At 61.3% G+C, this 115,343-nt stretch carries 96 protein-coding genes, 1 other RNA gene, 1 pseudogene and 1 riboswitch; of the genes and pseudogenes, 30 read left to right on the top strand and 68 right to left on the bottom strand.

Annotated features, from left to right (window positions below; all coding sequences use genetic code 11):
• Window positions 1-170: 170 nt before the first annotated feature.
• From recN to AB4Y97_RS04305, 21 genes are all read right to left on the bottom strand, one after another.
• Window positions 171-1,844 (bottom strand): DNA repair protein RecN, encoded by a 1,674-nt coding sequence (gene recN / locus AB4Y97_RS04205; protein WP_441997763.1) that lies wholly within the window; start codon window positions 1,842-1,844, stop codon window positions 171-173.
• A gap of 12 nt (window positions 1,845-1,856) precedes the next feature.
• Window positions 1,857-2,753 (bottom strand): outer membrane protein assembly factor BamD, encoded by an 897-nt coding sequence (locus AB4Y97_RS04210; protein ID WP_441997764.1) that lies wholly within the window; start codon window positions 2,751-2,753, stop codon window positions 1,857-1,859.
• A 195-nt stretch (window positions 2,754-2,948) separates the two neighbouring features.
• Complete coding sequence (lpxC, locus tag AB4Y97_RS04215; RefSeq protein ID WP_441997765.1) at window positions 2,949-3,893, bottom strand: UDP-3-O-acyl-N-acetylglucosamine deacetylase; 945 nt, start codon at window positions 3,891-3,893, stop codon at window positions 2,949-2,951.
• A gap of 273 nt (window positions 3,894-4,166) precedes the next feature.
• On the bottom strand, window positions 4,167-5,894 hold the full coding sequence (ftsZ, locus tag AB4Y97_RS04220; RefSeq protein WP_441997766.1) for a cell division protein FtsZ: 1,728 nt from the start codon (window positions 5,892-5,894) through the stop codon (window positions 4,167-4,169).
• Between the two features lie 105 nt (window positions 5,895-5,999).
• Window positions 6,000-7,322, bottom strand: coding sequence for a cell division protein FtsA (gene ftsA, locus AB4Y97_RS04225; protein ID WP_441997767.1), 1,323 nt, complete (start codon window positions 7,320-7,322; stop codon window positions 6,000-6,002).
• Window positions 7,319-8,299, bottom strand: coding sequence for a cell division protein FtsQ/DivIB (locus AB4Y97_RS04230; protein WP_441997768.1), 981 nt, complete (start codon window positions 8,297-8,299; stop codon window positions 7,319-7,321). Before AB4Y97_RS04230 ends, ftsA begins: the two co-directional genes overlap by 4 nt.
• Window positions 8,266-9,189, bottom strand: a complete 924-nt coding sequence (locus AB4Y97_RS04235) for a D-alanine--D-alanine ligase (RefSeq protein WP_441997769.1) — start codon at window positions 9,187-9,189, stop codon at window positions 8,266-8,268. The genes AB4Y97_RS04230 and AB4Y97_RS04235 overlap by 34 nt, the downstream gene beginning before the upstream one ends.
• A 65-nt stretch (window positions 9,190-9,254) precedes the next feature.
• Window positions 9,255-10,172, bottom strand: a complete 918-nt coding sequence (gene murB, locus AB4Y97_RS04240; RefSeq protein WP_441997770.1) for a UDP-N-acetylmuramate dehydrogenase — start codon at window positions 10,170-10,172, stop codon at window positions 9,255-9,257.
• Entirely contained in the window at window positions 10,169-11,584 is a 1,416-nt protein-coding gene (gene murC / locus AB4Y97_RS04245; RefSeq protein WP_441997771.1) for a UDP-N-acetylmuramate--L-alanine ligase, read from the bottom strand. The genes murB and murC overlap by 4 nt, the downstream gene beginning before the upstream one ends.
• A complete protein-coding gene (murG, locus tag AB4Y97_RS04250; protein WP_441997772.1) occupies window positions 11,581-12,699 on the bottom strand; it encodes an undecaprenyldiphospho-muramoylpentapeptide beta-N-acetylglucosaminyltransferase in 1,119 nt (372 codons plus the stop codon). Before murG ends, murC begins: the two co-directional genes overlap by 4 nt.
• Window positions 12,696-13,841 carry an FtsW/RodA/SpoVE family cell cycle protein gene (locus tag AB4Y97_RS04255; RefSeq protein WP_441997773.1) on the bottom strand — a complete coding sequence of 382 codons (1,146 nt, stop codon included), beginning with the start codon at window positions 13,839-13,841 and terminating at the stop codon, window positions 12,696-12,698. The genes murG and AB4Y97_RS04255 overlap by 4 nt, the downstream gene beginning before the upstream one ends.
• 5 nt (window positions 13,842-13,846) lie before the next feature.
• A complete protein-coding gene (gene murD / locus AB4Y97_RS04260; RefSeq protein ID WP_441997774.1) occupies window positions 13,847-15,283 on the bottom strand; it encodes a UDP-N-acetylmuramoyl-L-alanine--D-glutamate ligase in 1,437 nt (478 codons plus the stop codon).
• Between the two features lie 4 nt (window positions 15,284-15,287).
• The gene (gene mraY, locus AB4Y97_RS04265; protein ID WP_441997775.1) at window positions 15,288-16,370 is read right to left on the bottom strand and encodes a phospho-N-acetylmuramoyl-pentapeptide-transferase; all 1,083 of its coding nucleotides are present in this window, start codon (window positions 16,368-16,370) and stop codon (window positions 15,288-15,290) included.
• A 3-nt stretch (window positions 16,371-16,373) separates the two neighbouring features.
• Entirely contained in the window at window positions 16,374-17,807 is a 1,434-nt protein-coding gene (locus AB4Y97_RS04270) for a UDP-N-acetylmuramoylalanyl-D-glutamyl-2,6-diaminopimelate--D-alanyl-D-alanine ligase (protein WP_441997776.1), read from the bottom strand.
• A complete protein-coding gene (locus tag AB4Y97_RS04275; RefSeq protein WP_441997777.1) occupies window positions 17,804-19,273 on the bottom strand; it encodes a UDP-N-acetylmuramoyl-L-alanyl-D-glutamate--2,6-diaminopimelate ligase in 1,470 nt (489 codons plus the stop codon). The genes AB4Y97_RS04270 and AB4Y97_RS04275 overlap by 4 nt, the downstream gene beginning before the upstream one ends.
• Window positions 19,273-21,033, bottom strand: a complete 1,761-nt coding sequence (locus tag AB4Y97_RS04280; protein WP_441998001.1) for a peptidoglycan D,D-transpeptidase FtsI family protein — start codon at window positions 21,031-21,033, stop codon at window positions 19,273-19,275. Before AB4Y97_RS04280 ends, AB4Y97_RS04275 begins: the two co-directional genes overlap by 1 nt.
• Window positions 21,034-21,041: 8 nt before the next feature.
• Entirely contained in the window at window positions 21,042-21,437 is a 396-nt protein-coding gene (gene ftsL / locus AB4Y97_RS04285) for a cell division protein FtsL (RefSeq protein WP_441997778.1), read from the bottom strand.
• Window positions 21,434-22,483 (bottom strand): 16S rRNA (cytosine(1402)-N(4))-methyltransferase RsmH, encoded by a 1,050-nt coding sequence (gene rsmH, locus AB4Y97_RS04290; RefSeq protein ID WP_441997779.1) that lies wholly within the window; start codon window positions 22,481-22,483, stop codon window positions 21,434-21,436. Before rsmH ends, ftsL begins: the two co-directional genes overlap by 4 nt.
• Window positions 22,480-22,977: a division/cell wall cluster transcriptional repressor MraZ gene (gene mraZ, locus AB4Y97_RS04295; RefSeq protein ID WP_441997780.1), complete on the bottom strand. Its 498-nt coding sequence runs from the start codon at window positions 22,975-22,977 to the stop codon at window positions 22,480-22,482. Before mraZ ends, rsmH begins: the two co-directional genes overlap by 4 nt.
• Window positions 22,978-23,289: 312 nt before the next feature.
• Window positions 23,290-23,669: RNase P RNA component class A (gene rnpB / locus AB4Y97_RS04300), an RNA gene on the bottom strand.
• A gap of 45 nt (window positions 23,670-23,714) precedes the next feature.
• Window positions 23,715-24,383, bottom strand: a complete 669-nt coding sequence (locus AB4Y97_RS04305; protein WP_441997781.1) for a transglycosylase SLT domain-containing protein — start codon at window positions 24,381-24,383, stop codon at window positions 23,715-23,717.
• A 264-nt stretch (window positions 24,384-24,647) separates the two neighbouring features.
• Between AB4Y97_RS04305 and AB4Y97_RS04310 the strand changes: the two genes are divergently transcribed.
• The 6 genes from AB4Y97_RS04310 to AB4Y97_RS04335 all read left to right on the top strand — a co-directional run bounded on the left by AB4Y97_RS04310 (window position 24,648) and on the right by AB4Y97_RS04335 (window position 29,986).
• Complete coding sequence (locus AB4Y97_RS04310) at window positions 24,648-24,926, top strand: hypothetical protein (protein ID WP_227384516.1); 279 nt, start codon at window positions 24,648-24,650, stop codon at window positions 24,924-24,926.
• An 84-nt stretch (window positions 24,927-25,010) separates the two neighbouring features.
• A complete protein-coding gene (locus tag AB4Y97_RS04315; RefSeq protein ID WP_441997782.1) occupies window positions 25,011-25,736 on the top strand; it encodes a TerB family tellurite resistance protein in 726 nt (241 codons plus the stop codon).
• A 4-nt stretch (window positions 25,737-25,740) separates the two neighbouring features.
• Window positions 25,741-26,511, top strand: a complete 771-nt coding sequence (locus tag AB4Y97_RS04320) for an N-acetylmuramoyl-L-alanine amidase (RefSeq protein ID WP_441997783.1) — start codon at window positions 25,741-25,743, stop codon at window positions 26,509-26,511.
• Between the two features lie 79 nt (window positions 26,512-26,590).
• Window positions 26,591-28,030: an efflux RND transporter periplasmic adaptor subunit gene (locus tag AB4Y97_RS04325; protein ID WP_441997784.1), complete on the top strand. Its 1,440-nt coding sequence runs from the start codon at window positions 26,591-26,593 to the stop codon at window positions 28,028-28,030.
• A 10-nt stretch (window positions 28,031-28,040) separates the two neighbouring features.
• On the top strand, window positions 28,041-28,757 hold the full coding sequence (locus AB4Y97_RS04330; protein ID WP_441997785.1) for an ABC transporter ATP-binding protein: 717 nt from the start codon (window positions 28,041-28,043) through the stop codon (window positions 28,755-28,757).
• A complete protein-coding gene (locus AB4Y97_RS04335; protein ID WP_441997786.1) occupies window positions 28,754-29,986 on the top strand; it encodes an ABC transporter permease in 1,233 nt (410 codons plus the stop codon). Before AB4Y97_RS04330 ends, AB4Y97_RS04335 begins: the two co-directional genes overlap by 4 nt.
• Window positions 29,987-30,153: 167 nt before the next feature.
• Here the strand turns inward: AB4Y97_RS04335 and metH are convergent, their stop codons facing one another.
• The 7 genes from metH to ettA form a co-directional block, all read right to left on the bottom strand.
• On the bottom strand, window positions 30,154-33,909 hold the full coding sequence (gene metH / locus AB4Y97_RS04340; RefSeq protein ID WP_441997787.1) for a methionine synthase: 3,756 nt from the start codon (window positions 33,907-33,909) through the stop codon (window positions 30,154-30,156).
• Window positions 33,910-34,007: 98 nt separating this feature from the next.
• Window positions 34,008-34,913: a methylenetetrahydrofolate reductase [NAD(P)H] gene (gene metF / locus AB4Y97_RS04345; RefSeq protein ID WP_441997788.1), complete on the bottom strand. Its 906-nt coding sequence runs from the start codon at window positions 34,911-34,913 to the stop codon at window positions 34,008-34,010.
• Window positions 34,913-35,926 (bottom strand): ArsR/SmtB family transcription factor, encoded by a 1,014-nt coding sequence (locus AB4Y97_RS04350; protein ID WP_441997789.1) that lies wholly within the window; start codon window positions 35,924-35,926, stop codon window positions 34,913-34,915. Before AB4Y97_RS04350 ends, metF begins: the two co-directional genes overlap by 1 nt.
• 276 nt (window positions 35,927-36,202) lie before the next feature.
• On the bottom strand, window positions 36,203-37,075 hold the full coding sequence (locus AB4Y97_RS04355) for a DMT family transporter (RefSeq protein ID WP_441997790.1): 873 nt from the start codon (window positions 37,073-37,075) through the stop codon (window positions 36,203-36,205).
• Between the two features lie 10 nt (window positions 37,076-37,085).
• On the bottom strand, window positions 37,086-38,564 hold the full coding sequence (locus AB4Y97_RS04360) for an AMP nucleosidase (RefSeq protein ID WP_441997791.1): 1,479 nt from the start codon (window positions 38,562-38,564) through the stop codon (window positions 37,086-37,088).
• Between the two features lie 101 nt (window positions 38,565-38,665).
• Window positions 38,666-39,352: an SDR family oxidoreductase gene (locus AB4Y97_RS04365; RefSeq protein ID WP_441997792.1), complete on the bottom strand. Its 687-nt coding sequence runs from the start codon at window positions 39,350-39,352 to the stop codon at window positions 38,666-38,668.
• 8 nt (window positions 39,353-39,360) lie between these two features.
• Complete coding sequence (gene ettA, locus AB4Y97_RS04370) at window positions 39,361-41,013, bottom strand: energy-dependent translational throttle protein EttA (RefSeq protein WP_441997793.1); 1,653 nt, start codon at window positions 41,011-41,013, stop codon at window positions 39,361-39,363.
• Window positions 41,014-41,509: 496 nt separating this feature from the next.
• Between ettA and AB4Y97_RS04375 the strand changes: the two genes are divergently transcribed.
• Window positions 41,510-42,973 carry a hypothetical protein gene (locus AB4Y97_RS04375; protein ID WP_441997794.1) on the top strand — a complete coding sequence of 488 codons (1,464 nt, stop codon included), beginning with the start codon at window positions 41,510-41,512 and terminating at the stop codon, window positions 42,971-42,973.
• A 114-nt stretch (window positions 42,974-43,087) separates the two neighbouring features.
• Here AB4Y97_RS04375 and AB4Y97_RS04380 read toward each other — a convergent pair whose 3' ends face one another.
• The 19 genes from AB4Y97_RS04380 to AB4Y97_RS04470 form a co-directional block, all read right to left on the bottom strand.
• Window positions 43,088-44,431 carry an erythromycin esterase family protein gene (locus AB4Y97_RS04380; RefSeq protein WP_441997795.1) on the bottom strand — a complete coding sequence of 448 codons (1,344 nt, stop codon included), beginning with the start codon at window positions 44,429-44,431 and terminating at the stop codon, window positions 43,088-43,090.
• Window positions 44,432-44,523: 92 nt separating this feature from the next.
• Complete coding sequence (locus AB4Y97_RS04385; RefSeq protein ID WP_441997796.1) at window positions 44,524-45,222, bottom strand: SDR family oxidoreductase; 699 nt, start codon at window positions 45,220-45,222, stop codon at window positions 44,524-44,526.
• 38 nt (window positions 45,223-45,260) lie between these two features.
• Window positions 45,261-47,009 (bottom strand): M14 family zinc carboxypeptidase, encoded by a 1,749-nt coding sequence (locus tag AB4Y97_RS04390; RefSeq protein ID WP_441997797.1) that lies wholly within the window; start codon window positions 47,007-47,009, stop codon window positions 45,261-45,263.
• Complete coding sequence (locus AB4Y97_RS04395; protein WP_441997798.1) at window positions 47,006-47,863, bottom strand: ABC transporter permease; 858 nt, start codon at window positions 47,861-47,863, stop codon at window positions 47,006-47,008. The genes AB4Y97_RS04390 and AB4Y97_RS04395 overlap by 4 nt, the downstream gene beginning before the upstream one ends.
• Window positions 47,864-47,868: 5 nt before the next feature.
• Window positions 47,869-48,789, bottom strand: a complete 921-nt coding sequence (locus AB4Y97_RS04400) for an ABC transporter permease (protein ID WP_441997799.1) — start codon at window positions 48,787-48,789, stop codon at window positions 47,869-47,871.
• Between the two features lie 32 nt (window positions 48,790-48,821).
• Complete coding sequence (locus AB4Y97_RS04405; protein ID WP_441997800.1) at window positions 48,822-50,348, bottom strand: ABC transporter substrate-binding protein; 1,527 nt, start codon at window positions 50,346-50,348, stop codon at window positions 48,822-48,824.
• Between the two features lie 38 nt (window positions 50,349-50,386).
• Complete coding sequence (locus AB4Y97_RS04410; RefSeq protein ID WP_441997801.1) at window positions 50,387-52,270, bottom strand: ABC transporter ATP-binding protein; 1,884 nt, start codon at window positions 52,268-52,270, stop codon at window positions 50,387-50,389.
• 170 nt (window positions 52,271-52,440) lie between these two features.
• On the bottom strand, window positions 52,441-53,706 hold the full coding sequence (locus AB4Y97_RS04415; protein ID WP_441997802.1) for an aminopeptidase: 1,266 nt from the start codon (window positions 53,704-53,706) through the stop codon (window positions 52,441-52,443).
• 94 nt (window positions 53,707-53,800) lie between these two features.
• Complete coding sequence (modC, locus tag AB4Y97_RS04420; protein WP_441997803.1) at window positions 53,801-54,910, bottom strand: molybdenum ABC transporter ATP-binding protein; 1,110 nt, start codon at window positions 54,908-54,910, stop codon at window positions 53,801-53,803.
• A complete protein-coding gene (modB, locus tag AB4Y97_RS04425) occupies window positions 54,907-55,605 on the bottom strand; it encodes a molybdate ABC transporter permease subunit (RefSeq protein WP_441997804.1) in 699 nt (232 codons plus the stop codon). The genes modC and modB overlap by 4 nt, the downstream gene beginning before the upstream one ends.
• A 250-nt stretch (window positions 55,606-55,855) precedes the next feature.
• A complete protein-coding gene (gene msrQ / locus AB4Y97_RS04430) occupies window positions 55,856-56,512 on the bottom strand; it encodes a protein-methionine-sulfoxide reductase heme-binding subunit MsrQ (protein ID WP_441997805.1) in 657 nt (218 codons plus the stop codon).
• Complete coding sequence (msrP, locus tag AB4Y97_RS04435) at window positions 56,512-57,456, bottom strand: protein-methionine-sulfoxide reductase catalytic subunit MsrP (RefSeq protein ID WP_441997806.1); 945 nt, start codon at window positions 57,454-57,456, stop codon at window positions 56,512-56,514. The genes msrQ and msrP overlap by 1 nt, the downstream gene beginning before the upstream one ends.
• Window positions 57,457-57,585: 129 nt before the next feature.
• A complete protein-coding gene (locus AB4Y97_RS04440) occupies window positions 57,586-58,656 on the bottom strand; it encodes an ABC transporter ATP-binding protein (protein ID WP_441997807.1) in 1,071 nt (356 codons plus the stop codon).
• Window positions 58,657-58,692: 36 nt separating this feature from the next.
• Complete coding sequence (locus AB4Y97_RS04445) at window positions 58,693-59,397, bottom strand: N-acetylmannosamine-6-phosphate 2-epimerase (protein WP_441997808.1); 705 nt, start codon at window positions 59,395-59,397, stop codon at window positions 58,693-58,695.
• Window positions 59,398-59,404: 7 nt separating this feature from the next.
• Window positions 59,405-60,277 (bottom strand): carbohydrate ABC transporter permease, encoded by an 873-nt coding sequence (locus tag AB4Y97_RS04450; RefSeq protein WP_441997809.1) that lies wholly within the window; start codon window positions 60,275-60,277, stop codon window positions 59,405-59,407.
• Window positions 60,274-61,206: a carbohydrate ABC transporter permease gene (locus tag AB4Y97_RS04455; protein ID WP_441997810.1), complete on the bottom strand. Its 933-nt coding sequence runs from the start codon at window positions 61,204-61,206 to the stop codon at window positions 60,274-60,276. Before AB4Y97_RS04455 ends, AB4Y97_RS04450 begins: the two co-directional genes overlap by 4 nt.
• Before the next feature lie 57 nt (window positions 61,207-61,263).
• Window positions 61,264-62,511, bottom strand: a complete 1,248-nt coding sequence (locus tag AB4Y97_RS04460) for an extracellular solute-binding protein (protein WP_441997811.1) — start codon at window positions 62,509-62,511, stop codon at window positions 61,264-61,266.
• Window positions 62,512-62,589: 78 nt separating this feature from the next.
• Window positions 62,590-63,468 (bottom strand): hypothetical protein, encoded by an 879-nt coding sequence (locus tag AB4Y97_RS04465; RefSeq protein WP_441997812.1) that lies wholly within the window; start codon window positions 63,466-63,468, stop codon window positions 62,590-62,592.
• A 92-nt stretch (window positions 63,469-63,560) separates the two neighbouring features.
• Window positions 63,561-63,995 carry an OsmC family protein gene (locus AB4Y97_RS04470; protein ID WP_441997813.1) on the bottom strand — a complete coding sequence of 145 codons (435 nt, stop codon included), beginning with the start codon at window positions 63,993-63,995 and terminating at the stop codon, window positions 63,561-63,563.
• Window positions 63,996-64,325: 330 nt separating this feature from the next.
• Between AB4Y97_RS04470 and dapF the strand changes: the two genes are divergently transcribed.
• From dapF to AB4Y97_RS04505, 7 genes are all read left to right on the top strand, one after another.
• On the top strand, window positions 64,326-65,174 hold the full coding sequence (gene dapF, locus AB4Y97_RS04475; RefSeq protein WP_441997814.1) for a diaminopimelate epimerase: 849 nt from the start codon (window positions 64,326-64,328) through the stop codon (window positions 65,172-65,174).
• Between the two features lie 8 nt (window positions 65,175-65,182).
• On the top strand, window positions 65,183-65,938 hold the full coding sequence (locus tag AB4Y97_RS04480) for an amino acid ABC transporter ATP-binding protein (RefSeq protein ID WP_441997815.1): 756 nt from the start codon (window positions 65,183-65,185) through the stop codon (window positions 65,936-65,938).
• Window positions 65,939-65,990: 52 nt separating this feature from the next.
• Window positions 65,991-66,782: a transporter substrate-binding domain-containing protein gene (locus AB4Y97_RS04485; RefSeq protein WP_441997816.1), complete on the top strand. Its 792-nt coding sequence runs from the start codon at window positions 65,991-65,993 to the stop codon at window positions 66,780-66,782.
• A gap of 68 nt (window positions 66,783-66,850) precedes the next feature.
• Window positions 66,851-67,546 carry an amino acid ABC transporter permease gene (locus tag AB4Y97_RS04490; RefSeq protein ID WP_441997817.1) on the top strand — a complete coding sequence of 232 codons (696 nt, stop codon included), beginning with the start codon at window positions 66,851-66,853 and terminating at the stop codon, window positions 67,544-67,546.
• A 4-nt stretch (window positions 67,547-67,550) separates the two neighbouring features.
• Window positions 67,551-68,237, top strand: a complete 687-nt coding sequence (locus AB4Y97_RS04495) for an amino acid ABC transporter permease (protein ID WP_441997818.1) — start codon at window positions 67,551-67,553, stop codon at window positions 68,235-68,237.
• A gap of 4 nt (window positions 68,238-68,241) precedes the next feature.
• The gene (locus AB4Y97_RS04500; RefSeq protein ID WP_441997819.1) at window positions 68,242-69,201 is read left to right on the top strand and encodes a 1-aminocyclopropane-1-carboxylate deaminase/D-cysteine desulfhydrase; all 960 of its coding nucleotides are present in this window, start codon (window positions 68,242-68,244) and stop codon (window positions 69,199-69,201) included.
• Window positions 69,202-69,255: 54 nt separating this feature from the next.
• Window positions 69,256-69,609, top strand: a complete 354-nt coding sequence (locus tag AB4Y97_RS04505) for a RidA family protein (protein ID WP_441997820.1) — start codon at window positions 69,256-69,258, stop codon at window positions 69,607-69,609.
• A 90-nt stretch (window positions 69,610-69,699) separates the two neighbouring features.
• On the opposite strand, the gene AB4Y97_RS04510 is transcribed toward AB4Y97_RS04505, so the two are convergent.
• A complete protein-coding gene (locus tag AB4Y97_RS04510; RefSeq protein ID WP_441997821.1) occupies window positions 69,700-70,233 on the bottom strand; it encodes a pyridoxamine 5'-phosphate oxidase family protein in 534 nt (177 codons plus the stop codon).
• Window positions 70,234-70,869: 636 nt separating this feature from the next.
• Here AB4Y97_RS04510 and AB4Y97_RS04515 point away from each other — a divergent pair.
• Window positions 70,870-71,109, top strand: a complete 240-nt coding sequence (locus AB4Y97_RS04515; protein ID WP_441997822.1) for a hypothetical protein — start codon at window positions 70,870-70,872, stop codon at window positions 71,107-71,109.
• Window positions 71,110-71,392: 283 nt separating this feature from the next.
• On the opposite strand, the pseudogene AB4Y97_RS04520 reads toward AB4Y97_RS04515, so the two are convergent.
• From AB4Y97_RS04520 to AB4Y97_RS04530, 3 genes and pseudogenes are all read right to left on the bottom strand, one after another.
• Window positions 71,393-71,611: pseudogene (locus tag AB4Y97_RS04520) on the bottom strand (homocysteine S-methyltransferase family protein); the annotation flags it as partial.
• 130 nt (window positions 71,612-71,741) lie between these two features.
• Window positions 71,742-72,551: a DUF1194 domain-containing protein gene (locus AB4Y97_RS04525; RefSeq protein WP_441997823.1), complete on the bottom strand. Its 810-nt coding sequence runs from the start codon at window positions 72,549-72,551 to the stop codon at window positions 71,742-71,744.
• Window positions 72,552-73,420: 869 nt separating this feature from the next.
• Window positions 73,421-73,699, bottom strand: a complete 279-nt coding sequence (locus tag AB4Y97_RS04530) for an HWE histidine kinase domain-containing protein (protein WP_441997824.1) — start codon at window positions 73,697-73,699, stop codon at window positions 73,421-73,423.
• A gap of 539 nt (window positions 73,700-74,238) precedes the next feature.
• Between AB4Y97_RS04530 and AB4Y97_RS04535 the strand changes: the two genes are divergently transcribed.
• From AB4Y97_RS04535 to nadC, 13 genes are all read left to right on the top strand, one after another.
• A complete protein-coding gene (locus AB4Y97_RS04535) occupies window positions 74,239-75,768 on the top strand; it encodes an ABC transporter substrate-binding protein (RefSeq protein WP_441997825.1) in 1,530 nt (509 codons plus the stop codon).
• Window positions 75,769-75,806: 38 nt separating this feature from the next.
• Complete coding sequence (locus AB4Y97_RS04540) at window positions 75,807-76,814, top strand: ABC transporter permease (protein WP_441997826.1); 1,008 nt, start codon at window positions 75,807-75,809, stop codon at window positions 76,812-76,814.
• Complete coding sequence (locus tag AB4Y97_RS04545; protein ID WP_441997827.1) at window positions 76,811-77,713, top strand: ABC transporter permease; 903 nt, start codon at window positions 76,811-76,813, stop codon at window positions 77,711-77,713. The genes AB4Y97_RS04540 and AB4Y97_RS04545 overlap by 4 nt, the downstream gene beginning before the upstream one ends.
• Before the next feature lies 1 nt (window position 77,714).
• Window positions 77,715-78,704, top strand: coding sequence for an ABC transporter ATP-binding protein (locus tag AB4Y97_RS04550; RefSeq protein WP_441997828.1), 990 nt, complete (start codon window positions 77,715-77,717; stop codon window positions 78,702-78,704).
• On the top strand, window positions 78,701-79,702 hold the full coding sequence (locus AB4Y97_RS04555; RefSeq protein ID WP_441997829.1) for an ABC transporter ATP-binding protein: 1,002 nt from the start codon (window positions 78,701-78,703) through the stop codon (window positions 79,700-79,702). Before AB4Y97_RS04550 ends, AB4Y97_RS04555 begins: the two co-directional genes overlap by 4 nt.
• Window positions 79,699-80,772 (top strand): C45 family autoproteolytic acyltransferase/hydolase, encoded by a 1,074-nt coding sequence (locus AB4Y97_RS04560; RefSeq protein ID WP_441997830.1) that lies wholly within the window; start codon window positions 79,699-79,701, stop codon window positions 80,770-80,772. The genes AB4Y97_RS04555 and AB4Y97_RS04560 overlap by 4 nt, the downstream gene beginning before the upstream one ends.
• 81 nt (window positions 80,773-80,853) lie before the next feature.
• Window positions 80,854-81,837, top strand: coding sequence for a sigma-54 interaction domain-containing protein (locus tag AB4Y97_RS04565; RefSeq protein WP_441997831.1), 984 nt, complete (start codon window positions 80,854-80,856; stop codon window positions 81,835-81,837).
• 185 nt (window positions 81,838-82,022) lie between these two features.
• Window positions 82,023-83,381 (top strand): acyclic terpene utilization AtuA family protein, encoded by a 1,359-nt coding sequence (locus tag AB4Y97_RS04570; protein WP_441997832.1) that lies wholly within the window; start codon window positions 82,023-82,025, stop codon window positions 83,379-83,381.
• A gap of 9 nt (window positions 83,382-83,390) precedes the next feature.
• Window positions 83,391-83,705, top strand: coding sequence for a DUF4387 domain-containing protein (locus tag AB4Y97_RS04575; protein WP_441997833.1), 315 nt, complete (start codon window positions 83,391-83,393; stop codon window positions 83,703-83,705).
• Window positions 83,706-84,031: 326 nt separating this feature from the next.
• Window positions 84,032-85,036 carry an NUDIX hydrolase gene (locus AB4Y97_RS04580; RefSeq protein ID WP_441997834.1) on the top strand — a complete coding sequence of 335 codons (1,005 nt, stop codon included), beginning with the start codon at window positions 84,032-84,034 and terminating at the stop codon, window positions 85,034-85,036.
• Window positions 85,037-85,140: 104 nt separating this feature from the next.
• Window positions 85,141-86,139 carry a quinolinate synthase NadA gene (gene nadA, locus AB4Y97_RS04585; RefSeq protein WP_441997835.1) on the top strand — a complete coding sequence of 333 codons (999 nt, stop codon included), beginning with the start codon at window positions 85,141-85,143 and terminating at the stop codon, window positions 86,137-86,139.
• Window positions 86,140-86,148: 9 nt separating this feature from the next.
• On the top strand, window positions 86,149-87,765 hold the full coding sequence (locus AB4Y97_RS04590) for an L-aspartate oxidase (RefSeq protein ID WP_441997836.1): 1,617 nt from the start codon (window positions 86,149-86,151) through the stop codon (window positions 87,763-87,765).
• The gene (gene nadC, locus AB4Y97_RS04595) at window positions 87,762-88,640 is read left to right on the top strand and encodes a carboxylating nicotinate-nucleotide diphosphorylase (protein WP_441997837.1); all 879 of its coding nucleotides are present in this window, start codon (window positions 87,762-87,764) and stop codon (window positions 88,638-88,640) included. The genes AB4Y97_RS04590 and nadC overlap by 4 nt, the downstream gene beginning before the upstream one ends.
• A 188-nt stretch (window positions 88,641-88,828) precedes the next feature.
• On the opposite strand, the gene AB4Y97_RS04600 is transcribed toward nadC, so the two are convergent.
• The 6 genes from AB4Y97_RS04600 to AB4Y97_RS04625 all read right to left on the bottom strand — a co-directional run bounded on the left by AB4Y97_RS04600 (window position 88,829) and on the right by AB4Y97_RS04625 (window position 95,020).
• Window positions 88,829-89,671 carry an endonuclease/exonuclease/phosphatase family protein gene (locus AB4Y97_RS04600; protein WP_441997838.1) on the bottom strand — a complete coding sequence of 281 codons (843 nt, stop codon included), beginning with the start codon at window positions 89,669-89,671 and terminating at the stop codon, window positions 88,829-88,831.
• A gap of 16 nt (window positions 89,672-89,687) precedes the next feature.
• On the bottom strand, window positions 89,688-90,464 hold the full coding sequence (locus AB4Y97_RS04605) for an ABC transporter permease (RefSeq protein ID WP_441997839.1): 777 nt from the start codon (window positions 90,462-90,464) through the stop codon (window positions 89,688-89,690).
• Window positions 90,465-90,598: 134 nt separating this feature from the next.
• The gene (locus AB4Y97_RS04610) at window positions 90,599-91,432 is read right to left on the bottom strand and encodes an ABC transporter permease (protein WP_441997840.1); all 834 of its coding nucleotides are present in this window, start codon (window positions 91,430-91,432) and stop codon (window positions 90,599-90,601) included.
• Window positions 91,433-91,518: 86 nt separating this feature from the next.
• Window positions 91,519-92,652: an ABC transporter substrate-binding protein gene (locus AB4Y97_RS04615; RefSeq protein WP_441997841.1), complete on the bottom strand. Its 1,134-nt coding sequence runs from the start codon at window positions 92,650-92,652 to the stop codon at window positions 91,519-91,521.
• A complete protein-coding gene (locus tag AB4Y97_RS04620; protein ID WP_441997842.1) occupies window positions 92,645-93,736 on the bottom strand; it encodes an ABC transporter ATP-binding protein in 1,092 nt (363 codons plus the stop codon). Before AB4Y97_RS04620 ends, AB4Y97_RS04615 begins: the two co-directional genes overlap by 8 nt.
• Before the next feature lie 141 nt (window positions 93,737-93,877).
• On the bottom strand, window positions 93,878-95,020 hold the full coding sequence (locus tag AB4Y97_RS04625) for an alanine racemase (RefSeq protein ID WP_441998002.1): 1,143 nt from the start codon (window positions 95,018-95,020) through the stop codon (window positions 93,878-93,880).
• 234 nt (window positions 95,021-95,254) lie between these two features.
• Window positions 95,255-95,455, top strand: a riboswitch (cobalamin riboswitch).
• 114 nt (window positions 95,456-95,569) lie between these two features.
• On the opposite strand from AB4Y97_RS04625, the gene AB4Y97_RS04630 reads away from it, so the two are divergent.
• Window positions 95,570-98,404, top strand: coding sequence for a ribonucleoside-diphosphate reductase subunit alpha (locus AB4Y97_RS04630; protein ID WP_441997843.1), 2,835 nt, complete (start codon window positions 95,570-95,572; stop codon window positions 98,402-98,404).
• 93 nt (window positions 98,405-98,497) lie between these two features.
• On the top strand, window positions 98,498-99,604 hold the full coding sequence (locus AB4Y97_RS04635) for a ribonucleotide-diphosphate reductase subunit beta (RefSeq protein ID WP_441997844.1): 1,107 nt from the start codon (window positions 98,498-98,500) through the stop codon (window positions 99,602-99,604).
• 71 nt (window positions 99,605-99,675) lie between these two features.
• On the opposite strand, the gene AB4Y97_RS04640 is transcribed toward AB4Y97_RS04635, so the two are convergent.
• The 11 genes from AB4Y97_RS04640 to AB4Y97_RS04690 form a co-directional block, all read right to left on the bottom strand.
• Window positions 99,676-100,866 (bottom strand): hypothetical protein, encoded by a 1,191-nt coding sequence (locus AB4Y97_RS04640; RefSeq protein ID WP_441997845.1) that lies wholly within the window; start codon window positions 100,864-100,866, stop codon window positions 99,676-99,678.
• Between the two features lie 23 nt (window positions 100,867-100,889).
• Window positions 100,890-102,077: a polysaccharide pyruvyl transferase family protein gene (locus AB4Y97_RS04645; protein ID WP_441997846.1), complete on the bottom strand. Its 1,188-nt coding sequence runs from the start codon at window positions 102,075-102,077 to the stop codon at window positions 100,890-100,892.
• Window positions 102,078-102,122: 45 nt separating this feature from the next.
• A complete protein-coding gene (locus tag AB4Y97_RS04650) occupies window positions 102,123-103,430 on the bottom strand; it encodes a glycosyltransferase family 4 protein (protein WP_441997847.1) in 1,308 nt (435 codons plus the stop codon).
• The gene (locus AB4Y97_RS04655; RefSeq protein WP_441997848.1) at window positions 103,427-105,688 is read right to left on the bottom strand and encodes a glycosyltransferase family 2 protein; all 2,262 of its coding nucleotides are present in this window, start codon (window positions 105,686-105,688) and stop codon (window positions 103,427-103,429) included. Before AB4Y97_RS04655 ends, AB4Y97_RS04650 begins: the two co-directional genes overlap by 4 nt.
• 8 nt (window positions 105,689-105,696) lie before the next feature.
• Window positions 105,697-106,455: a hypothetical protein gene (locus tag AB4Y97_RS04660; protein ID WP_441997849.1), complete on the bottom strand. Its 759-nt coding sequence runs from the start codon at window positions 106,453-106,455 to the stop codon at window positions 105,697-105,699.
• A gap of 19 nt (window positions 106,456-106,474) precedes the next feature.
• Window positions 106,475-107,740 (bottom strand): glycosyltransferase family 4 protein, encoded by a 1,266-nt coding sequence (locus AB4Y97_RS04665; protein ID WP_441997850.1) that lies wholly within the window; start codon window positions 107,738-107,740, stop codon window positions 106,475-106,477.
• Window positions 107,737-108,573, bottom strand: a complete 837-nt coding sequence (locus AB4Y97_RS04670; protein ID WP_441997851.1) for a methyltransferase domain-containing protein — start codon at window positions 108,571-108,573, stop codon at window positions 107,737-107,739. Before AB4Y97_RS04670 ends, AB4Y97_RS04665 begins: the two co-directional genes overlap by 4 nt.
• Window positions 108,570-110,810 (bottom strand): glycosyltransferase, encoded by a 2,241-nt coding sequence (locus AB4Y97_RS04675; RefSeq protein ID WP_441997852.1) that lies wholly within the window; start codon window positions 110,808-110,810, stop codon window positions 108,570-108,572. The genes AB4Y97_RS04670 and AB4Y97_RS04675 overlap by 4 nt, the downstream gene beginning before the upstream one ends.
• A gap of 61 nt (window positions 110,811-110,871) precedes the next feature.
• The gene (locus tag AB4Y97_RS04680) at window positions 110,872-111,612 is read right to left on the bottom strand and encodes a calcium-binding protein (RefSeq protein ID WP_441997853.1); all 741 of its coding nucleotides are present in this window, start codon (window positions 111,610-111,612) and stop codon (window positions 110,872-110,874) included.
• 564 nt (window positions 111,613-112,176) lie between these two features.
• Entirely contained in the window at window positions 112,177-113,562 is a 1,386-nt protein-coding gene (locus AB4Y97_RS04685; protein ID WP_441997854.1) for an HlyD family type I secretion periplasmic adaptor subunit, read from the bottom strand.
• Between the two features lie 13 nt (window positions 113,563-113,575).
• Window positions 113,576-115,312, bottom strand: a complete 1,737-nt coding sequence (locus AB4Y97_RS04690; protein WP_441997855.1) for a type I secretion system permease/ATPase — start codon at window positions 115,310-115,312, stop codon at window positions 113,576-113,578.
• Window positions 115,313-115,343 lie beyond the last annotated feature (31 nt).

Raw genomic sequence — 115,343 nt, forward strand, 5'->3', positions numbered from 1 at the left:
CAAAGTGCTGGGCGGCCACCCGGCAGGAATGGCCCGCCGCGACAAAGTCGGCGACGCGCACCCGAAGATCGAGAGAATAGCAGTGACCCATGATCCACCTCCCGTTCCAGCAAGTGAATCACAGATCGCACCAGGCCAAAACCCAGGAGTCGAATTTCCAGTCCGGCGCTCTAGCCGATGGCAGCCTCGAGCAGGCGCGCCGCTGCCGCGCGTGCTTCCTCGGTGATGGTCGCGCCCGCGAGCATCCGCGCGATTTCCTCGCGGCGGGGGCCATCGTCGAGCGGGACGACCCGGGTCGCGACCCGGTCCGAGCCGCGCACGCCTTCCTTGGCGATCAGGAAATGACTTCCGGCGCGGGCGGCGACCTGGGGGGCATGGGTGACGGCCATGACCTGGACGCCGTTCGCCAGGCGCGCGAGGCGCTGGCCGATGGCATCCGCGACCGCGCCGCCGACGCCCGTATCGATTTCGTCGAAGACGAGAGTCGGCGCGGAGCCTTTGTCGGCCAGCACCACCTTGAGCGCCAGCATGAAACGGGACAATTCACCGCCTGAGGCCACCTTCATCAGGGGGCCGGGCTTCGTGCCGGGGTTGGTCTGGGCCCAGAACTCGATCCGGTCGAAGCCATTGGGATCGCGGCTGCCCTCGTCGGTCTGGATCTCCGTGATGAAACGCGCCCGTTCCAGCTTCAGGGGCGGCAGCTCGGCCTGCACGGCGGCATCGAGCGCCTGAGCAGCCTTGCGCCGTCCGGCGGACAAGGTCTTTGCGGCGGCGACATAGGTCCGGTCGGCATCCTTCAGGATGGCTTCCAGACCCGCCAGCTTCTCCTCGCCCGCGTCGATGGCCGCCACGTCCTCGACGAAGCGCTGCTTGAGGGCGGCGAGTTCATCGGCTGGGACGTCGTATTTGCGGGCGGCAGCGCGCAGGGCGAAAAGACGCTCCTCGGTCTGCTCCAGCTCACGCGGATCGAACTCCGCCGCGCGGATGGCTTCTTCCAGGGCCGCGCGAGCCTCGTCGATGGCGACGAGCGCCGCATCGAGAGCCTTGACGCTAGGTTCCACAAGAGATGGCGCCTGGGCGCTGCGACGCTCCAGCTTGCGCACAGCTGCGGACAGCTCAGGCACGGGAGAGGCCGAGCCCGCCACCGCCTCGAAGGCTTCATTGAGATCCGTCGCCACCTTCTCGGATTGCATCATGACGATGCGGCGCTCCGCGAGGGTCTCCTCCTCGCCCGCCTGCGGGGCGAGCTTGGTCAGCTCCTCGACCGCATGACGCAGAAAGTCGGCCTCCTTGCGGGCCTTCTCGACGCGGTTGCGATGTTCCTGCAGAGCTTGGCGCGCATCGCGGACCCGGCGGGCGGCCTCGCTAACGGCCTGAACCTCGCCAGTGAGATTTCCGAACGCATCCAGAATGGCCCGATGCGTCACAGGATCGACCAGGGCGCGATCGTCGTGCTGGCCGTGTATTTCGACCAAGGTCGAGCCGATGGCCCTGAGGACCTGGACGCTGACCGGCTGATCGTTGACGAAGGCGCGGGTGCGCCCGTCGGCGACCTGGATCCGGCGCAGGATCAGGTCACCGTCGATATCGATCTCCGCATCTGCCGCGATCTGGCGGGCTGGATGGTCGAGAGAGCAATCGAAGACGGCGGTCACCTGACCTTGCGACTCACCGTGCCGGACGAGGCTTCCATCACCTCGCCCGCCAAGAGCCAATGCAAAAGCATCGAGCAGGATCGACTTGCCCGCTCCGGTTTCACCCGTGAGGACGCTGAGGCCCTCATGGAAATGGAGCTCGAGCTTGTCGATAAGGACGATGTCGCGAATCGCCAGCTGGATCAGCATGGAAGGAGAGGATTAGCCCGTCCTCTGACTGACCTGCGGGACGCCGCGGAAAGCCTTGCTGATCCAGGATCCGGAATCCTCGCGCGGCTCGACGCCGCCTTTGGTCAGCAGGTTGTAGGCGTCCTTGTACCAGGGACTGTCAGGGAAGTTGTGACCGAGAACGGCGGCTGCCGTCTGCGCCTCGGCGACGATGCCCATGGCCATGTAGGCTTCGGTGAGGCGCTGGAGCGCCTCTTCCACATGACGGGTCGTCTGGTAGCGCGAGACGACGGTGCGGAAGCGGTTGATGGCTCCCGAATAGTTGCGTTTCTGCAGATAGAAGCGACCGACCTCGAGCTCCTTGCCGGCGAGTTGGTCGCTGGCAACCTGGATCTTCTTCTTCGCGTCAGCCGCATATTCGGAGGTTGGATAGCGCTGAATCAGTTCCTGCAGAGACAGAAGCGCCCGTTCCGACTTCTCCTGGTCGCGGGTGATGTCCGGGATCTGATCGTAATAGGACGAGGCCATCAGATACTGGGCATAGGCCGCATCCGGAGTCGACGGATGGAGCTGGAGGTAGCGCTTGGCCGCCGTGATGGACTCCTCATAGAGCCCGCCCTCGTAATTGGCGTAAGCCTCCATGATCAGCCCTTTGCGGGACCATTCCGAATAGGGGTACTGCTTGTCGAGGCTGCCGAACTTTTTGGCGGCGCCCTCGTAATCCTTCTTCTGGATCCGGGCGAGGCCGTCATTGTAGATCTGCTCAGCCGGGACATCCGCCACGATTTCCGGCTTGTAGGTTTCGCTTTTGTCGAACGGATTGAGCGACGAAAGAGTATCGCAGCCGGCAACCACCACGCCGCAAGCCCCGATGACGAGAGCGCGAACGGCGACGCCCCTCAATCCTGAATAAGCCTTCGCGAAAGACATGCCTCGCGATCCTCCGAAAAACGTGCCCGAGTTGGAACGGTGCACCGAAGGCTCTTTAACCTATGCACGAGGAAAGAGCCAACCCTATCCGAAAGGCTTTATCCAGCCGGTTTAAAGGGTGTCTGGCTGAAAACCATGCGGCCAAAGGGCGCTCAGTGCGAGATGAACGGCAAATAACGAAATGAACAGCGCAACTTAGTGAATTTCCGGCGCAAAAGCCGGCATGGCGATATTGCCGATCTCGGCATAACCCGTTTCCCGGCGGACGCCGCCATCCACAATGGCATAGTTCGAGCGACTGGAAAACAGGGCCTCGAGAACCGAGAAATTGAGGCGGTGCCCGCCGCAATAGGAGCGGTAGGTACCCAGCAACGGGAAACCGGCCAGGGAGAGATCGCCGATAGCATCGAGGATCTTGTGACGCACGAACTCGTCGCCATAGCGCAGTCCCTCGGGATTCATCACACCATCCTCGCCGATGGCGACGGTGTTCTCAAGGGAGGCGCCCAGGGCGAAACCAGCGCTCCAGAGCTTCTCCACATCGCGCATGAAGCCGAAAGTGCGGGCCCGGGAAATGTCGCGCCGGAAGACGGACGGCGACAGGTCGATAGCCTTGCGCTGACGGCCGATCACCGGCGTGGGGAAATCGATTTCCACATCGAGGCGGAAGGTGCGCTCGTTAGGAACGAGTTCGGCAAAAGCCTTGCCCTGCGTGACGCGGACAGGCTTGAGAACCTTGAGATAGCGGCGCGTCGCAGCCTGGATCGACAGGCCGACCTGATCGATCGCATCGATGAAAGGAGCCGAGCTGCCGTCGAGAATCGGCACTTCCGGGCCGTCGATCTCGACGAGGACATTGTCGATGCCCAGGCCGGCAAGCGCCGCCATCAGGTGCTCGATCGTCGCTACGGCCCCGCTGTCGCGGTCGCCGATGACGGTGCAGAGTTCGGTCGCGGTGACGGTCAGATGGCGAGCATCGATCACGCGGTCGAGACAGCCGGGAAGTCCAGTGCGAAGGAAAGCGATGCCATGATTCACCTCCGCCGGGTGGAGAACGAGCTTGACCTCGTCCCCCGAATGGACGCCGACACCCGTGAGGGTAACGGCTGCGCGAAGCGTGGTTTGTTGGCTTTGCTTCATAATCACTGGACCTCGAACGCCCGGGTCAGTGCGGGATCATCCCGCCTCGCCTTTGCGCCCGCTGTTATTGTTACTGGCCTGCGGGATTCAGGCCGAATCTCGCTCATCAACTGAGAGGCAACATAGTCCTATGTCGAAGCGGGGCCAAATCACGGTTTCTTACGATCTGTAACAACCTGGGCCGTTCGTAACCCATTGAAAAATAACATTTTTAAATAAAGAAGCCCCGGCCGAACAAGGGCCGGGGCTTCGTTTGTCACAAGTGCTGTTTGATCAGTTCGCCTGACGACGGAGGAATGCGGGAATCTCCAGCTGATCATCCTCCATGTTCCGCTGCACTGGGGGCATACGACCCTGCTGATCGTGGTGCCCCTGAGGCTGGCGGTAGCCTTGCGGAGCCGCAGGACGCTTGGCGTACTCCGCATGAACCGGGGACATCTGCTGACGCGATGCTTCCGGCGCCGGGCGCTGGGCCACAGGCTCGGCGGGAGCATTGTGACCGTCGTCCTTGCGGCCGAAACCGACCGTGGCGAGACGCTGCAGCAGCGACATCCGCTTCGTGTCGTGAGCCGGCTCCTCGCCGCGGCTGGCGCGGATCTGGTTCTGGGCCGGAATCGGCAGTTCGTCGATCCGGGGCATCCGGGCCGGACGCATGGCCCGCTCGGCTTGCGGCGGGATGAAGGCGCCCTGGGCGACCGGTTCTTCGTGATAGACCGGCTCGGCCACGACCGGAGCCTCATAGGCCATGGCCTGCTTGGGCTGGGTGGGGGTGAGAACCACATCGTCCCGGATGAGCGGCTGCGGCGCGGACTCGATGACCGGAGTGGCCATGGAGACATAGGCCGGAGCGGCTGGAGCGGGAGCTGTTTCGAAGCGAGGGGCAGCCGCCTTCACCGGTTCGGCTTGGGCGGCGGCGCGAAAGGTCGGGACGGCTTGAGTCTGCGTCGCCCGGGCGCGGGCCTCGGCGCGCAGGCGCTCGGCCACCTCGGAGATCCGCTGCTCGGTCGAGGACAGATCGACGCCCTCGGTCACCAATGCCTGATCGATGCCGGTCGCAACGACCGAGACGCGGATGATGCCTTCCAGGCTCTCGTCGAAGGTCGCGCCAAGGATGATGTTGGCATCCTGATCCACTTCCTCGCGGATGCGAGTCGCTGCTTCGTCGAGTTCATAGAGGGTGAGGTCGCTGCCGCCGGTGATGGAGATGAGCAGGCCGCGGGCACCCTTCATCGACACGTCGTCGAGGAGCGGGTTGGCGATGGCCGCCTCGGCCGCGCGGACAGCGCGCTTCTCACCGGAGGATTCGCCTGTACCCATCATCGCCTTGCCCATGCCGCGCATGACGGAGCGCACGTCAGCGAAGTCGAGGTTGATCAGGCCTTCCTTGACCATCAGGTCGGTGATGCAGGCAACGCCCGAATAGAGCACCTGATCGGCCATCGCGAAGGCGTCGGCGAAGGTGGTCTTCTCGGTGGCGACCCGGAAGAGGTTCTGGTTCGGGATGACGATGAGCGTATCGACCGACTGCTGCAGCTCGGTGATGCCGGCCTCCGCCAGACGCATGCGGCGCACGCCTTCGAACTGGAAGGGCTTCGTGACGACGCCGACGGTCAGGATACCGAGTTCACGGGCTGCGCGGGCCACGACAGGGGCAGCGCCCGTGCCGGTGCCGCCGCCCATTCCGGCGGTGATGAACACCATGTGCGAACCGGAAAGCTGATCGCGAATCTCGTCGATCACCTCCTCGGCCGCGGCACGTCCGACTTCAGGCTGCGAGCCGGCACCGAGGCCCTCGGTCACCTGCAGGCCCATCTGAACGATACGCTCGGCCTTGGACGAGGCCAGGGCCTGCGCATCGGTGTTCGCAACCACGAACTCGACGCCCTGGAGACCGGACTCGATCATGTTGTTCACGGCGTTGCCGCCAGCGCCGCCGACGCCGAAAACCGTGATGTGTGGCTTGAGTTCCCGGATATCCGGAGCTTGCAGATTAATAGCCATGACCTGTTTGCCTCTTTGGCCTTTGTACCGACAGCGTTCGGCCGACGCTTACCCTTGGTTAACTTGAACTCTGGGCGATGGCCGCCGCGCCACCGCCTTACTCATTTAAAAACTATCGCGAATCCAACGGCCCACCCGCGAGATGTAACCGTCGGTTCCCGTACCCTGAAACAAGCCGCTGGAACGCGGCTCGAAATACTCGATATGCGCCACCTGCGGGTAAACCAGCAGGCCGACCACCGCCGAAAAGGCTGGGCCCTTGGCCGCTTCGGGCAAGCCCTTGATACCGAGCGGACGCCCGACACGAACCTGACCCTGCAGAATGCGCCGCGCCGTTTCCGGCAAGCCGACGAGCTGGCTTGCGCCACCCGTCAGCACGACGCGCCGTCCGGCCTGCGCGGCGAAACCCGCCGATTTCAGCCGGTCGCGCACGAGTTCGAGGATTTCCTCGACCCGTGGCTTGATGATCCGGACCAGATGCGACTTCGGCAGATGGTTCGGCACATCGCGTTCGTCTTCGTCGACCTGCGGCACGGCGATCATGTCGCGGTCGTCCGCGCTCGATGAGATCGCGGAACCGTAGAGCGTCTTGAGGCGCTCGGCGGCGGAGACGCGTGTCGTCAAACCGCGAGCGATGTCCATGGTCACGTGATGGCCGCCGACGGCGATCGCATCCGTATGCACCAGATGCCCGTTCATGAAAATGCCGACGCTGGTGGTGCCGCCGCCCATATCGACCACGGCGCAGCCCATGTCGGCTTCGTCATCGACGAGTGCGGACAGGCCCGACGCGTAAGGCGTGGCGATCACGGCCTCGATGCCGAGATGGCACCGCTCGACCGCGAGCATCAGATTGCGCGCAGCCGCCGCTTCCGACGCCACGACGTGAAGATCGACGCCAAGGCGCTCGCCGATCATGCCGGCCGGATCGACGATGTGGCTTTGCGCATCGAGCGAGAAGCCCGTCGGCAATGCGTGCAGCACCGCCCTGCCCCGCCGCAAATCGTAGCTGCTGGCGGTATCGAGCACCCGGTGAACGTCGCTTGCTCCGACTGCGCCGCGCACGGGGACATGCGCATCAAAATGTTCGGAGGCGAGACGCCCGCCCGTAAGATTGACGATCACCGACTGGATCTCGACCTTCGCCATCCGCTCGGCGGCATGAACCGCCTGCCGGATGGAGGATTCGGCCGCCTCCAGGTCGACGATCACGCCGCCCTTCAGGCCGACGGAACGCTGATGGCCGATGCCGAGAATGCGCGCCACATGGGTGCGGCCGCGCAGCGACTCGATCTCATCGACCGGCTTCAGTTCCGCCACGACGCAGACCACCTTGCTGGTTCCGATATCGAGGACCGAAAGGATGGCACTCTTGCGCGCGGACAACGGCTTCAGGCGCGGCGTCAAACCATGACCTGAGAGACTCATGTTTCGACCCCCTTGCCGCGCACCGGCTTCTTCTTCAATGCCTCGGCCCGTGCCGAAGCAGCTTCTTCCGTCAGGCGAACGACGACCCGGTCAGCCATGCGCAGGTCGATTGCCAGCACGTCCTTCTCCAGGATCTTCTGTTCCCGTTCGAGTTTCACGAGCCGAGCCAGCGCATCGGCGGCTCCAAGCTCCGGCAGGCTCACGTCCATGCCGTTATCCATCTTCAGCGTCCATCGACGTCCGGCGACGAGCGTGCCGGCGCGAATGCGGCTCTTCAGGGACCCGGCGGCCTCGAGCAGAGCGATGTAATCCTTGTTGCGGCTATTGGCCTGCTCGCCCACCACGAAGGGCAGATCGGCGAAGCGCGCATCCTGCATGAGGTCGATCACGGTGCCGTCGGCAGCGATGACGAAAAGCTCGCCGTTGAGCTGCCAGATCGCATGCGGCTCGCGCTCCGTCAGGCCGATGACCAGCTCATTCGGATAAAGCTTGCGGACGGTCGCGCTCTTGACCAGGGGCACGTGCTCGAGACGCTCGCGCACGGTGTTCACGTCGAGAAAGACCAGGGACAGCTTGGCATCGAGGCCCGCCGCAGCGAGCACTTCGGTTTCGCGCATCTGCGAGAGACCGGAAATCGTGATCTGCTCCAGTCCGAGACCGAACATCCGCGCAAGCGCATGATGCGGCTCGCCATTGGCGCGGATGAAGTCGTTCAAATGCCCGCCCTGCCACAGGCCGACGAGCGTAACGGCGCCGAAGAAGCCCAGCGTGAGCCCGGTTCCCAGAAAACGCGGAATACGGCGCACGAGCGGCACGCTGACGGAGCGGCGACGCACGCTGCGCGCGGGGCGGAACCGTTTAAAAAAACCGAATCGGGAGGCGTTGTGCTTTCGTGATTCGAAGGCGGTGGCGCGCGCAACCGTAGCGCCGGCCGGGTAGGCCGTCATCGGTTGCAGGTAGCGTCCTCCACCATCCATTGCACAAGCTCGCCAAACGTATAGCCCGCATGGGCTGCCAATTCTGGCACCAAGCTCGTCTCGGTCATGCCGGGTTGCGTGTTGACCTCGAGAACGACGAGTTCCCCGGTTCCTCCGGGCGTGTCGTCATACCGTAAGTCAGCGCGACTGATTCCCCGACAGCCGAGCGCTTGATGCGCCGTTAACGCCAACTCTTGGACCTTTTGGTAAATATTCGGTTTAATTTCTGCCGGGAGGACGTGAATGGATCCCCCCTTCGCGTACTTTGCGTCATAATCGTAGAAGATGCCGGTGGCGGGCCTGATATCGATCACGCCGAGAGCCCTGTCGCCCATCACCGCGCAGGTGAGTTCGCGGCCCGCAACATACGATTCGACAAGGACTTTTTCGCCGAAGGCCCAATCCTCCCGGAGCAATTCCTGAGGCGGATGACTGCGCTCCTCGCGCACGATGATGACACCCACCGACGAGCCTTCACTGACCGGTTTAATGACGTAAGGCGCGGGCAGGACGTGGCTCCTGGCCGCATCCAAACGGTTAACGACGACACCCCGCGGCACAGGCACGCCAGCGGCCTGCATGACGACCTTCGCCCGGTCCTTCTGCATGGCGAGCGCCGAGGCGAGAACACCGGAATGGGTATAGGGAATACGCAGGAGCTCAAGCAAACCCTGGATCGTGCCGTCCTCTCCGATGCGGCCGTGGAGCGCGTTGAACACCACATCGGGAGCCGTCGCATGGAGCACCGTGGGGATGTCCGGCTGCACATCGATGGGCGTGACCTTGTAGCCCTGTTCTTCCAGCGCCTTGGCGCAGGCCTTGCCCGTAGCAAGGCTGACTTGGCGCTCCGCCGACCAGCCCCCATAAAGAACGGCAACGTGCTTGGCCATGATATGCTCTCCTCACGCCCCGCAACTCGAAACGGCCGGGGCCTTTTAGTGATTCGGGTCGGGCTTCAGGAAAGTCCGACGCGCTTGATTTCCCATTCCAGCTCGACGCCCGATGCCTCGCGGACACGCTGGCGGACCTTTTCGCCCAGCCCCTCGATATCGGCAGCCGATGCGGAGCCGTGGTTGATGAGGAAGTTGCAATGCATTTCGGACACCTGAGCCTCGCCGACACGCATGCCCCGGCACCCGGCGGCGTCGATCAGCTCCCAGGCCTTCCTGTCCGGCGGATTCTTGAAGGTCGAGCCGCCCGTGCGCGTATTGACCGGCTGCGTCGATGACCGCGCCTCGGTGATGGAATTCATCTCCGCGAGGATCTCGGACGGATCGCCCGGGCGGCCTTCGAACAGGGCTTCGGTGAAGATCACATCGTCTGGCACGGAGGAATGGCGATAGGTGAAGCCCATCTGGGCATTCGTATAGACGACCTTCTCGCCCGCGCGCGTCACGCCGCGCGCTTCGACGAGAACATCCTTGGTCTCGCCACCATAGGCGCCTCCATTCATGCGCAAAGCGCCGCCGATGGTGCCGGGAATGCCGCGCAGGAACGAGAGGCCGGCGATGCCGGCCTCCGCCGCCACCCGCGCGACCTTCACGTCGGGTGCTCCCGCACCGGCCCGGACCCGGTTGTTCGCTTCGACCGCAATATCGGCAAAACCCTTGCCGAGGCGGATCACGACCCCCTTCCATCCACCATCGCGGATGAGAAGGTTCGAACCGAGGCCGACCACGATGACCGGGACCTGTCGGTCGAGATGGACGAGAAAGTAGGCAAGATCGCCCTCGTCCGCAGGTGTGAACAGGACCTGCGCCGGTCCTCCCGTGCGAAACCACGACAGCGGCGCCGTCGGCGCATTCGCCTCGAGCTTGCCGCGCAGATCGGGCATTTCTGCCCGCAGCTCACCTGTCAGGTCCGGAAACATCAAGCCGCCTTCTCGCCCAGCACCTCGAGCTCGCCTGGCAGGGCATAGGCCCATTGGGTGATATTGCCTGCTCCCAGGCAGATCACGTAATCGCCCGGCTTCGCTATGCTCTTCACGATGCCGGCGAGATCTTCCGACTTATCGAGCGCCATGGCGTTGCGGTGACCGCGGGCCTTGAGACCGGAAACGAGGGAGTCGCGATCGGCCCCCGGAATCGGCTGCTCGCCCGCCGCATAGACCGGTGCGACGATCACGGCATCCGCATCGTTGAAGCAGGTGCAGAATTGATCGAACAGTGACGACAAGCGCGTATAGCGGTGCGGCTGCACCACGGCGATGACCTGCCCGTCGGTCGATGCGCGCGCGGCCTTGAGAACCGCCGCGATCTCGATGGGATGGTGGCCGTAATCGTCGAAGACCGTGACGCCGTTCCAGTCGCCCGTGCGCGTGAAGCGGCGTTTCACGCCTCCGAAACCGGCAAGCGCCTTGCGGATGGCATCGGGCGAGACGCCGAGTTCGTGCGCGACCGCGATGGCCGCAGTCGCATTCAGGGCGTTATGCGCACCCGGCATCGGCAGAACGAGATCCTCAAGTTCCAGACGGAAACCGGGGCGGCGATCCCGGATCATGACGCGGAAGCGGCTTTGCCCTCCCCGCGTATCGATATCCATCAGGCGCACATCGGCCTGCGGATTCTCGCCATAGGTGATGATGCGGCGATCCTCGATGCGTCCAACCAGATCCTGCACGGTCGGATGATCGATGCACATCACCGCGAAACCATAAAACGGGATCGAATCGATGAAGGAGCGGAAGGCATCCTTGATCGCATCGAAGCTTCCGAAATGATCGAGATGCTCGGCGTCGATATTGGTGACGATGGCCACATCGGCTGGAAGCTTGAGGAAGGTGCCATCGGACTCGTCGGCCTCCACTACCATCCATTGCCCCTCACCCATGCGGGCATTGGTGCCGTAGGCGTTGATGATGCCGCCATTGATGACCGTCGGATCGAGCCCGCCTGCATCGAGCAGGGTGGCGACGAGGGAGGTCGTCGTCGTCTTGCCGTGAGTACCGGCCACCGCGACGCAGGACTTGAAGCGCATCAGTTCCGCCAGCATTTCGGCGCGGCGCACCACCGGCAGGCGCTTTTCTCGCGCGACCGTCAGTTCGGGATTGTCGCGTTTGATCGCGGTCGAGACCACGACGATCTCAGCGCCATCCACGTTCTCCGCCTTGTGTCCGATGAAGGTCTTGATGCCTTTCTCGGCCAGGCGTTTGACGTTGTAATTATCGGACGCGTCGGAACCCTGCACCGTGTAGCCGAGATTGTGCATGACCTCGGCAATGCCCGACATGCCGATGCCGCCAATCCCGATGAAGTGAATGGGTCCAAGCTTCGGCGGCAATTTCATGGGTTTTTTCCGTTTTTGTCAGAAGAGACGAGTTGAAGAACCACCTGAGCGAGGCGCTCGGCGGCGTCCGTGATACTGGCGCTATGTGCGGCAGCGGCGGCCAGGGTCAAGCGATCCGGCTCTTCGAGAAAAGAACGGACCTCCTGCGCCAGGCGCTCAGGAGTGAACTGAACTTGTGGAAGAACGATGGCCGCGCCGATATCGCCAAGTGTCTTTGCATTTGCGGCCTGATCCTGATCGATAGCTCCCGGCAGGGGGATCAGGATCGAGGGACGCCCGATCACGGCGAGTTCCGCAACCGTCGAGGCTCCCGAGCGGGAAATGACGAGATGGGACTGCGCCATGCGCTGCGGCAGATCCTTGAAGAAGGGCTCCGCCTCGAAGGAGACGCCGAGCCGGGAATAATGCGCCCGGACCCGCTCCAGATCCTCTCCACGCGCCTGCTGGCAGACGACGATCCGCGAGCGAAGTTCCGGTGGCAGAAGCTCTATGGCAGGCGGAACGATATCGCTCATCACCCGCGCGCCCTGACTGCCGCCGACGACGAGCAGACGGAGTTTCCCGTCGGCCAAAAGAGCGGGATAGCCGGCTTTCGACGCTTCCAGCACCGACGGACGGATCGGGTTGCCCGTATGGACGCTCCGGCCCGGCACGCCTGCCGGAATGCCCTTAATTGCCGGAAATCCGGTTGCGATCACGGAGGCCCGTCGGGCGAGAAGCCGGTTGGCGCGTCCCATGATCCCGTTGGCTTCATGGATGACGGTCGGCACGCCCAGAAGCGACGCGGCGATGACGGGCGGAACCGTGGGATAACCACCGAAGCCGACGACGACCGCAGGCTTCATGCGGCGGATGGCCGGTATGGCCTTGAGCGCTCCACGCGCGAGCAAGAGGGCAGCCTTCGCCATTTGGGGGATCGAGCGGCCGGACGGAGTTGCAGACGGAATCTCGACGATTTCATCCGCCGGAAATGAGCCTGCATAGGCATTGGCGCGCTTGTCGGTGGCCAGAGCCACGCGCGCGCCGGACGCCTTCAAGGCGTTGGCGAGCGCCTCTGCCGGGAAGAGATGCCCACCCGTTCCACCTGCGGTGAGAAGGATCAAAGGTCCCGTCATCCGCGCGACCAGTCCTGATTGAAGTGGTCCATCATCTCGGCGCGCGGGCGCCGGCGAGTCAGGGCGATGAGAAAGCCCATGCTGAGCGCGAGCGAGAGCAACGACGAACCGCCATAGGAGATGAAGGGCAGCGTCATCCCCTTGGCCGGCATGAGATGCACATTCACCATCATGTTGATCGAAGCCTGCAGGCCGAACATCAGCACGAGGCCTGTCGCCGCGAGACGGCAGAACGTGTCTTCGCTGCGGCGAGCGAGCGACAGGCCGCGCAACACGATGAAGGCGAAGAGCAGCAGCAGGCCGATGCATACGACAATACCGAACTCCTCCGCCGTGACGGCGAAGATGAAGTCGGTATGGGCGTCAGGCAGAATACGCTTCACGGAACCCTCGCCCGGCCCGCGGCCGAGCCACCCGCCGCGCGCGAAGGATTCCATCGCCGTATCGACCTGGAATGTGTCGCCGGAGGATTTGTCCATGAAGCGCTCGATGCGGGCGCGCACGTGCGGCAGGAATTCATAGGCCGCCACGATGCCGATCAATCCCGCGCCGCCGAGGCCCATCACCCAGAACCAGTGCAGGCCCGCGACGAAGAAGAGGCCGCACCACACGGTGGTGATGAGCATGGTCTGCCCGAAATCCGGCTGCAGGATCAGCGGAACGATGGTGGCGGGTAGGATCAGAAAGGCCAGGAACGCGCCCGGCATGTCCTTGCGCCGCGCGCCTTCCGAAAAAGCCCAGGCGGCAAGCACGACGAAGGCGGGCTTCACGAATTCGGAGGGCTGGACGCCGAGCGGACCAATCATGATCCAGCGATGCGCACCCTTAATCTCCGGTCCGAACTGGAAGGCCAGCAGGATAAGCCCCATGCCGACGAAATAGACCAGCAAGGCCAGGCGTCGGATGTGGCGCAGCGACAGGAACGAGACCGGAAGCAGGATAGCAAGCGCAGGAATGAGGAAGAGAACCTGCCGGTTCACGAAATGGAACGTCGAGAGCCCCAACCGCTCCGCGACCGGCGGTCCGCCGGCCATGAGGAAGACGAGACCGGCCAATGCCAGAACGGCGAGCGCCGCCAGAAGCATCCGGTCGACGGTCCACCACCAATCGCCGAAAGCCGAACGTTCCGCGCGTGACACCATGTTCGTCAGGCTCCCATCGTCGGGTTGATGCCGGGCAGGGCTTTGATGAGTTTGCGAAAGTGGTCTCCGCGCACTTCATAATTCGGGTACTGGTCGTAGGACGCGCAGGCCGGCGACAACAGCACCACGGCAGGCTCGTTCATGGCAGCGGCATCGGACGCTGCTTGCTGAACCGCCCTCTCGAGCGTATTCGCGTGAATATGAGGGACATCTTCTCCGAGGGTCGCGGCAAATTCATCCGAGGCCGCACCGATGAGATAGGCCTTTCGGATCTTCGGGAAATAGGGCTTCAGCATTGCAATGCCGCCCTCCTTCGATTTTCCGCCGAGGATCCAGAGAACATTGTCGAAGGATTTCAGGGCCTTCTCAGTGGAATCCGCATTGGTGGCTTTGGAGTCGTTGATGAACAGCGTCCCGCCACGGCGAGCCACCTCCTCCATGCGGTGCGGCAAACCAGGGAATGTGCGCAGGGCGCGTTGGATAACGTCAGGGTCATCGTGCCAGACTTCGTAAATGTCCGCCACGCCTGCAGCAAAGCAAGCATTCTGGGCATTGTGCAATCCGCGCAGTGTCGAGATGCCTGCAAGATTACCCAAGTCACGCTCCTGACCCGGGTACGCCAGCATATGAATCATTTCATCTCTCAGAGAGATGCCTGCCTCTACGTCACGCTCCACTGAAACAGCGTACTGCCGACCTATGGGCCTACCTGCGGCTTTCGCTCGAGCCTCACGTTCTAGCGCTCGTTTCTGAATAGCGGCACTGAGAGGATTATCAACGCCGACGAGCGACCAATCGGCCTTCGCAATGAGCCGCTCCTTGATCGCCACATAGTTTTCCATCGTGCCATGCCGGTCGAGATGGTCGGGCGAGATATTGAGGAGCACACCCACCGTTGGCGCGAGCGAGGGCGCGAGATCGATCTGGAACGACGAGCATTCGATGACGTGAATGCGGTTGTCGGAGGGCGGTTCGAGCGACAAGATCGCCGTGCCGATATTGCCGCCCATCTGTACGTCGCGACCGGCTTCGCGCAGGATATGCGCAATCAGTGCGGTCGTCGTCGATTTGCCGTTGGTGCCTGTAATGGCGATGAAGGGCGCATTCGGTGCAATCTTCGCGCGCTCGCGGCAAAAAAGTTCGATATCGCCGATAATCTCTACGCCCGCTTCCTTCGCGATCTTGGCCGACCAATGCGGCTCCGGATGCGTGAGGGGAACGCCCGGCGAGAGAATGAGCGCGTCAAAGCGCGACCAATCCACCCGCCGCAGATCGCCCGTCTCGATGCCTTTCGCCGCAGCTTCCGCCATCTTCGCCGGATTATCGTCGCAGGCCGTCACATGCGCGCCACCCGCTTTGAGCGCGAGCGCTGTGACCAGCCCCGACCCGCCAAGGCCGAAGAGCGCAACGGATTTTCCGGCGAAAGTGGTGACGGGCGTCATCGGGTCACCGCAACTTGAGGGTCGCAAGACCGACCAGGGCCAGAACGACGGAGATGATCCAGAACCGGATCACCACCTGCGGCTCGGTCCAGCCGAGTTGCTCGAAATGGTGGTGGATCGGCGCCATCTTGAACACGCGCTTGCCCGTGAGCTTGAACGACGTGACTTGGATGATCACTGAGAGGATTTCCAGCACGAACAGGCCGCCGACGATGGCGAGAACGATCTCGTGCTTCGTCGCGACGGCGATCGTGCCGAGCAGGCCGCCGAGCGCCAGCGAGCCCGTATCGCCCATGAAGATCTGGGCCGGGGGTGCATTGAACCACAGGAAGCCCAAACCCGCCCCGATCAGGGCGCCGCAGATGACGGCAAGCTCACCCGTGCCGGGTACGAAATGGATCTGCAGGTAATTGGCGAACACCGCGTTGCCGGCGAGATAGGCGATGAAACCGAAGGTGCCTGCCGCGATCATGACCGGGACGATGGCAAGCCCATCGAGACCATCGGTAATGTTCACCGCATTGCCTGCTCCGACGATCACGAAGCCGCCGAAGATGATATAGAACCAGCCGAGATTAAGGATCAGCTCTTTCGAGAAAGGCAGCGCCAGTTTGTTAGCAAGCCCGGGCGTCGCCATGTAGGAAATGGCGACGCAGGCGATGGCCGCGATCAAAGCCTCGATGACAAGACGGGAACGCCCCGAAAAGCCTTTGTGCGACTGCTTCGTGACCTTGAGATAATCGTCATAGAATCCGATGGCGCCGAAGCCGACGGTGACGAACAGCACGACCCAGACGTAGTGGTTCGCGAGGTTCGCCCATAGCAGCGTCGAGAACAGCACACCCGCCATGATCATCAGGCCGCCCATGGTCGGCGTGCCGCGTTTCGTCAGGTGCGATTGCGGCCCATCCGCGCGGATCGGCTGGCCCTTGCCCTGGCGCACGCGAAGCAGCGAAATGATCGCCGGCCCGAACAGGAAGACGAAAAGCAGCGCCGTTGCCGTGGCGCCGCCGGTGCGAAACGTGATGTAGCGGAAAATATTGAGAGGACTGAAATAGGGGCTGAGCTCAGCCAACCAGGTCAACATCGATTATCCTTTCAGCGCATGGCCGGTTTGGCCTGCGCCGTAACGTTCTTTCAGGGCTTTGACAACCAAAGCCATTTTCATGCTGAGCGAGCCTTTGACCATCACGGCATCGCCGGGGCGCATCTCCCGGCAGACGATCTCGACCAGATCCGCCGAAATTGCCCCGTGAGCCGCGACTTTCGCCTTCGGCAGCTTTCCAACAAGATTCTCCATCAGGGGGCCGGCCGCGAATAGGACATCGACCCCGTTCTTCTCCACGGCCTCCACCAGTCCTTCGTGAAGGCCGGGGCCCTCGGCGCCCAATTCCTTCATATCGCCCAGAACGGCGATGCGCCGCCCCTGACGAGGGAGCTCCACCGCGCCGAGATTGGCGAGCGCCGCGCGCATGGAGGCTGGATTGGCGTTGTAGCTCTCGTCGATCAGCAGCGCCTCGCCATCACCGACGGAGAGCATGGTCCGCTCGCCGCGGCCGACCGGCGGCTTGAGATCCGAGAAGGCAAGGACGGTCAGTGTCAGATCGGCTCCGAGCGCATGAGCGGCGGCGAGGACGCTCAGGGAATTGAGGGCGATATGCCGCCCGGGCATGCCGATCCTGTAGGTCAGAGGCTGACCGAAAACTCGCGCCTCGACGACGGAGAGATCGGGCTTCACGACAATGCGCTCGGCACGGATATCCGCCGTCTCATGCTCGCCGAAGGTCACAATTCTGCCTGCCTGAGAGGCAGCCGCATGGGCGCGCATCCGCTCGAAATAGGGGTTGTCGCGATTGAGAACCGCCGTTCCGCCGGGCTCGATGCCGGAGAAGATCTCTCCCTTGGCATCGGCGATGCCCCACATGGAGGGGAAAAACTCGATATGCACGGGCTCGACCGTGGTGATCACGGCCACATGCGGCCGAACCATTGCCGTCAGAGGCAGAATTTCTTCGGCATGGTTCATGCCGATCTCGAAAACGCCGAACGCGGCCTCCCGCGGCATGCGGGCCAGCGTCAGCGGAACGCCCCAGTGATTGTTGTAGGAAGCGACGGAGGCATGCGTCATGCCCTGGCGCGAGAGGGCAAGGCGCATGGCCTCCTTCGTGCCGGTTTTTCCGACGGAACCGGTGATGGCGACGATCTTCGCCTTGCTGCGCGCACGAGCAGCCCGTCCGAGCTGGCGCATGGCCTCCAGCACGTCCGGCACGACGATGAGACGCTCGAAATCTTTGAAGGCATGAGCCTTTTCCTCGGACACGATGGCAGCCGAGGCACCCTTTTCCAGAGCGGCCGGGACGAAATCGTGCCCGTCATGCACATCGCCCTTGATGGCGAAGTAGAGATCGCCCGGATTGAGCGTGCGGGTATCGATGGACGCTCCGGAGACGGGCGTGACGCCATGGCCGATGCGCGCTCCGGTCGCAGCCGCGATTTCGTCCGATGTCCATAAGGGCGTGCTCATCCCTGCCTCTCCGCAATAGCCGCCCGGACTTCATCATGATCCGAGAACGGCAGGGTCCGGTCGCCGATGATTTGGCCCGTTTCATGACCTTTGCCCGCCACGACCAGGACATCCCCCGGCTGAAGCTCGTTGACGGCGGCGCGAATGGCCGCGGCCCGGTCGCCGATTTCTCGCGCGCCCGGGGCCCCTTTCATGACTTCGGCGCGGATCGCAGCCGGGTCTTCTGAGCGAGGATTATCGTCCGTGACGATCACCATATCCGATTTTTCGACGGCGATGCGGCCCATGAGAGGCCGTTTTCCGCGATCCCGATCCCCACCGCAGCCGAACACACAGATCAGGCGGCCCGTCGTGAAGGGGCGCAGCGCATCGAGCACATGCGACAGGGCATCGGGCTTGTGCGCATAATCGACAATGCAAAGCGCGCCGTTACTTTCGCCCACCTGCTCCAACCGGCCCGAAACGCCCTTGAGACGGGCCAAACCTGTGAGAACTTCAGCCGTCCTCTCCTCGCCCTCGACAGCCAGCACGAGGCCCGCCGCGAGAAGCGCGTTCTCTACTTGGAACGCCCCCAGGAGGGGCAGGGTCGTGCGGATGGTTCGGCCAAAGGCCTCGACGGTCAAACTCTGCCTGAAGCCTTCGGGACGCGCTTCGACGAGACGAAGCGTATTGCCTGCGCTGCCTGTCGTCAGGAGTTTTCTCCCGGCGCGCCGCACGCCTTCCAGGAAAACGTCGGCGAAAGGCCCATCCGCATTGATGATTGCAGGCGCATCATTCGGCAACAGCGTATCGAAGAGGCGAAGCTTGGCCGCCGCATAGGCTTCGGTCGTGCCGTGATAGTCGAGATGATCCCGACCGAGATTGGTGAAACCGGCGGCGCTCAGGCGTACACCGTCGAGACGCCGCTGATCGATGCCATGGGATGATGCTTCCATCGCCAGACGGGTCACGCCATCACGGGCCAGGCGATCCAGAGTTTCTTGCAGGGAGATCGGATCCGGCGTCGTCAGCGAGCCATAGGCGGCTCCATCGGAGGTGATGACGCCGAGCGTGCCCAGGCTGGCGGATTTATGTCCCAGAACAGCAAAGAGCTGGCGCGTGAAATCGGCGACCGAACTCTTGCCGCTCGTTCCCGTGACCGCGACGACTTTCTCAGGTTGCGTCGGGTAGAAGCGCGACGCCGCCAGCGCCAGCGAACGGCGCACATCGGGCACGCGGATGTAAGTGACGCTGTCTGCAAGATTCGATGGGCGCTCAGCCTCCCCGACGATAGCAACCGCGCCGGCCGCGACCGCCTGCGGCACAAAGCTCATGCCGTCCGCCTTCGTGCCCGGCACCGCGAAGAAAACGGACCCCGCTCCGACCTTACGGCTGTCCGAAGCGATGGTCACAATGGCAAGCGAAGCGCCAGTGTCGCCTTGCGCTTCAGGAAGGAGGTCGCCCAGTTGAAAGGTCTTGTACTGCATTATTTCGTGCCCCATGCGCCGAGGCGTGACATCAATGGGAAAGGCTGAGACGGCGGCTCGAAGCGCGGCGGCACGCCGAGCAGAGGCGCCACGCGCTCGATAATGTTGCCGGTGACCGGCCCCGCATTCCAGCCTGCCGTGGAGAAGCCATACGTCCCTTCGACCGCCTGCGGTTCGTCCATGATGGTCAGGAAGACATATTTCGGCTTGTCCGCCGGCAGGATGGCCGTGAAGGTCGTGAAATTCTTGTTCTTCGAATAGCGCCCGTTGATGACCTTTTCCGCCGTGCCGGTTTTGCCGCCGACGAAGAAGCCGGCAATGGCGGCGGTAGATGCCGAGCCCGCCGGGTTCGAGGCATTGAGACGCATCACATAGCGTAGCGCTTCGCTGGTCTCCGGCTTCAGAACCTGCATGGCGGTCTGGCGGGCTGCGGCTTCATCGCGTTTCAGGAAGGTCGGCGTGATGAGTGTGCCGCCGTTTACGAGCGCGCCGACCGCCATCAGAGCCTGAAGCGGGGCAACCGCAAGGCCGTGACCGAAGGCGATGGTCATGGTGTTGAGCTCGCCCCAACGCGGGGGCACGATGGGCTCGGCGTTTTCGGGAAGTTCCGTCTTGAGCCGCGTCAACTGCCCCATCTTGCGCAGAAAAGCCTTGTGGCCTTCGACGCCGATGCCGAGCGCCATGCGCGCCGTGCCGATATTGGATGAGTGGATGAACACCTCGGGCACGGTCAGCACGCGGTGTGTGGCGTGATAGTCGCCGATGGTGAACTTGCCATAACGCAGCCCCGACCGGGCATCCAGGGTCGAGTTGATGTTGAACTTGCCGGAATCCAGCGCCATCGCCGTCGTCAGAGCCTTGAAGGTAGAGCCCATCTCGAACACGCCGACATTGATGCGGTTGATGCGGTCACTCTCCAGCGCATCGACGGGATTGTTCGGATCGAAATCCGGCAGCGACACGAGCGCGACGATCTCGCCCGTGCTCACGTCCATGATCGCGCCAGCCGTCGCCTTGGCTTTGAACTTCGCCATTCCCTTGACAAGCTCGTCGCGAAGGGCGTGCTGCACGCGCAGATCGATGGAGAGTTGCACGGGCCTCAGATCGGCTGCCGAGATGGCGAAGCCCGCGCCGTTGAGATCCTGCAGGCCCTGGCTATCGATGTACTTCTCCATACCCGCGATGCCGACATTGTCGACATTGGCAAAGCCGAGGACGTGAGCCGCCGCCTCCGCATTCGGATAGACGCGCTTGTTTTCCGGCAGGAAGCCGACACCGGGGATGCCGAGGCGATGCACCTCGGCCTGCTGGCGCGGCGTTATCTCGCGCTTGATCCAGACGAAACCCTTCTTTGTGCCGAGCTTGTTGCGCAAATCAGTCGCGTCGAGATCGGGAAGAACGGCGGTCAGAAGCTCGACGGCCTCGTCCTTGTCGATGATGTTGCGCGGTTCGGCGAAGACGGAAACCATCCTCACGTCGGTTGCCAGGATATTGCCGTTGCGATCGACGATGTCGGGGCGAGCCGCGGAAATTTCCGAGGATGCAGCACGGCGCACTTCGCTCGAGGTATCGCTCGTCATCGCCAGATAGACGAGACGTCCGCCGATGACGCTGAACAGGCCAGCGAAGCAGAGTGCCGTGAACCCAACGCGCGACATGCTCTTGTCGACGCGTAGGCGAAACAGCTCGCGCACGTAAGACAACACGCCGCGTTTGGGAGCGGCGTTCTGACCGAGCAGATCGGAATCGAACTTTTGCAACACGGGCGCTACCGTCTCGGAGTTTGCGTTGTCGAAGTGCGGGCTTCGCCGTTCTTGTCTTTCGGGGTCGATGTCGGCCCCAGCAGGCCGAGCGCCTCGAGCTTGCGACCGATTTCATCCTCGCGGGCGGGACGATTCGGCAAATCGGACAAGCGGGCGAGCTGCTGGATCTTCATGGGCTGGAGATCGAGATGCTGATCGGCGGCAGCCTGAAGACGATCCGGGCGGTCGAGATACTGCCACTCGGCCTGCAGCACCGCGATGGCATCGCGCTCCCGCTGCACTTTCGATTTCAACTTCGCCACCTGCTCAAGATAATATAGCGTCTCGTACTTCACCGAATAGGCGTAGCCGGCCGATGCAATCAGCGCGGAGATGGCGATGATGTGGAGCAGTCGGATCACCGGCGCCCTCCCCGTTTCTCGGCTGTCTGCGGCAGTTCCGCCAGCATTGTGATGGCGCTCAAGGGTTCCTGGGCAGGCACGTCGGTTCGCGCACCGGCACGGAGCTTCGCCGAACGAGCGCGCGGATTGCGCGCGATTTCCTGATCACTCGGGCCGACCGGACCGCGTGTGACCGCCTCGAATGTCGGTTCTGCCATTGCGGCGCTCGGCATGTGCCGCGATCCGCTCGGGGTGCGCCCCGTGCGCGCGGCGAAGAACTGCTTCACGATGCGATCTTCCAGTGAATGGAAGGTGACGACGACAAGACGCCCACCGGGCTTCAGGATGCGCTCCGCCGCATGCAGCGCGCGAACGAGCTCACCGAGCTCGTCGTTCACCGCGATCCGAAGGCCCTGGAAGACTCGTGTCGCCGGATGGATGCCGCCCGGTTCCTGCCGAATGAGCGAAGCAACAAGCTCCGCGAGCTGCCGCGTCGTCTCGAAAGGCTGCCTGCGACGCGCCTCGATAATAGCGCGCGCCACGGCGCGTGCACGGCGCTCCTCGCCATAATGATAGAAGATGTCCGCCAGTTCGGCTTCGGAGGCTTCGTTCACCAGATCGGCGGCGCTCGGCCCGTCGCGCTCCATGCGCATGTCGAGAGGACCATCGCTGCGAAACGAGAAACCTCGCTCGGCCTCGTCGAGCTGCATCGACGACACGCCGATATCGAGCACAACGCCATCGACGCCATCCATGCCCTGTGCATGCGCGATCCCGTCAAGGTTGCCGAACCGTCCCGGCACGAGCGACAACCGGCGCTTCACCCGCGAAGCAAGCGCAGCTCCTCCGGCGATCGCATCGGGATCGCGGTCGATGGCAATAACCGTGTTGCGGGGATTGGCATCAAGAATGGCGCGCGTGTAGCCGCCTGCGCCAAATGTGCCGTCCATGAAAACGCCGCCGCGCTTGACGTCAAGCGCTGTGCAGACCTCTTCCAGGAGCACGGGAACGTGACGGGTCGGTCCGCCAGCGGCTCCGGCTCCTGGGCCGTCGCCGCGTCCCATCATCGCTCCCGTACTCCTGGTGAGATATCCTGCACCGAACGCTGCTCCATAACCCGGGCTCCTAAAACCTTTTTCAGGTCTCGCACCTTCGTGCGCGCCTCCTCCAAGTGCGCACGGAAGCGCTCGGGCTCCCAAATCTGGAACTTGTGACCGAGTCCGACGAACGTCACCGTGTCCGTGATCCCGGCATGTACTTTCACTGAATCCGTCAGGATGACACGCCCCTCCGGATCGACTTTCAAGATTTCGCTGGTTCCGAACAACGCCGTCGACAGCTGATCCCGTTCGTCCGAATAAGGCGACAGCGTCGACAAAAACGCATCGATCTCGTTCAAAAGCACATTGCCACCCGCATCCAGCGCCGACGCGTCGAGCGCCGGGTGAACGTAGAGTCCCTCGAATCCATCCCTGGCCAACACAGCCCGGAAGGATGCCGGGATCGAGACCCGCCCCTTCGAATCCAACTTGTTGGTGAAATTGGACACGAAGCGGTTCATGGGCCGCGACTCGCGCACTCCTGATTGTCAGCCCCCCGGCGAATCGACGAGATCCACCGCCTCCCGACGCCGATGATGACGCCTCTTTCCGAGTGGTACGATCAGAACCTTTCGTGGGGCTGACCTTCCCTTCGGAAGACATCGTCGACGGGATGATTTGGGATAACATGGGAGGTTATGGGCGTCAACGAAATGGAACTGGTTTGAAGACTTCTCGGCAGACAACCGACATCAGAATCGTTTAGGGTTAATGAATCGTAAGCAGGCCAACGGTTTGGCCCTTCTTTTCGAAAAATTTGCCCTGTGGAAAAGGTTGTCAGCCGGCCTGTAAGCCGGGTTCTGTAGGGCCCAAGGCGCAAGCCTTGGACGTGGCGGCCATTCCTCTGGGGCGGCCATTGCTGACCGCCTCAAGCAACCAACCCGGACGACGAGCCTGGAAACCGGCCTGGCGCGAACGCCTGTCGTCCCTATTCGGTTTTGCTCCTGGTGGGGTTTACCGTGCCGTCCGCATTACTGCGTCCGCGGTGCGCTCTTACCGCACCCTTTCACCCTTACCTCGCGAAGCGAGGCGGTCTGCTTTCTGTGGCACTTTCCCTAGGGTTGCCCCCGCCGGACGTTATCCGGCACCGTGCTTCCATGGAGCCCGGACTTTCCTCCTCGAGAAAACTCGAAGCGGCCGCCCGGCCGGCTGACAAGGTCGATGTGGGGCACAAGGCTGTGCTTCGTCAAGGGCGCTCTCATTCGGTTTTTGCCGTGAGTGTCTTCACTTTGGCGCAATAAGTGCGCGATGCCCGGTTCATCGTCTGTGTGCGATGGCCGAACTGGTAGCGCAGGATCGTGCCGCACGTATCTCCGCCAGCAAGAGTGTAGGCCTGTGCGAGATATTTCAGGCCATAGCGCAGGTTTGTCTCCGCATCCAGGAGACCGGCAGCGCCACCCTGATATCCGAGGGACTGCGCCGTCCGGAAATTGATCTGCGTCAGCCCTACATTCGGACCATTGCGCGCGCCGGCATTGTAACGGCTCTCGAGACGAACGATGGCATCCGCCAGCTCGAAGGGCAGATTATGCTCAGATGCATAGCGCACGATGAGTGGCTTGAGCGCATTCGCACGGACATCGTCGGCAATTTTCGATTTCATCCCGGTGCCGGCTGGAATGGACGCCGTTGCTACAGGTTTTTCGTCGTCGGCCGTTGCGGCTTTAGCCGCGTTTTCCGCGGTCGGCATCGCAGCATCTTCCTCCACAGCATACTTTTCCGGCGAAACGACGCTAGGCCCCTCGCCTCCTTCCGCCTTAGCCTGTGACGCAAGGGCAAGTGCAGTAGCACCAAGAATCGCAATCACCACCGTTCTAAGGAAATGCTGCAAAGTCATATAAAATCTCCAATAGGCAATTGCATACAATCAAGCGCTCGGTGGGCGCGAAATAGGGCAAAGATGTGGCGCGGCAAGACGCAACGATATTCAAAAACTGCTTAGACTACACAATACTCAAAGACAAACTTGCTGAAGAATCATCCAAAATTAGCCTGCGCAATATACTGAAGAATTTTCTACAGATAATTCTTGCCAGGAGGAACCGTTTGGCATGCCGAGAGTTGGCGTCAGCGTAAGGTCAAGCTAAGTAGGGCTGGGCGGTCCACAGCCCGCAAAGACAGGGAAGCTTCCATGAAAAAGATCATCACAGCCATCGCAGCTGGCGCCCTCACCCTCTCGATGGCAGCCTGCAACACTCCTGGCGAGCGTGCAGTCGGCGGTGCGGCTATTGGCGGTCTCGCGGGTGCGGCCATCGGTGGCGCTGCAACGGGCCGTGCAGGCGGCGCCCTTGCCGGTGCCGCGATCGGTGCGGCCGGCGGCGCGATTGTCGGCGCCGGAACGGCTCCCGCCCGTCCCGCATGCCCATACGGCACCTATCAGGACGTTTACGGCAACATCTACTGCCGCTAATCGCGCCTTCATTCGAATTTTAGGGGCCGGGACCGTTCCGGCCCCTTTTCTTTTGCTAGGACTTGCGCATACCACTCAGTCACGATGATTCAGTCGATTTGGGGCAAATTGGGTGGCGCAGGCATCGGGCTCGCGCTCGGGGGGCCGATTGGCGCGCTGCTTGGCGGCGTCGCCGGCCATGTGCTGATCGATCGTGAAGGTGCGATCTTCGGACGCCCGCCTCGCGATGTCATCTTCACCATGGGCCTGGTTGCGCTTGCAGCCAAGATGGCAAAGGCCGACGGCGTCGTTGTGGACCGCGAGGTCAAGGCGTTCGAGCAAATCATCGAAGTCCCCACCAGCGAGCATGATCGCGTCAAACGCCTGTTCGCCCTCGCCATGCAGACCTCTGACGGCTTCGAGGCCTATGCCCACCAGATCGGCGATGCCTTCAAGGACGAACCGGCTCTGCTGGAAGACGTACTCGACGGCTTGTTTCATATCGCCAAGGCGGATGGCGCCGTTCACGAGGCCGAATTCGCCTATCTGCGGGATGTGGCCACGATCTTCGCCTTCGCCCCGGTGGATTTCGAGCGCATCGCCGCGCGCCATGTGAAGCAGGCCGACGATCCTTATCTGATCCTCAAGGCCGATCGCGACATGAGCGATGACGAGGTGAAGCGTCATTATCGAAAGCTCGTGGCGGAGAACCATCCGGACCGGGAGATCGCGCGCGGCCTGCCGCCGGAAGCGGTGAAGATTGCGACGGAACGGCTGGCCGTCATCAATGCTGCTTGGGAGCGCATCGCGGCCGAGCGAAATCTCAGGTGATCGAATGAGTGCTTCCCTTTCTCCGGAAAGCTCCGCTGCCGCGAAGGTTTTCCCTTCGCCCAACCACGGGGAAAGGAAAGGCGGCCAGCGTCCCAACATGCTGATCCTGCACTACACCGGCATGCCGGATGCAGGCGAAGCGCTGCAATGGCTCTGCAATCCCATCTCTCAGGTCTCGGCCCATTATTTCGTGTTCGAGGACGGGCGCGTCATTCAGATGGTGCCGGAGACGCGTCGCGCTTGGCATGCGGGCGTCTCGTCCTGGGATGGAGAGACGGACATCAACTCCTCCTCGATCGGTATCGAGATCGCCAATCCCGGACATCCGGGTGGGCTGCCGCCCTTTCCGGATGCGCAGATCGACAGCGTGACGGCCCTGGCGGGCGATATCGTTGCCCGCTGGAAAATTCCCGCCACGCGGGTGCTCGGCCATTCCGACGTCGCCCCCGGACGCAAGCTCGATCCCGGCGAAGCATTTCCCTGGCAGCGCCTGCACGAGACCGGGATCGGCCATTGGGTGCCTCCGGCCCCGATCCGGGACGGGCGTTTCTTCTCGCGCGGTGACGAGGGCATGCCGATCGAGGCGCTGCAGGCCATGCTGGCCATGTATGGCTACAGCCAGAAGATCACCGGCGTCTTCGACAAGGATACGGAGAAGGTGGTTACGGCCTTCCAGCGCCATTTCCGACCGGAACGGGTCGACGGGGTGGCCGATGCCTCGACCATCACCACTCTCAGAGACCTCATCGCCCGCCGGCCACAAAGCGCCGCATGACAAAGAGTTAACTCGAAACCGGGCGAGAATTCCGTCACAATCCCGGTGCATGAACATCATCGCGTAAGGAAACATCGGCGTGCGTCGGGTCTGGTTCTGGTTGGTTGGCATTCTGGCGGTTGCGGGAACGGTCGGCTTCTTCCTGTGGCGTCCCGCGGGCGGCAACGCATCCGATGCGGCCTACAGGCTTGCTGCCGTCGAGCGCGGCCCAATCACGGCGAGTGTGCGCGCCACGGGCACGCTCAACCCCGTCACAACGGTTCTCGTCGGCTCCCAGCTCTCCGGACAGGTCGTTGAAATTCTCGCCGACTACAACACGCCGGTAAAGGAGGGACAGGTCGTGGCCCGTCTCTATTCCGAGCAGATCAAATCCCGCCGTGACGCCGCCCTTGCGGACCTTGCCCAGGCGAAGGCCGACCGGGATACCAAAAGCGCCCAGATCGACAAGGCGCAGTCCATGCTGCAGCGTTCCGAGGCCGTTGCGGCGGATCTTGCCGCGCAGCGTGACCGCGCCCAGGCGCAGCTTGCCGAAGCGCAGCGCAATTTCGAGCGGCAGGTCGAACTCACAACCCGGGCTGTCGGCACGCAAAACGCGCTGGACCAGGCCAAGACCCAGCTCGACATTCAGAAAGCGGCTCTGGTTTCGGCACAGGCCCAGATGGCTTCCAACAAGGCGGAAGCCACGGGTTTGAGAGCCGATATCGCTCTTGCGGAAGCTGGCGTGAAATCCGCCGAGGCCCTGATCCTTCAGCGCCAAGCGAAGCTGAGGGATATCGAGATAGATCTCGACCGCACGGATATCCGCTCACCGGTCGACGGCGTCGTGGTCAAGCGCGATATCGAGCTTGGCCAGACGGTTGCGGCCTCCCTCTCGACGCCGACGCTGTTCACCATCGCGCAGGACCTGCGGGAAATCGATATCTACGCCAATATCGACGAGGCCGATGTGGGCCGCCTCAAGCCCGAGCAGCCGGTGAGCTTCACCGTGAATGCCTATCCGAACCGTACCTTCAACGGCACGGTGCGCCTCGTCCGTCTCGGTGCACAGACCGTTCAGAACGTGGTGACTTATACGGCCGTGATCGGCGTCAAGAACCGGGATCTGGCGCTCCTGCCCGGCATGACGGCCAATCTCCAGATCGTCACGGACGAGCGCGACGATGCATTGCGCGTTCCGAACGCGGCTCTGCGTTTCCGGCCGGCAGGGACCGTCGCATCCGCCGTGAAGCTTCCTGCGCCCGATGCCCAGAACGCCAAAGCCTCAGGTCGGAGAAGGGACGCGCGTCCAACCGGAGACGAAGGGAGCGAAGGACGTGTCTATCGCCTCGGCGCTGATGGGAATCCGGAACTCGTTCCGGTTCGGCTCGGCGTGACGGATGGCAATTACACGGAAGTGCTCCGGGGCGAGCTGAAGGAAGGGACTGCGATTATCACCGGAAGCGGTGCACGCGGAGGCTCGGCGACGGATACGGATCCCGGTCGCTCCACGCCGCGTCCTCGCGCCCCGCGCATGTTCTGAGGAAAGACCGGTGGCGCTCATCGAAACACGCGGCCTGAGACGAGTCTACGATCTCGATGCGGGGCGCGTGGTCGCGCTCGATCATGTGGATCTCGATGTCGAGCAAGGCGATTTCGTCGCCGTGATGGGCCCCTCGGGTTCGGGCAAATCCACTTTCATGAATCTCATCGGGTGCTTGGATAAGCCTACCGACGGCCATTACCGACTGGCGGGCACGGCAGTCGAGACCCTCGATGCGAACGGGCTTGCGCGCCTGCGCAACCGCGAGATCGGTTTCGTCTTCCAGCAATTCAATCTGCTGCCGCGCGTCGACGCCATCGGCAATGTGGAACTGCCGATGATCTATGCCGGCACGGAGCGCAGGTCCCGTCACGAGCGCGCCCTGAATGCCCTTGGCCGTGTCGGCCTTGCCGACCGCTCGCATCATCGTCCGATGCAGCTGTCCGGTGGCCAGCAGCAGCGCGTCGCCATCGCACGGGCACTCGTGAACAACCCGAGCCTGCTTCTCGCCGACGAGCCGACCGGCGCCCTCGACAGCCGCACGGCCAAGGAAATCCTGGCGCTGTTCCAGGAGTTGAACCGCGAGGGCGTCACCATCATCCTCGTCACTCACGATGCGGATGTAGGGCGTCATGCCCGCCGCCTCGTGCGGTTCAAGGACGGACGCGTGATCGAGGATTGTCGCCAGACGCCTCTCGACGCGCGCCTGGAGGATGAAGCGGCATGAGATTGATCGAAGCCATCCGCTCCGCATTTTCGGCGATTGCCGCCAATGCTCTGCGCAGCCTGCTCACCATGCTCGGCATCGTGATCGGCGTCGCCGCTGTGATCGCCATGGTCGCCATCGGCTCTGGCGCACGCAACCTGGTGGATCAGCAGATCAGGTCGCTCGGCGCTAACCTCGCCATCGTCACGCCCGGCAACGTTACCCAGGGCGGAGCGCGCCTTGGAGCGGGTGCCGCCTCGTCTCTCACGGATGAGGATGCGGAAGCTATCCGGAAAGAAATCGACGGTGTCGTTGCGGCGGCTCCCTTCGTGCAAGGCGCGACACAGGTCGTCGCCGGCGGAAACAACTGGGGCACGCGCATCTACGGCATCGACAATGATTGGTTCGAAGCCCGTGAATGGGGCGTTGCCCAGGGGCGCAGCTTTGACTCCGAGGAAATTCGCCGCGGTGACATCGTCGTCATTCTCGGCCAGACGGTGGCGCGCAATCTGTTCGGCGAGGAAGATCCCATCGACAGGACCGTCCGTGTGCGCAACGTGCCTTTCCGAGTAATCGGCATCATGGCGGCCAAGGGTCAATCCGCCTTCGGGCAGGACCAGGATGATGTGATCTTCGTTCCTCTCGATGCCGGGCGCCGCCGCGTGATCGGGCGCAATTATGCCAAGGACAGATCGGTCGGTTCAGTCTTCGTGAAGTTCGCCAATGAGGAGGACATCGAGCCGGGCATCGAACTTATGACGCATCTCCTCAAGCAGCGGCACCGCATCATCGGCGATCAGGAAGACGACTTCTCGATCCGCAACCTGACCGAGATCGCCAACACGGCATCAGCCTCCGCCAACACTCTCTCCATGCTGCTTGCGGCGGTGGCTGCCGTCTCGCTCCTCGTCGGCGGCATCGGCATCATGAACATCATGCTGGTCTCCGTGACGGAGCGGACCAGAGAGATCGGCCTGCGACTGGCGGTCGGCGCGCGCCCGCGTGATATTCTCAGCCAGTTCCTGATCGAAGCCACGACCCTGTCCACCATCGGCGGCATCCTCGGCATCGGGCTCGGTGCAGGCGCGGCCTATTTCGTCGCCCGCCTGGCCGGGTGGCCTTCGCTGGTCTCGACGAACGCCATCGTGATCGCGGTCGGCTTCTCCGCTCTCGTCGGCATCTTCTTCGGCTTCTATCCGGCACAGCGCGCGGCAAAGCTCGATCCGATCGAGGCGTTGCGACGGGAATAGCACGACGTATTATCCGTCATTCCGGGGACGCCATAGGCGTAGCCCGGAACCCATAAGCACTTACCTTACAGAATAAGAAGCAGCGGGTGTCGTTTCACCCTACTCGTACCCGTTAGCGGCTACGGGTTTCGAGCTCCGCTGCGCGGCCCCGGAATGACGGCACCACCCTACTCCGCCGCCATCACCGTATAATGGCTCGGATCGTAGTTGAGGATCGGAGAGAGCCAGCGCTCCACTTCCGGAATGCTCATGCCCTTGCGTGCCGCGTAATCCTCCACCTGATCGCGCTCGACCTTGGCGACGCCGAAGTAATAGGCCTCCGGATGCGACAGGTAGAGGCCCGATACGGACGAGCCCGGCCACATGGCGTAGGATTCCGTCAGAGTCACGCCGATCTTGCGTTCGGCGTCGAGCAGGCTGAACAGGGCCGCCTTCTCCGTATGATCGGGCTGCGCGGGATAGCCTGGCGCCGGACGGATGCCCTGATATTCCTCACGGATCAAATCCTCATTCGTGAGCGCCTCATCCGACGCATAAGCCCAAAACTCCTTGCGCACGCGCTCATGCATGCGCTCGGCGAAGGCTTCCGCCAAGCGGTCGGCGAGCGCCTTCACCAGGATCGACTGATAGTCGTCGTTGGCGCGCTCGAATTTTTCCGCGATACGAACTTCTTCGATACCGGACGTGACAACGAAGCCGCCGACGTAATCCGCTTTGCCGCTTTCAGCCGGTGCAACGAAGTCGGACAGACATAGATTGGGTTTGCCATCGCGCTTCGAAAGCTGTTGACGCAAGCCGTGGAAGGTCGCGAGCTCCTCGCTGCGGCTTTCGCCTGTGTAGAGGCGGATATCGTCGCCGACCGTATTCGCAGGCCAGAAACCGATCACGGCTTTCGGATTGAACCAACGCTCGTCCACGAGGCGCTTCAGCATCGCCTGCGCATCCTCCCAGAGCTGACGTGCAGCCGCGCCCTGCTCTGCGTCTTCAAGGATCGCTGGGAAGCGACCCTTCAGCTCCCAGGTCTGGAAGAAAGGCGTCCAGTCAATATAGGGCACCAGCTCGGCCACGTCGTAGCTGCGGAACACGCGTGCGCCCGTAAAGGTCGGCTTCGGCGGCTGATAAGGCGCCCAGTCGATTTTCGGCTTGTTGGCCCGGGCCTTCTCCAGCGGCAAACGCTGCTTGTCGGCCTCGGAGCGTACATGAGCTTCCGCCACTTTGCGGTACTCGGCCTGAATCGTCTCGACGTAATTGCCCTTCATGTCGGGCGAGAGCAGCGAAGAGACGACACCGACCGCGCGGCTCGCATCCGTTACATAGACGGTCTGTCCCTTGCTGTAATTCGGATGGATCTTCACCGCCGTGTGGACCCGGCTCGTGGTCGCGCCGCCGATCAGAAGCGGGATGTCGAAACCTTCGCGCTCCATCTCGCTCGCCACATGGACCATCTCGTCGAGAGACGGCGTGATGAGACCCGAGAGGCCGACGATATCCACGTTCTCCTTACGCGCAGTCTCCAAAATCTTCTGCGCGGAAACCATGACGCCGAGATCGATGACCTCGTAGTTGTTGCAGGCCAGGACCACACCGACGATGTTCTTGCCGATATCGTGCACATCGCCCTTCACGGTCGCCATCAGGACCTTGCCGGCGGCGGAGCGCACAGCCGCACCCGAACCTTCCTTTTCCGCCTCCATGAAGGGCATGAGATAGGCCACAGCCTGCTTCATCACGCGGGCGGATTTCACCACCTGCGGCAGGAACATTTTACCTGCGCCGAACAGATCGCCGACCACGTTCATGCCCGCCATCAACGGACCTTCGATCACATGCAGGGGACGCTCGGCGGCAAGGCGCGCCTCTTCGGTATCCTGATCGATGAACTCGGTGATGCCGTTGACGAGCGCATGCTCCAGGCGCTTTGCGACCGGCCACGAGCGCCATTCGAGATCGGCGGTCTTGACGGCTCCTGCCCCATCGCCCTTGAAGCGCGGTGCTGCTTCGAGCAGCCGCTCCGTCGCATCGGGACGGCGGTTGAGAACAACGTCCTCGCAGAGTTCCCGCAATTCCGGATCGATCTCGTCATAGACCGCGAGCTGGCCCGCATTCACGATACCCATATCCATGCCGACCCTGATCGCATGGAACAGGAAGACCGAGTGCATGGCCTCGCGCACGGGCTCGTTGCCGCGGAAAGAGAAGGACAGGTTCGACACGCCGCCGGAGATATGCGCGTAAGGCAGCGTCTCGCGGATGATGCGTGTCGCCTCGATGAAAGCGACGCCGTATCCGTTATGCTCCTCGATGCCGGTGGCGACGGCAAAAACGTTCGGATCGAAGATGATGTCTTCCGGCGGGAATCCGATCTCTTCCGTGAGGATTTTATAGGCCCGCGCACAGATTTCGACCTTGCGCTCCAGCGTGTCCGCCTGCCCCTTCTCGTCGAACGCCATCACGACGACGGCGGCGCCATAGGAGCGACAGATCTTCGCGTGTTCGATGAAGGATTCGACGCCCTCCTTCATGGAGATCGAGTTCACGATGGCCTTGCCCTGAATGCATTTCAGTCCGGCCTCGATGACGTGGAACTTGGAGGAATCCACCATCACCGGCACGCGCGCGATATCGGGCTCGGCAGCGACGAGATTGAGGAACTCGACCATCGCCTTCTCGGAATCGAGAAGTCCCTCGTCCATATTGACGTCGATCACCTGCGCGCCATTGGCCACCTGATCACGGGCCACATCGAGAGCCGCCGCGTAGTCGTTATTGGTGATGAGCTTGCGGAATTTGGCGGAGCCCGTGACATTCGTGCGCTCGCCCACATTCACGAAAGGAATGTCGGAAGTGAGGACGAACGGCTCGAGACCAGAAAGCCGCATCATCGGCTTGAGCGCCGGCAGCTGGCGCGGAGCCTTTCCAGCAACGGCTCCAGCGATGGCGCGAATGTGGTCCGGAGTCGTGCCGCAGCAGCCGCCGACCACGTTGACGAGGCCCGCATCAGCAAACTCGGCGAGCATGTTCGCCGTCGCTTCAGGACGCTCGTCATAGAGGCCGAACTCGTTCGGCAGACCCGCGTTCGGATAGGCGCAGACGAAGGTATCGGCCACCTTGCCGATTTCCTGGATATGCGCCCGCATCTCCCGCGCACCGAGCGCGCAGTTAAGGCCGATGGAAAACGGTTCCGCATGGCGCACGGAATGCCAGAAGGCCGTGGGCGTCTGCCCAGACAATGTACGTCCTGAAAGGTCCGTGATCGTGCCGGAAATCATGACCGGCAGCTTCACGCCCTTCTCGATGAAGACCTGATGCGTCGCGACGATGGCGGCCTTGGCGTTCAGGGTATCGAAGATCGTCTCGATGAGAATGATCTCCGAGCCGCCGTCGATCAGTCCCCTCACCTGCTCGGCATAGGCATCGCGCACCTCGTCGAACAACACTGCGCGATAACCCGGGTTGTTCACATCCGGCGAGATCGAGAGGGTACGGTTCGTCGGGCCGATGGCGCCCGCCACGAAACGGCGTCGGCCGTCTTCCTTCTCCGCGATCAATGCCGCCTCGCGAGCAAGGCGCGAACCTTCGAAATTCAGCTCGTAGACGATGGCTTCCATGCCATAATCGGCCTGGGCGATGGAGGTACCGGAAAAGGTGTTGGTCTCAACGATGTCGGCGCCGGCGCGGAAATAATCCAGATGGACATTCCGCACCGCGTCGGGCTGGGTAAGGATGAGGAGGTCGTTGTTGCCCTTGACGTCCTGTTTCCAATCCTTGAAGCGCTGCCCACGAAAATCCTCTTCCGAGAAACGCGACCGCTGAAGCTCCGTCCCCATCGCGCCGTCGAGCACGAGGATGCGCTTGGACGCGGCTTCGCGAAGCGCCTTCAGAACTTCGGCGCCATCGGCGAGACAAGGAGGAAACGTCGTCATCTTCTTTTTCTTTCGTCTCGGCCGGTTTTCTTTCGGCCATCCACGCCGTCCAGCGCAGCTATACAAAATGCCCGGGCTAGGCCGGGCATGATCCGAACTTACGCGGCGACCCTATCGGCTTGCTCACGCAGCCCGAGCAAGTGGCAGATCGCATAGACAAGGTCGGCGCGGTTCATTGTGTAGAAGTGGAATTCGCTGACACCGCGATCGACGAGGTCGATCACCTGCTCGGCAGCGACGGCGGCCGCGATCAGCTTGCGGGTCTCCACATCAGTGTCCAACCCTTCGAAGCGGGCGGCCAGCCAATCTGGAACGCTCGCGCCGGTCTTGGCAGCAAAATTCGCCGTCTGCTTGAAGTTCTGCACCGGCACGATGCCCGGCACGATGGGGATGTCGATGCCACGCGCGCGGACACGGTCGAGATAGCGGAAGTAAAGGTCGTTATCGAAGAAGAACTGGGTGATGGCGCGGTCCGCACCGCAATCGACCTTTTCCTTGAGCACATCGATATCCGCATCGAGCGACGATGCCTCGGGATGCTTCTCGGGATAGGCGGAGACGGAGACCTCGAAATCGCCGATGGCCTTGATGCCTGCCACGAGATCGCAGGTTTTCTTGTAACCGTCGGCATGCGGTTCATAGGCCGTGCCGAGCCCGCCGACCGGATCGCCGCGTAGCGCGACCACATGACGAACGCCAGCCTCCCAATAGGAATGCACGACATTGTCTACCTCATCTTTCGCTGCAGCCACGCAGGTGAGATGAGCGGCAGGCTTCAGATGAGTCTCCCGCACGAGACGCGAAACCGTTGCGTGCGTGCGTTCACGGGTGGAACCGCCGGCGCCGTAGGTCACGGACACGAATTGCGGATTGAGAGGAGCCAGCCGCTCAATGGACGACCAGAGAGTCGCCTCCATTTCGGCCGTCTTCGGCGGAAAGAACTCGAAGGAAACCTTGATCGGAAAAGAAGCCTGGCGGCTCGGGCGCAACGCTAAGGGCGACATCAGGCAACCTCTCTGTCGGATGCGGCCAAGGGCCAGTCGGTCGCGGCGCGCCGATCCTGGCCAAGCCAAAGGGAAACGATCAGTTGCTCATCGCCCTTCTTCGATGGGGCGATCTCCCGATTGAGAGTGCAGTCGAGCCCGGCCTCGTCGAGCCAGCCGGCAACCTGTTCGGGTGCGAATCCAAGCCGGCGATGGGCCTGAGCCTCGCGCAGGAATTCAAGATTGTGCGGAGCGAAATCGACCACGAGGATGCGCCCGCCCGGGGCGACGAGGCGAGCGGCCTCACGGATCGCCCGTGCAGGATCGTCCAGATAATGCAATACCTGATGGATCACGACGAGATCGAAGGTGTTGCGCGGGAAAGGCGGCGCATAAATGTCGCCCTGCCGCAGCTCGATCCGCGGCAACCCTGCCTTTTCCAGATTGGCACGGGCGACCGAGAGCATGGCATGGCTGGCGTCGAGTCCAACCGTCCTCGAGGCGCGCGGAGCGAGAAGCTGGAGCATTCGCCCGGTGCCGGTGCCGAGATCCACGAGATCGCGGATCGGTTTCGGCCCGAGAGCGTCCAGGACGGCGGCCTCGACCACCGCCTCGGGAGCGTGAAGGGAGCGCAGGCGGTCCCATTCCGGAGCGAGCCGCGAGAAGAAGGCCTGCGCGGCTTGAGAGCGCTGGGCGCGCACGGTCTCCAGACGCGTCCGATCCTCCAGCAATTGCGGATCGGAACGGTCGAGATTGTCCAGCATCGGGCGCAGGATGGGCGAAGCCGCGCCGTGATCCATCAGCCGGAAGAAAGCCCAGGCCCCTTCCCGGTGCCGCTCCACGAGCCCCGCTTCGACCAACAGCTTCAGATGCCTGGAAATGCGGGGCTGAGACTGGCCCAGAATATCTGTCAGATCGGAAACCGAGAGCTCTCCTTCGATCAACAGCGCAAGGATCCGCAGGCGCGTTTCCTCGGCAGCCGCCCGGAGGATGCTGAGGGTCAAATCCAACGATGGAGCTGCTTTCTCGGCCATATCAAATTACGATCTCACATATAAAGATATGTTTATATTCGTTTTGACAAAACAACAAGAGCATGAGCGAGATTTTGTGCCGTCCTTGGCGGGCGGGCCTGCGGCATCTTCCCCACCAACTCTCTGGAGAATTCCGGTTCTGACGGGAGTTCTGGCTCCGGAAACGGCTATGGGACGAGTGGGATCAGCCAAGGCGATGGGGTAGTGACGCCACGGTCAGATCGGCTCTGGGCCTCATCTCCCAGGCAATGAGCGGAACGGAAAGGCTCCCGCTCCTCAGCGCCTCACCCTGGCGCGACCTGCTGCGAGAACCAAAAGAAGCACAGCCCCCGAAATGAACCAAGCCGCGATGCTGATCGGCTCGCGATTGAGAACCGACGCGATGACCAAGGTGACAAAGGTCTGCAATAACTGGACTTGGCTCACATGCGCGATGCCGCCAAGGGCAAGGCCCGCATTCCAGGCGAAGAAACCGAGATACTGGCTCATGAACGTCACGTAGGCGAACCCGATCCAGCTCCAGACCGGGACCGTTGCCGGCGCATCCGGCATAAGCCAAAGGGCGACGGGAACCGTTACTGGCAAGGCCACCACGAGAACCCAGGAAATGACCTCCCAGCCGGCAAGGCCGGCACGGACCAGCTTGGCGGAGAGCACATAGCCCAGCGCCGATGCCGCTACCGCGCCCAGGAGGAAGATATCGCCCTGTCTCAAACCTCCATCGCCTTCGAGAAAGGCGAATCCCGTGACAAGGGCAGCGCCAGCAACTGCCGCCACCCAGAAGGCTCCACTTGGTCGTTCGCCCGCGATCAGGGCGCTGATCACGGACGTGACCAGCGGCAGGATTCCCAGCACCACACCGCCATGCGATGCAGGCACGGTCTGCATGGCAAGACCGGTGAAGCCCGGGAAGCCCCCGACAAGACATAAGGCGACGAGAGCGAGCGTGCCGAGCTGCTTCCGGTTAGGCCACGGCTTGTGCAGGGCAAGCAATGTCGCGCCCGCGAAAAGCCCCGCGAGCGCCGCGCGTCCCGCCGTGACGAAAAGCGGGCTGAGATGTTCGACGGCGAGATGCGTGAAGGGCAGAGTCCCGGCAAAGATGCACATGCCGACGAAGCCCAGAAGCAGGCCAGATGTTTCCCGAGACATGAAGGCCCTTCTAGCGGAAGGGCGGCTCGTCGAAGCTGCGCAACTTCCTTGAATGGAGAGAAGTACGCTGATCTCTTAGAATATCGAGCGCCGCAAGGCCAATCATCAGGTGTTCGCCTACGGCACGCTCGTAGAAGGCGTTCGCGGCCCCCGGCAGCTTGATCTCGCCATGCAGCGGCTTGTCCGACACGCAGAGCAGCGTGCCGTAAGGAACGCGAAGGCGGTAACCCTGCGCGGCGATGGTGCCGCTTTCCATATCGACAGCAATGGCGCGCGACAGGTTGATCTGCCGTCGCTCCAGGCTCCAGCGAAGCTCCCAGTTGCGATCGTCATAGGTCACGACGGTGCCCGTGCGCAGGCGCCGCTTCAGCTCCTCGCCGCGTTCACCGGTGACCCGGGCGGCAGCCTCCTGCAGGGCCACCTGAACCTCCGCCAGGGCCGGGATCGGAATTTCGGGCGGCACGGCATTGTCGAGGATACGGTCGCGGCGAAGATAACCATGCGCGAGCACATAATCACCGATGGTCTGGGATTGGCGCAGGCCGCCGCAATGGCCCACCATGAGCCAGCAATGGGGACGCAGCACGGCCAGATGGTCCGTGATATTCTTCGCATTCGACGGGCCGACGCCGATATTGACGAGGGTTACCCCATGCCCGTCGCGATGGATGAGGTGATAGGCCGGCATCTGGAAGCGATGCCAGGGCGATGAGCCGATCAACTCCGCAACCGCATCCTCCTCGAGCCCGCTCTCGATGGTGATACCGCCAGGTAAAATCAGCTTTTCGAACGGGCTCTTGGGATTGGCAAGCTCGCTCACGGCCCAACGGACGAACTGATCCACATAACGATGATAATTGGTTAGAAGGATCCAAGGTTGAACCGAGCGCCAATCGCTGCCGGTGTAATGGACGAGGCGGCGCAGGGAATAATCCGTGCGTGCCGCATCGAACAGCGAAAGCGGACGCGGCTCGTTCTCGTTGAACTCCCAGGTCCCGTCAGCGATTTCGTCACCGACCTTGGCAAGGAGAGGCGTCGGAAAAAACTGGGCGAGTTCGGCAGCGGAATGTGCCCCCCGGCCGAGTTCGTCGCCACGCTCGAAGATGTAGGGATAGGGAATTTCCTGGTCGCTGACACCCGCCTCGATGGTCACGCCGTAATCGCGCACGAGGTATCTCAACTGCTCCAGCAGGTGGCTCTTGAAGAAGGCCGGTTGCGTGATGGTCGTCGCGTAGACACCGGGCCCCTGCAATTTGGCATAGGCCCGTTGCTTGACCGGCGGCAGGGAGGTCGCCTTGTAGACGACGCGCAGTTCCGGATAGCGAAAGCGCGCCCGCTCGTTCGGAGTCGGCGGAGTCTTGTGGGCAAAGAAACGCTCCAGCGCGTGGCGCTGCGCTTCAATGGCATCGTCATAAAGTCGGATGAGCTTTTCGACGGCTTCTTCGGGTGAGGCTACGGAATGAAAGGTCTGGATTTGATCAGCAGGCACTTTGACGTCTCTCACAAGGTCTAGTGCCTCAAAGGTCATACACTGTTTCAGTCAGGAACCCAACTGTCTTGATGAGAACCACCCTGAAGGAGGAAAGCCGGTCAGAAGGCCAGCTTCTCGCCCTGCCAGTCGAAGAAGCCGCCGCTGTCGTCCATCGTCAGGCGATCGACCAGCGCCACAAGCCCCGCGGCGCTCTGGTCGGCCGAGATATCGGCGGAGGAGCCTCCCATATCTGTCCGCACCCAACCGGGATGAACGGAGACCGCGACGATGTCGTCTTCCGCAAGGTCAGTCGCAAGGCCCTGCATCACCTTGTTCACGGCGGCCTTGGACGCCCGATAGGCGATCCGGTCCGACTTTGCGTAAGACAGGGAGCCCATGCGGCTGCTGATGGTGACGATCCTGGCTTGTTTCGAGCGCCGAAGCTGCGGCAGGAAAGCCTGGATCACCCGCAGCGGCCCCAGTGTATTGACCTTCAGCGTGTCGAGAAACCCGTCGAAGTCCATATCGAGCGTCGATTGCCGTTTGGGGCCGATGATGCCGGCATTATTGATCAGCACGTCGATAGGCTCGTCGACCGATCTTGCCGCATTGGCGATGGATGCTTCATCGAGCACGTCGAGCTTGAGCAGCCTAAGCCGGCCGCTCTCCTCGTATGTTCGCCATTCGGCAGGCCCCTGACCGGGATCGCGAAGGGTGCCGATCACGCGATCCCCACGGCTCAACAGGACGCGGGCAAGTTCCTGCCCGATGCCGCGTCCCACGCCCGTGATCAGGTAAGTTGCCATGAGGCCGATTACCGCGAGAACTTCTTGTACTTGATGCGATGCGGGATGGTGGAATCCACCCCGAGACGGCGCTTCTTGTCCTCTTCGTAATCGGCGAAGTTGCCTTCGAACCATTCCACGTGGCTGTCGCCCTCGAAGGCGAGGATGTGGGTAGCGATGCGGTCGAGGAACCAGCGATCGTGGCTGATGATGACGGCGCAACCGGCATAATCCTCCAGCGCTTCTTCGAGCGCACGAAGGGTATCCACGTCGAGATCGTTGGTCGGCTCGTCGAGGAGAAGCACATTCGCGCCCGACTTCAGGATCTTGGCGAGGTGCACGCGATTGCGCTCACCGCCCGAGAGCACGCCGACCTTCTTCTGCTGATCCGCGCCCTTGAAGTTGAAGGCTCCGCAATAGGCACGAGCATTGATCTCACGCTTGCCAAGATAAAGGATTTCGTTACCGCCGGAGATTTCCTCGTAGAGGGTCTTGTTGGGGTCGAGCGAGTCGCGGCTCTGGTCGACATAGCCGAGCTTGACGCTCTCGCCGATCTGAATCGCTCCCTCGTCCGGCTGCTCCTGGCCCGTGATCATGCGGAACAGGGTCGTCTTACCGGCGCCGTTCGGGCCGATGATGCCGACGATGCCACCGGGCGGGAGCTTGAAGGACAGGCCGTCAATGAGCAGCTTGTCGCCGAAGGCCTTTTTCAGGCCGTCGAACTCGATGACGTTGTTGCCCAGGCGTTCGGCAATAGGAATGATGATCTGCGCGGTCGTCGGCCCCTTCTCGGCAGCCTTCGCGACGAGATCCTCATACCGCTGGATACGGGCCTTGGACTTGGCCTGACGGGCCTTCGGCGAGGCAGAGACCCATTCGCGCTCGCGCTCGATGGTGCGCTTATGTGCCTCATCCTCACGGCCCTCCTGCTCCAGACGCTTCTGCTTCTGTTCGAGCCAGGAGGAGTAATTGCCCTCGTAAGGAATGCCACGGCCACGGTCGAGTTCGAGAATCCAGCCCGTCACGTTGTCGAGGAAGTAACGGTCGTGGGTCACGATCAGGATCGCGCCGGGATAGCTGCGCAGGTGACCTTCGAGCCATCCGGTCGTCTCTGCGTCGAGATGGTTGGTCGGCTCGTCGAGAAGAAGCAGTTCAGGCTGCTCCAGAAGCAGCTTGCAGAGCGCCACGCGACGGCGTTCGCCGCCCGAGAGCTTGTCCACGGCCCAGTCGTCCGGCGGGCAGCGCAGGGCGTCCATGGCCTGATCGACCTGCGAATCCAGGTCCCACAGGCCTTTCGCCTCGATCTCGTCCTGGAGGCGGGTCATCTCGTCCGCCGTCTCGTCCGAGTAATTCATGGCGAGTTCGTTGTAGCGGTCGAGGATCGCCTTCTTGGCGGCGACGCCTTCCATGACGTTCTCGCGTACGGTCTTCGACGGATCGAGCTGTGGCTCCTGCGGCAGGTAGCCGACGCGCGCGCCCTCGGCCACCCAGCCCTCGCCGGAGTAATCCGTGTCGATGCCCGCCATGATGCGCAGAAGCGTCGATTTACCGGCGCCGTTGACGCCGAGCACGCCGATCTTGGCATCGGGGTAGAAGGACAGATGAACATTGTCCAAGACCTTCTTGCCGCTCGAGTAGGTCTTGGTGAGGCCACGCATGTGGTAAATGAACTGACGGGACACGGGAAAAGCCCTGCTGAAGAGGTTCGCGTTGAAGGAGTTGGGCGTCAGTTAGCAGGGGCGGCCTGCCGGAGCAAGGCGGGGAGTGACGCCTGGGCTCTCTTGCGATCATGACGGCAGCGGAAACCCGTGCGGCTTGCCCCTCCCGCGTCATCGACGGCCTTCTTAGGCGGAGGCCGTGTGTTGCGGCGGGCCTCCCGTCGAGTGAGCCTGCAGCTCTCTCACGAGACCGTGTTCCGGCTCTGCCACCTGCGACGCCTCGCGAGCGCGCCCCTCGGTGAGCCGGGACTGCTTCCGATATAGCCAAGGTTGGCGGCCCTGCCAAGAACAAATAGAGAACATTGAGCAGTTCATTCTCTTATCGGCCGAAGGAGAGCTGCAAAAGAAATGTACTTCAGAAACTTCGGGCCTGTCTGCAAGGTGCATTAGCGCACTTGAAGCGGCAGCTCCGCCTCCCAATTCTCTGCCTCAACGTAATTTTATCCAGACGAGGTAAGACATGGATTATATCATCAACAAAAAGCTCACATTGGCAGCTGTAATTCTTGGAGGAGACAGCATCAATGTCTTGCATGATTCAGGGCTCACAACAGATGATAAGCCATGCGTCAAAAGTATTGGAAGCAACAATCTCATCCAAGTTTATGGCTATCTGAATTCTCAAAATAACACTGCAGTCATCTTAGGCAATGGTTGCAAGATATGGAACGCAGGAACAATTTTCGGGAAAACAGGCGCTATTCAGATTGGCGAAATGCGAGACGGTGAAGGTATCCATAATACCGGGTCCATTACGTCTTCCGAGGGAACCGGGATTTTTGGAACGGGGTTGCTCTCAATTCAAAATGGTACTGCCAGCGAAGGAGGTGCTCAGATCTCGGGCAAAGATTTTGGGATCAATTTCACCAATGGTTTCGGCAGCGACAAAAAACTGACTGTCGCTAATTACGGAACAATATCGGGCGGCATCGCTATCCAAGGATCAGCATCGAACGATGAGATTTATAATGTTGGCACTATCCAATGCACGGGCTCGAGCGGCATTGCGATTTCCCTGGGAGATGGTGCGGATCTCTATAAAGGACTGACGGGAACTGTCTCCGGCCTTATCGATATGGGGGCGGGCAATGACACCGTTGAAGTGGGTAAAGCCAACGAATATATCGACGGAGGCGCTGACATGGATACGGTGAAATTCACCGGCAAGCGCTCAGACTACACCATAACGAAGGATAGCTACGGCTATTTCGCCGTGCAAGATAACCGCGGTGCAAGCGGCGATGGCACCGACCATATCAAGAACGTTGAACGGTTTGAGTTCAAAGATGGCACCGTCACCGCTGATGATCTGATCCCGAGCACCACACCAGGCGGCGACACTGGCGGGGGCGGCACCGGAGGCGGGTCTGGCGGCAGCACTGGCGGTGGAACTGGTGGTACTGGAGGCGGCACCGGAGGTGGGACTGGAGGAGGAAGCACGGGCACGCCCGGCACCTCGACCCCGGGTCAGGTCCTGATCGGCACCAAGGCCAAGAATACACTGGTGGGCGGTGCCGCTGACGACAAGCTCTACGGCAAGTATGGCAATGACAAGCTCACGGGCGGGGCCGGTCACGACGTGTTCGTCTTCGACACCAAGCTCGGCACCGCCAGCACCGACCGCAAGGTGAACTTCGACACGATCACGGACTTCCACGTGGGCGAAGACAAGATCTGGCTCGACAATGCCATCTTCAAGAAGCTCGGCAAGGCCGGCTCACCCAATGCGCCGGCGGCCCTGAAGAGCGCGTTCTTTCATGTCGGCAGCAAGGCGCACGACAAGAACGACTACCTCAACTACAACCCTAAGACCGGCATCGTCACTTATGACGCGGATGGTAACGGCCACAAGTACAAGCCCATCGAGATCATGAAGATCGCCAACAAGGCTCTGCTCTCGGCAACAGACTTCCTCGTCATGTAACCGACACCGCATCGGTCATTCCAATATAGTGTCGGAAAAGCTTGGGATCCGTGAGCGTTGCGCACGGATCACTCGCTCGTTTCCAATCCATATCGGAAACAGCAAAAGCGTGGGTCAAAGCCCGAACGGATAAGTCTCGGGCATCCCTTCCCCGTGCGACGTGGTGAGCGGCGTGACGGCCTTGGTTTCCTCGAACCAGACGAAGGCATCGAACTGCTCGGGCAGGATAGCCTCGAAATAGTGGCTGTAGAGCTCCGTCTCCGGCCGATAGATCACCCCGATGGCGCGCTCCAGACGGGGCCGGGAGAGAGCGCCCCTGAGATGGAGCCGGCTGCTCGCGCGCCAATCGGTGAGAAAGCGACCCAGCCCGGCATCCCGAAAGATCCGTTCGTGACTGTCCGGTCGTGCCGGGCGCACATCCTTGATTTCCATGGGGGCATCCCAGTCGCTCGCCGCGGCCACCGTGCCGCGATCCGTCCCGAAGCCGACAAGAACCGCCCGGTCCTCATAAGCCGTGCGGCAGAGCTCGCCGATATTGAACTCCCCCTGCCAGCCCATCGCCGTCGCGGAGGCATTGCCGATGTGGGAATTGTGGGCCCAGACGACCACCTTGGCATGGCTCCTATTGGTCAGGAGGCTCTGGAGCGTACCGAACATATGCCGGTCGCGCAGGTTCCAGGATTCCGTCGCGCCTTCATACATGATCCGATAATAATGCTCCGCCGCATGGACGATCTTGGCGTTCTGGACAGCGTCGAAAAACTCCTCCCGGCCATTGGCCTTCAGGTAGTCGAGCCTGTTGTTCAGCATCGCCTGGAGCTGGGCGAGCAGGGCCTGATCGCAAGATCTTTTCCGGCCGGTCAGAACGGCCTTGCCGTATCGGGCAGGATCGGACTGCCAGGGGCTCAGGCAGCCATAGCGCGCCCTCGCCTCCTGAGCCGCCTCGGAATCGACCCTGTCGAGATAATCCAGAACCGCGCGGATGGAGGTGTTGAGGCTGTAGATATCGAGCCCGCGGAACTCGGCCCGTTCCTGCTCTGGACGATCCCTGTTGAAATCGCGCATCCAGTTGACGAAATCGGCCACCTCCTCGTTGCGCCACATCCATGTGGGGAAACGCTCGAATGCCACGTCCTCCGTCTGTGGGATGGACCTGTGCCGTACATAAGCATCGACTTTAGCCGCATCCGGCCAATCGGCCTCGACGGCGACGATGGTGAATCCGTGCCGCTCGATAAGCCGCCGCGTGATCGCGGCTCGGGCCCGGTAGAATTCGGAAGTCCCATGGGTCGCCTCGCCGAGAAGCACGACCTTGGCATCGGCGAAGCGGTCGAACATCGCACCGAAGGCCTCGGCATCGTCCACGGCCGGTAGAGGCTCCCCATGCGCACGAACGATCCCGATGGCTTCGTTGAGCGTGGCGTCGTTCTCACCCCGTTTCCACGAAAGCCCGACCATGGTTCCACCTCATGAAGGCGAAGCCGGGCGGCAGAACCTGCAGCCGCGGACCGCCCTTCACTAACGGCAGGCGTGGTTCTCCTGTTCCGGCGTCAGAGCCCTCTGACGAGGCCGCCATCGACGAGGATATTCTGGCCCGTGATGTATCCAGCATCGTCGGATAGGAGGAAGGCCGCCGTCTTCGCCACCTCTTCGACCGTGCCATATCGGCCCATGGGAATGCGGGCCGTACGCTCGGCCTTTTCGGGCAGGCTGTCGATGAAGCCCGGCAGCAGATTGTTCATGCGGATGCCAGCCTTGGCATAGCGGTCGGCATAGAGTTTGGTGAAGGAGGCAAGCGCCGTACGCAGCGCCGCAGAGATGGGAAAGTCCGGATCCGGCTCGAAAGCCGCGAAGCTCGATATGTTGACGATGGAGCCCTTCCCCGCCTTCTCCATGACAGGCGTGACGAGGCGGGCCATGCGCACCGTGTTCATGAGGACCACGTCGAGCCCCGTATGCCAATCCGCATCGGGAATGGCGAGAAGATCGCCCTTCGGCGGGTGCCCGGTATGGTTCACCACGGCATCGATGCGGCCGAAGCGCTCAAGGGCAAGCTGGACGAGGCGCTCGAGATCCGCGGGCTCGGTCACGGACCCCTGCACGGCAAGGGCATCCGTTTCACGGGCGATCTCCTGCAAGCCCTCCGAACGCGCAAACAGCGCGAGACGGTAGCCGCGTGCGTGCAGCTCCCTGGCAATGGCCGCTCCCATTCCCTTGCTGGCAGCGGTGACGATGGCGACTGGGTTCATGGTGTCTCCGTTTCGGCGTCGGAGAGACCCTACAACTCTCAGACCATTTCCGCCATCATGGCGGCAAAGGCTTCCTCCGCGGCCAGAACCGTCGTCATCTGCACCGTATGGGCGAAGCGATAGGGCTCGCCGTAGATCGTCTCGTCCGGGAATTCCGTGATCAGGGTCAGCGGCGTCGGATGCCGATCCTCCGCTGTCAACAGAGCGGGCACCCCGTTGATAATCTCGTAGGGCGTGCCGCCGGTATGAATCGAGCAGATCTCAATCTGGCGACGGTTGAACTCAACGAGCCCCGGAATGGCCGCAAGCCTCTTCGTCACGGCCTCAACCAGGAACCGTGCGCGCTCAGCCCAGGACGGATGATGCCGCAGGATCAGGAAGAAGCCTTTCGGGATGGTCCAAAGCTCGAAGCCGCGCGGCAGGTAACCAGTGAAGGGCCGCGTCCATTCATGCGCCGGATAGCCGTGGAGATTGACGTGCAGTTGCGCGCCCGACAGCTCCAGTGCCTTGAGGCGAGCGCCGATCTCGGCGGTAGGACGCTCGCGGCCGAACTCGACGTCGCAGCCGAGCGAGGTGTAGCGCGCCGCGTGGTGCATGTGACGCGGATTGCTCTCGCAGAGGCGCCCGTGCAGCGCATAGCCGTCGGGATTCTCAACGGGGATGAAGGCGATATTCGCATCCGGATCGGCAAGCAGCTGGCGCATCGCCCGCAGCGCGCCGACAGGCGCGGAGGTTTCGTTGGCATGCTGCCCTGAACTGACGAGGACAGCTGGCCGGGGCCCGGCGCGATAAAGTCCACGGATGGGACGTCCCTCATGGGAGCGGCCCTCGAACCGCTCGCCCGGCAGGTTCAAGAATTCCCGCTCGATCTGCGCCAAACTCGGCGCGGCATCGGCGGTTTCGAGATTCTGCTCGGGCCGGGCCGGATCCTGCGGAGGGCCGAAGGGGCGCAGTTCCAGCCGCACATGGGCATCGCCCTCGCCCGCGCGAATATCCGGCACGATCTGTCCCGGCTGCACGCCGCGATCCTCGGGCGGGCGGCCCGACTTGTGCTTGAAGAATTCGAGCAGAGAGAAATAGAAATCCTCGTGCAGCGCCTCGCGCGTGCTCATGACCTCGTCGCCATAGGGCAGCACGCGCTCGATGCCGGACATCGCCACGTCGATGGCGATGGTTTCCGCATAAGGCTCTTCCGCCGGCCATTGGTGGGCGGCAATGGCGGCCATCACCTTGTCGAACACGCTTTCCGCCTCGGTCTCCACCGCATTATCGATGTCGGGTGCGCCACCGGGGCGCTTCGTCACCTTGAGCCAGCCCGTCGGCGTCAAGTCGGTCTCATCGACATGGTTTTTCCGAAGGCGGTTCGGCGCGAAAACCTGATGTTCGGCGATACGCCCGTCGCGATATTCAGCGGTTACGCGATAGGTGAGATTCGCCCCGCCCGCCTCGAATTGCGTCTCGACGCCATCGAGCAAAGCGGCCAGCGGATAGGCCTCCGAGAGAAACCGCAAGGGCTTGGCCTCGGCATGGACGGGATAGCGCAGGGTGAAGCGCTTGAGGTCGCGCGTGTCGATGTCTTCAAGCACCGCGTGAAGCAGCGGCTTGTAGGCGCTACGCAGACGGGCCTCGATGCCGGCGCGTGCAAACGCCTTTTCCGCCGCGCGCCGAGCCGCCTCATCCTCGAACAGCCATGCCTCGAGGCTAGCGCCGCGATGCTCTTCCCTAGCCCAGTCGCGCACGAGACCATCGAGGGTACGTGGAATGCGCGTGTCCAGCAAAACGGTCATTTTCCAGTCTGTCCTGTCGGGTCCAACAGATCGCGCAGCCAATCGCCCAACAGATTGAGGCCGAGCACGGTGAACATGATGGCGAGGCCCGGAAAGACGCTGACCCACCAAGCCGTCTGAAGATAGGTTCGCCCATCCGCCAGCATGCCGCCCCAGCTCGGGATCAGCGGATCGACGCCCAGACCGATGAAGGTCAGACTGCTTTCCAACAGGATGTTGTTCGCCACGTTGAGCGTCATCAGGATGACGATGGGGCCGAGCACATTGGGGAAAATATGCGTGAAGATGATGCGCCCGTTCCCCACGCCGATGGCGCGGGCGGAAAGAATGAACTCTCGCTCGCGCAGGGCAAGCACGGAGCCGCGCACAAGACGCGCATATTGTACCCATTGCGCGACGATCATGAAGAAGATCACCTTATCGACGCCCGTACCGAGGATGGCGAGGAACATGATGGCTACAAGGATGAAGGGCAGCGCGAGCTGAATATCGGCGAAACGCATCAGCAGGATTTCCGCGATGCCGCGGTAATAGCCGGCGACAAGGCCGATGAGCGTGCCGAGAGTGACTGCGCCGAGCATCGAAAGCAGGCCGACCGTCAGCGAGATCTTGCCGCCTACCACAACGCGCGCCAACATGTCCCGCCCGAGCGGGTCCGTGCCGAGGATATGAGCCGGATTCTGAAACGGCGGCACCAGACGCGCCATAAGGTCCATGCTCTCGCCGCCATCCGGGAACAGCATGGGGGAAAGCAACACGGCAAGACTCATGCCGCCCGCCAGAAGAATGCCGAGGATGAATTCGAGCGACCGGAAGTGCCGCCGGCTTGAAGATATGGCTTGAGCTGCCGCCATTCGCGTCACTCCGTCCGGATGCGCGGATCGATCAGCCCATAGGCGATATCGACCAGAATGTTGATGAAGACGATGAACAGCGCCAGCACCGTGATGGAGCCCTGAAGCACCGGGTAATCCCGGGCCGAAATCGCGTCGAAGGCCAGCGTACCCATGCCGGGCCAGTTGAACACCCGCTCCACGATGACGATGCTGCCGATCAGACCGCCAAACTGGAGGCCGATATAGGTCACGAGCGGAATGGCGGAATTCCGCAGCGCATGCTTGTATAGCACCACCCAATCCTTGAGGCCCTTCGAGCGGGCCACCATGATGTATTGCTGCGAGAGCGTCTCCAGCATCGAGGTGCGCACGAGCCTGACATTCGTGGCGGTGAGAATGATCGCCATCGTCAACGCGGGCATGACGAAGCTCTGCGGTCCCTCCATGCCGCTCGGCGGAAGGAGGCCGAGCGTGATGGAGAAGAACAGCACCATCATGATCGCGAGCCAGAAATTCGGAAACGACAGGCCGACAAGCGACAGGATGCGGATCAGCTGATCCGGCCAGCGTCCGCGCTTCACCGCCGCATAGACTCCGAGTGGAACCGAAAATGCAATCGACGTCAGAAGCGACGCGAAGGCGAGAAGCAGCGTTGCTGGAAGCGCCTGGCCAATCAGCTTCGCTACGGGCGTTCCGCCCATGAAGCTGCGACCGAAATCGCCCACCAGAATGCCTTTGAGGAAGCTGAAATACTGGACGAAGAACGGACGCTCGAGGCCGAGCGCCTTGCGGATATTCTGCAGATCCTGCTCCGTGACGCTGCCCGCGCCGGTGAGCATGATAGCCGGATCGCCCGACAACCTGACCGCAAACGACACGATCAGGGTAACCGCCAGGACCACGAAGACGGCTTGCAACAGCCGCTTGAGGATGAAGCCCGCCATTTCGTGATCCTGTTTCCTATTGCTTTTCTAGATTAGTCCACCGTCACGTCCGTGAACCGGAAGCGGCGATCTGCCGGAGCGACGAAGTTCTTCACGCGCTTGTTGACGCCCAGAACAGTGTTTTCGTTGTAGAGCGGAATTTCGAGCGCCTGATCGGCCACGTAGCGCGCGACCTCCTGAAGGACCTTCTCACGTGCCTTCACGTCATAGATCTTGCGCTGGCTTTCCAGAAGCTCGTCGAGCTTCTTGTCGTTGCCATAAGGATTCCACTTCTCGCCCGTGTGATACATTAGGTAGGCGGTGTTGTCGTAGTCGAAGGTCCAGCCGCCCCAGGCGTTGTGCCAGGCTTCGCCCGTCTTGCCGTTCGGAATGATGTCGTTGAGGAGAACCGCAGGCTCATAGGGCTGGACCGACGGCTTCAGGCCGAGCGCCTGGAAATAGCCAGCAGCAGCCTGCGCGACTTCGCGGAAGGTCGCGTCATTGCCACGGAAGTCGATCTTGATCGGCGCGCCCGGCTGGACACCCGCCTGCTGCAGCATCTGCTTGGCCTTGGCGAGGTCGAAAGGCACCGGTTTCAGGTTCGGGTCATAGCCGAAGGACAGTTCCGACTGGAAGCTCGCGATGGGCTTCGCATGGCCGAGCAGCACCGCCTTGATGATTGCCTCGCGGTCGACCGCCATGTTGAGCGCCTTGCGGACGTTCAAATCCTTTGTAATGCCGTCGCGGGTGTTGAGGCGAAGGGCCACGACCGTCGGGCCGGTGATGCTGACGAGCTGAAGGTTGGACGCCTGCTGAACGGTTGGCGCGAGGCCGAACGGTATGAGGGTCGCGATGTCGATGCGGCCTGCCTGCAATTCGGCGATCTGCGTGTTCGCTTCCGCGATCATGCGATAGACGACCTTGTCGAGCTTCGGCGCGCCGCCCCAATGCTCGGGGAAGGCTTCAAGGGTCAGATTAACCTTCGGATTGTACTCGGCGAACTTGAAGGGACCGGTACCGACGGGATGAGTGTTGAAATACTCGTCACCCTTTTCCTGAATGTATTTCGGCGGCACGATCATCGCGCCATATCCAGCGAGTTTGGTGAGAAGCACCGGGTCGGGCTGCTTCATCACGAAATCGACCGTGTTGTCGTCGACGATCTCCACGTGATCGATGGAGTTGTAGTTCGACTGCTGCGGCCCCTTCTTGCCTTCGTCACCGAGCAGGCGGTCGAAGGTGAACTTCACGGCCGCCGCGTTGAAGGGCTCGCCATTGTGGAACTTGACGTTCTGGCGCAGCTTGAAACGGATGCGAGCGTTGTTGTCGAGAAGCTCCCAGCTCGTTGCGAGACCGGGCTGCAACTTCATGTCCGGCCCGCGCGAAGTCAGACCGTCATAGATGTTCGTCGCGGCAGAGGCCCACGGCACCAGGAAGGTGTCGATGGGATCCCAGCTGCCGGGATCGATGGTCAGGCCGACCGTCAAGGTACCGGCGGCCTGTGCGCTCGGAGCGGCCATCGGCGCCGCCAAGGCGGCGGCCGTGAAGCCGAGCGCCGTCAAAAATTTCGAAAACGTCATGTTTTCTGTCCCCTCTTTGAGAGTTGTTATGCCAGTTTTTATGCCGCGCCGCGCATCGCGTCGGCTTCATGCGCGACCCAATGCCCGGGCTCGACCTCATGCATCCGGTGAATGGCGGGCTCCTGGCCCACCGGACGGACCGGACTTGGAATTTCACCCTCGATCCGGGTCTTGGCGCGTTCGCGCTGCGGATCCGCAATCGGCACCGCCGAGAGCAGCTTGCGGGTGTAGGAATGCTGCGGGTTCTCGAACACCGCCTGCCGCGTGCCGATCTCGACGATCTGACCGAGATACATCACGGCGACGCGATGACTGATCTTCTCCACCACAGCCATGTCGTGGGTGATGAAGAGGTAAGACAACCGCCTGCGCTCCTGCAGTTCCATCAGCAGATTAACGATCTGCGCCTGGATCGACACGTCGAGCGCCGAGACGGATTCATCCGCAATGATGAGTCTGGGGTCGCTGGCGAGCGCCCGGGCGATGCAGACGCGCTGACGCTGGCCGCCCGAGAATTCGTGCGGATAGCGCTTGGCGTGCTGCGGTTGCAGGCCGACCTGCTCCAGCAATTCCTGCACGCGTTTGTCGATCGCCTTGCGGTCCTTGATGAGGCCATGCACCACGATGGGCTCCGCGATGCTGTAGCCGACCGTGTGGCGCGGATCGAGAGAGGCGAAGGGATCCTGGAAGATGTACTGGATCTGTTGCCGCAGGCGGCGGCGCTCCGCCTGGCTCATGGCGTTCATGTCGCGGCCCTCGAAGCGCACGGTGCCGCCCGTGGGTTCGATCAGCTGCTGCAGGGTGCGGCCGATAGTGGATTTGCCGCTGCCGGATTCACCGACGAGAGCCAGGGTTTCGCCGGGATAGATGTCGAAACTCACCTCCTCCACCGCATGGACCCGATGAGTCACGCGGCCGAGGAAGGTCTTACCCACATCGAAGCGGGTGGTCAGCTTGTTTACCTGCAGGATCGGCTTCGCATAATCGGCGGTGTTCTGCACATGGGTCTCGCCGACCTGCTTCGGCTCGCCGCCATCCATCACCGTCACGGGCGTGCGCTTCGGCAGCGGCTGGCCCTTCAGGCTGCCAAGGCGGGGCACTGCCGAAAGAAGCGCGCGGGTATAGGGGTGCTTGGGCGCAGCGAAAATCTCGCGCACCGGCGCCTGTTCCACCTTCTCGCCTTTCCACATTACCACCACATCGTCGGCCATTTCGGCGACGACGCCCATGTCGTGGGTGATGAAGATGACAGCGGTGCCCATCTCCTGTTGCAAGTCGCGGATGATGTTAAGAATCTGCGCCTGGATCGTCACGTCGAGCGCGGTCGTCGGCTCGTCGGCGATGAGCAGCCTCGGACTGCACGCGAGCGCCATGGCGATCATCACGCGCTGGCGCATGCCGCCGGAGAGCTGGTGCGGATAGCGATCGAGCAGCTTTTCCGCATCGGGCAAGCGCACCTTCTGCAGCAGCTCCTTGGCCCGCAGGCGCGCATCGCGCAGATTCAGGCCTTCATGCAGGGTCAGCGTTTCGGCGATCTGGTTGCCGATGGTGAAGACCGGGTTGAGCGATGTCATCGGCTCCTGAAAGATCATCGCGATATCGTTGCCGCGGATCTGCCGGAGCCTGGCATCGGAAGCCTTGGTGAGATCAAGCGCCTCGCCGGCGGAAGGTCGAAACAGGACTTCCCCGCCGGTAATCCGCCCGCCCGTGTAGTCGGTCAGACGCATAATCGCCAGCGAGGTGACAGACTTGCCTGATCCGGACTCGCCGACGACAGCCAATGTACGCCCCGGCTCCACGTCGAAGCTGACATCCTTGACCGCCTTAAAGGCGCCCTGTCCTGTGCCGAATTCAACGGAGAGAGAGCGGACCGACAGAAGGGGTGCGCTCGGCGACCTCAGATTGGCTGTGTTGTCCGACATCAATCCTGCTCACGATAAGGCCCGCCCGACGAAAGGTCAGGTCTGTACCTCTTTAATACCTTTCCCCCCATCGCAGTGGCGAAGGCGGGACGTCAAGTCCCGTTCGCCGGATGGGAGGGCAATATTACGGGGATGATAGGCGCAGTGCGACACCGGGTGCCACGTTTTTGTTATGACGTTACCCATTCTCCACGGCGAATGAGGGGTTCGGCCTGCCCGCTTGCTGTTATGCCATCGACATCCACTTCCCCGGAGCCGATCATCCAGTCGATGTGGATGAGGCTCTTGTTGGCACCGCGGGAGGCGAGTTCCTCCTCGCTCATGGTCCCGCCGTCCTTGATGCATTTGCTGTAGGCCTGTCCCAGCGCGATATGGCTGGAAGCGTTCTCGTCGAAGAGAGTGTTCAGGAAAAGAAGCCCGCTTTGCGAGATGGGCGAGGAATTCGGCACCAGCGCTACCTCGCCGAGGCGGCGCGCGCCTTCATCGGTGTCCAAAACCTTGGTGAGTACAGCCTCCCCGGTGCGCGCCTTGCTCTCGACGATCCTGCCGTTCTCGAACCTCACCTGAATGTCCTGGATCAAGGTGCCCTGATAGGAGAGCGGCTTGGTGCTGGCCACATACCCATCCACCCGAACCTTGTGCGGAGTGGTGAAGACCTCCTCCGTCGGGATGTTGGCGTTGCAGACGATGCCGTTCTTGGCCTTCGTCGATCCGCCGTTCCATTCGTGCCCGTCGGCGAGGCCGACGCGCAGGTCGGTACCCGGACCGCGGAAATGCAGCGCCGCATAGTTTTTCTCGTTCAGCATGCGGGTGCGGGCCTGCAGGTTCGCATTATGCGTCCCCCAGGCGGCTATGGGATCCGCTACATCGGCCCGGGAGGCCGCGAAGATCGCATCCCACAACTTGGCGACTGCAACCTCCTCCGGGTCGTTCGGGAACACGGCCTTGGCCCAGGCGGGCGTCGCCGCGGCAACGATGGTCCAGTTGGTATCGAAGCCGGCGATCAGGTTGAGGGCCGGCATATAAGCCTTGGAACGGGCCCGGTTGGCGCGGGAGACCTTCTCCGGATCCTGCTGGGCGAGGAGGGAGGGATCCTCCCCGACGATCGCCAGACGCGCCGCGCCGTTCCTATAGGCCGCCGCCATGCCCTCGTAGAGCCAGGAGGAGGCGCTGTCGAAACCCTCATCGCGCCCGTGACGGAAGCGCATGAGGGTGGATTCTTCGTCGGAGAAGAACGTCGTGACCAGGGATGCGCCCGCCTTATAGGCGTGCTCCGTGATGCGCCGGACGAGCGCCAGCGCCTCGAGCGGCGCGGTCATGACGACCTCCTGGCCCGGCTTGAGCCCCAGCCCGACGCGCACGGCGACTTCGGCCAGACGGTCGAGACGCTCCGCGTGATAGAGGGCCTTGGACGGATTCCGGAATTGGTCGTTCATGATGTGCCTCTCGAAGGGAATAATAATGTTCGAGCTGCAAGCTACACGCCTTGATTCTGTGCGCAACCCTCATGGCAAGTCTCGTGAAATGAGTTCAAGGGTGGTCGTCATGCGGGACACGACCCAGGGCCTCGGGATCGAAAGCGATGCTTTTGATGATGGCGTGAATGGGAAGTCCCGGCGTCAGGCTGAGATGCTCCACGGATTTCCGGGTCACCCGGGCGACAAGGCTCTCGCCGCCGCAATCGAGCGTCACATCGACGCTCGATCCGTCCGGCCCGTCGATGGAGACAATCGTCCCGGGCAGGACATTCAGCGCGCTCATCCCTTCGGGCGGCTTCAGGGACAGGATGATGTCGCGGGCCCGAAGGCGGACCCGCATCGGCGCACCGACGGACAGATCGAGACGGGGCACGGTCAGCGTTCCGGCCTTGGCTTGCAGGATCGTCAGATCGAAGACATCCTCGTGCCGCAGCACCCGCGTCTCGATCAGAGCCCCCGCCTCGGCGGGGCCGAATTGCGGGAAAAGGCTCGTATGCCGGAGGATTTCCGCCGCTGGCCCAGAGGCCGTCACCAGTCCCTCCGAGAGGACGACGATGGAAGTGGCCAGCCGGGCGATCTCGGGCACCGAATGGCTGACGAGGACGATGGGAACGCTACTCTCATCCCGCAGCCGCTCGATATAGGGGTAGATCTCGGCCTTTCTGGCGTCATCCAGCGATGCCAGGGGCTCGTCCATTAAAAGAAGCTGCGGATCCGCCAATAATGCCCGTCCGATGGCGACCCGCTGCTTCTCGCCGCCAGACAGGGTTGAAGGCCGCCGGTCGAGCAGATGGCCGATCCCGAGAAGCCCGACGATTCCATCAAAATCGGCGACACGTTCGCGGCGGGGCGTGAACCATCGTCCAAACAGCAGGTTCTGCCCCACGCTCAGATGCGGAAACAGGCGCCCTTCCTGGAAGATATAACCGATACGCCGTTTGTGTTTGGGCACGGCAATGCCGCGCCGCGTATCGACGAGCACCCGCCCATTGATCACGATCCGGCCCTGGCGCGGCTGGATGAGGCCGCCGATGGCATTGACGAGCGTCGTCTTGCCCGCACCGGAGCGCCCGAACAAGGCCGTCAGACGGCCCTCGGAATGGAAGCGCGCTTGGAGCCGGAAGGCCTCCTGCTCGTGCCTGATATCGACGTCGAGGCTCATTCGGCCGATACCCTCCGCCGGACTCGCCGCGCCAGCCATTCTGATGTCCACAGCGCCCCGGTCGAAATCGCGATGGACACGAGCGTCAGGCGCAACGCACCGCCCTCACCTCCTGGGATCTGCGTGAAGGTATAGATGGCCGACGGCAGGGTCTGCGTCTCGCCGGGGATGTTGGAGACGAAGGTAATGGTCGCCCCGAACTCACCCATCGCCTTGGCGAAGGAGAGAACCATTCCGGCCAGGATGCCCGGCAGGATCAAGGGCAACGTGACGATCAGGAAAACCCAGACCGGATGCGCGCCCAGCGTTTCACCGGCCTCCTCGAGCTTGCGGTCTACCGCCTCGATGGACAGGCGTATGGCGCGCACAAGCAGCGGAAAGCCCATGATGGCGCAGGCGAGCGCAGCCCCGGTCCAGCGGAAGGAGAACACGATGCCGAACTGCTCGGCCAGGAACGCACCGATGGGTCCGCGCCGGCCGAAACCGAGCAGCAGGAAATAGCCGACCGCCACAGGCGGCAGGATCAGGGGCAGATGGACGATGACATCGAGCGCCTGACGCCCCCAGAAGCGCCCGCGCGCCAATAGCATCGCGACGACGATGCCCGGTACAAGGCTGCCGACCATCGCCGCAAGGGCGACCTTGAGGCTGAGGCCGACGGCCGTCCATTCCTCCGGGGTCAGCCAGGCGCTCAAGAATCTGAGACCGGTTTGTCGGAGAAGGCGAAACCCTGCCGCCCGAAGAGAGGCTTCGCTTGGGCCAAGAGCAGAAAGTCCAGGGAGGCCCACGCATCGGGTTGGGCCGAGGCTGCGGATGCGAAAACGCAGAAGTCCAATGTCGGCCCCAGCAAGCCAGCCTGAAGAGAGGTCCCCGATCTGCTATACGCACATTGCATGTGGCCTCTCTCCTGCGGCTCTTGGCATCCTAACGCAGCCGTCACCGCCTTCAAGCGGCACGCCGTCTCGGGGAGGCTTTGGGAGAAAACCTTCTGGCGATCGGGCGCAGGAGCCGGTATCCCAAAAGCCCGAGCACGATGGCCGTATAGACGAGGGGCTCCGGCGGCCAGGATTTGACCACCAGCAGGAAATGCAGCACCGCGCCGATGGCGGCAAGATAGACGAGGCGATGCAGCCTCGCCCAGGCCTGCCCGCCGAGCCGCCGAATGGAGGCGTTGTTGGAGGTCACGGCAAGAGGAATGAGGATGACGAAGGTCGCCATGCCGATGGTGATGTAAGGCCGCTTCACGATATCGGCCCAGATCGCAGCGACATCGAGTCCCTGATCGAGGATCAGATAGGTCGAAAGGTGCAGTGCCGCGTAATAGAAAGCGAGCAACCCGAGCGCCCGGCGATAGCGCAGCAGGTTGATGCTGAAGATCTGCCGCAGCGGCGTGACCGCCAGGGTGGCCACGAGGAAGCGCAGGGCCCATAGGCCCAGCGCCTGCTCGAGATAGCGCATCGGATCCGCGCCGAGATTGTCGTTGACGCCCTGATAGAACAGCCAGACGGCCGGGATGAAACCGACGATATAAAGAGCGATCTTCGGTATTTGAGACACGGTGACGCTACGCTTCGCCGCCTGCCTCGGGGTTCGAGCGTCCATCAGTAGAGCTTTCGCAGGTCCATGCCGGAATAAAGCTCGGCCACCTGTTCCGCATAACCGTTGAAGAGCAATGTCGGCCGCCTCTTGACAAACAACCCGCCCTCGCCGATCCGCCGTTCGGTGCCCTGACTCCAGCGCGGGTGATCCACGCTCGGGTTCACATTGGCGTAAAAGCCGTATTCATCCGGCGCCTGCCGGCTCCAGGACGTGACCGGCTGCTTTTCGACGAAGCTGATGCGGGAGATCGACTTGATGCCCTTGAACCCGTACTTCCACGGCACCACGAGGCGGATGGGCGCTCCGTTCTGATTGGGCAGCTTGTCGCCATAAAGGCCCACGGCGAGGATGGTCAGCGGATGCATCGCCTCGTCCAACCGCAAGCCTTCCACATAGGGCCACTCGAGAACCGGGAACATGGATTGCAGCCCGGGCATCTCCTCCGGACGGTAAGCCGTCTCGAAGGCGACGTACTTGGCACTGCCTAACGGTTCGACGCGCTTGATCAGGTCCGCCAGGGGAAAGCCGTCCCATGGAATTACCATGGACCAGCCCTCGACGCAGCGCATGCGGTAGATGCGTTCCTCAAGGGCAGACGAGCTAATCAGATCCTCGAGCGCGAACTCGGCAGGCTTCCCGACCAAGCCATCGACCTTGACCGTCCATGGCGAAGTCTTGAGCATATGGGCATGAGCGGCCGGAGCGGTCTTGTCGACGCCGAATTCGTAATAATTGTTGTAGTTCGTCACATCCTGGAGGCTGGTCTGCTTCTCGTCGGTCGAGAACGAACTCTTGACCGTGGCCAGCGATGCAGCCTGCGACGTTCCGGGAAGGCTTGCCGCAAGAGCAAGGCCAGCAGCGCCGGCCATCAGCTGACGGCGATTGAGATATGCTTCCCGAGACATGATCTCGGAGGGCGGGATATCGGCAGGGCGGCGGATCAGCACGGCGGCACCTCATTTAGGACCCGATTGTAGTGGGTACACCCGAGCGTGCGAAGAGTGCTTTCACGTTTATGTTATAGCCCCATCCAGCGGTGAAAAACCGCCGACCTCTACGGTGCCGCCACGATCGCCTCAAACCGAGGCGATACGCTTTCCGTGCTCGTCGAACAGATGCGCCTGATGGGCGGCCGGTTTCAGGCCGATGGCCTCACCGGACTTAAGATCGACGCGCTCCCGTAGCACAACCGTCAGGTTGCCACCCTCGGCCTTGACGATCAATGTCGTGTCGGACCCAGTCGGTTCGATGACGGAAACAGTCGCCGGAATGGCGCCCGACAGGCCTGCCGGGACAAGCTGCAGGTGTTCCGGCCGGATGCCGTAGGTGAGCTTGGTACCGGCTGAAGCCGGTGGGCTGTTCTGGAGCAGCAGTACGGCACCACTCGGCAAGGCCAGCCCTCCCTCTCCCAGCGTTCCATCGATGAAGTTCATGGCCGGCGAGCCGATGAAGCCGGCCACGAACCGGTTGACCGGGCGGTCATAGAGCTCGAGCGGCGCACCGATCTGCTCGACGATGCCGTCATGCATGACCACGATCTTGTCGGCCATGGTCATGGCTTCGATCTGATCGTGGGTGACATAGACCGTCGTGGTCTTGAGCCGCTGGTGCAGTTCCTTGATTTCGGCCCGCATGGCCACGCGCAGCTTGGCGTCGAGATTGGACAGCGGCTCGTCGAACAGGAACACCTGCGGATCGCGCACGATGGCCCGGCCCATGGCGACGCGCTGGCGCTGGCCGCCGGAGAGCTGGCGCGGATAGCGGTCGAGGAGCGGGATGAGCCCCAAGGAGGCAGCAGCATCCTGCACGCGCTTCTTTTGCTCGTCCTTGGGCGTGCCCTTGAGCTTGAGCGAGAAGGCCATGTTCTCCGCGACGGTCATGTGCGGATAGAGCGCGTAGGACTGGAACACCATCGCGATGTCGCGATCCTTCGGCGGCACATCGTTGACCACCCGTGAACCGATGCGGATGTCACCGCTGGTAATATCCTCCAGCCCTGCGATCATCCGCAGCAAGGTCGATTTTCCACAACCGGACGGGCCGACGAGAATGACGAACTCGCCATCGGCAATGTCGATATCGACACCCTTGATGATCGAGACCGGTCCGAAGGACTTTCGGATATCGCGGATCGATACGTTAGCCATAACTCACTCCGTCTCGTGACAGATGGGCTCCCTTTTTCAGGAAGCGCTCGTGTTCCGTTCGCTCGCCCAAGGCTTTGTCGCCTGAACGAACTTTTTCGTGATTTCGCGCGGATTGGTGATCGCCGTTCCAACCACCACCGCATGCGCTCCACGCCTGAAGGCTTCCGCGACAAGATCCGGCGTATCGAAGCGGCCCTCCGCGACCACGGGCGCCGGCACCGCTGTCACGAGAGCGGACAGAAGATCCAGATCAGGCCCGTCGCCCCTGCCGGCTTTTGTCTCTTCCGTATAGCCGGCCAGGGTCGTGGCGACATAAGTGGCGCCATAGGCATGGGCCGCCCTGCCCTCTTCCAGGGTCGAGATATCGGCGAACACCTCCCGCTGAAGCTCCGTGCGGATGCGGCCGATCAGATTCTCGACCGGCCCGCCATTGCGGCGGCGCGGCGTGGCGTCGAGCCCTATGATGTCTGCGCCAGCTTGGGCGATGCGCGAAGCATTTTCGAAATCCGGCGTGATGTAGACCGGAAAGTTGTCGTCGAAAACCTTCGCGATACCGATGATCGGGAGCGTGCTGAGTGCACGGATTGCGGCTACGTCCTCGACGCCGTTGGCGCGAAAGCCCTGCGCTCCGCCAGCCGCGGCCGCGCGGGCCATGGCCGACATGAAGACCGGGCCGTGAAGCGGATTGTCGGCGCGGGCCTGGCAGGAAACGACGAGGGCGCCTTTGGGGATCAGCATCATTGTCCTCCTATTTCACGGCGCCTGCGGTCATGCCCTGGATGAACTGGCGTGACAGCGCGATGTAGAGGAGCGTGATGGGCGCGGCCGCGATGGTGAGGCCGGCGAACAGCATGCCCCAATCGGTGGTGTATTCGCCCATGAAGGTGGTGAGACCTTGCGGCAAGGTCTTGGCTGAATCCGTCTGGATGAAGACCAGGGGAAAGAAGAAGTCGTTCCAGATCGGAACCGCATTCTGAATGGCGGCGATCGCCATGGGCGGACGCGCCAGCGGCAGCATGACCGACCACATGATGCGCGGCTCCGACGCGCCGTCGATCCGGGCGGCATCCTCCAGCTCGGACGGGAGAGAGCGCAGGAACCCGGCCATGATGAACACGGCGGAAGGCAGGCCGATGGCCGTATAGGTGACGATCAGGCTCCAGCGGCTGTCGAGTAGGTTCAGATCCCGCAACAGGATGAACAGCGGAATCACCGCGAGCTTCAAGGGCAGCATCAGGCCTGCGAGGAAGAAAAGCAGAATGAAAGTGTTCGTGCGGGACTCGTAACGCGCCACCGCATAGCCCGCCATGGTGCCGAGCACGAGGATGAGAACAATCGATGCGCCGGTGACGAGGATCGAATTCATGAAATAGGTCGGCATCGACGTCTCGCCGAGCACGCGGGCGAAATTCTGCACCTGCGTGAAATCGGGAAGCGCGAAGGGATGCTCGAAGATTTCGCCCGTCGTCTTAAAAGCCGAGAACACCATCACCACGACCGGATAGAGCATGATGAAGGAGTTCATGATCAGAATGATCTGCGCCAGGAACGCAAACGAGATCTGCCGCGATGGCGCGTCCGACCGGTCGGATAAGGTGGAAGAGGTCGATGCGATCGTCAAAACTGGATCTCCCGGCGGCGCAGCCACAAGGTGAGCATCGACGCGAAGACGACGATGAACAGGAAGAGCAGCGTGGCGAGTGCGGAGCCCTGCCCGAAGTTCTGGATGCTGGCGCTCTGGTTGCCGAAGGCCGTGCGATAGAACACGAGGCCGAGGACGTCGGTAGTACCGAAGGGTGAACCGTCAAGTCCCACCATCACGTAGGGAATTTCGAACCAGTTGAACGCGCCGATGAACAGGAGCGTGAAGAGAATGGTAGTGCTCGGCGCCACGAGCGGCCACACGACGTTCTTCAACAATTGCCACTCGGTAGTGCCGTCGAGGCGGGCCGCCTCGATGATCTCGGAGGGAATGCGCTGCATGCCCGCGAGATAGACAAGCGTCGGAAAACCGACGAAATGCCAGGCATTGGCAAGAATAAGCGCGCCGAGCGCGGTGGATGAATCGCCGAGCCATGGTTTGGCCAGAAAATCCAGGCCGATCGAATAGAATGCCTGGTTCACGATGCCGAAATTCGGATTGAGGAACAGTTTCCAGAGAAAGCCGACGATGATCGTCGAGAGCACCACCGGCACGAACACGGCGACACGATGGAAGCGGAAGCCGAAAGGCTCCTTGTAGAGCAGCCAGGCAAGCAGAAACCCGCCGCCATTCTGGATGATCATCAGCGCGACAAGCGCTTGGACGTTGTGCAGGAAGGCGTTCCAGACCACGGGCCCCATGGTGGGTCCGAACAGCACGTCCTTGAAATTCGCAAGGCCGACGAACTCGCCGCGCGCCAGGCCGCGCCATTCATAGAAGGCGTAGGCGAAGGCCGACAGGATCGGATAGACCACGAAAAGCGACATGAAGACGATCGGCGGGACGACGAGGAACGCCACCCAGCTACGATGTTTCAGCGTTCGGGCCTGCTTGGGCGAGACGGGCATGGGCTGAACTCGGAAAGAGAAATGGCGGCGTACCGGAGCACGCCGCCATGGTCGGTCTTATTTCTGGAACGGCTTGTAGTAGGTCGCGATGCCCTTGTTGATTTCGGTCGCGGCCTGCTCGGGGGTCTGCTGACCCGCAAGCATCTTCTGCACGTTCGACTGGAGCAGAACCGAGCCGCTCGGCTCCTGGTAGCGGAAGCGCACGAGCATCAGGTAGGACATGGAATTGTCGGCGAGCTTCGCGACGTCCTGCGTGATCGCATCCTCGATCTTGATGCCCTTGATCGGCGACAGGTTCTTCAAGGTATTGGTGAAGGCCGTGCCGTATTCGGGAGTGGCGAGGAAGCGCACGAATTTCAGCGCCGCGTCCTTCTTCTCGGTCTTGGCATTCACCGCATAGCCACCGTCGTAATAGGTGGCAATCAGCGCCTGATCGCCCGCCTTGAGAACAGGTGCCGGGAACACGCCGAGATCGAGGGACGGATTCTGGCTCTTGAAGTTCGCGACTTCGTAGGAACCGCCGGCGAACATCGCGCTGCGGCCAGCCACGAAGAGCTGCTGCGAGGACGGGTAGTCGACGCCGGTGAAGTTCGGCGAGAAGTACTGGCTGATATCCTTCAGCTTGGCGAGCGCATTGACGAAGCGCGGATCGGTGAAGTTCGCCTTGCCCGAAACGATGTCCTCCTCGAACTGCTTGCCGAGCATGGACGACAGCAGGCCGCCGACGATGGTCTCGTTCTGCCAGGCCGTCGCCGTGCCGTTCGCGAAGGGATTGATGTTCTTGGCCTTCAGGGCCTGAGCGAGCGCCATCAGCTCATCCCAGGTCTTCGGCGCGTTCGCGCCGGCATCCTTGAAGATCTTCTTGTTGTAGACCACGAGCTGGGCCTGCATGGCGAAGGGTACGGCATAGACCTTGCCGTCCGACCGCAGCGTCTCGGCGGCGAGCGCCGGCTCCGGGAAGTTCGCCAGCTCGGGAACACTCTGCTTGTCGAGAGCAAGCAGGTAACCTGGCGAAGCAATCGCCTCGAGATTGCCGTAAGCGCGAACCTGGATCACGTCCGGACCGCGTCCGGCGGCCAAAGCCGTGGACAGGATGGTCTGGTAGTTCTCGGGCGCGTAGGTCTCGAACTTCACCGAGATGTCAGGCTCTTTCTCCTGGAACTTCTTGATGACGTCCTGGTAGAAGGCCTTGTCCTCCTGACGCCAGCTCCAGAAAGTCAGTTCGGTCTTGGCCATGGCGGCCCCGGCCGAGAGAAGGTAGCCGCCCATGGCGACGCCCATCATCATTCGTCTTGTCAGCTTCATTGTGAGTCCCCTCATTGTTGAAGTCTCCTCCTTACCACCGAAAGATCTGCCGTTTGAGGCCCATCCTTCGGAATTCCATCAGCCGCAGGGTTCGGCGGCAATCACCAGAACCGTTGCGTCGTCATGGGTTTTGACGCGGCGATAGGCATCGGCCATGTCGTCCCGCCGCTCCAGCCCGCGCAATTCTTGCATCAATTCATCGCCTCTACCGACAGCAAGCGCCACATGGAGAGAAGCATCCGTATGGACGCCGAAAATATCGACCAAACGCATGAAGCCGTCCGTCGCCAGCACGATGGGCTCACTGGGCGCGATATCTGCCGTGAAACGAAGCTCCCTGCCTGCCCATGCGCGGCGCGGATGCACCACCCAGTAGCCATCAGGGCTGTTGAGTTTGGATCGGTTCTCCAGAATTTGCCGCCTGGCACCTTCCGGGATAAGGCCCGGCTCATGACCGCCCGCACCAAGAGCGGCCAGGGTCCGCTGCTCGAAAGGCTTCGCGCGCTCATCCGTCCAGCGGACGATACCCTCTCTCGTCGGCACGAGCGCAACGACATCCCCGAGAAAGGAGCCTTCGAGCCGATATCCAGCTCTTTCTAAGGGGAAGATGCCCACAAGGCCGAGACACGCCGAAGGGGCCATATGATCGTCGATCTCGAAAGTCTGCCCGACCGCCGCATCGAAGGCCTCGCCGAGATCCATCTGCAGTTCGAATAGAGTTTTTTCCGCTGACCGCTCGGGCTCGCGGAGGGAGGCGAGCTTCTCGCCGATCATGCCGGCAAGCCATGCCGCATCGCTCGGCCCGGACGTCACCCGTCCGGCCGATACCCCTGTCGCGCCATCGACGATCCACGCATAGCGACCGAGCAGACCACAACCGTCCTCGTTGACACGAGATCCCGGAAGCGATTGCCGGTAGAGGGACCGGAAGCAGGTATTGAGACCAGTTTCGCTCACGCTTCCACTGGTCTCATATTGGTCGCCTTCTGTCCATAGTGGTCTTATGGGCTTTTCACCGACTTTCCCGGCAAAAGAGCGCCAGCCCGCCGCTAGGCGGCCTTCCCGGGAGTCTCGTCGATCACAGTCCACTCATGCGTGATCTCGGCTACAGCCCCCAGCATGATCGAGGCAGAACAATATTTCTCTTTGGAGAGTTCGATGGCGCGCTCGACTTTGGCCGGGGCGAGGTCCCGTCCAGTCACTCGATAGATGACGTGGATCTTCGTAAAGACCTTCGGATCGGTATCCGCCCGCTCCGCCTCCATCTCCACGACGCAATCGGTGACCTGTTCGCGCCCGCGCCGGAGAATTTGCACCACGTCGAAAGCCGTACAGCCGCCGAGGCCGATCAGCAGCATCTCCATTGGCCGGATGCCGAGATTGCGCCCGCCATATTCCGGCGCACCGTCTATGACGATCGCATGGCCGCTGCCCGACTCCCCGACGAATGTCATCCCGTCAACCAGTTTTACTCTTGCTTTCATGGCGTGCTCCTGGGCTCTTCGCCCACAGTATAGACTATCGTCTTATACGATGCGCGCATGGCAGCACCGATAAGCATTGCCGACATTCGCCTCTCGATAAAGCAAACGTCCCCGAAACCACTGCCCCCTTACGATATTCGCGCGCGAGAACAAAGATCAGGTCGGCTATGCATTGATATTTCAGGGCTCTATAGAGAATTTTGACGGCGCGGGCAGGTGCTCAGAACCTCGGTACCATCGCTTGACTTGCAGCAAGGGAACAATCAGTCTCCGGCCTTCGACCGGTCAGGCCATCCTGGCAGGTCTTCAATATTTTGCGTAGTGTCGCCCTTGGCTCCTATCAATCTCTCCGGTCGGCCGTTCCTGAAGATGCATGGCTTGGGCAACGACTTCGTCGTTGTCGACGGGCGCGCGGAGCCGTTCAAGCCTGCGAGCGACATCATTCGCCAGATCTGCGACCGCCATGTCGGTGTGGGCGGCGACCAGCTTCTGGTGATCGAGCCGCCATCCGTGCCTAGCGCGGACGGGAGAATGAGGATCTACAATGTCGATGGCACCGAAGCGCAGACCTGCCTGAATGCGACCCGTTGCGTCGTCTGGCTTCTGCTCCAGGAAAGCGGAAAAGACAGCCTGGTTCTCGAAACGCTCGGCGGGTTGATCGAGGGCTCCCGATCCGATGGAGATAAGGTCGCACTCCGGCTCGGCTCGCCGCGCTGGGACTGGCAGGCGATTCCCCTCGCCGCCCCGTGCGACACGCTCGCTCTTGATCTCTCGTCAGGCCCCCTCGCCCAACCGACTGCCGTCAATGTCGGAAACCCGCATCTCGTCTGCTTCGTCGAGAGCCGGGACGCCGTCGATGTGCCCCGCTGGGCACCGGCTATCCAGAACAGCCCCCTCCTGCCCGAGGGCGCGAATATCGGCATCGCTGAACTGGTTTCGCCCGACCGGCTGCGCCTCGTCGTTTGGGAACGCCCGGGTATCCTCACCCAGGCCTGCGGCAGCGGCGCCTGCGCAGCCGTTCTTGCGGCGCGGCGGCGGGGACTTACCTCGGAGGAGCGCGTGACGGTGGATATGCCAGGAGGCATTCTACAGGTCGATATCCACGACGACGAGAGCATCACCCTTACTGGCCCCATCGCCATCGCTTTCTCCGGCCGCCTTCCAGGGGATCTACAATAGAACAAGAGATGACCGCGAATCCCATCGTATCCGTCGAACATATTTCAAAGACGTTCCGCTCGGCCCATGGGCGCGGCGAACATCGCGCGCTCGACGATGTATCGCTGACCATCGAGACCGGGCAGGTCCTGGTCATCCTCGGCCCATCCGGATCCGGTAAGAGCACTCTGTTGCGTACCTTGAATGCCCTTGAGACCTTCGATTCCGGCCGCATTATTGTGGATGGCGTGTCGCTCACCGACAAGGGGACGGATCTCAACCGCATGCGCGCTGAAATCGGCATGGTGTTCCAGCACTTCAATCTGTTCCAGCACAAGACGGCGCTGGAGAATGTCGTGCTGCCGCAGATGGTCGTCCGTAAGCGCTCGCGCAGCGAGGCCCTCGCCCGGGCCCAGGATCTGCTGACGAAAGTCGGCATCGCGGACCGCGCCAACCATTATCCGAGCCAGCTCTCCGGCGGCCAGCAGCAGCGTGTGGCGATTGCCCGAGCGCTGGCCATGGATCCGAAGATCATGCTGTTCGACGAGGCGACCTCCGCGCTCGACCCCGAGATGGTCGGCGGCATTCTGGACCTGATGCGCAAGCTCGCCGGTGAAGGAATGACGATGGCCGTGGTCACGCACGAGATGGGCTTCGCCCGCGAGGTCGCGGACCGGATCGTCTTCATGGATGCGGGGCGGATCGTGGAAGAAGGAGAGCCCGGAACCTTCTTCGCCTCGCCGTCCCAGGAACGGACCCGGGCATTTCTCGACCAGATTCTCTGACGCGGGTTTCGCGCAGGGAGGACGCCTCAACGGCTCACAAGAGGGAAGACCAATGAGAAAACTTCGCAACGTCATCATGGCCGCGGTGACAGCCTGCTTCGGTCTGGCAACCGCCAGCCATGCGGATGAGATGGACGATATCCTCAAGCGCGGCGAACTGCGCATCGCCGTCCAGACGCAGGGCGCGCCCGTCAGCTTCGTCGACAAGAAGGGTGAGCGCACGGGCCTTGCGGTCGAGCTCGCCAAGATGATGGCGACCGATCTCGGCGTGAAGCTCGTGATCCAGGATTACGACTGGAAAGGCCTTATTCCGGCGCTGCTCGCCGGCAAGGTCGACATGATCGCCGCCGACATGACGCCGACGCCCCAGCGCGCCGCGCAGCTCCTGTTCTCGCGCCCGATGTTCTACCAAGAGACCGTCGCGGTCGCAGGCAAGGACGCATCGGCCAAGGCTTGGCAGGATCTCAACAAGGAAGGTCTGAACATCGGCGCCACACAGGCCAGCTCCTATGGCGATGCGGTGAAGAAATTCATGCCCAAGGCGACCCTCAAGGAATTCGCCGGCGGCACGGCGGCAGTGGCCCAGGCTCTCTCCAGCGGCCGTCTCGATGGCGCAGTCTCGGATCTCGGCAACGTCACCAACTTCGTACGCGAGTTCGGCAACCTGAAGATCCTCGACGGCGTGATCACCCGCGAGCCGCTCGCCTTCGCCGTTCAGGCCAATGCCTTCCATTTGAAAATGTGGCTCGACAACTACGTGGAGCTGATCACGGCCGACCGGCGTCTCGAAAACCAGGTCAATTACTGGTGGAACACCACCGACTGGGAAAAAGACCACAAGTAAGACATCGCGGCAGCCGGTCTTCGGACCGGCTGCTCCCTTCTCGACTGGTAATGACCGACTAGACCCGGATGACCTGGCTTCTCGACTTTTACAATTATCGGATCGTGGCGCAGTATCTCGGCCGCTTCGCGGAAGGGCTCGGCAATACGCTGACGGCCGCCGGGATCAGCCTTGTCCTCTCCCTTCTCCTCGGCACGTTGGTCGCACTGGCGCTTCTGTCGAAACGAGACGCCTTGAACCGCCCCGTCGCGGCCTATGTCGCCTTCATCCGTGCAACGCCCCTGCTGGTGCAGATCTATCTCGTCTATTACGGCCTTCCCGCTCTCCTGCCTTTCGCGAAGAGCTGGAACGATATGTATTTCGGGATCGCAGCCCTCGTCATCAACAGCACGCCCTATATGGGCGAAATCATCCGCGCCGGCATCGAATCCGTTCCCCGTGGCCAGATCGAGGGCGCCAAAGCGGTCGGCATGAACTACAGCCAACGCCTGCGCCACATCGTTCTGCCACAGGCCTTCGCCAACACCCTGCCGCCTCTCCTGGGACAAACCGCCGTTCTCATCAAGGACACGTCGCTTCTGTCCATCATCACCGTTTTCGAGTTCACCAGCGCCGGCATTCTTTTGAACAGCGAACGGGTGAAGCCCAACGAGAGCTTCCTCACCATCGCGCTCGGATACCTGCTCATCTATGTCGTGATCCTCATCCTGTCGCACGGCGTCAAGCAATGGCTGGCAGGGCCGGCCTGGAACGCACAAGGCTGATGTGATGCTTGAACGTTATTGGACCATCACGACATCTCTCCTCCCCTTCCTCTGGAAGGGATTTCTCGAGACGCTCTATGTGTCTCTCGTCGCCATCGTCGTCGGCTCGCTGGTCGGCTTCCTGATCGGCCTCGTCCGCAGCCAGCGCGTGCCGCTTCTCACCGGCCTGTTCGGTCTCTACATTCACGTTCTGCGCGGCACGCCATTCCTGGTGCAGCTCTATGTATTCTACTTCGTGCTGCCGAATACCGGCATATCCTGGCTGAGCTGGGATTCCCGCACCGCGGCCTTCGTGGCGCTTTCGGTCTATACGTCGAGCTATGTCGCCGAGATCGTGAAGGCGGCGGTGGAGGCCGTACCGCGCGGACAGTCGGAAGCCGCCACGGCGCTCGGCATGAACCGCGTCCAGCGGCTCTGGTACGTGGTTCTGCCGCAGGCACTGAAGCTGACAGTGCCGCCCATGAGCAGCGTCTATGTGATGATCATCAAGAGCACCGCCATCCTATCGGTCGTCGGCATCTCGGAGCTGACCCGCCAGGGTGAGGTGTCGATCCTGCGCTTCCCGCGCGACATCCTGTTCATCTACGGCCTGATCGCTTTCATTTACTTCCTCTATTGCTACCCAGTCCTGCGCTTCGCGCGCTGGGCCGAGCATCGCGTCGGCGCAGCGCGGACGGTCGATCTGGATTGACAGAATGCTGAACGCCTTTCCGCACACACCCCTTTTCGATGCACCGACACCGCTGGAGCATATGCCACGTATCGGCGCCCATGCGGACCATCCCAATCTCTGGGTGAAGCGGGACGATTGCATGCCCCTGGCGCTTGGCGGCAACAAGGTGCGCAGCCTGGAGTTCTGGATCGGGGAAGCGCAGCGCCAGGGTTGCGATATGCTGGTCGTTGCAGGGGCGCCCGCATCGAACCAATGCCGCCTGACCGCGGCGGCGGCGGCGAAGCTCGGTATCGACTGTCTGGTTCTTTACGCAGGCAACAAGCCTGACAACGTTCATCCCAATTTCCGCCTCACGGAACTGATGGGCGCACAGACCCGCTTTCTCGGCCCAGTCGACGAAGAGGAACGCGGCAGACGTGCAAGGCTCGCGGTGGAAGAACTCACTGCGGCAGGACGTCGTCCCTACCTGATCGGCGATCCGGTGATCGGAGCCCTCGGTTATGCTCGCGCTGCCCAGGAACTACACGAGCAGACGGTGCAAAGGGGCCTGGCCCTCCGGCATATCGTCCTGCCCGGATCCATGGGCGTGACCGAAGCGGGAATGATCTTCGGCGCCGCCCTGCTGGAACTCCCCTGGGTATTCCACCTCGTCAGCGTGGAATATCAGGCTTCGGAACTCAAGGCGCGGGTCGCAGCCGTTCTGGGCGGCCTGTGCAGCCTCACGGCTCTAGCACCAGAGGGCGATATGCTCGGCCATGTCCGGATCCGCATGGACCAGCTTGGAGACGGTTATGGCGTTCCGACAGAAGCCTCTCTGCAAGCTGCCCGCCTTTTCGGAAAGTTCGAAGCGCTCGTGCTCGAGCAGACCTATGTGGCAAAAACCTTTGCAGGGCTGCTCGGCGCCATTGCGCGCCGGGACATTCCTCCCGATGAACCTGCCTGCATCCTGCACACGGGCGGCACACCTGCAGCTTTCGGCTGAATGGTGCTAATAGCCTGCTCTTGAAACCTGAATGTCAGGAACCGGAGTTTTCTCGTGACCTCGATTTCACGTGTGGGAGTCGCCGCCCGTTACAGCGACCTCGCCATTCTCGGCGATACGGCTTACTTCTCCGGCTACGTCCCGGAGACGACGGTTGGAGGCTCTGTCACGGATCAGACCAGGGATATCCTGGAGCAGATCGCGCAGTCCCTGGCCGAGATCGGCAGCGACAAGACCAAGCTGCTCCACGCCACGATCTGGCTTGCCGATATCGCATCTTTCGATGAGATGAACGCCGTCTGGGACGCCTGGGTCGTTTCCGGCCACGCTCCGACGCGCGCCTGCGTCGAAGCCAAGCTTGCCGATCCCGGCTATGCGCTCGAAATTCAGGTTACGGCCGCGCTCTGAAGCACGATCGACCCGGGGCCAAGGTTCAGTAAATGGCACGGCGATGCCGAGCGCGACGGCCTGAACGGGATCGAGCGAAGATGGGCTCGATCAGCGCACGGTCGTCTTCGTCCAAGCCGGTGCGTCGCTGGCAGGAAATGACTCGATATCAGCTTCTTCGACGACATCGAGGCCCTCGCCGCCATCGGCAGACGCTTTCGCCACTTCGGTGTGGCCGAAGCCCTTACGATAATCGAGAACGGAGAAGATTTCCGGCGTGATCCGGTACAGCGCCACCCCCTCCAGCCCCTCCGACGCATATTGGGCAAGCTGAGGGAACTTCATGAGCATCATTCGCCCGACCTGCTGCATGGTGGTGGGATTGGATACCCGCTCCACCCTCCCCGCGAGCGACAGCCCCCGGATCTCTTCCCAACTCGAATAGGGCAGATTGATCGCCAGCGAGATCTTGTCGTTATGGGCGATGTTCGAAGCCTTCTGGGACTCGGCTGCGCAACCGAAATAAACCGTCAGTCCGTTGCTGACATAACAGACGGTGGTTGCTTGCGGATAACCATCCTCGCGGATGGTCGCGAGAGTCATGTCCTGCCCACCATTGAGGATTGCGATGATCTCACGTTTCAAGATTGCATCCATGACGACGCACCTCCGAAGCAACGGCCAGTCTAGCACAATAACGCCCGGAAGGCTCCTGCGCAGTGACGTCGATGAGCCGCGCCAGATACGCTTTCAGTCATATGACAGGATTTTTTCCAGACGACGTTCAGCAAAGTCGATCCAAAACAATTTCGATTAACCCCAGACGACTGTCTGAATAGGATGTCCGGCGTGCAGGAAGGCCGGCGGATCGACGGTTCAAGCGTTATTGGTAGCGTCCATGGCGTTGCAGCACTTCGATCTTGTAGCCGCCGAGAGCAAAGATTCGATGGCCGCTTTCATCTTGACGAGAACAGATTTGCCCACGGCTTTACAGGGTTACCCACGCTCTAAGCCTGAAGCTACCTGTCGCCTTCATACCGTTCAGCCAATTTCCAAAGGCTTTCGGAATGTTCCGTTCTTGCATCCAAATCAATGAAACTTAGTTTCATTATGCGATCGGCAGAGACACCAAAAATAAGAAGCTCAAGAATTTTAGAGAATGAAAAGCTTGGGAAACAACAAAACTTTAATACGTAACAAAATCCACCCTCCGCTCGGAGAGCAGACATTATCTGCGTAATGCGAGAGAGAAATCTTACACTGTTGTTTATGGAGATCGAGATGACCCAAGATTTTGACATGATCGGCGCCCTGACGAGCTTTTCGGTCGGCACGCTGGATGGACGGGATGCAATGATGGTGATCGAAATCGCCGCGACTCCCGATGACCTCGCCCGTGGCATCCGGCATCAAATGCCCGTCGCGATGACGCCAAGCCGCGCCCGAGAACTCGGCCAGGCCCTTTTGATGGCGGCCGAGGCGGCGCTAATGGGCGATGCGCCGACCAACGCAATGAACTAACGGCCACTTGCGGCTCGACGAGGCGCCTCCCCAATGAGGACGAAACAGGAGCAGGAATTTGCGACCTCTCAACCAGTTGCCGGACAATCTGCGTGCAACAGCGCGAGGGGTCAGGTCTCCGGAAAGGCACGAGCTACAGGCGCGTGGCAAATTCTCTGCTATCTGCGCCTGATGAAAGCGCATGGCAGGTCAAACGATCTGCGCCAGCCAGACCAATCTGATCGATTGCCTCTGCGAACGAGCGGCTGAGCTTCTCCCTTCGAAAAAACTCTGGCGACGCGACCTAACCCGATCGAACTGAAGCCGGCAGGCAAGCATCGCAGATCGCGACGATGTGGCGGTGATCCGTACCGCAACATCCTTCCAGCACCGAAAGTTGTTTGAGGCGGTCACGCAAGGTGCGATACCGCTGGCCGAGATCGATGGGATCGCCGGAATCGAGTTCAATGGACTCGTCGCGTTCGGCATGGCTCTTGGTCGAGGCATTGGCTCGCAAGCCGCCACGAACCGCTCCTCATCATCGCATGCTCCCGTCTAACACATTGCGCTTCGAATGCTCCCAGACACCGTCACGTGACAGGATTAAGATCCGCACGATCGAAACGATTCCGTTGTCAGATCCCCATTTGGGATTAGGGCTCGTCATCGCCTCCGGATGGCCCATTCTCTTGCCGCTTTTTCTCTCCTGTCCGACAATCGATGGCGACACGAGCAGGCATCGTCAAAAACGTTTTCCCGCCTAATCCGGAAACCTCCCGAAGGATCTTGATCTCAGTCAGGGTCGAGAATTGCTCGACATCATGGATCGGTTGCATGAAGGCGCCCATTCCGCCGATGACGCAGTCTCGGTAATAGAGATCCAGATCTTCCATGTCCCAAGCCGGTTCCGGATCCTTGATCATGATAGGCAGACCGTTGATGACGACCCCGTCCGCCACGGCCTGATCCCTCGCCTCCGTAATCTGGCGGCCGTCATTGTTGGGACCATCGCCAGAAACGTCGATCACACGGCGGACAGGCTCGCCATCGATTTCTTCCAGAAGCTTGGCACTGAAGTCGATTGCGGCGGAAATCGACGTCGTCGTGCCTCGGCGGGCAGGCTGATAAGCGAGTTTCTGGGCGAAGGTGGTTGCCGAATCCGCTCCATCGATGATTGTCCATGGGACAACGACGGTTTGATCATCCGCTGCGGACCACTCGACGTAGGTCACGGCTATGCGGCCCAGAATCCCCTTCTGAATGGCCTTGTGCACCAGCGGGGACCGAAAAGCCTCGACAAACCCCTCGCGCTGAAGCTTCTGCTCGGCCGGATCCATCGATGACGACACATCCACCGCAATAACGAGCGCCAGATCAAGCTTGGGTTCGGCCTCTGCCGCACTCGAAAGACAAAGAACAGGCAGGAAGAGCCACAGAAATACGCTCCGGCGCAAACTGAGCATTGTCGCCTCCGTTCAGGATAGGCCTCAGCCCGGGCTATCGAGGCATATTATCTTTTGCCTGGAGCGGCGCTTTGAGTTGCGTCAAGTCGCGATGAAAGCCAACGAAGCATATGGATAGCGCAGAGTCTCTTCAGGCCTCTCGGAAAGCTCAGGCTGAACCTGAAAACAAGACTTCAAAATAAATGGTGCCGGAAAGGAGACCGTCGGGGTTCACGGCAAAGGTTTATAGAGCCACGGCATTTGCCAATCCGAGGAAGGCTCTTCGGCCATCTTGGAATATGGAACGGGTTTCCACGCAATATGTGAACTGGGCGCATAAGACGCCCAGTTTTATTCTAGGATACACAAAACGCCAGGATTTCCGCGAGCGGCGCTTCGTGTTGATGAGTTCCTTCAGTGCCTTGGCCTGCTCGAACTTCACGTTCTTAGAAGCGGCAATCTTAATGGCCTCGCCGGGCTGGGGGCGTTTCGACCAAAAGCGGTACCAGGGGCGCATCCACCGTGCAGACAACCTCTGTGGGAACGAATTCGACCTTGACCTGTCCCTGGAGATCCTGAGCCAAACTCCGCTCGATCAGCCGCGTTCCAAATCCCCGCCGCTGCGGGGGCTGACCGGCGGCCCCGCCCTCTCCTCCCAGCGCAGATGCAGACGGGGCGGATCGCGCGTCTCGTCAAGCGGCCAGCGGATGTCGATCCCCCGGTTTCGCTCGAGAGCGCCCCATGCTTCACCGCGCTCGTTGCAAGTTTCTGCAGCGCCATGGCGATAGCGAGCGCCGCGCGAGGAGAAAGGCGAATATCGGACCCGACGCGGCGCAGACGCTCCTCTCCCACGTTGCGATAGGGTTCCCTGGCCTGGGCAACGATTACCTTTAGAGCCGCCTCTTCCAATTCTCGCGCGTCAAGACATCATGGGCTCGCGACAAGGCAAACAGACGCGACTCGAAATCGGCCCGCATCTCTCCCATGACATCCGACTTGCGCATGGCCTGAGCCGCAATGGATTGAAGGGTAGCAAGCGTGTTCTTGGCCCTGTGATTCAGCTCATGAATGAGCAACTCCCGATGCTCGTCGGCCTGTCTGCGCTCAGTGATATCGCGGAAATAGACCGAGAGCCCGCCTTCCGCCGGTAGATGCTGATATCGACCCAACGACCCAAGACCGGTGAGATCGTCTCTACCCTGACGGGGCGACGATCCTGCATCGCGGCACGATGAGCGTTGTAGAGTTCGCTGTCGATTGTCTTGTCCGAAGGTCAGCCTATGTGAAATACCTGATTGCCCGGAGAGACAACCTTCCTTGACAACACAACGAGCCTGCAAATCCGTGGCTGCCGATTAGACCCTATCGCTGTCCCACCTCAAGTTTCGGCAGCCTGCTCACGCGACGTTTTCTCCCCAGCTGCAGGACGTGCTCGAACGCGCAACCTTCCAAAATTCGGAGCCGGGCAGTGGCTTGTGGCACCTGCGTTGTTTGACCGCGTACACCTCTCTGCCGCCTGCGTGCGTAATCTGCGCATGACGCGGGATTTTCACGCCGAGGGTTGGCCTTCAGTTCCAGTGACAGCGTAGGAGATAGCTGATTTGATGCACAAATCTGCTTCGACCATTGTCTGGCACGATTTTTGCTTCGTTGACCCTGTCCGCACATAATATCTCAGGGAACACTGGTCGCGGAATGGAGAGGAAGAATGTTTCGCAAGGCTCTCACTATCACGGCTCTCGCAATCACTGCAGCGATGCCCGCATATGCGACGGCAAGTGAGCTTCGGGTTGGCTTTACGCTCGACGCACTAACGTTGGATCCGGCCAACCACCGCAAGCGCGAAACGGAAACCATCATCCGGAACATCTATGACGGCCTATTGACCCGTGATGCCCGAATGAAAGTCGTTCCGGAATTGGCCGCATCCTGGACGCAGGTGGATCCCCTGACCTACGACTTCAAGATCAGGCAGGGCGTCACTTTTCACGACGGTTCGCCGATGACCGCCGATGACATCGTCTTCACGTTCGAACGCCTGACCAAGGACGGAGCGATGGGAGGGCAGACCAGTCCGCGCAAGGATCTCGTCGGTCCGGTCAAGACGATCGCGAAGGTGGACGACCGCACCGTGCGTTTCACCTTGAGCGAGCCATGGCCCATCCTGCCCGCCATGCTTCCCGTCCAGGAGGTCGTGAGCAAGGCCTTCACTGAAAAGGTCGGTTCGCAGGGTCTGGCGACGCAGACCAACGGCACGGGCCCCTTCAAGCTGGTGGAATGGCGGAAGGGCGATTCCATCATCCTCCAGCGCTATGACGGATATTATGGCGGCTCGACCGATATTTCTCCCGTCGGCAAGGCCTGCGTTGAGCGGGTCATCTTCCGGGTCATCCCGGAAAATGCATCGCGTGTCGCCGCCCTTCTCGCCGGAGAGGTCGACATCATCAACGAGCTCCCGCCCTTCGACATGAAGAAGGTGGAGGCCAATGCCAGCACGAAGGTGATGAAGGTCAACGGCACCCGCACTTTCTTCGTTGCCCTCAACAACGCGAAGAAGCCTTTTGACGACCCACGCGTCCGTCGTGCCGCCAACATGGCGGTCAACAAGGCTCTCATCATCGACAAGGTCCTGCTTGGAACCGCCGTGTCCCTCAACGGCGTCATGAGCCCGGATGCCTTCGGCTACAATCCTGACCTCCCAGCCTATCCCTTCGATCCGGACGGAGCCAAGAAGCTTCTCGCCGAAGCCGGGTACCCGAACGGCGTCGACGTGACCCTCGATACCGAAGGCGCCTTCAAGGAGATGACGGAAGCCGTGGCCGCAATGCTGACCAAGGCCGGTATCAGGGCCAAGGTGAATGTGGGCGAAGGCTCGACGCTGCGGGCGAAATGGTCGCCGACGGGCGAGAAGGCTGGCGACATGTACTTCACGTCCTGGGGCAACGGCTCTCTCGATCCGTCGGACATCTTCGTCCCGACCCTCCGGACCGGAGACCGGGGCAACAGCGCCTTTTACTCCAACAAGGAGGTCGATGCCCTGCTCGATGCTGCCAATGTCGAACTGGACCAGACCAAGCGTGCCGAACTCTATAAGAAGGCTCAGGCGATCGTGAATAAGGATGCACCCTGGATGTTCCTGTGGCTGCCGCAGGATCTCTATGGTGTGTCCAAGCGCGTCAGCGGATGGGAGCCGAGCGCCGACAGCCGCATCAACCTGCACGACGCCTGCGTCAAGTGACAGCGTCGCAGCCCTAGCCGCTCCGTGGAGAGAGCTTGATGAAACCATTGGCGCTCATGGGCCGCATCGCCCAGCTCGTGCCGGTCCTCCTCGGCGTCAGCGTCATCGTCTTCGTGATGATGGCCCTGACGCCCGGAGATCCTGTCGAGATCATGCTGGCCGACCAGCAGGCGACCCCTGAGCAAGTGCAGGCGATGCGCCACGACATGGGGCTCGACCGCCCTGCAATCGAGCGGTTCGGCGTCTTCCTCGGAAACGCGCTGACCGGCAATTTCGGCCTGAGCTTCTTCCATCGCCGCCCGGTCTTCGACGTGATCGCAGAACGTCTCCCTGCGACCGTCGAACTGACTCTCGCGGCCCTGCTCCTGGCGCTTGCTATCTCGATCCCTCTCGGGGTCGTGGCGGCCGTCAAGAAGAACAGGCTCATCGACAGGCTCGCAGCCTTGGGATCCCTGTTCGGCATTTCCCTGCCCGGCTTCTGGTTCGGCATCATCCTGATCATTCTCTTCTCGGTCGAGATGAAGCTGCTGCCGGTTTCGGGGCGCATGAACTTCGCATGCGAGGTGCCTCGCATCACCTCGCTCATGACCATCGACAGCCTGCTGCGCGGACGCCCCGATTGCTTTGCCGACGCCCTGTCTCACCTCATCCTGCCTGCTCTCACGCTGGCGTTGCCCATGGCTGCCGTACTGACCCGCGTTCAGCGCGCCGCGATGATCGAGGTGCTGCGCTCCGACTACATCGTGTTTGCCGAAGCCAAAGGCCTTTCACGCCGTCGGGTGCTCTGGCGCCATGCCCTCAAGAACGCCCTGGTGCCCACCGTGACCGTCGCCGCCATCGAAACGGGCTCCCTGCTCGGCGGCAACATGGTGGTCGAAACGGTGTTCGGCTGGCCCGGCCTCGGCCGCCTCGTGGTCGAGAGCATTTTCGTCCGCAACTATCCCCTCGTGCAGGCCGCCGTGCTGTTCTACGCCGTGACCTACGTGCTGCTGAACTTCTTCGCCGACGTCCTCTACACGATGCTCAACCCAAGGGTCCGTCTATGAGCGCCGCCTTGCAAGCGCCCGCAATGGCTGCCGAGCGGGTCGAAACGCCGACCTGGCAAAGCCTGCAAAGGTTTGCGGCAGACCGGTTCTCGATGGCTGCGGCCATCGTCGTCCTGGCCTTCGTGCTGATGGCGGTTCTGGCGCCCTGGCTTGCTCCTCACGATCCCTATGAGACCGATCTCCTGCGCCGGCTTCAGTCTCCAGCCTGGACGGAGGGTGGCGAGTGGGACTATCTTCTGGGCTGCGACGCACTCGGCAGGGATATCCTCTCGCGGATTATCTACGGTTCGCGAGTCTCGATCACTATCGGATTGGCCGTCGTCCTGATCGCGACCGCCATCGGAACGGTACTCGGCCTCGCCGCCGGTTACATGCGCGGCTGGGTCGATATCGGGATCTCGCGCCTCGTGGATATTCTTCTTGGCTTCCCCTACCTCATCTTCGCCATCGCCCTGATGGCCATGATGGGGCCGGGCCTGCAGAACATCATTCTGGCGCTGGTCTACAAGGAATGGGTCGTGCCGGCGCGCGTCGTGCGCGGCGAAGTGCTCGCCGCCCGCGAGATGGAATATGTCGAAGCCGCACGGGCCGTCGGTGCATCGCGTCTTCATATCATGTTCCGGGAGATCCTGCCGAACATCCTGTCGCCGGTGATCGTCGTATCGACCATCCGCATGGCCCACGTGATCATCCTGGAAGCGAGCCTGTCGTTCCTCGGCATCGGCGTTCAACCGCCCACCGCCTCCTGGGGCTCGATGGTGGCCGATGGCCGCGCCTTCATTCTCGATGCGTGGTGGGTCAGCACTTTTCCCGGCATCGCCATTCTCGCTCTTGTCCTCTCGATCAATGTCGCCAGCCAGGGCCTTCGCGATGCATTCGATCCGAAGTTTAGCGACTAACATGGCCACCCCTCTCCTCTCCATCCGCAACCTCAAGACCTGCTTCCCCACCCGTGCGGGTCTGGTGACTGCGGTCGATGGCGTCGATCTCGATGTCTATCCCGGTGAATGCCTCGGAATCGTCGGCGAAAGCGGATCAGGAAAGAGCGTCACCTTCGCCAGCGTCATCGGCCTCGTGCGCTCGCCAGGTTATGTGGCCGGTGGTGCGATCCGTTTCGACGGCATCGATCTTCGAAGCCTGAACGCCGACGGCCGGCGCGGGTTGCGCGGGCGCGATATCGCCATGACGATGCAGGATGCGCTCACCGCGCTCAATCCGGCCCTCAGGGTGGCGGAGCAGATCGAGGAGGTTCTGCTCGCCCATGCGATGGATCTTCCCCGGAAAGGCCGTCAGGAAGCCGCGAGAACACGGGCAATCGAGATGCTGCGGCTCGTCGGCATCCCGGCAGCCGACAAGCGGATCGACGATTATCCGCATCAGTTCTCAGGCGGAATGCGCCAGCGCATCATGATCGCCATCGCCCTGTCCTGCCGCCCGAAGCTGCTGATCGCGGACGAACCGACAACGGCCCTCGACGTAACCATCCAGGCTCAGGTGCTCGATCTCATCGGTGACCTCAGGCGCGAACTGGGCATGAGTGTGGTGCTGATCACACACGATCTCGGCGTCGTGGCCGAACATACGGATCGGGTCGCGGTGATGTATGCCGGTCAGGTCGTCGAGACAGGTAGAACCCGGGAACTCATCGATCGGCCGCGACACCCCTACACACGCGGGCTCATCGGCTTGATCCCGCGCCTTTCGAACCTGGATGCGCCGATCAGACCGATCGATGGGCAGGTACCCGAACTCATCGGCCTTGGAGGCATCTGCCGCTTCTATGACCGCTGCGAATTCAGATCGTCTCTATGCCGGACCGATATTCCGATGGAAGCGGTAGAGCCGGGCCATCACGCACGATGCATTCGCGCGGAGGAGAACCTGCAATGAGCGCGCCTCAGCACCGACTCCTCCTCGAAGTCAGGAACCTTGAAAAAGTCTATCATCTCAATAGCGGCTTCCTGCAGCGCATCGCCCGCCAGCCTCCGTTGAACCTTCGAGCGGTCGGCAAGGTCAGCTTTTCCGTCAGATCCGGCGAAACGCTCGGCCTCATCGGGGAATCCGGATGCGGCAAGTCGACGCTCGCCCGGACGGTGCTGCGCCTGCACGAACCCACGGCCGGCAGCATCGCCTTCGAAGGCACCGACATCACGAAACTGTCTCATCGTGAGATGACGCTCCTGCGGCGTCGCATGCAGATCATCTTTCAGGACCCATATGCCTCCCTCAACCCGCGCAAGTCGGTCGAGGAAATCGTCGGCCTGCCTCTGTCGATCCACGGCATCGCACAGCGTGGCGAAATTCGGGACCGGGTGGTCGCGATGTTGGAGAGCGTCGGCCTGAAGAGCGCGCATCTCGGCCGGTTTCCGCATCAATTCTCGGGTGGTCAGCGCCAGCGCATCGGAATTGCGAGAGCCCTGATCCTCAACCCGAGCTTCGTCGTCTGCGACGAGCCGGTCTCTGCCCTCGACGTATCGATTCAAGCTCAGATCATCGCCCTTCTGGGAACGCTCAAGCGCGAGCTTGGGCTGACCTATCTGTTCATCTCGCATGATATCGGCGTGATCGGGCATGTGAGCGACCGCATCGCGGTCATGTATCTGGGCGATATCGTGGAAATGGGGCCGACCCGCGAGCTTCTGCGGTCGCCGAAGCACCCCTACACGAAGGCCTTGCTTTCGGCGGTGCCCCAGATCGATGCCGGGCCTAAGCGCGAAAGGATAAAGCTCACGGGCGACCTGCCCTCGCCCCTGTCGCCGCCGCCGGGCTGCAAGTTTCACACCCGCTGCCCCTTTGCCATCGAACGCTGTCGCCATGAAACGCCAGCCCTCCGCAATCTCGAAGGAGACCGGATGGCGGCCTGCCATCTGGTGGATGAGCCGCGATGAAGAGCGAGCCGGCTGCACCCGTTCTGCTCATTGGCGATGCCTATACCCGCGGGCGGGCCCAGGCTCATTGCGGCGAACCTCTGGTCGCCGCGGTGCAAAGCGCCATCGATACGCGTCTGGCACAGGCCAGAAACCTGCTGGAAACACCATCGGTCTGCGCCTTTCTCGGCGAGCAGGCCCGGCTTCTCCAGATCCTCGACCCTGAATCCGCAGCAGAAGTCAACGGCATCTCCGATGGCTTCGGGAGGAGCGTCGATTCCGTTCTCGCCTATCTGCACTTGGGCATCCTCGCCGATCTGGCCACGGATGGCTGTTCAGCCTGGAGCTGGGGTACATCGGCCTCGGGCGGTCCCCTCCTCGTCAAGAACCGCGATTACCGTGGCGAGCATGCCCTGTTGCAGCGGGTCTTTCTCCATCGCGATCCGAGTAGACAGGGCAAAGCGATCCTCTGTGTCGGCAGCCTCGGCAGCCCCGGCGCATTCTCCAGCGGAATGAATGCGCATGGCTTCGCCCTCGCCGATACTCATGTTTCGACGAGGGATCATGGCCCAGGTCTTCTACGATACTTCCTCATGACCCGTCTCCTGTGGAACTGCAGCTCCGTGGAAGAGGCCTTGCGAACCATAGCGGATGTCCCGCATGCCGGAGGAGGCACGATCGTCATGACCGACGCGTCGGGAGCCTGTGCCGCCGTGGAGCTGGGTCACAGGACGCATGCGGTGGAGACCTGCACTCCCTACGTGGTGCGGACAAACCATTTCCTGTCTCCGGAATGTGCTCCCTCCTGGTTCCCGGTCGCGAGCGATCCCATGGCGACAAGCACCAAGGGACGTTATGCGCGGCTCCGGTCCTGGCTCGCAGCTCAGGACGATTGTCCGCCCCTTTCCGAAGTCGCCACCCTCATGGGAGCGCACGGAGAAGACGGCCAGGAAGCCCTATGCCGCCATGGCGAGGATGGCGATGCGCGGACGATCTCATGCTCCATATTTGCACCTGCCGAGCTTCGCCTCTATTTTTCGTCCCGTGAACCTTGTGCCGGCAAGTGGAACTCCTTCGACTGCCGGCTCTAGAGTTCCTTGAAAAGCCGCATGTCCCGCCGGCGAACCGGTATCCACTTCGCTATGGACATGCTCTAGCCGGGATTCGGAAGTGTGGCGTACGAAACAGGTCTCATCGGTGAACATGCCTCGATCGTCGAGGTAAGACGACTTATCGAACGTGTTGCGAAAAGTGCAGCCCGCGCCGTGCTCATCTATGGCGAGACCGGAACGGGCAAAGGCTTGGTCGCACGCCTCGTGCATCAGCAATCCGCCCGCGCCTCGCAGCAATTCATCGATGTGAATTGCGCCGCCATTCCCGATCAACTGCTCGAATCCGAGTTGTTCGGGCATGAGAAGGGCGCTTTCACGGGGGCCCTTGCCCGCAAGCCGGGCCTGATCGAGACGGCCCATGGGGGCTCGATCTTCCTCGACGAAATCCGGGATATGAATCTGGTCATGCAGGCGAAGCTTTTGACCGTGCTCGATACGCAGCGCCTGCGCCGGGTCGGAGCTGTCAGTCCGGTGACCGTCGACGTGCGTTTCATTGCCGCCACGAACCGCATTCTCCTGTCGGAGGTCAATGCGGGCCGGTTTCGGGAGGATCTCTATTATCGCCTGCAGATCGTCGCCATCAATGCCCCTCCCCTGCGGGAGCGGGGCGACGATATTTTCGTGCTCACCGACCATTTTCTCCGCCGCCTGAGCAGCCGCTACGGCCGGGTCATCGTGGGACTCCAACCCGATGTGGTCGACGTCTTCCGGCGCTACCGCTGGCCGGGCAATGTGCGCGAACTCGAGAACCTGCTCGAGCGCATCTTCATTCTCGAGGACGAGAATACGATCATGCTCAAGCATCTGCCCGCCCGTATCCTGCGGGATGTGAAGGAGACAGAGAAGGCCGCGCAACCGAACGAGATTGCAGAGGCGTTCGAGAAGGGGCCCCTCGATTATTACGAGACGACTGCATCGTTTCAGATCAAGCTCATCCGCCACGCCCTCGCGGTCACGAATGGCAGTCTGACGGAGGCAGCAGCGTATCTGGGATTATCCCGCCACGCCCTTCGCCATCAGATGCTGAAGCTCGATATGACCTGAATGCGCGCATCCCGCGCTTCCATGCGTGGAAGTCGCATCCATCGGAACGCCTTCTCGCGCATTCCCGTTTCGGCCGTCTCTCTTTTCCTGATGAAACAATCCCTTAGAGGGCACCTAAAGTGTTGGCATGAAATTTGCTTGAAACCGGTCGGCACATCATGACGCATACCGGAGAAACGCCTGCCATGTCGTCCATCAAGATCATCTGTCCAAACGGTCATTTGGGCTTTGCTCCCCTCAAGCCCGACAGCTTCCTGCGCGGTGTTGAGGCGGGACCGGATTTCATCGCGGCCGATTCCGGGAGCGACGACATCGGCCCGGTCCCTCTTGGAACCGATACCTCGACATCGCCGGAGGCATGGCAGCGACAGGACCTGGAAGCCATGCTCCTCGCCTCGCGCCGGATCAATGTCCCCATGATCATCGGATCCTCCGGCGATACGGGAACGAACGGCCGTGTCGACCGATATGTGGAAATTATCCGCGAACTTGCGAAGGCCCATGGCCTTGCTCCCTTCAAGCTCGGTTATTTCTACTCGGAAGTCGACAAGGAGCTGGTACGCAAGGCGATCGGAAGCGACGAGCCGGTTCTCGGTCTTGATGGTCGCGACCCGCTCGATGAAGCCGAACTCGACGCAACGACCCGGATCGTCGCCATGGCAGGAGTCCATCCCTACCGCAAACTGCTGGAGGAAGGCTGCGACGTCATCATCGGAGGAAGGTCGAGCGACTGCGCGATCTTCGCCGCCGCCGCTCTCCATCGCGGCACGAGCGAAGCCGATGCCTATTATCTCGGCAAGGTCCTCGAATGCGCCTCGTTCTGCGCGGAGCCTTATGGAGCCAAGGAAACTGTCCTTGGTGCCGTAAACGGAACCGGCGTGACGGTGACCGCCATGCATCCCGACCAACGTTGCACCATCGCTTCAGTCGCGGGCCATGCGATGTATGAGCGCTCCAATCCCTATGACGAATTCGTTGCAGGGGGCCGCCTCGACATGCGGGATTGCAGTTACGAGCAGATCGACCCGCGCACGACCCGCATCACGGGGCAGCGTTTCATCCCGGCAGAGCGAGTCCGCGTCAAACTCGAAGGCGCGGGTAAGGTCGGCGAACGTTTCGTCGGTATCGCCTCGGTGCGCGATCCTTATACCATTGCCCATATCGATGAGGTCATCGCCTGGGCCAAGGCGCAGGTGTTCGAGCGCTTTGGTCAAACAGGTTACGAACTGCACTACAATGTCTTCGGCAAGAACGGCGTGATGGGCGATCTGGAGACGGTAAAAGTTCCGGCTCACGAACTCTGCATCGTCGTGCAAGGCGTCGCCCCGACAGCGGAAATGGCGGAGGAAGTCTGCATGACCGGCACCCGCCAGCTTTTCTATGCCCGCTTGCCCGAGGTGAAAGGCACGGCCGGCGGCGTCGCCTTCGTGCTCGACGAGGTTCTGAAGGCCTCGCCAGCCTATCGCTGGACCGTCAATCATACCCTTGCTGTCGACGATCCGCTCGAACTCTTTCCCACCCACACCATCACCATCGGCGCTTGAGGCATCACCATGAAAAAGCTGTCGGACCTCGCCAAGACCATTCGCAGCAAGAATGCCGGCGTCGACAAGATTACATTCGACATCATCTTCACGGACAGAACCGTTTACGACAAGGTCTGCCGGAGCAAGGTGCTTACGCGGGCGACTGTTGCCGATCTTTACGGCATCGAGGAGAGCCGCATTGCCGACTTCGTCGAGTATGATCCGGCCTGCGCCATCAAGTTTACGATCTATCGCCCCCGGCCGAGCGGAAGTGCAGGAGACTCGGACATCTTCGGTGCCCAACAATATGCTCCTTTGCTGGATATCAAAGTCGATATCTAGGATGTCCCGGCATCGACCTGTCGAATTCCGGGGTGGCCGTCGGCGTTTCTGAACGCTCCTGCGGCCCTGGCTCAATCATGTGCGCGGCGGTTTTTTCGCATTGCCGCGCCCGCCTTCTCCGGGCGGGCAGGATCGTTTCGAAGAAGCTCAAGCCGTTTCGAAGAGGCGTCGATTGAAGTTGTAACCGTAGGCTGATACAGGCTTCACTTAACCAACTCAGGATATGCCGCAAAGCGGCAATCACGTCGAAGGTTGTGCTGGACGGGATAGATGACGGGTTCCATCCTGCGCCTCCTGCCGGATTTATCTGTTCATGTTGAGTGTCTATGCCCAGCGACAAGCCCTCTCGCCCCTTGAGATCGCATAAGCCGACCGAGACCTCCTTATCCATTGATCTCAGCGCGGTCATCGTTGCGGCAACCGCGGAAGAACCCCGGGTCCTGACGCTCCCCTTTGGCTCGGAACCACTCGACAGCCTCCCCTCGGGACCGCTGCAATCGGAGCATCGCACCCTAGAGGCCGGGCTGCGGGCATGGGTCGAGCAGCAGACGGAGCAGAAGCTTGGCTATGTCGAGCAGCTCTATACCTTCGGCGATCGCGACCGAGCCGAGGGGATCGACCGCACTGGACCCGCCTTGTCCATCGCTTATCTGGCCCTCGTGCGGGAAGCACGCCTCACCCGGCTTACACATGCCGCTTGGCGAAACTGGTATGGCTATCTTCCGTGGGAAGATTGGAGGCAGGGGCGGCCCAAGGCGCTTGACGTGATCGAGTCGGAACTTGCGGCATGGGCGCGGGCAGGAGGGAAACAGTCCAAGCAATTCCGTGAGGAAAGGATCGAGCTCACTTTCGGATTCAGGTCCGGTGCCTGGAGCGACGAGCGAGTCCTCGAGCGCTACGAACTCCTATTCGAGGCGGGGCTCGTCCCGGAGGCCTTGCGGGAGCGCGAGGAAGAAACCGGATCTCGCAGGCGGCTTGCACCCGGCCCTCCCATGGCGCTCGACCATCGCCGCATGCTCGCAACGGCCATCGGACGGCTGCGAGGCAAGATCAAGTACCGCCCGATCATCTTCGAGCTTATGCCGGCCGCCTTTACCCTTCTGGAATTGCAGCGGACCGTGGAGGCTCTCTCAGGGGTGCGGCTGCACAAGCAGAATTTCCGCCGTCTGGTGGAGAGCCAGGGCCTCGTCGAGGAAACCGGAGACGTCACGGCCGAGACGGGCGGGCGCCCTGCCCGGCTGGTACAGTTCCGAAGAGAGGTCCTGGTCGAGCGTCCCGCTCCCGGGCTTCGTCTTCCCGGCCTCAGGCGGACGGCCCCTTCGACGGAATAGGGATTGACGAAGGCTTATGCTCAGATTTAGCATAACGATATGCCGGCTTAACAGCCGGTCTTCTTTTGACCCACTAATGCTCAAATTGAGCATAGGAAGCCGCCATGCTTGCGAATGCGCCATCCGATGCTGTCTCCCTTCCGTTCCCCAGCCTTTACGCTCGGGTGCGCCACCACATTCCGGCCGTCGAATGGCCGGCCTATGTGCGGGACATCGAGGCGATCCTCCGCCTCAAGCGCGAGCGCAATGCGGTCATTCTCGCCCATAACTACCAGACGCCCGAGATCTTCCACACCGTGGCCGACATCGTCGGCGACAGCCTGGCCCTGGCCCGCGAGGCCGTCACCACCCATGCGGATATCATCGTCCTGGCCGGCGTGCATTTCATGGCGGAAACCGCCAAGCTCCTCAATCCGGACAAGACGGTGCTCATTCCGGATGCCAAGGCAGGCTGCTCGCTGGCGGAATCGATCACGGCGGCGGATGTGCGAAAGCTGCGCGCCCGCTATCCCGGTGCTCCCGTCGTCACCTACGTCAATACGTCCGCTGCGGTGAAGGCGGAGTCCGATATCTGCTGCACCTCGGGTAACGCCAAGAAGATCGTCCGCTCCCTCGGCGTCGACCGCGTCATCATGCTGCCGGACGAGTTCCTGGCCCAGAATACGGCCGCTGAACTTCCCGATATCGAGATCATTACCTGGGCCGGTCATTGCGAAGTCCATGAACGCTTCACGGCCGAGGATATCCGCTCCGTCCGCGAGAGCTATCCGGATGTCGTCGTCCTGGCCCATCCGGAATGTCCGCCCGAGGTCGTGAAGGAAGCCGACTTTGCCGGATCGACCGCCGACATCGCCGATTATGTCGGTGAGAAGCGCCCTGCCCGAGTCGCGCTGGTGACCGAGTGCTCGATGAGCGACAACATCGCCGCCCATTATCCCGAGGTTGAATTCGTGCGCCCCTGCAACCTCTGCCCTCATATGAAGCGGATTACCCTTTCCAACATCCGGCAGGCTCTCGAACAGGGACAGCACGAGGTCACAATCGATCCGACCGTGGCGGAACGTGCGAGAGAGGCCGTCGAGCGCATGCTTGCAGTTCGGTAAGGTGCAGGAATGGAAACGAGTGACCCTCCCGACCGCGTTGTCGTCATCGGCGGCGGTATTGCCGGTCTCGCCACGGCTCTACATCTCGCTTCGCTGCCGGTCACGTTGCTCGTCGCATCGCCTCTCGGTCAGCAAGCCTCGACAGCATTGGCCCAGGGCGGCATCGCGGCGGCACTTGGGCCAAGGGATCATCCCGATCTGCATGCAAGCGACACCCTTCAGGCGGGTGGCGGACTGAGCGATCCTTCCGTCGCAGACCGCGTGACGGCTGCGGCCGCGTCGTGCATCAAGTGGCTCATCACTCAAGGCGTCCCTTTTGACCGCTCATTCTCTCGCGGAGATTTGGCGCTCGGACTCGAAGCTGCGCATTCGCGTCGACGCATCGTGCATGCGGGGGGCGACAGCACTGGCAGCAATATTCTTGACACTCTGATCTGCAACGTGCGGGCCATACCCGTGATTGAGATCCATGAGAACATCCGTGTTACGGATCTGGCAATCGATCACCATGGGGCGGTGACTGGAGTATTCTGCACGTCGTCGGGGAGTGATCGTTCCCCGCAGCAGATATTCATGCCGACGAGAGCCGTGGTCCTCGCGACCGGCGGGATCGGTGGTCTTTATGCCCACACGACCAATCCTCTCGGCGCGACGGGCAGCGGGCTGGCATTGGCTGCACGCGCGGGCGCGATCCTGCGGGACATCGAGTTCGTTCAGTTTCACCCGACGGCCATCGCCACGGCGCGCGATCCGATGCCCCTCGCCACCGAGGCGCTGCGTGGCGAGGGAGCCGTTCTCATCAATGGGAAGGGCGAACGCTTCCTGGATGGGACACCGGGGGCCGAATTGGCGCCGCGCGATATCGTGGCACGAGCGATCTTCGCGCAGATCGAGGCCGGCGAGACGGTTTATCTCGATACTCGGGCCAGCCTTGGCGACCGTCTTCCAAGCCGGTTCCCCAATGTTGCGGCGCTCTGCCGCTCGGCAGGAATTGATCCGGTCCGCGATCCGATCCCGGTGCGTCCGGCCGCGCATTACCATATGGGCGGGATCAAGGTGAACGAATGCGGGCGCAGTTCCATCGATGGACTTTGGGCCTGTGGCGAGGTGGCATCCACAGGGCTCCATGGCGCCAACCGGCTTGCCAGCAACTCGCTTCTGGAAGCGCTGGCCTTCGCCCGCTGGATCGCGGACGATATTCGGTCCATGGATGCAAAGGCAGCACGGCCCGTCAGTCTACCTTTCACAAGACCGGACACGAACGTGAGAAGCGGCGCAAATGTGATGCCACCCCTCGACGCCATTCGGGCATCGATGGACCGACATGTTGGCGTCCTGCGCTCCGCCGCCGGTCTTGCAAACGCGATGCGATACTTCCGGCCCTTTATTGGAAGCAGGACTGCTTATGCAGGATCGCCGGCTCACGATGCCGCTCTTATCGGCCTGCTGATTGCCACTGCCGCCCTCATGCGGCAGGAGAGCCGCGGCTCTCATCAGCGGCGGGATTATCCCACGGCTGCCGCCGATATCGGGCAACACGCTGAAATCACCCTCGACCAGGCTCTTCACGTCACGCTGGATGCTGACGAGCAGAACGGGCCACCGCTTACCAGGAAATTCGCATGATTCCGCTGACAGAGCCGATGACCAACCTGTCCTCCCTTCCCCATCTGCTCGTCGAGCCGATTGTCCGTGGCGCCCTGATGGAGGATCTTGGGCGAGCAGGCGACATCACAAGCGATGCCATCATTCCGGTCGACGCAACCTTGCGGGCTGCAATCGTCACGCGTCAATCAGGTGTCATCGCGGGAGTGCAACCGGCCATTCTCGCCTTCACGATGCTGGATCCCGCCGTCTCCGTCGTCGTGGAGCGGCCGGATGGTAGCCGTGTCAATTCGGGTGAAACGATTCTCCATGTAGAGGGGCCTGCCCGCGCCATTCTTGCTGCTGAGCGCGTCGCTCTCAATCTCATCAGCCATCTGTCAGGCATCGCGACAACCACGGCAGCGCTTGTCGAGACCGTGCGGCCTCATGGTCATGCCCGGATCGTCTGCACGCGGAAGACGACGCCCGGCCTGCGCGCTCTTGAGAAGCATGCCGTTCGGGCGGGAGGCGGATGCAATCACCGTTTCGGGCTCGACGATGCAGTGCTCATCAAGGACAACCACATTGCGATTGCAGGAGGCGTCCGGACAGCTATCGAACGTGCACGCTCCAGCGTCGGTCATCTCGTCAAGATCGAGGTGGAGGTGGACACGCTCGAGCAGCTCGATGAAGCACTTGAGACCAGGGTGGACGCCATTCTCCTCGACAACATGTCGCCCGACATGTTGAAGGAAGCCGTCAGGCGTGTGAAACGCCGTGCCATCACGGAAGCTTCCGGACGTATCACGATCGAGACGGCACCAGCTGTTGCGGCGAGCGGCGTCGATCTGATTTCTGTCGGCTGGATGACGCATAGCGCGCCGATCTTGGACCTCGGCCTCGATATCGTCGGATGATTTTCGCCATCCGGGTCTGATTCTCGCGATACCCACTCCCCCTCTCATCCCCCGCGCGCGTTAGCGCGGGAAGAGATTCATGGGAAACGCCGAGGGTGAAAAGCAGATTCCCTTCTCCTCCGATTCGCTCCGGCCGGGAATGACATGCGGGGTGGCAGGAAGCCACAGCCCGCTCCTCAACCAGACCTTCAGAAGTCGAGTTCGAGTAGTACCGGTTGATGATCGGAAGCCTGCGACTGCTGATCGTAGCCGATATGCCTGATCTTCGGAGCCAGATCTTCGGTCACGAACATGAAATCGCAGCAATGCGGAGGCCCGTTCGTCTGATCGAAGATGCAGAAGGACGGGGGATGTACCGCCGAGCCATGTGCCGCCTGCCAGGCATCGACGAGGGGCGGTGTCCCATTGTCGAATGGATCCGAAATCCGCTTCTTCGTCTCATCCTCCGGCCGCATGTTGAAATCGCCCATCAGGACGGCAGAGGCAGCGACAGGAAACAAGGCGTAGGTGCCGGGACCATCCTCTCGCATTGTGACGGTACGCTCGAAAGCCGTGCGATGTACCTCGCGGATTCCTTCCACCTGCGCCCGCCGCAGCTTCTCGGCGGAATATTCCAGATGGGTCGTCATCACCCGCAACGGACCTGAGGGAGTTTCCACGACCGCTTCCAGCAGCAGCCGCGGCATGTTCCGCGTCGGCGCAGCCTCCCACGGCAGAGTGTAGCGCAGCACCTGCGCGACCGGGAGGCGTGAAAGGATCATGTTGCCGAAACGACGGCGGCCGCCCGCGCCATCCGGAACATCGAGAGCAACTCCCTCGACGGCGGAATAACCCGGCAGGAGGGCTGCTATCTCGGAGAACTGGTTAGCCCCGCTATTGCCCTTCAGGTCGGAAAAATTGTCCGACACCTCCTGCAGACAGAGCACATCGAAATCGGCGATATCGCGCGCTTCGTCGATCAGGCGCTTGAGATCGACATGACCGTCGATTCCCAGACCCCATTGGATGTTCCAGGTAATGATCCTGAGCATGTGTTCCTGCGATTTTCTATTGGCCGACCTTGCTCAGCACATCGGCCTTCAGGAATCGCTCAATGACGATCATGAACAAAACGGAAGGCACGAGGAGGATGAGAGCCGTGATGGAGGCGATCTGATAATTGCCGCCCATGCTGGCATTGTAGAGCAGAAGCGGCAGCGTCGTCACTTGTGGCACGCCAACGAAGAAGGTTCCGGTGAACTCGTCGAGGGATTCCAGGAACACGAAGATCGCGCTTGCCATGATGCCGGGCGCAGCCAGCGGCAATGTCACCGTGAAGAAGGTGCGCAACGGCGATGCTCCGATATTGCGCGCCGCCAGTTCGAGGTCCCTGTCGACAGCGGCAAATGCGGCTGCCGCGATCCACACCGAATAGACGAGTCCATGGGCCGCATGGACAAGCACGACGCCGGTGATCGTTCCCGTCAGCCCGATGCTGTAGAAGACCCGCGCCACGTTGATATAGATCGCCACCGACGGGAATGCCTGCGGCAGCAGGAACAGGATCATCAAGGCCGTCCGCCAAGGCAGTTTGAGGCGCGCCAGCGCATAGCCGGCCGGGACGGAAACCGCCAGAGCGACCGCCACCGTCAGGCAGGCGATGCTGACGCTCGTCAGAAGCGACGACATGGCGTCGCCTGTGGGACGGAACACCACTTCCCAATACCGCAGACCATAAGAGACCGGCAGCTTGAAAGGCGTATACCATCGTTCGGCAACAGACCACAGGACGAGATTGGCCAAGGGCCCAAATAGCAGGAAGGCAAAGGCCGCAAGACCGAGCACTTTTAGGAATGTGGATCCAAAGGCCCAGAATCTCACGCTTGCGGCTGAGGGGGCCGACTGGCGAGATGAAGCTGACGCACGGCCGTCCAACGGAAATGCCTCCGCCCGCGCGGGAGATACTTGTACCTTCCCGCTCATTGCTGCGCCTCGCGTTTCACATTGTGACGAAGATAGATCCACGCCACTGTCCCGGCGATGAAATAGGAAATGACGCCGAGCGCATTGGCGGTGGCGTAATCGCCATAGGAGTTGATGCGGAAGGCCATGTCCACGGTCAGCATGGTCGGCTGCGATCCCGCCACCATCATCGGCACCGACAGAACGGAAAGCATGGTGACGAAGGAGAGAACGAGGCCGACGAGAAGCGTCTGCGCGACCTGCGGCAGGACCAGTTCGATCAGCACCCGCAACCGCGAAGCGCCGAGGTTGCGGCCTGCCTCGACGGTCGCGCGGTCGATGGAGGCCATGGCACCCGCGAGCATGAGCGTCACGAAGGGCACCTGCTTCCATACGAAGGTGATGATGATGCCACGCCAATCGAGCAAACTCGTGGCCTGGATCGGCTCCATGAAGCCGAGCGCCACGAAGGAATTATTCATGAGGCCGTTCTTGGCGAGAAACGTACGCATGCACTGGGCTGCGACGATGAACGGAATGAAGAGCGGCCAGCGATAGAGATTTCGCAGGGCGGCCACCAGCCATGGCGTCTCGCCCAGAGTCAGGATGCCCGCGATGGCGATGGAGAACAGGCCTGTCAGCAACGTCGAAGTGATGACGATGAAGAGCGTGAAAAGGATATCCGTCGAATAAAGCTCATAGGCCTTCTGGAAATGCGTGAGCGACAGACCGCCTCCGGGCTCAGTGAAGGCGGAAGCCAGTGAAAAGCCGAGCGGGTAAAGAAACAACGCTCCGATCATCGCCAAGGCAGGCGCGATGAGCAGAAGGCCGAAGAATGACGGTCTCGTCATGATCTGACACTAATCCGAGAACCGGCCGAAGCCGTGAATTGCGGGCGGCCTGGACAAAAGCCGCCCGCTCATGGTCGGAAGCGAACTCAGTTCGCGACCTTTTTCTCGTAGGTTTCGAGAATGTCGTTGAAGTACGGGCTGATCGGGAACGGCTTGCCGCTCGAAGCGAGTGCATCCGGCGGAATATCAGCGAAGAGCTGGTTCCACGCGGCCTGATCGAGCTTGCCTTCGAGGTTCTGAGCGTCGATGCCCGGATACCAGTTGAAGCGCTTCACGATGCCGTCTGCCTGCACTTCCGGGCTTGTCGCGAGAGCGACGAACTCGGCAGCGAGTTTCTCCTGCGCAGTCTTGGAGGGGATCGCGTAGTACATCGGCTGGCCGGGCATGCCGGGAGAGACGAGTTTCAGGCGCATGTTCGGCGGAAGCTTGCCCTCGGCCTTCCAAGTGTAGAACATGTCGACCCAGACCGGCCCCATGGCGATCTCGCCACGGTTGAGCATGTCGAGCGTGCCGGCATTGCCGGGAGTGATGACGACGTTCTGATTGAACTCCTTCAGATCGGTCATCGCCTTGTCCCAGGTCGCCTTGGTGGCGGCGTCGTAGGGCCCTTTCTCCAGCTTCGCCGCATCGCCGCCGAATGCCGAAACCCAGCCGGTTACGAAGGCAACGCCGGACATGCCGCCCTTGATGCCGTTATAGCCGAACTGCTTCGGGTTTTTCTTCACCCAGTCGCGCAGCTCGGCATAGCTGTTGGGCACCGTCTTGATGAGATCCGGATTGTAGGCGATCGCGGTCTGCGAATGGAACATCGGCATGACGAAGCCCGACACATCGGTACCGAGAGAATTCGTCGCCGTGTCGCGCGTGACCAGCTTTCCGGTCGGGAGCGTGTCGCGGTATTTTTTGAGCAGGTCGTCCTGCACCATGGTGCCGGCGGCTTTCTGGTGGATGACGACCACGTCGAAATCGGCGGGAGCGCCGGCTTTCTTCTGCGCATCCAGCTTTTCGAAGATCTTCTGGGAACCGCCGTCGCCCGGCCCGGTGCCGACGGCGACGACTTTCACGCCCGGATGGCTCTTCTCGAACAGCGGACCGAGATAATCCTTGATGTAATCGACCATGTTCTGGTCGCCGGCAGTGGCGACGTTGAGCGTCTGCGCGCTCGCCGTGCTCGTCATCAGAAGAGCTGCGAAACCCGCAGCCAACAGGCTTTTATGCATGGATACCTCCCTTGGTATGGTCAGTGGGGAACAGGTGCAACGATTCCAGCGGCAGGCGCAGGCCAACCGCGTGATCGAGCTCGTGATAGCGGTCGTCCGTCACGGTAAAATGACGGTCGCCGATTGCGACCACGTACCTGTAATGCCCGCCCGGATACGTTCTCTGCGTAATTGTCCCGGGAAGGACGATAGATCCGTCGATCCGGGCGCGCGGATCGTCGAGCGATGCAACATCATCGCGGAAATAGGCCGTGACGGCCCCTACCGGGACGGAGCCGGAATAGGACACGGGATTGCCTGAATCGGCCTTGACCTCGACCCCCGACCCCGAAGGCCTGATATCGAGTTCGATAGTGTTCTCCGCTCCCATGAAGCTCGCCACGAACGGGGAGTTCGGCTGATCGTAGACTTCCTTCGGCGTTCCCATCTGGGCAATACGGCCTGCATCCATCACGACGATCCGGTCCGCCATGGTCATGGCTTCCTCCCGGTCATGGGTGACATGGATCGCCGTGAAGCCAAGGCGGTTCTGGAGCGCCTTGATCTCCGAGCGCAGTTGGATGCGCACCTTGGCATCGAGATTGGACAGGGGCTCATCGAGAAGCAGAATTTCCGGTTCTATGGCGAGTGCGCGCCCCAGGGCGACGCGCTGCCGCTGCCCCCCGGAAAGATTCGTCACCTTGCGGCCTTCGAGCCCGGACAGGTTGAGCATCCTGAGGACATTGGCGACGCGGGCCCGAATCTCATCCTTCGGCACGCCGCGAAGGCGTAAACCGTATCCCACATTGCCGAGAACCGTCATATGCGGCCAGAGGGCATAGGACTGGAACATCATGGCCATGCCGCGTTTCTCGGGCGGTGTATTCACCACGTCACGCCCGAAAAGGCGGATCGCGCCTCCGGCCGCCTTCTGAAATCCGGCGATGGTCCGAAGGAGAGTGGTTTTCCCGCAGCCGGATGACCCGAGAATGGCGATGAACTCGCCCGAAGCGACCGAAAGATTGACCCCGTGCAGCACCTGCTGGCTGCCATAGCTGACTTGCAGATGATCGATATCGATCGCGGTCGAGACAGAACTGTCCACGGTCCCCGTAACCTCCCTGACTGCGCTTTTCGCGTCTCTTATGGGGCTAGGAAATCACATTTAGATGACAGTGAGAAGCCCTGTATTTCGAGGAAGATCCATATTTTAGCCGGCTACCTCTCATCCCCTTGAGCAAGTCTATCAGACGACCTTTCCCCGGGCGTTGACCGACCAAAGATCCGGCCCTCCGTCCGAATCATGGATGGCGACGCTGTCGAACAGATTGACCACCGGGCAGGCATGGTTGGGGAGAACAAGCATGCGCGTCCCTATCGGAAGCCTGCTCTCTCGTCTTTCGATAAAACCGTGCTCTTCCGACAGCCGCACGACAGGAAGCGTCTCGGACTTAGCCCCATTATCACCCAACGGAAGCGCAAGACCGAATCCGGCCCCGCCGGAGCTGTGAGCGCCGAGATCCGACGTCAACGCCTTCGATCCGGAATCGACGATGTAGAATTGATCGTTCGCACTTACGATCGTCGTAACGACACCCAGTGCTATATCGTCCACCGATGCCACTCCGAGGCGGACGGCCGTCAGATCGAAGAAGACATAGTTTCCAGGACGAATCTCATCGATACCGACGAAACTTTCGGATGTGAAAACGGTCGGTGTCGAGCCCACCGAGATTGTAGCGTCGGGATATCCGAGTTTGGCCAGCCGATCTTTGGCAAAGGCCATCTGGCGCTGTTCGGAACGGGAAACCTCCAGCAATTGCTCCCGATCCTTGGCGGCATAGGCATGGCCTGCATGGGACAGAAGGCCCGCGAAGGTGAGGAACGCATGTTCCCGCAGGCTGAGGGCAAGCCGCTCCAGCGCGGGAGAATCCGCCGCAACTCCGCAGCGATGCAATCCCACATCGATCTTGAACTGCACCGGGATAATCCGGTTGAATCTCTCTCCCGCCCTCGCCAGTGCGGCAATACCTTCCATGCTGTCGGCGATGAAGGTTACGGAGGCTCCGGCCCGATCCGCAGCCTGAAGCAGGGACATCACCCGCTCTGGATCGACCACGGGATAGGCAAGCAGGATGTCCTTGAAACCGGCGCGAACGAAGACCTCCGCCTCGCTGGGCTTGGATGCCGTCAGGCCTGCAGCGCCATGCGCCTGTTGTAAGCGCGCCAGCTCGACGGATTTGTGGGTTTTGACATGGGGCCGCAACCGAATCCCCGCCCCCTCTGCAATGGCCGCAGCTCTCCGAAGGTTTTCGAGAAGGCGCCCCTTGTGGATGAGAACGAAGGGCGTCTTGAGGTCGGGCAAATCCACCCAGTCCATGCGGTTCATCACTCTGCAAGATCCTCTTCTCGAACAGCGATTCACCATAAAGGCAGGGCCGCATCCGGCAAGCCGCCCCTGACGCGCCAGGATGGCTGGAAATGAGATGCCGGGAACTCAAGCCACCGTGCAGCTTAAATCCTTCTGCTACGGAGAATGAAACGATTGTGCCACCACGTCCGAAACCAATCCTGGTAAGAATTTGTGGAAATCTATCCACATATTGACACCCCAGTCACGATACATACCATATCTAGAGAAGGTTCTTCCTGAGTCGCGTGCGACTTGGAAGCTAAGAGGGAACTCGGTGCGATGCCGAGGCTGCCCCCGCAACTGTAAGCGGCGAGCCGCTGTCGAACATGTCACTGGCGCTTTTAGCGCTGGGAAGACCGGCAGCAGCACCGACCCGTGAGCCAGGAGACCTGCCTTCGCTGTTTCGATCGTCACGGGCGGGGTGCCCCGTTGGATCGCTATCCGGATTGCGAGCGCTCCAACGGGCTCGATATCCCGGCCTGCGTTCCCTCGGCCCATGCCCCCTTACACCGAAGGGGTTGCCGAATGTCTCTCTCCATTCAAGAAGCTCGACCGAACCAATCCATATCCATGCCGGAGCCCACCGCTCCTGCGGTGCCAGCCTATCGGATCATCCGCCGCAACGGCACGGTGACGCCCTTCGATCAGGGCAAGATCGCCATGGCGTTGACAAAAGCGTTTCTCGCCGTCGAAGGATCCTCTGCCGCCGCCTCGCGCCGCATCCATGAAACGGTCGCGAACCTGACCGACCAGATCGTCCAGGCGCTCATGCGACGGGCCGATACGGGCCGGACATTCCATATCGAAGACGTTCAGGACCAAGTAGAGCTCGCCCTCATGCGGGCCGAGCACCAGAAGGTCGCCCGTGCCTATGTGCTCTATCGCGAGGAACGCGCGCGCGAGCGGCGACTGGAGAAAGTCAATGCCCCCTCTCCCGTCTCTGCCCTGAATGTCAGGCAAGCCGATGGCGCGCTCGTTCCCCTCGACAGGGAGGCTCTCAGACGCGGCATCGAAGCAGCATGCGAAGGCCTTTCCGATGTGGATGCGGAACCCATCGTGCAGGAGGCCTGCCGCAACCTCTATGACGGGATCGATATTGAAGAGTTCGCGCTAGCGCAGATCATGGCGGCGCGCACTCTCATCGAGAAGGAGCCGAACTATTCCTTCGTCAGTGCCCGCCTGCTGCTCGGCAAGCTGAAGCGGGAAGCCCATGCCTTCACAGGGCTTGCCCATGAAACGCCATCCTATGCAGAGTATTTTCCGGCTTTCATCAAAAGCGGCATCACCGTAGAACTGCTCGATCCGGAACTCGCCCGCTTCGATCTGAACCGGCTCGCGCAGGCGCTGCGCCCCGAGCGGGACAACCTGTTCCAGTTTCTCGGATTGCAGACGCTCTACGATCGTTATTTCCTTCACCATGACGGTGCACGCTTCGAGCTGCCGCAGGCTTTCTTCATGCGCGTGGCGATGGGTCTCGCGATCCGCGAAGTCGACCGGGAAGCACGGGCGATAGAGTTCTATGAACTGCTTTCATCCTTCGACTTCATGTGTTCTACACCGACCCTGTTCAATGCCGGTACGCCGCGCCCGCAATTGTCCTCCTGCTTCCTCACCTCGGTGCCGGATGACCTCGACGCGATCTTCAAGTCAATCAAGGACAACGCGTTGTTGTCGAAATACGCAGGCGGCTTAGGCAATTCCTGGACCCGCGTCCGCGGCCTTGGTGCGCATATCAAGGGGACGAACGGAAAATCCCAAGGCGTGGTGCCGTTCCTGAAGGTGGCGAACGACACGGCCATTGCCGTCAACCAAGGTGGCAAGAGAAAGGGTGCAGTCTGCGCCTATCTCGAGACCTGGCACATCGACATCGAGGAATTCCTCGACCTGCGCAAGAATACCGGCGATGACCGCCGCCGCACGCATGACATGAACACGGCGAACTGGGTGCCGGATCTCTTCATGCAGCGCGTGGCGGACGATGCCGATTGGACCCTGTTCTCCCCCGACGAAGTGCCCCAGCTCCACGATCTCTATGGGTCTGTCTTCGCTCAGGCCTACCGAGCTGCCGAGGAGCGTGCGGCGCGCGGCGAGATCAAGGTGTGGAAGCGTGTCCGCGCAGTGGAGCTGTGGCGGCGCATGCTCACCATGCTGTTCGAAACCGGGCATCCCTGGATCACGTTCAAGGACCCCTGCAATATCCGCTCGCCGCAGGGCCATGTGGGCGTCGTGCATTCCTCCAATCTCTGCACCGAGATCACGCTGAACACGTCTGACGACGAGGTTGCAGTGTGCAACCTCGGCTCCATCAATCTCGCCAACCACGTGACCCGGCATGGTCTCGATCACGCACGTCTGGCACGCACGGTGAAGACCGCCGTGCGGATGCTCGACAATGTGGTGGACGTGAATTTCTATACGATTCCCGAGGCGCGACGCTCGAACCTCAGGCACCGTCCCGTAGGCCTGGGCCTCATGGGGTACCAGGACGCGCTCCACACCTTGCGCCTGCCCGTCGCATCCGAAGGCGCCGTCGCCTTTGCCGACGAGAGCATGGAAGCCATCAGCTTCCACACCATTTCAGCCTCGTGCGATCTTGCCGCCGAGCGCGGCCGCTATGCCACTTTCGACGGCTCCCTGTGGTCGCGTGGCATCCTGCCTTTCGATTCCATCGAACTGCTGGCCGAAGCGCGTGGCAAGCTGGACCTCGACCGTTCTTCCACTCTCGACTGGTCAGCCTTGCGCGAGCGGGTCAAGCAGATCGGCATGCGCAACTCCAATGTCCTGGCCATCGCACCGACGGCGACGATCTCCAATATCTGCGGCGTTTCGCAATCCATCGAGCCGAGTTTCCGCAACCTCTATGTGAAAGCCAATATGTCGGGCGACTTCACGGTCGTGATCCCGGCCCTCGTTCACGATCTGAAGGAGCGCGGCCTGTGGGACGAGGTGATGATCTCGGACCTGAAATACTTCGATGGCAGCCTGAGCCAGATCGACCGAATTCCGGACGATCTCAAGGCGCTCTACGCCACAGCCTTCGAGATCGATTCCTCCTGGCTGATCGAGGCTGCGGCCCGGCGGCAGAAATGGATCGATCAGGCGCAGTCCTTGAACCTCTACATCACCAGTCCGAACGGCAAGAAGCTCGATGCGATGTACAGGCTTGCCTGGCAGCGGGGGCTGAAGACCACCTATTACCTGCGCGCGACCTCCGCGACCCATGTGGAAAAATCGACACTCAAGGGGACAGACGGCAAACTGAATGCCGTTCAGGTCGCGCCGATCATGGTCCCGGCCAGCATCGTGCCGGACGGCAAGTCCTGCTCCATCGACGATCCGACCTGTGAGGCCTGCCAGTAGGCAGCCGCCTGTCGGGCGATGCTCTCCTCTTCCCTGACGCCTGCCGATCCGTCACAGGTTCGGCACGACCTATCTATTTTCCAGGAATATTCCATGCTCGATTGGGCTGAATCGAAATCAACTAGCAACCTCCCCTCCAGCGTATCGGACGCCACAGGTCTCGGAGAGATCGACCGCAAGGGCAGGCGCGTCAGCGTCGACGACAAGGCGATGATCAATTGCCGCGCCGACGTGAACCAGCTTCTGCCTCTCAAGTACAAATGGGCCTGGGAGAAGTATCTCTCCGCCTGCAACAATCACTGGATGCCGACGGAGGTCTCCATGCAGGCGGATATCGCGCTCTGGAAATCCCGCGGCGGTCTCACCGAGGACGAGCGGCGCGCCATCAAGCGCAATCTCGGCTTCTTCGCCGCCTCGGAATCGCTCGTCGCCAACAATATCGTTTTGGCGATCTACCGGCATCTTACCAATCCCGAATGCCGGCAATATCTCTTGCGGCAGGCCTTCGAGGAGGCCGTGCACACGCACACCTTCCAGTACATCGTCGAAAGCCTCGGCCTCGACGAGGGCGAATTGTTCAACATGTATCGCGAGGTGCCCTCGATCACCGACAAGGCCGCCTGGGCGCTCAAGCATACGCGGCATCTCGACGATGCGTCCTTCAGCACGGGCACCCCTGAAAAGGATCAGGCCTTCCTGCGCGATCTCGTCGCCTTCTACGTGATCTTCGAGGGCATGTGGTTCTATACCGGCTTCGCCCAGATCCTGGCGCTGGGGCGGCGAAACAAGATGGTGGGCATTGCCGAGCAGTACCAGTACATCCTGCGCGACGAGAGCATCCATCTCAATTTCGGCATCGACGTCATCAATCAGATCAAAGCCGAGAACCCGCATCTATGGACGGCAGCGTTTCAGGACGATATCCGGCGGATGCTGCGGGAAGCGGCGGAGCTGGAGGCAGCCTACGGCCGGGATACCATGCCGCGAGGCTTCCTCGGGTTGAACGCGGCGCTTTGTGAGCAGTATATGAACTTCATCGCCAACCGCCGTTGCGCCCAACTGGGCCTCGCGCCAGTCTTCGCTGAGACGGAAAACCCCTTTCCCTGGATGTCGGAGGCGATGGATCTCAAGAAGGAAAAGAACTTCTTCGAGACCCGCGTGATCGACTATCAAAACGGCGGCGCCTTGGCGTGGGACTGAGAGATCTCAGCCATCGGGGATGCTCTTTGGCAACGCCAGAGGCCTCCTCGATGGCAGTGACAGTTGAAAGCCTATTGCAACGGAACCGTTTTGACCGTAACCGGCACGCGCACGAGATCCCGGTCCCAGGTCACTTTGCAGTCCTTGAGCTGATACCGGGTCAGATAGAGAAAACCGCTGGCGCCGAAATCCTCGAACGAAAGGGTCTGCGCATTGGGGTCGATGAGAGCCGGATAAAAATAGGCATTCGGCTCCTCGCAAGATTTATCCCAGAGTAACTGCGCACCCATCACGAGAGAGGGCTCTGTCCAGGTGAGGAGATCCGATGATGTCGAGGTAAATATCCCCTCGACCCAATGTCCGTCAGCGCCTCGGCGCTTGTCTCCGAAGACCGTAATCAAGGTGCCGCTTTCGCGCTGCTTGACGATCCCGCCAATCATTCGGCCGATGACGTTCGGTGCAACAGGCGCGCAGACATGGGCTCGTGCATCCATTCCCTGCTCTCGAAACGGATCCACGAAATTGACCGAGAAGTCTGCTCCATTCCAGGCACGCCATGAGAACGGATCATCGAGGTCCTTCGTTCGGATGAGGCAGTTTCCCCGGCGCTGATCCCTATAGCCATCGGCGAAAATGAAAGCGTAAAACCAGCCATCGTGCTCGATGATGTTCGACGGGTTTGCATAGCCGACACGAGCTTTGCGATCGGTTGGAAAGCTATAGGGCAGAGTTGCCACAACAGGCGGCCTCCCCTTGCCTGCCGGCTGGAAACTGTGCCCGCCATCGCGCGAAATGAGAGCTGTCACGGTATTGAGCAAACAGGAGCTATACCGGCCGGCCGGACATTGCCCGGGTGTGCGCTCGCCCCGCAGCTCTGTGTGGGCGAGTGCATGAACCGTCCTCCCGTCCCGGGTATAGATGCCGCCGATCCAACTCAGATCGTCGAAATCGGCCAGTCGGGCCGACCGCTTTCCTTCATAGAGCACCTGGCAGCGCGGTCGCACGTTATCTAGGCTGGATCCGACAAGAGCCCGATTGTCATTGTGACTGGCAATCAGGTTCACTTCACCATTCGCATTACGAAAGGCCCGTGCCGACGCGTCCGGTACGTGGCTTTTTACGCAGGCATCGCGAGACCAGTCGAACACTGTCTCGACAGGTCCGGCTGGAACCACGGTGAGGTGTCGGTGCTCGGCCCCTTCGGCACGAGCACCGGACCACAAGCTGCTCGCCGCCAGGAGGGAAACGGCGAGAAGCTTCAACGATCCTTTCATCGGGCCGGCCACTAAGCCACTTTCTGGGCCGGTTCCTGAATCTTCTGCATGACGTCGACCATTTTCGTGTCGACACCGTTCTCGACAAGAAATTGCTGCATCTCACGATAGGTGTGGTGGTATGCGCGGTTGAACTTGTCGAACAGGGACTGATCCCAGTACTCTTCGATATTGAAGTCCTTACCGGAAAAGACATCGAAGCTCGGAATCTGAAACGTCTCGGCGAACTCCACCGTTCGGCTGTCATAGGTAAAGTAAATCGACGGAGTTCCGTTCGAGAGAGCCATCAGGTTGCCGTGCAGGCGATATCCCAGCACCAGATCCTTCTGCTGCACCAAATCCTCATAATCGGCCACGACGTCGGAGTAGAAAAGCCGCTCGCGGTGCAGCTTTTCCATCGTCTCGTCCATATACCATTCGGAAACCCACTTGTTGGCGCGCAATGCTGCAAAAGCTTCTTCCTTCTGCTCCTGCGTCCCGAAAACGATCTTCTTCTCCTCCACCTCACCTTGCGCCATGAGAACCACGTCGAAGCGCTGCGCCAGGGATTTGACGAGGTCGCGATGGAAGGTCAGGTAGCGCTTGATATCCTGCGCATAGGCCGGCGACACCTCGCGGCGCATGGTGATGCCCGCGTAGCGCACCTTGTCGAGGGCGGGCAGCTGAATCGTCATGTTGGGATTATTGCGACGGAAGGCCGTGGGGCAGCCGACGATCCGCACGTTGCGTATGCCGATATCCCACAGAACCTGAGCCGAGTAGGTGCCGCGCACGCCGATCGATGTCGTCGAATCCGCCATCATGCGAAGGACCGTCTTGGTCTCCTCGGAAAGCTCGATCTTGCCTTTGACGGGTGCCTGAGCGCCGATACCATAGGCAATGACCGGAATCTTGAGCCGCTTCAGGACATCGATCGTCTGGCTCCAACGCATGTCCTTGTGGACATAGTTCGAGCCGCGCAGGAACACATAATCGTATTCGTCGTTAAGCCGGTCGATATCGTCGAGATTCGGGTTGGCGATAGGGAGGACGCCAAGCTTGTCGAAGTTCAACAGCTTCAAGGACGAGTCGAAGACGAAGGCGTCGCCGATGTTGTGATAGTGATTGATATGGTTCTGGATATCCTTGTAACGATACCAGCGGACGTTGTCGTGATCGTAAACCTCGCCGGAAGGTATCATAACGAGAACGCGTGCCATTTTTCGTCTCCTTTTCAATCAAATGCCGAGTTTATGAGAAAATTTTCATGCCGATCGCGCAGACCGTGATACGGGTGCCGAGTCACGGTTGGCGGCGATGCTGTAATAGAGTTCGAGATGCTGCTTTGCGCACTCTTGGGAGTTGATTGGCTGCTTGATCCCGGCTCGCAGGCGGTCCCATAACGTCGCGTCGGTCAGGGTCTCGACTATGCGGTCGATGAGATCTTCGGGCGAGCCGACACGGAAGTGAAGACCATCGACGCCGTCCGTAATCTTCTCCGCCATGCCGCCGATATTGCTGCAGATCATCGGCCGCCCATGGAAGAACGATTCCTGAATGACGATGGGTGAATTCTCCCACCAGATCGAGGGAATGATCGTCCAGTCGATCGACCGCATCAGACGCGGCATTTCGCTGTTCTGATAGGCGCCGTAGAATCTGGCGCGCGTCCCGGCTCGCTCGACGAGATTCTCGATCTTCTCCTGATACGCCTTGGGCTGGCGATCGAGATTGCCCCCGAAAATCATGAGCTGTGCATCGTCGCCCCAGATCGTCTCCGGAATGCGTGCAATCGCATCGAGCAGAACGTCGACACCCTTGAACGAAGTGATCTGTCCGAAATAGCCGAAACGTGCCCGCCGACCCTCGGGTGGCAGCGGTCGCGGCTCCACGGGAGCGGCGATGTCGAGGCCATTCTCGATGACGGTGAACTTGGACCGATCAAGCCCCCAATCGACATAGCGGTCGACCAGGAACTGGCTCGGCGAGACGAAATGGTCAGCCACCTGCAGAAGGCCGCGCACGAAATGCTCGCGAAGCAGGAAGCGCGCAGGCGATATGTCAGGGAAGCAGGCGTTGCAATCCGCCGGAGAGGATTGACGGCAAAGGCTGGTATTCTTCGTTTTCACCATCTGCCCATGGTGATGGCAGATCGCGAGGAACTCGTGGAGCGTCACGACGATGACTGCATTCGGCAAAGCGCGCCGAACAGCATGAAGGCATTCGAGTCCCAGCCCGATGAAATGGTGGAAATGGATGACGTCCGGCTTGAGATCCAACACGACGCGAAGGAAATCGCGCTCGATCTCCTCCGTGTTGTGATTGGACAGGAAGAAATGATCGTAATCGTCTGCGTGATAAAGGAACTCTCCTTCCTTCTGACGCAAGCTGAGAAGTGCAGTCCCTCCATGCCGCACAACGGGACGGCCCACGCGAGCGATGAAGCGCGAGCTTGCGCCATCCGTCTGGTTCAAACCTTTGTGAAGATTATAGGAGGCAATCTCCGCCCCTCCGAGCGAGAAGCTCGGATGGCCGTGGGAGACGACGAGAATGCGCAATGGATGATAAGTCATTCTACCCCCCGCATATTGGCGACCAAGAGAGACCAGCGCCGGTCGAAGCTCCAGCGGTCGACATGCTGTGTCAGGCGCTGCCATGGCAGATTGGCTTCATCGGGTCCTATATCCGCAGCGATCATTTCCACCTCCGGAAGCCATAAGGATGGCGTGCCCGCAAGCTTCAGCTTAAGGCAGAGATCGCGCCCTTTTTCCTTGACGCTCAGATAGGTCTGGCTGAAGCCGCCGATATCCTGAAACGCGGATCGCGACACGATGAAACAGGCAGTGGAACCGGCCATCACTTCAGTCGGCTCGGCATCTCGTATCGCGTCGCATGGATATCCGAGATACCGGTCGACCAACTTTCGCTCATGCTGATCGAGCAAAGTACCCGCGAAGCAGATCGAGTTGTCCTCGAAGACGACCGTCGGGCTCACAAGCACTTTACCTCCGCGGGTCCGATAGGCACGCTCCATCAATGGCAGCCACCCCTGTCGGCGCGGCAGCACGCCTGCGGAAAGGAAGATCAACGTTTCCAGTTTCGTGACATGCACGGCGGCTTCCAAAGCATCGCAGGTATCCTGGACACCATCCGCGGCTACGAGACGGATACCTAGGCTATAGAAGCTGGCCAGTCGCTGTACCTCCACGGCAATTCTGCCGAAAAGCTCTGCCGGAACCGAAACGATGATAGGCACGTCGCGAGTATCGGGATCAAGCGCGAGAAGGCACAAAGCGACCAATATGTCTTCGGTCTCGAAACCTCCGCCGACAATGAGGCCCGTGCGGGAGGCGCTCTCGTCGTAGCCGAAATCCCTGAACTCAATGGCACGCGGCTTCTGATGGTCGAACGACTGGATCATCGGACCGATATGCGTCTCGATTGCCATGGTTGTCGCCGCCGAGCGAGGATCGAGGACGGACATGACCCGATCGAGTGCCCGCCGCGACGACCACCGTATCGGTTTGAGAGGATAGAAGGCCGCAGTCTCGCCCCCCACCGACAGCTCGAAATACACCGGCTCCTGGCTTGCGGAAGAGAGCCCTGGAACGAAGGCGAGAAAGCCATGGTCGTGCCGCTGCGGATCCAGCCTTTGAGCAAAGGCGCCATCCTGCTGGAAGGCCGTCGTCACATCCGGCCGGGCTAGTCTGGTCCATGTCCCGTCAATTGCAGCAGATTGCTTGCCCACATGCAGGATGACGGACTCAACCAGGCGCTCGGGATCAAGCATCCAGCCGCTGACGAGCAGGCCTCCTTTCGGCAATTCGAGCACCATATCCATGCCGATCCGAACGGGCTCCTTGAGACCGGAGACCGTATCCCGTCCATCGAAGCGCTCTCCCGCTCGCCGCAGCGTCGTCAGCGTTTCGGAATTGGCGGCGGCGCGTGGAAGCACATCCCGGATATGAGCGGGCACGTCGGTCGATGCGAGATGGACGCGGCGATCGTAGATGTCGAGCGTTCGCCATCCATGATGCCCCCGGAAGAACAGGCGCTGCAAACGCTGGAGATCGACCGTCGTATCGCCCGTATCCAGGATCCCGACAAAGCCGTACCCACGCTCCCCGAGATCGTCACGCTGGACCTTCGCACTTTTGAACTCGCCCGTGACGAGCCCGTCATGCGAGACGATGAGGCGCGATTGATCGACCGGCAGCTCGCTGGACCAGCCCTGAAGGAGGATCTCACCCGTATCGACCGTGCCCATGACCTCGACGAAGCCATCGTTACGTGCGGTCGCCGTCAGTAGGGACAGCGCAGCTCCGATGCGTTTGGGGTCGTTTCTTCCGGTCAGCAAGGCCTGAGTCACGCCATCGGCAACTTGCGGAAACTCGGATCCAGCATCTCCGGAAACGATGTTCATGAAAGTCGACAACGGCAAAGCCCGGCGGATGAGCGTATAGCGTGCCTGTTGCCCCTTGCGGCGCATGACGATGGAGCGGATGCGAACACGCCCGGCGACCTGGACGGGAACGACCGCGACGAAACCGATGCTCGCCTCCGGCGGCACATCTCTCCGGATCCAGGTCAGGACGCTAGCCGTCATGGACATAGACGGGTCGCCATTGAGCAGAACAGGCACGACACTCGGCATGGTGTCCGTGACACCACTGATGAGTACGAGATCGTCACCGACAGGCGCGGCAACAACCGTTTCCCCATCGGTTGGGAGGGAAAGCTGGTCCCCCAGCAGGGCAGTTCCCGTCAGAATTTCACCTCGAGCAGGCTGGGGCGGATCGCTTTGCATCGGGTGACGTGCAGCTATCGTCATTGACATCTCTATCGCAGGGCGAAGACGAGGGTGGAGACCGCGCTGATGGCTGATATGCCGGTCAGCAAGATGAGAATCGCAACGGCGCGGCGCATTGGTCGATCGGCAACATTGGTCAGATCCTTGATGCGGTCGTCGAAACCCGCAATCATCTTGTCGAAGCGCATGAGAAAGACTTCCACGTCAGCGATACGCTGAGCGAACTCGCCCTGATTGGAGCGAACGACATCAAGGGCGGCGCCGATGCCATCCTCTTTCGAGGACATCTGCTCGACCTGCTCCGCAGTTCCGCGCATTGCTTCCGCCGCCTCGCGCAGCAAGATCTGGGAGCGACGCTGGGCAGCGATGAGCACCTCGAGTTGAGCCAGGACTCGGTTGAGCGGAGCACTGATGACCGCTTCGGCGGCCCGCTCGTCCTGGCTCGGCGCGGGAAGGACAATCTCCTCCCCAGTCGTGCGCGAGAACGCCACGACCTCGATACCATCCGGTTCGCCTCCGACCGTTTCAGGTAGCTCGACTTCGAAGGCATAGGCGCCATCGCCGATGCCGTTGCGCCTGAGATCGATGCGCGGACGATCCGCCGTGGTGGAAGCCACCATGCGCCCCCGAAAGAGCACGCGAACAAGAAGCCGCTCGTCGGGGCGTCCGCGATCCCAAACCCAACCATAGAGCCGGCGACTCTCGACAGCATCCAACCGTCCCTGGATCTGGCCGCGGGCCGCTTTATTGGCAGGTGCAAGCGGCGTCTTGGCTTCTGCAATGCTCATACTGCAATCCCTCCCTTCGTCAGGCGGCCTGTGCCGTTATGCCGATGCTGCGATAAAGGCCGAGATGTCGGTCGGCGACCTCTGCGATACTGGGAGTCGAGGTGATCCCCTCTACGAGGGTTTCCCAGAGTCCGGGAGTTTCCATGGCATGCTTCATTGTGCGCGCCAGCGCCGCCGGATCGTCGGGGCGAACGTGAATTCCATTCACGCCATCCTGTACGGCCTCGGCCATGCCGCCGATACCGCTCACGATTACGGGCCGCCTGTGATGGAAAGCTTCCTGGATGACGAGCGGCGCATTCTCCCACCAGATTGAGGGAACGACGACCCAGTCCACGGCCGCCATCAGCTCCGGCAATTCGTCGCGTCGATAAGGACCGAGACGCACTACATGCGTCTCCGTTTCATGAGCCAGCCTATCGATTTCCTCGACGAAACTCTCAGCCTGGAAGGGAGCTCCTCCATGGAGGCGCAGCTCGAACCCATCCGCTCGTTCCGAAATCAGATGCCGACATGCCCTCAAAAGAACCGACGCTCCTTTCCAAGGGTTGAGATTGCCGAAATAGCCGAAGATCGGACGCCGTCCATCGTGCGAGAGGCGATGGGCGGCCGGCGGCACGGTGGGGCGGCCATTGGCGACGACATCGATCTTTGCCGCATGCAAGCCCCATGCGATGAAACGCTCTCTGATGAAGTTGCTTGGCGCAATGAAGCGATCCACTTGCGCGAACAAGGTCTTGAGATAACGCTCGCGCAACAGGAAACGGTCCGCCGAAATGTCGGGGAAACAGGCATTGCACCGGTTGGGCGACGCCTGACTGCACCGCTCCTGCCCCCGCTTGCGCATCATGAGGCCGTCATGAGCGCATATCGCATAATAATCGTGCAGGGTCATGACGATGCGGGCATCGGGCACGACGCGGCGTACGATGGCGATGAACTCTACCCCGAGGAGCAGGACGTGATGGATATGAACAACGTCCGGCTGGAACTCTTTCAACAGGCTCTCAAGATGGGGAACGACTCCGTAGGTGTCGATCTGACTGAGATAAAAATGGTCGAAATGACCACTCCAGAGAACAACCTCATCAGGAGCGTCGGTCACGGCCTGAAAGCTCGTTCCCGGACGTGGCTCGCGATGGATGCGGTTCGTCGCCGCGAGGAAGAGCGCCTCGATCCCCGGACGCGAGCGGAACTCGCGAAAAAGATCGTGGGAGAAGATCTCCGTCCCACCCGGGTGCAGATCGGGATGATTATGAGCGACAACGAGGACGCGCATGATCAAGCGGCCTCCTCGGGTTTTGTCGCAACGATAACGTCTTGATAATGCGTGCTGTCGGTTCCGCGCCAATGGCCCAGATCCACCCGCTGAATGCGTAGTCCCGCCATGCGGATCGCCTGCTCGATCAGGTTCTGATCGAAGCCTATCGCCGCAAGAGGCGCCGCCGGATCGCCATACCAGGTTCCTGCCTCCGTTCCTGCCGTGAATTTCGGCCGGGCTCCAACACTTTCGTGATCTCCATCCAAGATCAGAAATGCCGTCATGAAAAGGCGCCCTCCAGGAGCAAGGAGCCGCATGGCTTCGCGCGCATAGGCAGCGATTTCGTGGATAGGGAGATGCGTCGCAACCGACACCATCACGATGAAGTCGAAGCTCGCGTCCGAGAAAGGCAGAACAACCTCGTGACCGGAAAGCGAGCCGCCCGGATTATAGAGTTCATGTGCCAGATCGATCTGGCAGAACCGGAAGCGCGGATAGACAGGCGTGATGTTCCGCGTACACCACGCGATCCCCTCGCCCACCGGGTCGACGCCCTCGTAAGATCCGCTAGCTCCGTCGAGATATTGAGTCAGTGGGATCGCCATGCGGCCGATACCGCACCCGATATCGAGCACCCGGTCAGAGGGTTTGAGCCTGCCGATACGGACGAAGTGCCCTAGAAATTCGGCGCCTATCGCCTTGTAATCCCCATCACCGACGAAGACGTTCTCAGGAGCGGGAGCCGGCAGGAAACGGTTATGCTCGATCGCTTCCATCATCCATGAAAGCTTGCTCTCCTCGGCAGGCGAGAGCAGCGCTTCATATGCAGCGACCTTGTTGCCAACTTGAGCATTCATGCGGCTTTACTCCTTGGTCTTCCGAGACGGGTGTAGGTATTCATGACGCTCGTGATCATGTCCCCCCAGCGGGACGCGTGCAGCGCGCAGTTGTACTGCCAAGCGATTCCTTTCATGTATTCGGAGTTGAGCGACATCGATTTACGCTCGAGGTGATAGAGCTCGACATCGGGCACATATAAGATCTTCCGCCCCGCGGCCGTGATTTTCAGGCACAGATCGCTGTCTTCGTAATCGCCAATGACATAATCGTCCGAGAAACCGCCGACTTTCTCAAAGAGAGCGCGCAGCATCACCAGACAGGCTCCGGTAACAGCCGGCACGAGGCGCTCCTCGGTAGCGGGAGCGTAATGCCGCGGCATGCCTTTGAAGTAATGCTGGTTGAGCCATCGCCCGCGATGATCGCGCTCGAAATACATGCCCGCATGTTGGAGCGATCCGTCCTCGAAGAGAAGCTTCGGACCGACCGCGCCGATGCGCCTGCGGGCATCCAGCCGAACCGCAAGATTCTCCAACCATCCCGGTGTCGTGGGAATGACATCGGAATTGACCAGGGCCAGGATTTCACCGCGCGCGGCTGCCGCTCCGGCATTGCAGGCGCGTGCATAGCCGCTGTTGCTATCCATGATCGCGAGCACGATCGGCAAGCCGTAGACGAGATGCAGACCGCTCAAGAGATGGTCTACTTCGGTCGCCTGATCGGGCGAATCCAGAACATAGATAAGTTCAGCATGTTTCCGGAACCACGGATCCGTTGCGAATGCGGCAACCTGAAAGCGGAGAAAATCGAGAACCCTGTAGAGAGGAATGACGACCGACACTCTCGGGCGCGCAAGCGGCTCTCCGATCGTCCGTATGCGAGACTCGCCGCTATGCGTCCGCGTTCTCGCGTGCAGATCGGCGATGACCGGAGCGAGGACCTCGGAAAGCAGCTTTTCATCCACATGCTGGGGCGGGACCGCCCGCAATGCCAGGGCCCTGGCCTCAGCAGGGTCAGCCGGCTGAAGCCCCGGCACAAGAGGATGATAGGCCCCCGACTTCAGCAGCAGGCGGAAGCGCGGCTGGAGAATAGGAGTGGCGCCGCCGACAGAGGGTGCAAGAGCGGCAAATCCCACACCGCCCAAACGTCCACCGACACCTGGTCCCTCAACAACGATAGGATAACGATGCAGTACGTCCGTCAGGTCGTGGACCGTGCCTTCGGCATCGACGGCGGCAATTCCGGCGACGAGACCCATCGGATCGCGAAACCAACCGGCCAGAAGCGTTCCCGATGGCGTCGAGATCGCGCAAGTGATTTCCGCCGAAAGGCTTGACGGGCCGGCGCCGACCCGCTGGGGCTCCAATGGAGCGCTCAGCTGTGCCTCCAGCGCCGTAGCCTCGCCGAATGGGGCGTGGCTGGAAAGATCGATCAGCAGATGCTCACGCAAACCGGGTGCGCGCTTTGCCTGCTCGCGGAGCCATCGCGTCAGAGGAAGCGGTTGCTTCTCGAGCTTGGCGATCTTTCGAAGCTGGAGTCCTTTGGGTCCGGAGAAAACTACATAGGCTTCGCGTCCCGCAAGCTCCTTGCTTGCAGTCAGGAGGTGCACGGTCTCCCGACCGCCTCTCAGGGAACCGCGGTGCGGGCGGCCATCGAGACGGCTGATCCCGTGCCGACCGATACAATAGATCGCATCGATCTTACCGAAGCGAGCGTCCAGCGTAGACTGCAGAAGAGCGATGTCTCCCACAGCGCGCGCGACGATCACAGCAGCTTGAGATGGGGAAGCCAGTTGCTGCAGCAGACCGCTCAGGCACCTTATGAACATACCATTACGCTGGAGACGAAAGAGACCGCTCCATACATTCAGCAATGTCGAGACAAGCGTCGCTTGTGCCTGCGCATCGAGCCCTTGAAGCAGATTGGCGGGATTCAGTGGTAGAATAGTCGTGTCAGGCTGGAGGCAAATATTGGCCTTCGATCCGGGCGAACCTGCCGATAGGGTGAGATGCAGAGGTTCACCCTCGGGGCGACGCAAGGCCCATAACAGGCGTGTGCAGCCATCCGTGCGGGTCAGGCGCAGGGAAGCTGTCGGTGCCACCGAGCGCCCCTCTGCGGCCGACAGAGGAACGGCGACATGAACGGCCTGCGGAACATCCCACGTCAGCAGGATCACGCCACGTCCCAGGAGGGCCACCTGTGGCTGATCCTCCAGGGTCTGCGATGGTGTCGTTGCGATTGGATCTAGCAGCGCCATACGTTCCACGAGCCTTTGAAGGAGGTGGCACCGCAGCTTATTGCTGCGGTGCCTGATCGCATTAATGGATGGTGAAGTAGTCACCTGGGTTGTGCTGAATGTCGTCGGCATTGACATTGACGAGCGTGATCGTGTCCCCGTTGCCGAGATCGACGAGGGTGTTGCTGCCCACTTGATGCAGACGATCAGCAAGATCCTCTGCGGTCGCGATATCAGTGCCGTTGATCCCCTTGGAGATCTGGAGCAGATCCTCGCCGACCTTGAAGTCCATGACGACATCGTTGCCGCCGCCACCGGAGAACACGAAGACATCGCGACCGGAGCCGCCGATCAGGACATCGTCGCCGGCGCCGCCATCGAGAATGTCGTTGCCCGAACCGCCGCGCAGCACGTCGTCTCCAGCGCCACCCTGCAGCAGGTCGTTCCCCGAGCCACCATCAAGAGCGTCATCGCCATCGCCACCCTGGAGGATGTCGTCGCCGGAGCCGCCATCGAGCACATCGTTGCCGGCACCGCCCTGAAGGATATCGTCGCCATTGCCGCCGAAGAGGATATCGTCACCTGCGCCGCCCTGCAGAAGGTCGTTGCCGTTGCCGCCGAAGAGGATATCGTTTCCCGTACCTCCGAACAGCGCATCATCTCCGTTTCCGCCGAACAGAACGTCATCGCCCTCGTCTCCGAAGAGTGCATCGTTTCCGTTTCCGCCGAAGATCAAATCGTTGCCCCCGTGCCCGAAGATCACGTCGGGGGAGTTGGTCCCGTGCAGGACATCGTGGAAGGCACCACCCTCAAGAGTCGCCATGTCTATCTCCTTGATGTTTGGGCCGGAGGGACGCCTGCCCGCCGGATCGCGTCGATCAGAGCGAGCGAACGCACAACGAATAAATTCAGATTTTATAGTCCATTAGATTCGTATTCGCCATTCGCCGCACCGCAACATTGGTGAATATGAGATGCATTGTAAAGAATTATTTGAAACAAAAAGCACATCTCATATCAGTGATATACTTTATATAAATTCAGATATTTAAGTTATTACTATATTTTTATTTTAAAAATGAATTGTTTTGAATTTTGAAACAATTCATTTCCATTGTAGTGGCAGGTATTTTCTATTTGTCGAAAACCAGACGCATTCATGGACACTTGCTGCCGGGCTCGGTTCAAGGGCTGTTCGGATAAAGATCTTCATGCTCGGCGCGCTCGGCCGACAAGCGTCTGCGAGAAGCAATGCTTCTTCATGAGCGCCGACGGTATCCAAGCCATACGCAGCCGCGGCGGCCGCTCATGATGCTTCAAGAGCGGGCCGCTGATAGCGACCAGTTCATTTCAGGCAGCACGAACGTGCGGCTGGATCTCGCGGTTTCTATTCTTCGCGGAAGGCGCGATTGAAGCTTTCCGTGATCGGAGCGAGAAGATAGTCGATGGCACGGCGTGGCTTATTCAGAATCAGCACCTCAGCCGGCATCCCCGGATAGAGTCTGGTCGCCGGATTGGCGGCCAGGCTCTCTGGAAGGATTGAGGCACGCGCGACGAAAAACGCGGAGTCGTTACGTTCGTCGATCTGCTGGTCCGCGGAGAGATAAGTCAGCGTTCCCGAAAGCGGTGACGTACTGCGGTTGTTGTAGGCGGTCAGCCGCACCTGGACCGGCGCCCCGACGCGCACGGAGTCGATATCGCGCAAACCTACTTTCGCTTCGACGATCAAAGGCTCGTTCTCCGGCACGATGTCGAGTATCGGCTGCCCCGGCGCAATGACGCCACCCGGCGTTCTCGTCCGAATGTTGGTGACGACGCCGTTCTGCGGCGAGATGACCTCGACTCGGCGCAACACGTCAGTCGCAGCGTTCATTCGCTCCATCGTGTCCGCCAGTTCAAGCTGCGCGGCCTGAAGATCGACGGCAACCTGTTGCTGGAAATCGTTCTCTATCGAGAGGATCTCCAGTTCGGCGGCAGCCTTGGCCTGTTCGGCCTTCGCTTTGCGGGCGACAAGCTCGGCGGCGCGCCCGGCCAGTTCGCTTTCCCGTGTCTGCATTTCCGTCAGACGCGGTCGCGGGGCATACCCCTTTTCGACCAGGCTTGCGACCGCACTCAGCTCGCGCCCAAGCAATTCGGATTGACGCGTATTCGCCTCAGTCTGAGCCCGGATCGCGCCGAGTTCCGCCTCCTGCTGTTCGACGGTCTTATGCTGGATCTCCACCCTGCGATCGAACATCTGGCGACGGGAGAAGAAAACCTTCCGTTCCGCACCGATCACCTCCGCGGCAATCGGACTGGGAAATGCCGATAACTGATCCGGAAATGCAATGTCCTTGAGATGCGATTGCTCTGCCCGCAGACGGACAAGCCGCGCTTCGAGGCCTATCCGTTTCGCGCGCAACTGCTCAAGATCCGCCTTGGCACGCGTATCGTCCAGACGCACCAGGGGCTGCCCGGCCTGAACCACATCGCCCTCCTGGGCGAGCAGCGTTTTCAGGATGCCGCCTTCCAGATGACTCACTGTTTTGCGTTTGGAATCGACGATGACCGTGGCTGTCGCCACGGCGGCGCTGTCCAGATGTGCGGCGAAAGCCCAACCCACGAACCCGCCGACGCCTGCAATGATCGCCGTCATTCCTGCAATGAAGGGCATACGGAACGATGGCCCGCCCCGTTCTTCGCCCTCGAACCGCTCCACCCAGTTTCTCTGATCGTCTACGGGATCGGCAATAAGCGCCTTTCGGCTTTGAACAAGGATTTCAGTGCTTCCCATAGCGCCCGTCCCCTTAAATCGCCTGCGCTGCATTGTCCGTGACGGCCTTGGCGATCTTCTCGTTGCGTTCGTTTATGTCGATGACCGAAGCACGCGGACCGAACTGGGATATCCGTCCGTCCTGCAAGACCAGAAGCTTGTCGACTACCTGCATGATGGACGGGCGGTGGGCGATCAGGATGACGATCGCTCCATCCGCGCGTGCAGCCTCGATGGCCCGGATGAGAGCTCTTTCCCCCTCCGTATCCAGGTTGGCATTGGGCTCATCCAGCACGATGAGGCGGGGCCTGCCATAGAGCGCTCTCGCAAGGGCGATCCTCTGACGTTGGCCGCCCGAGAGCATGAAGCTACTGTCCCCGAGGCGCGTATCGTAGCCCAAGGGGAAACGCCCGATCATGTTGTGCACATCGGCAAGGCGTGCGGCCTCAAGCACAAGTCGCGGATCCGCATTCTGCATGCGGGCGATGTTCTCGCGGATCGACCCGTCGAGAAGCGATATCGTTTGCGGCAGGTAGCCGACCATGTCACCAAATGAGTCGCGCTCCCACAGGAAGACGTTGTGTCCGTCGAGATAGATTCCCCCCGTCGTCGGCTTAAGCACACCGACCAGAAGGCGCGCGAGAGTCGACTTGCCGGCGGCCGAGGGTCCCACGATACCAAGTACCTCACCCGGCGAGAGCGAAAATGAGATCCCTTTGAGAACCGGCACATCCGACCCCGGAGGAGCGTAGATGAGGCGATCGACCGTCAGATCTCCCGTTGTGCGCGGCGTCGGCCTTGTATCGCGGCTAGGCATTTCGTTTTCGAGGAGATCGCGAACGCGCTTCCAGGCGGCTAAGGCGAAAACCCATTGCCGCCAGCCATCTACCATGGAGTCGAAAGGCAGAAGCAGACGCCCCATGATGATGCTGGAGGCCACCATGGAGCCGGGACTCACCTCCTGCTTGATGACGAGAGTGGCGCCTACCGACAGCACAGCGATCTGCATCATGTAGCGGCATGTGCGCGTCAGGGACGACAAAGCACGTCCGCGTTTCGTCGCCATATCGAGGAGGTCGAGCGCGCGGATTTGGGCACCGCGCCAGCGTCGGGCCAACGCCGGCAGCATGCCCATGGCTTCGATGGCCTCCGCATGGCGCAGGCTGGCGCTGATCTCGCCGATCCCCCCGATTGTGGCCTCGTTTGCCTGTTTGAGAGTCCGCCTCGTGAGGAGATCGGAAATGAGACTCAGCACCACGAGGAGCGTCGCCGAAACAAGCGCCACCAGTCCATAGAGCGGATGCAGGGCAAACAGCACCGCAAGGAAAATCGGGCACCAGATCGCCTCGAGCGGGACACCGATCGCATTGCCTGTAATGAAAGATCGTATGTCATTCAGATCGCGTATCGCTTGGCCGGCACGTGCAGCCCCATGTTGCACGGAGGCTGAAACCGCCGCCTGCAACACTGGTAAATTCAACTTACGAATCAGAATGCTTCCCATGACCTGAAAGGTCAGCGCGCGCACGAAATCGAGAATGCCGAAAAGGACAAGTCCGACACCTGCGATGGCGATCAGCATCGTCAGCGTATCGAAGCTTTGGCTGTTCACGATCCGATCATGCACCTGAAGCATGAAGAGGGGCACAGTGAGCTGCAGCAAATTGATGATCGCGCTCAAAAGGCCCGCATAGACGAGGCCCATGATGAATGCTTTGCGGCCGCGATGGATGAGATCCGCAGCATTTCCGGAGACGGTCGCCTTGCTCATGCGAACCATTCCTGTAGTGCCGTTTTCGACG

The sequence above is a fragment of the Microvirga sp. 2TAF3 genome, from assembly GCF_052114965.1.
Lineage (GTDB): Bacteria > Pseudomonadota > Alphaproteobacteria > Rhizobiales > Beijerinckiaceae > Microvirga.

Bases quoted from the DNA above. Each gene is read 5' to 3' on its own strand.
- AB4Y97_RS04590 (WP_441997836.1), top strand. From the start codon at position 86,149: ATGGAAACGAGTGACCCTCCCGACCGCGTTGTCGTCATCGGCGGCGGT.
- AB4Y97_RS04470 (WP_441997813.1), bottom strand. From the start codon at position 63,995: ATGAAAGCAAGAGTAAAACTGGTTGACGGGATGACATTCGTCGGGGAG.
- AB4Y97_RS04655 (WP_441997848.1), bottom strand. From the start codon at position 105,688: ATGACGATAGCTGCACGTCACCCGATGCAAAGCGATCCGCCCCAGCCT.
- AB4Y97_RS04390 (WP_441997797.1), bottom strand. From the start codon at position 47,009: ATGACCGTTTTGCTGGACACGCGCATTCCACGTACCCTCGATGGTCTC.
- AB4Y97_RS04685 (WP_441997854.1), bottom strand. From the start codon at position 113,562: ATGGGAAGCACTGAAATCCTTGTTCAAAGCCGAAAGGCGCTTATTGCC.
- modC (WP_441997803.1), bottom strand. From the start codon at position 54,910: ATGAGCCTCGACGTCGATATCAGGCACGAGCAGGAGGCCTTCCGGCTC.
- AB4Y97_RS04660 (WP_441997849.1), bottom strand. From the start codon at position 106,455: ATGAGCATTGCAGAAGCCAAGACGCCGCTTGCACCTGCCAATAAAGCG.
- AB4Y97_RS04545 (WP_441997827.1), top strand. From the start codon at position 76,811: ATGAGCGCCGCCTTGCAAGCGCCCGCAATGGCTGCCGAGCGGGTCGAA.
- AB4Y97_RS04480 (WP_441997815.1), top strand. From the start codon at position 65,183: ATGACCGCGAATCCCATCGTATCCGTCGAACATATTTCAAAGACGTTC.
- nadA (WP_441997835.1), top strand. From the start codon at position 85,141: ATGCTTGCGAATGCGCCATCCGATGCTGTCTCCCTTCCGTTCCCCAGC.
- AB4Y97_RS04680 (WP_441997853.1), bottom strand. From the start codon at position 111,612: ATGGCGACTCTTGAGGGTGGTGCCTTCCACGATGTCCTGCACGGGACC.
- ftsZ (WP_441997766.1), bottom strand. From the start codon at position 5,894: ATGGCTATTAATCTGCAAGCTCCGGATATCCGGGAACTCAAGCCACAC.
- AB4Y97_RS04495 (WP_441997818.1), top strand. From the start codon at position 67,551: ATGCTTGAACGTTATTGGACCATCACGACATCTCTCCTCCCCTTCCTC.
- AB4Y97_RS04610 (WP_441997840.1), bottom strand. From the start codon at position 91,432: ATGACGAGACCGTCATTCTTCGGCCTTCTGCTCATCGCGCCTGCCTTG.
- AB4Y97_RS04650 (WP_441997847.1), bottom strand. From the start codon at position 103,430: ATGACTTATCATCCATTGCGCATTCTCGTCGTCTCCCACGGCCATCCG.
- murC (WP_441997771.1), bottom strand. From the start codon at position 11,584: ATGAAATTGCCGCCGAAGCTTGGACCCATTCACTTCATCGGGATTGGC.
- ftsA (WP_441997767.1), bottom strand. From the start codon at position 7,322: ATGAGTCTCTCAGGTCATGGTTTGACGCCGCGCCTGAAGCCGTTGTCC.
- AB4Y97_RS04395 (WP_441997798.1), bottom strand. From the start codon at position 47,863: ATGGCGGCAGCTCAAGCCATATCTTCAAGCCGGCGGCACTTCCGGTCG.
- AB4Y97_RS04570 (WP_441997832.1), top strand. From the start codon at position 82,023: ATGTCGTCCATCAAGATCATCTGTCCAAACGGTCATTTGGGCTTTGCT.
- AB4Y97_RS04625 (WP_441998002.1), bottom strand. From the start codon at position 95,020: ATGAACCGCATGGACTGGGTGGATTTGCCCGACCTCAAGACGCCCTTC.
- AB4Y97_RS04675 (WP_441997852.1), bottom strand. From the start codon at position 110,810: ATGGCGCTGCTAGATCCAATCGCAACGACACCATCGCAGACCCTGGAG.
- AB4Y97_RS04405 (WP_441997800.1), bottom strand. From the start codon at position 50,348: ATGACGTTTTCGAAATTTTTGACGGCGCTCGGCTTCACGGCCGCCGCC.
- AB4Y97_RS04600 (WP_441997838.1), bottom strand. From the start codon at position 89,671: ATGCTCAGGATCATTACCTGGAACATCCAATGGGGTCTGGGAATCGAC.
- AB4Y97_RS04320 (WP_441997783.1), top strand. From the start codon at position 25,741: ATGAGTGCTTCCCTTTCTCCGGAAAGCTCCGCTGCCGCGAAGGTTTTC.
- AB4Y97_RS04235 (WP_441997769.1), bottom strand. From the start codon at position 9,189: ATGGCCAAGCACGTTGCCGTTCTTTATGGGGGCTGGTCGGCGGAGCGC.
- AB4Y97_RS04555 (WP_441997829.1), top strand. From the start codon at position 78,701: ATGAGCGCGCCTCAGCACCGACTCCTCCTCGAAGTCAGGAACCTTGAA.
- AB4Y97_RS04635 (WP_441997844.1), top strand. From the start codon at position 98,498: ATGCTCGATTGGGCTGAATCGAAATCAACTAGCAACCTCCCCTCCAGC.
- AB4Y97_RS04400 (WP_441997799.1), bottom strand. From the start codon at position 48,789: ATGGCGGGCTTCATCCTCAAGCGGCTGTTGCAAGCCGTCTTCGTGGTC.
- metF (WP_441997788.1), bottom strand. From the start codon at position 34,913: ATGTCGCCCTTAGCGTTGCGCCCGAGCCGCCAGGCTTCTTTTCCGATC.
- AB4Y97_RS04460 (WP_441997811.1), bottom strand. From the start codon at position 62,511: ATGAAGCTGACAAGACGAATGATGATGGGCGTCGCCATGGGCGGCTAC.
- AB4Y97_RS04525 (WP_441997823.1), bottom strand. From the start codon at position 72,551: ATGCTCAGTTTGCGCCGGAGCGTATTTCTGTGGCTCTTCCTGCCTGTT.
- nadC (WP_441997837.1), top strand. From the start codon at position 87,762: ATGATTCCGCTGACAGAGCCGATGACCAACCTGTCCTCCCTTCCCCAT.
- AB4Y97_RS04500 (WP_441997819.1), top strand. From the start codon at position 68,242: ATGCTGAACGCCTTTCCGCACACACCCCTTTTCGATGCACCGACACCG.
- AB4Y97_RS04355 (WP_441997790.1), bottom strand. From the start codon at position 37,075: ATGTCTCGGGAAACATCTGGCCTGCTTCTGGGCTTCGTCGGCATGTGC.
- AB4Y97_RS04615 (WP_441997841.1), bottom strand. From the start codon at position 92,652: ATGCATAAAAGCCTGTTGGCTGCGGGTTTCGCAGCTCTTCTGATGACG.
- AB4Y97_RS04690 (WP_441997855.1), bottom strand. From the start codon at position 115,312: ATGAGCAAGGCGACCGTCTCCGGAAATGCTGCGGATCTCATCCATCGC.
- AB4Y97_RS04210 (WP_441997764.1), bottom strand. From the start codon at position 2,753: ATGTCTTTCGCGAAGGCTTATTCAGGATTGAGGGGCGTCGCCGTTCGC.
- AB4Y97_RS04335 (WP_441997786.1), top strand. From the start codon at position 28,754: ATGAGATTGATCGAAGCCATCCGCTCCGCATTTTCGGCGATTGCCGCC.
- lpxC (WP_441997765.1), bottom strand. From the start codon at position 3,893: ATGAAGCAAAGCCAACAAACCACGCTTCGCGCAGCCGTTACCCTCACG.
- mraZ (WP_441997780.1), bottom strand. From the start codon at position 22,977: ATGAACCGCTTCGTGTCCAATTTCACCAACAAGTTGGATTCGAAGGGG.
- AB4Y97_RS04485 (WP_441997816.1), top strand. From the start codon at position 65,991: ATGAGAAAACTTCGCAACGTCATCATGGCCGCGGTGACAGCCTGCTTC.
- recN (WP_441997763.1), bottom strand. From the start codon at position 1,844: ATGCTGATCCAGCTGGCGATTCGCGACATCGTCCTTATCGACAAGCTC.
- AB4Y97_RS04645 (WP_441997846.1), bottom strand. From the start codon at position 102,077: ATGGCACGCGTTCTCGTTATGATACCTTCCGGCGAGGTTTACGATCAC.
- AB4Y97_RS04550 (WP_441997828.1), top strand. From the start codon at position 77,715: ATGGCCACCCCTCTCCTCTCCATCCGCAACCTCAAGACCTGCTTCCCC.
- AB4Y97_RS04385 (WP_441997796.1), bottom strand. From the start codon at position 45,222: ATGAACCCAGTCGCCATCGTCACCGCTGCCAGCAAGGGAATGGGAGCG.
- AB4Y97_RS04365 (WP_441997792.1), bottom strand. From the start codon at position 39,352: ATGGCAACTTACCTGATCACGGGCGTGGGACGCGGCATCGGGCAGGAA.
- murD (WP_441997774.1), bottom strand. From the start codon at position 15,283: ATGACGCCCGTCACCACTTTCGCCGGAAAATCCGTTGCGCTCTTCGGC.
- AB4Y97_RS04560 (WP_441997830.1), top strand. From the start codon at position 79,699: ATGAAGAGCGAGCCGGCTGCACCCGTTCTGCTCATTGGCGATGCCTAT.
- murG (WP_441997772.1), bottom strand. From the start codon at position 12,699: ATGACGGGACCTTTGATCCTTCTCACCGCAGGTGGAACGGGTGGGCAT.
- AB4Y97_RS04630 (WP_441997843.1), top strand. From the start codon at position 95,570: ATGTCTCTCTCCATTCAAGAAGCTCGACCGAACCAATCCATATCCATG.
- AB4Y97_RS04445 (WP_441997808.1), bottom strand. From the start codon at position 59,397: ATGATGCTGATCCCCAAAGGCGCCCTCGTCGTTTCCTGCCAGGCCCGC.
- AB4Y97_RS04255 (WP_441997773.1), bottom strand. From the start codon at position 13,841: ATGGTGTCACGCGCGGAACGTTCGGCTTTCGGCGATTGGTGGTGGACC.
- AB4Y97_RS04415 (WP_441997802.1), bottom strand. From the start codon at position 53,706: ATGAACGACCAATTCCGGAATCCGTCCAAGGCCCTCTATCACGCGGAG.
- AB4Y97_RS04230 (WP_441997768.1), bottom strand. From the start codon at position 8,299: ATGGATGGTGGAGGACGCTACCTGCAACCGATGACGGCCTACCCGGCC.
- AB4Y97_RS04515 (WP_441997822.1), top strand. From the start codon at position 70,870: ATGACCCAAGATTTTGACATGATCGGCGCCCTGACGAGCTTTTCGGTC.
- metH (WP_441997787.1), bottom strand. From the start codon at position 33,909: ATGACGACGTTTCCTCCTTGTCTCGCCGATGGCGCCGAAGTTCTGAAG.
- AB4Y97_RS04455 (WP_441997810.1), bottom strand. From the start codon at position 61,206: ATGCCCGTCTCGCCCAAGCAGGCCCGAACGCTGAAACATCGTAGCTGG.
- AB4Y97_RS04315 (WP_441997782.1), top strand. From the start codon at position 25,011: ATGATTCAGTCGATTTGGGGCAAATTGGGTGGCGCAGGCATCGGGCTC.
- AB4Y97_RS04380 (WP_441997795.1), bottom strand. From the start codon at position 44,431: ATGGTCGGGCTTTCGTGGAAACGGGGTGAGAACGACGCCACGCTCAAC.
- AB4Y97_RS04535 (WP_441997825.1), top strand. From the start codon at position 74,239: ATGTTTCGCAAGGCTCTCACTATCACGGCTCTCGCAATCACTGCAGCG.
- AB4Y97_RS04670 (WP_441997851.1), bottom strand. From the start codon at position 108,573: ATGAATGCTCAAGTTGGCAACAAGGTCGCTGCATATGAAGCGCTGCTC.
- rsmH (WP_441997779.1), bottom strand. From the start codon at position 22,483: ATGATGGGACGCGGCGACGGCCCAGGAGCCGGAGCCGCTGGCGGACCG.
- AB4Y97_RS04270 (WP_441997776.1), bottom strand. From the start codon at position 17,807: ATGAGCACGCCCTTATGGACATCGGACGAAATCGCGGCTGCGACCGGA.
- AB4Y97_RS04350 (WP_441997789.1), bottom strand. From the start codon at position 35,926: ATGGCCGAGAAAGCAGCTCCATCGTTGGATTTGACCCTCAGCATCCTC.
- AB4Y97_RS04310 (WP_227384516.1), top strand. From the start codon at position 24,648: ATGAAAAAGATCATCACAGCCATCGCAGCTGGCGCCCTCACCCTCTCG.
- AB4Y97_RS04275 (WP_441997777.1), bottom strand. From the start codon at position 19,273: ATGCAGTACAAGACCTTTCAACTGGGCGACCTCCTTCCTGAAGCGCAA.
- AB4Y97_RS04490 (WP_441997817.1), top strand. From the start codon at position 66,851: ATGACCTGGCTTCTCGACTTTTACAATTATCGGATCGTGGCGCAGTAT.
- AB4Y97_RS04375 (WP_441997794.1), top strand. From the start codon at position 41,510: ATGGATTATATCATCAACAAAAAGCTCACATTGGCAGCTGTAATTCTT.
- AB4Y97_RS04440 (WP_441997807.1), bottom strand. From the start codon at position 58,656: ATGGCTAACGTATCGATCCGCGATATCCGAAAGTCCTTCGGACCGGTC.
- AB4Y97_RS04410 (WP_441997801.1), bottom strand. From the start codon at position 52,270: ATGTCGGACAACACAGCCAATCTGAGGTCGCCGAGCGCACCCCTTCTG.
- AB4Y97_RS04575 (WP_441997833.1), top strand. From the start codon at position 83,391: ATGAAAAAGCTGTCGGACCTCGCCAAGACCATTCGCAGCAAGAATGCC.
- AB4Y97_RS04580 (WP_441997834.1), top strand. From the start codon at position 84,032: ATGCCCAGCGACAAGCCCTCTCGCCCCTTGAGATCGCATAAGCCGACC.
- AB4Y97_RS04540 (WP_441997826.1), top strand. From the start codon at position 75,807: ATGAAACCATTGGCGCTCATGGGCCGCATCGCCCAGCTCGTGCCGGTC.
- msrQ (WP_441997805.1), bottom strand. From the start codon at position 56,512: ATGGACGCTCGAACCCCGAGGCAGGCGGCGAAGCGTAGCGTCACCGTG.
- mraY (WP_441997775.1), bottom strand. From the start codon at position 16,370: ATGTTGACCTGGTTGGCTGAGCTCAGCCCCTATTTCAGTCCTCTCAAT.